The sequence below is a fragment of the Streptomyces sp. NPDC047974 genome, assembly GCF_040653375.1.
In the GTDB taxonomy this organism is placed as follows: domain Bacteria; phylum Actinomycetota; class Actinomycetes; order Streptomycetales; family Streptomycetaceae; genus Streptomyces.
Genome location: NZ_JBEZNU010000001.1, coordinates 1 through 112746 on the forward strand (window position 1 = coordinate 1; position 112746 = coordinate 112746).

General features: G+C 73.4%; 100 protein-coding genes, 2 pseudogenes and 1 riboswitch. Of the genes and pseudogenes, 39 read left to right on the forward strand and 63 right to left on the reverse strand.

Going from position 1 to position 112746, the window contains the following annotated elements:
• Window positions 1-122 precede the first annotated feature (122 nt).
• On the reverse strand, window positions 123-503 hold the full coding sequence (locus tag AB0E19_RS00005; protein ID WP_362170563.1) for an ankyrin repeat domain-containing protein: 381 nt from the start codon (window positions 501-503) through the stop codon (window positions 123-125).
• 80 nt (window positions 504-583) lie between these two features.
• Between AB0E19_RS00005 and AB0E19_RS00010 the strand changes: the two genes are divergently transcribed.
• Both AB0E19_RS00010 and AB0E19_RS00015 read left to right on the forward strand, forming a co-directional pair.
• Window positions 584-703: a helicase gene (locus tag AB0E19_RS00010; RefSeq protein WP_362170566.1), complete on the forward strand. Its 120-nt coding sequence runs from the start codon at window positions 584-586 to the stop codon at window positions 701-703.
• A 165-nt stretch (window positions 704-868) separates the two neighbouring features.
• Window positions 869-1333 (forward strand): cupin domain-containing protein, encoded by a 465-nt coding sequence (locus AB0E19_RS00015; RefSeq protein WP_362170569.1) that lies wholly within the window; start codon window positions 869-871, stop codon window positions 1331-1333.
• A 383-nt stretch (window positions 1334-1716) separates the two neighbouring features.
• Here the strand turns inward: AB0E19_RS00015 and AB0E19_RS00020 are convergent, their stop codons facing one another.
• Window positions 1717-2148, reverse strand: coding sequence for a VOC family protein (locus AB0E19_RS00020; protein WP_362170572.1), 432 nt, complete (start codon window positions 2146-2148; stop codon window positions 1717-1719).
• Between the two features lie 1080 nt (window positions 2149-3228).
• On the reverse strand, window positions 3229-3363 hold the full coding sequence (locus AB0E19_RS00025) for a hypothetical protein (RefSeq protein ID WP_362170575.1): 135 nt from the start codon (window positions 3361-3363) through the stop codon (window positions 3229-3231).
• A gap of 130 nt (window positions 3364-3493) precedes the next feature.
• Between AB0E19_RS00025 and AB0E19_RS00030 the strand changes: the two genes are divergently transcribed.
• The gene (locus AB0E19_RS00030) at window positions 3494-4480 is read left to right on the forward strand and encodes a hypothetical protein (protein ID WP_362170578.1); all 987 of its coding nucleotides are present in this window, start codon (window positions 3494-3496) and stop codon (window positions 4478-4480) included.
• A 205-nt stretch (window positions 4481-4685) separates the two neighbouring features.
• Here AB0E19_RS00030 and AB0E19_RS00035 read toward each other — a convergent pair whose 3' ends face one another.
• The 4 genes from AB0E19_RS00035 to AB0E19_RS00050 all read right to left on the reverse strand — a co-directional run bounded on the left by AB0E19_RS00035 (window position 4686) and on the right by AB0E19_RS00050 (window position 8501).
• Window positions 4686-5951, reverse strand: a complete 1266-nt coding sequence (locus tag AB0E19_RS00035) for an ABC transporter permease (RefSeq protein WP_362170581.1) — start codon at window positions 5949-5951, stop codon at window positions 4686-4688.
• Complete coding sequence (locus AB0E19_RS00040) at window positions 5951-6826, reverse strand: ABC transporter ATP-binding protein (RefSeq protein ID WP_362170584.1); 876 nt, start codon at window positions 6824-6826, stop codon at window positions 5951-5953. The genes AB0E19_RS00035 and AB0E19_RS00040 overlap by 1 nt, the downstream gene beginning before the upstream one ends.
• The gene (locus tag AB0E19_RS00045) at window positions 6826-7890 is read right to left on the reverse strand and encodes a peptidoglycan-binding protein (protein ID WP_362172235.1); all 1065 of its coding nucleotides are present in this window, start codon (window positions 7888-7890) and stop codon (window positions 6826-6828) included. The genes AB0E19_RS00040 and AB0E19_RS00045 overlap by 1 nt, the downstream gene beginning before the upstream one ends.
• A gap of 113 nt (window positions 7891-8003) precedes the next feature.
• Window positions 8004-8501, reverse strand: coding sequence for a hypothetical protein (locus AB0E19_RS00050; RefSeq protein ID WP_362170587.1), 498 nt, complete (start codon window positions 8499-8501; stop codon window positions 8004-8006).
• Between the two features lie 89 nt (window positions 8502-8590).
• Between AB0E19_RS00050 and AB0E19_RS00055 the strand changes: the two genes are divergently transcribed.
• The 5 genes from AB0E19_RS00055 to AB0E19_RS00075 all read left to right on the forward strand — a co-directional run bounded on the left by AB0E19_RS00055 (window position 8591) and on the right by AB0E19_RS00075 (window position 14522).
• Window positions 8591-9250 carry a response regulator transcription factor gene (locus AB0E19_RS00055; protein WP_362170590.1) on the forward strand — a complete coding sequence of 220 codons (660 nt, stop codon included), beginning with the start codon at window positions 8591-8593 and terminating at the stop codon, window positions 9248-9250.
• Window positions 9251-9381: 131 nt separating this feature from the next.
• The gene (locus tag AB0E19_RS00060) at window positions 9382-10572 is read left to right on the forward strand and encodes an ATP-binding protein (protein WP_362172238.1); all 1191 of its coding nucleotides are present in this window, start codon (window positions 9382-9384) and stop codon (window positions 10570-10572) included.
• Between the two features lie 727 nt (window positions 10573-11299).
• Window positions 11300-12598 carry a GDSL-type esterase/lipase family protein gene (locus tag AB0E19_RS00065; protein ID WP_362170592.1) on the forward strand — a complete coding sequence of 433 codons (1299 nt, stop codon included), beginning with the start codon at window positions 11300-11302 and terminating at the stop codon, window positions 12596-12598.
• 137 nt (window positions 12599-12735) lie between these two features.
• Window positions 12736-13302: a Chromate resistance protein ChrB gene (locus AB0E19_RS00070; protein ID WP_362170595.1), complete on the forward strand. Its 567-nt coding sequence runs from the start codon at window positions 12736-12738 to the stop codon at window positions 13300-13302.
• Window positions 13299-14522 (forward strand): MFS transporter, encoded by a 1224-nt coding sequence (locus AB0E19_RS00075; protein ID WP_362170598.1) that lies wholly within the window; start codon window positions 13299-13301, stop codon window positions 14520-14522. The genes AB0E19_RS00070 and AB0E19_RS00075 overlap by 4 nt, the downstream gene beginning before the upstream one ends.
• Before the next feature lie 81 nt (window positions 14523-14603).
• Here the strand turns inward: AB0E19_RS00075 and AB0E19_RS00080 are convergent, their stop codons facing one another.
• Complete coding sequence (locus AB0E19_RS00080) at window positions 14604-14795, reverse strand: hypothetical protein (RefSeq protein WP_362170601.1); 192 nt, start codon at window positions 14793-14795, stop codon at window positions 14604-14606.
• A 239-nt stretch (window positions 14796-15034) separates the two neighbouring features.
• On the opposite strand from AB0E19_RS00080, the gene AB0E19_RS00085 reads away from it, so the two are divergent.
• Both AB0E19_RS00085 and AB0E19_RS00090 read left to right on the forward strand, forming a co-directional pair.
• Window positions 15035-15721: a hypothetical protein gene (locus AB0E19_RS00085; protein WP_362170604.1), complete on the forward strand. Its 687-nt coding sequence runs from the start codon at window positions 15035-15037 to the stop codon at window positions 15719-15721.
• Window positions 15722-15830: 109 nt separating this feature from the next.
• Window positions 15831-16784 carry a nucleoside hydrolase gene (locus tag AB0E19_RS00090; protein ID WP_362170607.1) on the forward strand — a complete coding sequence of 318 codons (954 nt, stop codon included), beginning with the start codon at window positions 15831-15833 and terminating at the stop codon, window positions 16782-16784.
• Window positions 16785-16830: 46 nt separating this feature from the next.
• On the opposite strand, the gene AB0E19_RS00095 is transcribed toward AB0E19_RS00090, so the two are convergent.
• Window positions 16831-18420 (reverse strand): hypothetical protein, encoded by a 1590-nt coding sequence (locus AB0E19_RS00095; protein WP_362170609.1) that lies wholly within the window; start codon window positions 18418-18420, stop codon window positions 16831-16833.
• Window positions 18421-19082: 662 nt separating this feature from the next.
• Here AB0E19_RS00095 and AB0E19_RS00100 point away from each other — a divergent pair.
• Together AB0E19_RS00100 and AB0E19_RS00105 are read left to right on the forward strand one after the other, a co-directional pair.
• On the forward strand, window positions 19083-20147 hold the full coding sequence (locus AB0E19_RS00100) for a helix-turn-helix transcriptional regulator (protein WP_362170612.1): 1065 nt from the start codon (window positions 19083-19085) through the stop codon (window positions 20145-20147).
• A gap of 342 nt (window positions 20148-20489) precedes the next feature.
• The gene (locus AB0E19_RS00105; protein WP_362170615.1) at window positions 20490-20888 is read left to right on the forward strand and encodes a hypothetical protein; all 399 of its coding nucleotides are present in this window, start codon (window positions 20490-20492) and stop codon (window positions 20886-20888) included.
• 71 nt (window positions 20889-20959) lie between these two features.
• Here the strand turns inward: AB0E19_RS00105 and AB0E19_RS00110 are convergent, their stop codons facing one another.
• The 4 genes from AB0E19_RS00110 to AB0E19_RS00125 form a co-directional block, all read right to left on the reverse strand.
• Complete coding sequence (locus AB0E19_RS00110) at window positions 20960-21169, reverse strand: ferredoxin (RefSeq protein WP_362170618.1); 210 nt, start codon at window positions 21167-21169, stop codon at window positions 20960-20962.
• 50 nt (window positions 21170-21219) lie between these two features.
• Window positions 21220-22419 carry a cytochrome P450 gene (locus AB0E19_RS00115; protein WP_362170621.1) on the reverse strand — a complete coding sequence of 400 codons (1200 nt, stop codon included), beginning with the start codon at window positions 22417-22419 and terminating at the stop codon, window positions 21220-21222.
• A gap of 173 nt (window positions 22420-22592) precedes the next feature.
• Window positions 22593-26033 carry a phosphocholine-specific phospholipase C gene (locus tag AB0E19_RS00120; protein WP_362170624.1) on the reverse strand — a complete coding sequence of 1147 codons (3441 nt, stop codon included), beginning with the start codon at window positions 26031-26033 and terminating at the stop codon, window positions 22593-22595.
• Between the two features lie 174 nt (window positions 26034-26207).
• Window positions 26208-27143 (reverse strand): helix-turn-helix domain-containing protein, encoded by a 936-nt coding sequence (locus AB0E19_RS00125; protein WP_362170628.1) that lies wholly within the window; start codon window positions 27141-27143, stop codon window positions 26208-26210.
• Between the two features lie 127 nt (window positions 27144-27270).
• On the opposite strand from AB0E19_RS00125, the gene AB0E19_RS00130 reads away from it, so the two are divergent.
• On the forward strand, window positions 27271-28311 hold the full coding sequence (locus AB0E19_RS00130) for a saccharopine dehydrogenase NADP-binding domain-containing protein (protein WP_362170631.1): 1041 nt from the start codon (window positions 27271-27273) through the stop codon (window positions 28309-28311).
• Window positions 28312-28478: 167 nt separating this feature from the next.
• Here AB0E19_RS00130 and AB0E19_RS00135 read toward each other — a convergent pair whose 3' ends face one another.
• Window positions 28479-28991 (reverse strand): GNAT family protein, encoded by a 513-nt coding sequence (locus AB0E19_RS00135; RefSeq protein ID WP_362170634.1) that lies wholly within the window; start codon window positions 28989-28991, stop codon window positions 28479-28481.
• A gap of 148 nt (window positions 28992-29139) precedes the next feature.
• Here AB0E19_RS00135 and AB0E19_RS00140 point away from each other — a divergent pair, with 148 nt between their 5' ends.
• Window positions 29140-29391, forward strand: coding sequence for a DUF6479 family protein (locus AB0E19_RS00140; RefSeq protein ID WP_362170638.1), 252 nt, complete (start codon window positions 29140-29142; stop codon window positions 29389-29391).
• Between the two features lie 5 nt (window positions 29392-29396).
• On the opposite strand, the gene AB0E19_RS00145 is transcribed toward AB0E19_RS00140, so the two are convergent.
• Window positions 29397-30461 carry a mechanosensitive ion channel domain-containing protein gene (locus AB0E19_RS00145; protein WP_362170641.1) on the reverse strand — a complete coding sequence of 355 codons (1065 nt, stop codon included), beginning with the start codon at window positions 30459-30461 and terminating at the stop codon, window positions 29397-29399.
• 372 nt (window positions 30462-30833) lie between these two features.
• Here AB0E19_RS00145 and AB0E19_RS00150 point away from each other — a divergent pair, with 372 nt between their 5' ends.
• The 4 genes from AB0E19_RS00150 to AB0E19_RS00165 all read left to right on the forward strand — a co-directional run bounded on the left by AB0E19_RS00150 (window position 30834) and on the right by AB0E19_RS00165 (window position 35237).
• Window positions 30834-32495 carry an alpha/beta hydrolase gene (locus AB0E19_RS00150; RefSeq protein ID WP_362170644.1) on the forward strand — a complete coding sequence of 554 codons (1662 nt, stop codon included), beginning with the start codon at window positions 30834-30836 and terminating at the stop codon, window positions 32493-32495.
• A 246-nt stretch (window positions 32496-32741) separates the two neighbouring features.
• The gene (locus tag AB0E19_RS00155; RefSeq protein WP_362170647.1) at window positions 32742-33212 is read left to right on the forward strand and encodes an RICIN domain-containing protein; all 471 of its coding nucleotides are present in this window, start codon (window positions 32742-32744) and stop codon (window positions 33210-33212) included.
• A gap of 196 nt (window positions 33213-33408) precedes the next feature.
• Window positions 33409-33945, forward strand: a complete 537-nt coding sequence (locus tag AB0E19_RS00160; protein ID WP_362170650.1) for a helix-turn-helix domain-containing protein — start codon at window positions 33409-33411, stop codon at window positions 33943-33945.
• Window positions 33942-35237, forward strand: a complete 1296-nt coding sequence (locus AB0E19_RS00165) for an MFS transporter (protein WP_362170653.1) — start codon at window positions 33942-33944, stop codon at window positions 35235-35237. Before AB0E19_RS00160 ends, AB0E19_RS00165 begins: the two co-directional genes overlap by 4 nt.
• Before the next feature lie 119 nt (window positions 35238-35356).
• Here the strand turns inward: AB0E19_RS00165 and AB0E19_RS00170 are convergent.
• Window positions 35357-35607 (reverse strand): annotated as a pseudogene (locus tag AB0E19_RS00170) (thioredoxin-disulfide reductase); the annotation flags it as partial.
• A 5-nt stretch (window positions 35608-35612) separates the two neighbouring features.
• A complete protein-coding gene (locus AB0E19_RS00175) occupies window positions 35613-36032 on the reverse strand; it encodes an arsenate reductase ArsC (RefSeq protein WP_362170657.1) in 420 nt (139 codons plus the stop codon).
• A 214-nt stretch (window positions 36033-36246) separates the two neighbouring features.
• On the opposite strand from AB0E19_RS00175, the gene AB0E19_RS00180 reads away from it, so the two are divergent.
• From AB0E19_RS00180 to AB0E19_RS00190, 3 genes are all read left to right on the forward strand, one after another.
• Window positions 36247-36561, forward strand: coding sequence for a metalloregulator ArsR/SmtB family transcription factor (locus tag AB0E19_RS00180; protein WP_362170660.1), 315 nt, complete (start codon window positions 36247-36249; stop codon window positions 36559-36561).
• A gap of 138 nt (window positions 36562-36699) precedes the next feature.
• Window positions 36700-37476: an MIP/aquaporin family protein gene (locus tag AB0E19_RS00185; protein WP_362172241.1), complete on the forward strand. Its 777-nt coding sequence runs from the start codon at window positions 36700-36702 to the stop codon at window positions 37474-37476.
• Window positions 37473-38525, forward strand: coding sequence for an ArsO family NAD(P)H-dependent flavin-containing monooxygenase (locus AB0E19_RS00190; RefSeq protein ID WP_362170663.1), 1053 nt, complete (start codon window positions 37473-37475; stop codon window positions 38523-38525). Before AB0E19_RS00185 ends, AB0E19_RS00190 begins: the two co-directional genes overlap by 4 nt.
• A 159-nt stretch (window positions 38526-38684) precedes the next feature.
• On the opposite strand, the gene AB0E19_RS00195 is transcribed toward AB0E19_RS00190, so the two are convergent.
• The 3 genes from AB0E19_RS00195 to AB0E19_RS00205 all read right to left on the reverse strand — a co-directional run bounded on the left by AB0E19_RS00195 (window position 38685) and on the right by AB0E19_RS00205 (window position 40672).
• Window positions 38685-39608 (reverse strand): VOC family protein, encoded by a 924-nt coding sequence (locus AB0E19_RS00195; protein WP_362170666.1) that lies wholly within the window; start codon window positions 39606-39608, stop codon window positions 38685-38687.
• Between the two features lie 198 nt (window positions 39609-39806).
• The gene (locus AB0E19_RS00200; protein ID WP_362170669.1) at window positions 39807-40313 is read right to left on the reverse strand and encodes an N-acetyltransferase family protein; all 507 of its coding nucleotides are present in this window, start codon (window positions 40311-40313) and stop codon (window positions 39807-39809) included.
• Window positions 40310-40672 (reverse strand): metalloregulator ArsR/SmtB family transcription factor, encoded by a 363-nt coding sequence (locus AB0E19_RS00205; protein WP_362170672.1) that lies wholly within the window; start codon window positions 40670-40672, stop codon window positions 40310-40312. The genes AB0E19_RS00200 and AB0E19_RS00205 overlap by 4 nt, the downstream gene beginning before the upstream one ends.
• Before the next feature lie 143 nt (window positions 40673-40815).
• Here AB0E19_RS00205 and AB0E19_RS00210 point away from each other — a divergent pair, with 143 nt between their 5' ends.
• Together AB0E19_RS00210 and AB0E19_RS00215 are read left to right on the forward strand one after the other, a co-directional pair.
• Window positions 40816-42207, forward strand: a complete 1392-nt coding sequence (locus tag AB0E19_RS00210; protein WP_362170675.1) for an NAD(P)-binding domain-containing protein — start codon at window positions 40816-40818, stop codon at window positions 42205-42207.
• 270 nt (window positions 42208-42477) lie between these two features.
• Window positions 42478-44298: a serine/threonine-protein kinase gene (locus AB0E19_RS00215; RefSeq protein WP_362170678.1), complete on the forward strand. Its 1821-nt coding sequence runs from the start codon at window positions 42478-42480 to the stop codon at window positions 44296-44298.
• A 241-nt stretch (window positions 44299-44539) separates the two neighbouring features.
• Here the strand turns inward: AB0E19_RS00215 and AB0E19_RS00220 are convergent, their stop codons facing one another.
• Window positions 44540-44869 (reverse strand): DUF6422 family protein, encoded by a 330-nt coding sequence (locus AB0E19_RS00220; protein ID WP_362170681.1) that lies wholly within the window; start codon window positions 44867-44869, stop codon window positions 44540-44542.
• Between the two features lie 302 nt (window positions 44870-45171).
• Between AB0E19_RS00220 and AB0E19_RS00225 the strand changes: the two genes are divergently transcribed.
• From AB0E19_RS00225 to AB0E19_RS00235, 3 genes and pseudogenes are all read left to right on the forward strand, one after another.
• A complete protein-coding gene (locus AB0E19_RS00225) occupies window positions 45172-45675 on the forward strand; it encodes an N-acetyltransferase (RefSeq protein WP_362170684.1) in 504 nt (167 codons plus the stop codon).
• Window positions 45676-46321: 646 nt separating this feature from the next.
• A complete protein-coding gene (locus AB0E19_RS00230; RefSeq protein ID WP_362170687.1) occupies window positions 46322-47335 on the forward strand; it encodes an EcsC family protein in 1014 nt (337 codons plus the stop codon).
• A gap of 276 nt (window positions 47336-47611) precedes the next feature.
• Window positions 47612-47863 (forward strand): annotated as a pseudogene (locus AB0E19_RS00235) (hypothetical protein); the annotation flags it as partial.
• Window positions 47864-47877: 14 nt separating this feature from the next.
• Here the strand turns inward: AB0E19_RS00235 and AB0E19_RS00240 are convergent.
• Window positions 47878-48498, reverse strand: a complete 621-nt coding sequence (locus AB0E19_RS00240) for a DUF4865 family protein (protein ID WP_362170690.1) — start codon at window positions 48496-48498, stop codon at window positions 47878-47880.
• Between the two features lie 69 nt (window positions 48499-48567).
• Window positions 48568-49143: a TetR/AcrR family transcriptional regulator gene (locus tag AB0E19_RS00245; protein ID WP_362170692.1), complete on the reverse strand. Its 576-nt coding sequence runs from the start codon at window positions 49141-49143 to the stop codon at window positions 48568-48570.
• A 142-nt stretch (window positions 49144-49285) separates the two neighbouring features.
• On the opposite strand from AB0E19_RS00245, the gene AB0E19_RS00250 reads away from it, so the two are divergent.
• Together AB0E19_RS00250 and AB0E19_RS00255 are read left to right on the forward strand one after the other, a co-directional pair.
• Window positions 49286-50188: a hyaluronoglucosaminidase gene (locus AB0E19_RS00250; protein WP_362170694.1), complete on the forward strand. Its 903-nt coding sequence runs from the start codon at window positions 49286-49288 to the stop codon at window positions 50186-50188.
• 2 nt (window positions 50189-50190) lie between these two features.
• Window positions 50191-50349, forward strand: a complete 159-nt coding sequence (locus AB0E19_RS00255; RefSeq protein WP_362170696.1) for a hypothetical protein — start codon at window positions 50191-50193, stop codon at window positions 50347-50349.
• Window position 50350: 1 nt separating this feature from the next.
• Here the strand turns inward: AB0E19_RS00255 and AB0E19_RS00260 are convergent, their stop codons facing one another.
• From AB0E19_RS00260 to AB0E19_RS00275, 4 genes are all read right to left on the reverse strand, one after another.
• Complete coding sequence (locus AB0E19_RS00260) at window positions 50351-54160, reverse strand: hypothetical protein (protein ID WP_362170699.1); 3810 nt, start codon at window positions 54158-54160, stop codon at window positions 50351-50353.
• A 92-nt stretch (window positions 54161-54252) separates the two neighbouring features.
• On the reverse strand, window positions 54253-54684 hold the full coding sequence (locus AB0E19_RS00265; RefSeq protein ID WP_362170702.1) for a hypothetical protein: 432 nt from the start codon (window positions 54682-54684) through the stop codon (window positions 54253-54255).
• Between the two features lie 16 nt (window positions 54685-54700).
• Complete coding sequence (locus AB0E19_RS00270; RefSeq protein WP_362170705.1) at window positions 54701-56950, reverse strand: PQQ-binding-like beta-propeller repeat protein; 2250 nt, start codon at window positions 56948-56950, stop codon at window positions 54701-54703.
• An 11-nt stretch (window positions 56951-56961) separates the two neighbouring features.
• Complete coding sequence (locus AB0E19_RS00275) at window positions 56962-57582, reverse strand: toll/interleukin-1 receptor domain-containing protein (RefSeq protein WP_362170708.1); 621 nt, start codon at window positions 57580-57582, stop codon at window positions 56962-56964.
• 124 nt (window positions 57583-57706) lie between these two features.
• On the opposite strand from AB0E19_RS00275, the gene AB0E19_RS00280 reads away from it, so the two are divergent.
• Window positions 57707-59002 carry a helix-turn-helix transcriptional regulator gene (locus tag AB0E19_RS00280; RefSeq protein WP_362170711.1) on the forward strand — a complete coding sequence of 432 codons (1296 nt, stop codon included), beginning with the start codon at window positions 57707-57709 and terminating at the stop codon, window positions 59000-59002.
• A 146-nt stretch (window positions 59003-59148) separates the two neighbouring features.
• Here AB0E19_RS00280 and AB0E19_RS00285 read toward each other — a convergent pair whose 3' ends face one another.
• The gene (locus AB0E19_RS00285; RefSeq protein ID WP_362170714.1) at window positions 59149-59889 is read right to left on the reverse strand and encodes an alpha/beta hydrolase; all 741 of its coding nucleotides are present in this window, start codon (window positions 59887-59889) and stop codon (window positions 59149-59151) included.
• Between the two features lie 398 nt (window positions 59890-60287).
• Between AB0E19_RS00285 and AB0E19_RS00290 the strand changes: the two genes are divergently transcribed.
• Entirely contained in the window at window positions 60288-61034 is a 747-nt protein-coding gene (locus AB0E19_RS00290; RefSeq protein ID WP_362170717.1) for a hypothetical protein, read from the forward strand.
• Between the two features lie 56 nt (window positions 61035-61090).
• On the opposite strand, the gene AB0E19_RS00295 is transcribed toward AB0E19_RS00290, so the two are convergent.
• Window positions 61091-61753, reverse strand: a complete 663-nt coding sequence (locus AB0E19_RS00295) for a hypothetical protein (protein ID WP_362170720.1) — start codon at window positions 61751-61753, stop codon at window positions 61091-61093.
• A 14-nt stretch (window positions 61754-61767) separates the two neighbouring features.
• On the reverse strand, window positions 61768-62991 hold the full coding sequence (locus tag AB0E19_RS00300; RefSeq protein WP_362170723.1) for a 2-isopropylmalate synthase: 1224 nt from the start codon (window positions 62989-62991) through the stop codon (window positions 61768-61770).
• 486 nt (window positions 62992-63477) lie between these two features.
• Between AB0E19_RS00300 and AB0E19_RS00305 the strand changes: the two genes are divergently transcribed.
• The 4 genes from AB0E19_RS00305 (at window position 63478) to AB0E19_RS00320 (ending at window position 67396) form a co-directional block, all read left to right on the forward strand.
• Complete coding sequence (locus AB0E19_RS00305) at window positions 63478-63924, forward strand: TIGR03618 family F420-dependent PPOX class oxidoreductase (protein WP_362170726.1); 447 nt, start codon at window positions 63478-63480, stop codon at window positions 63922-63924.
• Window positions 63925-64223: 299 nt separating this feature from the next.
• Window positions 64224-64405: riboswitch (cobalamin riboswitch) on the forward strand.
• Window positions 64406-64452: 47 nt separating this feature from the next.
• Window positions 64453-65469 carry an ABC transporter substrate-binding protein gene (locus AB0E19_RS00310; RefSeq protein ID WP_362172244.1) on the forward strand — a complete coding sequence of 339 codons (1017 nt, stop codon included), beginning with the start codon at window positions 64453-64455 and terminating at the stop codon, window positions 65467-65469.
• A 35-nt stretch (window positions 65470-65504) separates the two neighbouring features.
• A complete protein-coding gene (locus tag AB0E19_RS00315) occupies window positions 65505-66590 on the forward strand; it encodes an iron ABC transporter permease (RefSeq protein WP_362172247.1) in 1086 nt (361 codons plus the stop codon).
• Window positions 66587-67396 (forward strand): ABC transporter ATP-binding protein, encoded by an 810-nt coding sequence (locus AB0E19_RS00320; RefSeq protein WP_362170729.1) that lies wholly within the window; start codon window positions 66587-66589, stop codon window positions 67394-67396. The genes AB0E19_RS00315 and AB0E19_RS00320 overlap by 4 nt, the downstream gene beginning before the upstream one ends.
• 25 nt (window positions 67397-67421) lie before the next feature.
• Here AB0E19_RS00320 and AB0E19_RS00325 read toward each other — a convergent pair whose 3' ends face one another.
• The 3 genes from AB0E19_RS00325 to AB0E19_RS00335 all read right to left on the reverse strand — a co-directional run bounded on the left by AB0E19_RS00325 (window position 67422) and on the right by AB0E19_RS00335 (window position 71716).
• A complete protein-coding gene (locus AB0E19_RS00325; RefSeq protein ID WP_362170732.1) occupies window positions 67422-68279 on the reverse strand; it encodes a PRD domain-containing protein in 858 nt (285 codons plus the stop codon).
• 133 nt (window positions 68280-68412) lie between these two features.
• On the reverse strand, window positions 68413-70524 hold the full coding sequence (locus AB0E19_RS00330) for a glucose PTS transporter subunit IIA (RefSeq protein ID WP_362170735.1): 2112 nt from the start codon (window positions 70522-70524) through the stop codon (window positions 68413-68415).
• A gap of 304 nt (window positions 70525-70828) precedes the next feature.
• A complete protein-coding gene (locus AB0E19_RS00335) occupies window positions 70829-71716 on the reverse strand; it encodes an NAD(P)H-binding protein (RefSeq protein ID WP_362170737.1) in 888 nt (295 codons plus the stop codon).
• Window positions 71717-71770: 54 nt separating this feature from the next.
• On the opposite strand from AB0E19_RS00335, the gene AB0E19_RS00340 reads away from it, so the two are divergent.
• Window positions 71771-72367 (forward strand): TetR family transcriptional regulator, encoded by a 597-nt coding sequence (locus tag AB0E19_RS00340; RefSeq protein ID WP_362170741.1) that lies wholly within the window; start codon window positions 71771-71773, stop codon window positions 72365-72367.
• 244 nt (window positions 72368-72611) lie between these two features.
• Here the strand turns inward: AB0E19_RS00340 and AB0E19_RS00345 are convergent, their stop codons facing one another.
• The 4 genes from AB0E19_RS00345 to AB0E19_RS00360 form a co-directional block, all read right to left on the reverse strand.
• A complete protein-coding gene (locus tag AB0E19_RS00345) occupies window positions 72612-73676 on the reverse strand; it encodes a PQQ-binding-like beta-propeller repeat protein (RefSeq protein ID WP_362170744.1) in 1065 nt (354 codons plus the stop codon).
• An 80-nt stretch (window positions 73677-73756) separates the two neighbouring features.
• A complete protein-coding gene (locus AB0E19_RS00350; protein WP_362170747.1) occupies window positions 73757-74197 on the reverse strand; it encodes a pyridoxamine 5'-phosphate oxidase family protein in 441 nt (146 codons plus the stop codon).
• 216 nt (window positions 74198-74413) lie between these two features.
• Window positions 74414-75019 (reverse strand): hypothetical protein, encoded by a 606-nt coding sequence (locus AB0E19_RS00355; protein ID WP_362170749.1) that lies wholly within the window; start codon window positions 75017-75019, stop codon window positions 74414-74416.
• A complete protein-coding gene (locus AB0E19_RS00360; RefSeq protein WP_362170752.1) occupies window positions 75016-76725 on the reverse strand; it encodes a helix-turn-helix domain-containing protein in 1710 nt (569 codons plus the stop codon). Before AB0E19_RS00360 ends, AB0E19_RS00355 begins: the two co-directional genes overlap by 4 nt.
• A 146-nt stretch (window positions 76726-76871) precedes the next feature.
• Between AB0E19_RS00360 and AB0E19_RS00365 the strand changes: the two genes are divergently transcribed.
• Window positions 76872-77627, forward strand: coding sequence for a glucose 1-dehydrogenase (locus tag AB0E19_RS00365; RefSeq protein ID WP_362170755.1), 756 nt, complete (start codon window positions 76872-76874; stop codon window positions 77625-77627).
• A 19-nt stretch (window positions 77628-77646) separates the two neighbouring features.
• On the opposite strand, the gene AB0E19_RS00370 is transcribed toward AB0E19_RS00365, so the two are convergent.
• Window positions 77647-78240: a TetR family transcriptional regulator C-terminal domain-containing protein gene (locus tag AB0E19_RS00370; protein ID WP_362170758.1), complete on the reverse strand. Its 594-nt coding sequence runs from the start codon at window positions 78238-78240 to the stop codon at window positions 77647-77649.
• A 149-nt stretch (window positions 78241-78389) separates the two neighbouring features.
• On the opposite strand from AB0E19_RS00370, the gene AB0E19_RS00375 reads away from it, so the two are divergent.
• On the forward strand, window positions 78390-79823 hold the full coding sequence (locus tag AB0E19_RS00375; RefSeq protein ID WP_362170761.1) for an amidase: 1434 nt from the start codon (window positions 78390-78392) through the stop codon (window positions 79821-79823).
• A gap of 27 nt (window positions 79824-79850) precedes the next feature.
• Here AB0E19_RS00375 and AB0E19_RS00380 read toward each other — a convergent pair whose 3' ends face one another.
• Window positions 79851-81032: an RICIN domain-containing protein gene (locus AB0E19_RS00380; protein ID WP_362170764.1), complete on the reverse strand. Its 1182-nt coding sequence runs from the start codon at window positions 81030-81032 to the stop codon at window positions 79851-79853.
• Window positions 81033-81282: 250 nt separating this feature from the next.
• Here AB0E19_RS00380 and AB0E19_RS00385 point away from each other — a divergent pair, with 250 nt between their 5' ends.
• A complete protein-coding gene (locus AB0E19_RS00385) occupies window positions 81283-81732 on the forward strand; it encodes a hypothetical protein (protein WP_362170767.1) in 450 nt (149 codons plus the stop codon).
• Between the two features lie 55 nt (window positions 81733-81787).
• On the forward strand, window positions 81788-82048 hold the full coding sequence (locus AB0E19_RS00390; RefSeq protein ID WP_362170770.1) for a hypothetical protein: 261 nt from the start codon (window positions 81788-81790) through the stop codon (window positions 82046-82048).
• 378 nt (window positions 82049-82426) lie between these two features.
• Here the strand turns inward: AB0E19_RS00390 and AB0E19_RS00395 are convergent, their stop codons facing one another.
• The 24 genes from AB0E19_RS00395 to AB0E19_RS00510 form a co-directional block, all read right to left on the reverse strand.
• The gene (locus AB0E19_RS00395) at window positions 82427-83911 is read right to left on the reverse strand and encodes a long-chain fatty acid--CoA ligase (protein ID WP_362170773.1); all 1485 of its coding nucleotides are present in this window, start codon (window positions 83909-83911) and stop codon (window positions 82427-82429) included.
• Window positions 83912-83983: 72 nt separating this feature from the next.
• Complete coding sequence (locus AB0E19_RS00400; RefSeq protein WP_362170776.1) at window positions 83984-85741, reverse strand: aldehyde dehydrogenase family protein; 1758 nt, start codon at window positions 85739-85741, stop codon at window positions 83984-83986.
• Between the two features lie 77 nt (window positions 85742-85818).
• Window positions 85819-87180 carry an MFS transporter gene (locus AB0E19_RS00405; protein WP_362170779.1) on the reverse strand — a complete coding sequence of 454 codons (1362 nt, stop codon included), beginning with the start codon at window positions 87178-87180 and terminating at the stop codon, window positions 85819-85821.
• 229 nt (window positions 87181-87409) lie between these two features.
• The gene (locus tag AB0E19_RS00410) at window positions 87410-88336 is read right to left on the reverse strand and encodes a TauD/TfdA family dioxygenase (RefSeq protein ID WP_362170783.1); all 927 of its coding nucleotides are present in this window, start codon (window positions 88334-88336) and stop codon (window positions 87410-87412) included.
• 430 nt (window positions 88337-88766) lie between these two features.
• Window positions 88767-89375: a TetR/AcrR family transcriptional regulator gene (locus AB0E19_RS00415; protein WP_362170786.1), complete on the reverse strand. Its 609-nt coding sequence runs from the start codon at window positions 89373-89375 to the stop codon at window positions 88767-88769.
• Between the two features lie 83 nt (window positions 89376-89458).
• Window positions 89459-91375, reverse strand: a complete 1917-nt coding sequence (locus AB0E19_RS00420) for a geranylgeranyl reductase family protein (protein ID WP_362170788.1) — start codon at window positions 91373-91375, stop codon at window positions 89459-89461.
• Entirely contained in the window at window positions 91365-92342 is a 978-nt protein-coding gene (locus tag AB0E19_RS00425) for a polyprenyl synthetase family protein (RefSeq protein WP_362170791.1), read from the reverse strand. The genes AB0E19_RS00420 and AB0E19_RS00425 overlap by 11 nt, the downstream gene beginning before the upstream one ends.
• A complete protein-coding gene (locus AB0E19_RS00430) occupies window positions 92339-93484 on the reverse strand; it encodes a hypothetical protein (protein ID WP_362170794.1) in 1146 nt (381 codons plus the stop codon). The genes AB0E19_RS00425 and AB0E19_RS00430 overlap by 4 nt, the downstream gene beginning before the upstream one ends.
• 23 nt (window positions 93485-93507) lie before the next feature.
• Window positions 93508-95478 carry a hypothetical protein gene (locus tag AB0E19_RS00435; protein WP_362170798.1) on the reverse strand — a complete coding sequence of 657 codons (1971 nt, stop codon included), beginning with the start codon at window positions 95476-95478 and terminating at the stop codon, window positions 93508-93510.
• Window positions 95479-95493: 15 nt separating this feature from the next.
• Window positions 95494-97842, reverse strand: a complete 2349-nt coding sequence (locus AB0E19_RS00440; protein WP_362170801.1) for a lanthionine synthetase LanC family protein — start codon at window positions 97840-97842, stop codon at window positions 95494-95496.
• Window positions 97839-98984 (reverse strand): phosphotransferase, encoded by a 1146-nt coding sequence (locus AB0E19_RS00445; RefSeq protein ID WP_362170804.1) that lies wholly within the window; start codon window positions 98982-98984, stop codon window positions 97839-97841. The genes AB0E19_RS00440 and AB0E19_RS00445 overlap by 4 nt, the downstream gene beginning before the upstream one ends.
• 1 nt (window position 98985) lies before the next feature.
• The gene (locus AB0E19_RS00450; protein ID WP_362170807.1) at window positions 98986-99438 is read right to left on the reverse strand and encodes a hypothetical protein; all 453 of its coding nucleotides are present in this window, start codon (window positions 99436-99438) and stop codon (window positions 98986-98988) included.
• 24 nt (window positions 99439-99462) lie between these two features.
• Entirely contained in the window at window positions 99463-99846 is a 384-nt protein-coding gene (gene yidD, locus AB0E19_RS00455) for a membrane protein insertion efficiency factor YidD (protein ID WP_362172251.1), read from the reverse strand.
• 11 nt (window positions 99847-99857) lie between these two features.
• Window positions 99858-101687 (reverse strand): ABC transporter ATP-binding protein, encoded by a 1830-nt coding sequence (locus AB0E19_RS00460; protein ID WP_362170810.1) that lies wholly within the window; start codon window positions 101685-101687, stop codon window positions 99858-99860.
• Window positions 101684-103423 (reverse strand): ABC transporter ATP-binding protein, encoded by a 1740-nt coding sequence (locus AB0E19_RS00465; RefSeq protein ID WP_362170813.1) that lies wholly within the window; start codon window positions 103421-103423, stop codon window positions 101684-101686. The genes AB0E19_RS00460 and AB0E19_RS00465 overlap by 4 nt, the downstream gene beginning before the upstream one ends.
• Window positions 103420-104520 carry a SagB/ThcOx family dehydrogenase gene (locus tag AB0E19_RS00470; protein ID WP_362170816.1) on the reverse strand — a complete coding sequence of 367 codons (1101 nt, stop codon included), beginning with the start codon at window positions 104518-104520 and terminating at the stop codon, window positions 103420-103422. The genes AB0E19_RS00465 and AB0E19_RS00470 overlap by 4 nt, the downstream gene beginning before the upstream one ends.
• A 6-nt stretch (window positions 104521-104526) precedes the next feature.
• Complete coding sequence (locus AB0E19_RS00475) at window positions 104527-105906, reverse strand: YcaO-like family protein (RefSeq protein WP_362170819.1); 1380 nt, start codon at window positions 105904-105906, stop codon at window positions 104527-104529.
• The gene (locus AB0E19_RS00480; protein ID WP_362170822.1) at window positions 105903-107420 is read right to left on the reverse strand and encodes a CocE/NonD family hydrolase; all 1518 of its coding nucleotides are present in this window, start codon (window positions 107418-107420) and stop codon (window positions 105903-105905) included. Before AB0E19_RS00480 ends, AB0E19_RS00475 begins: the two co-directional genes overlap by 4 nt.
• A complete protein-coding gene (locus tag AB0E19_RS00485) occupies window positions 107417-108370 on the reverse strand; it encodes a hypothetical protein (protein ID WP_362170825.1) in 954 nt (317 codons plus the stop codon). The genes AB0E19_RS00480 and AB0E19_RS00485 overlap by 4 nt, the downstream gene beginning before the upstream one ends.
• A gap of 81 nt (window positions 108371-108451) precedes the next feature.
• Entirely contained in the window at window positions 108452-108565 is a 114-nt protein-coding gene (gene amiA, locus AB0E19_RS00490) for a streptamidine family RiPP (protein WP_360605209.1), read from the reverse strand.
• A gap of 82 nt (window positions 108566-108647) precedes the next feature.
• Window positions 108648-109445 carry an ABC transporter ATP-binding protein gene (locus tag AB0E19_RS00495; protein WP_362170829.1) on the reverse strand — a complete coding sequence of 266 codons (798 nt, stop codon included), beginning with the start codon at window positions 109443-109445 and terminating at the stop codon, window positions 108648-108650.
• 71 nt (window positions 109446-109516) lie between these two features.
• On the reverse strand, window positions 109517-110488 hold the full coding sequence (locus AB0E19_RS00500; RefSeq protein ID WP_362172254.1) for an iron ABC transporter permease: 972 nt from the start codon (window positions 110486-110488) through the stop codon (window positions 109517-109519).
• A 236-nt stretch (window positions 110489-110724) separates the two neighbouring features.
• Window positions 110725-111648, reverse strand: coding sequence for an iron ABC transporter permease (locus AB0E19_RS00505; RefSeq protein ID WP_362172257.1), 924 nt, complete (start codon window positions 111646-111648; stop codon window positions 110725-110727).
• Between the two features lie 107 nt (window positions 111649-111755).
• Entirely contained in the window at window positions 111756-112742 is a 987-nt protein-coding gene (locus AB0E19_RS00510) for an ABC transporter substrate-binding protein (protein WP_362170832.1), read from the reverse strand.
• Window positions 112743-112746 lie beyond the last annotated feature (4 nt).

Here is a 112746-nt window from a genome sequence, read left to right on the forward strand (position 1 = left end):
CTTGCGACTGAAGCTACGTCGATGATCACCATGGCCCGCATCCTAGGCACCATTCGCAACCTCACGGACAGCAGACCTAACGAAGCACTACTAGGACCTGTCCGGCCGATCATCGGCAGAAGCTACTGTCGGCGGACCCTTCTGAATCGGGCTGCCAGCTTGGTGGTGCGGGTGCTGAACCGATCCATCAGCCTGATCGCCATGTCGTGGCGGAGCTTGCGGGCCCAGTCGTAGGCGGCTTCGCCGTTCACCGCGAGATGTGGATCAGCACCGTATGCCAGGAGGATCGCGGTCAGTGCGCTGTCGATCGGCTCCCCCGACTGGTTCGCGACATCGACCTCTGTGTCGATGGCGTGCATCAGCAGAGTCATCTGGCAGCAGACCTCGTCAGCGTCGGCTCCCTCGTCGAGGATGCGCGTGAGCGTGGCGTGCTCGCTCAGCTCCACCGCTTGGTGAGCGGGCGTCCAAGGGTTCTTGTGATTCAGGGCATCCGCGATGGTCATTGAGGCATCCACCCAGGGCATTCTGCCCGATGGAACGCGACCTTGATCGGCCGGACAGGTCCTAGACGGAGCCGGTGGCGATGGCAGTGGCGGTGGCAGTGAAGCTCAGCGCGTCGGTGTCCAACGCCAAGACCTGGCGGGACAAGCTCGACCAGGAGCGGCTGGACGCCCTGCGGAAGCTCGGCTTGGCGTGGGCGTGACGGGTGTCGTAGGGCCTCCGTCAGAGGAGGAAGAGCAGGGCCCTTCCGAACGCAGCTACGCCGCATGGTTGCTTCGATGACGCTGTCGCAGTGAAAGCTCTCCACCTGCCGTGGGGCCGAAGCAGGCGGGGGAACGCACTTCTTCGACCGAACTCAGGATGGCCCGTGGCCATCGCACAGGAGGAGAAGCCCGTGGCGAAGCAGACTTTCGATCCCAACAGGCTCACGTTCGAGCAGGGCGTGGAGCGCATCAAGAACGCGGTCCGCGACAGCGGACTCGACGTCGAGGGCAGCATCATCACCTCAAGGGACCCAGGAGTCGAGAAGGCGCTCAAGGTGCTCGAGGTCGACAATGTCCCACCGGGGTTCCGCAAGTGGCAGCTTCCTGTGTACATGGCCTGCGAGTCCCAGCTGTACATCACGGTGGCCGAGCCGGGTGCGCAGGCGTCCCCACACGCGCACAACGGCGGCGCCGGCATCCGGTTCATCGCGAGCGGGTCGATCATCTACGACGGCCATGAGCTCACGGCCGGGGACTGGATGTACATCCCGGCGGGGATGGAGTACTCCTTCGAGGTCGGCCGCTACGGCGCGCTGATGTGTTACTGCTACTGCTGCTCCTGCGCCTGAGAAGAGCCGAACCTCGCCGGGCGGACGCAGCCGGCCGCCCGGCCGGGTCGAGGCCGCCGTAGTCGGTGCCATGCACGGGGCCGCGCGTGCCCGCCGCTCCGGTGTGCTGCCGGCCGCCCTCGCCCCCGTCCTGCCCGCCCAGGCCGCCGAGCCGTACGTCATCCAGGTGTCCGGCGCCCTGACCCGCCGGCCATTCGGCACCGAGATCACCGTCGCTCCGACAAGACCGTCATCGGACTCGGGGACACCGCCGTGCTGGTCCACGACAGGCTGCACCCGGACCCCGGCACCCCCAACGTCATCATCCGCAACCCGACGATCCGGAGCACCGCCGTCGAGGGCCACGGGGACTGCGACGGGGCCTCCAGGAACTCGGCGGAGACTCAGGAGAGGCAGAACTCGTTGCCCTCGATGTCCTGCATCGTGATGCACGACTCGTTGACGCCATCGGCGCGCTGCGTCAGCACGTGCTTCGCGCCGAGCGCCGTCAGCCGTGCACATTCGGCCTCGAGAGTGGCCAGGCGCTCGTCGCCCACGAGCCCCGTACCGACCCGCACGTCGAGGTGCACCCGGTTCTTGACGACCTTGCCTTCGGGAACTCGCTGGAAGAGCACGCGCGGACCCGCACCCGAGGGATCGGTACACGCGAAGTAGACCTCGTCCTCAGGCGGCAGCGAGTGGTGGTACTCCTCCCACGTGGAGAAGCCCTCCGGGACCGTCGGTACGACGTACCCCAGCACCTCGCACCAGAAGGCGGCGAGCCGCGCAGGTTCGGCACAGTCGAAGGTCACTTGGAACTGCTTGATCGTTGACATCGGCGCACGATAACAGGGGTGCTCCCCATCTCCCCAGGCGGGTGGATCCACACGTTGCCAGGAAGACGTCCCCTGCCATCCGCCGTTGCGTCGCGCGATCCCGGACGGGGTGCGCGCGCCTGCTCGGCGTTCCCGCCCCCCTCGTAGGGACGGCCCTCCTGGACTCGTTCCAGCCGGCGCCGGACGACAAGTCTGCGCTGCTCGCCGACGCCGATTCCGACTCCGAGGTGCGGTGGGCCGCTGCGCTGGACGCGTGCGACGCGACGCCCACGACCCGGTGGCGTCCGGGGCCAGGAGAGGCGTGCAACGGGGCCCCGAGGTGGAGGACCGGCCGGCCGTGCACCATCCGGATACCCCGGAGGAGTTCCTGCTCCGGGGTGTACGCACGGCTCGGCGGCACCTTCTCCGCCTGGATGGCGGAGACGCGCTCCCGCCTCCCCCGCGAGGACGTCGCCACGCGCTCCGCGGACCACCCCTGCGGCGCCCCTTGCCGACTGCCCCTGCCGGACCGACGCCACTCCCCCGCTGGTCGAACGGCTCACCCACGAACCGGAGTTCAGTACCCGCCAGGCGGCGGTGGGCAACCCCCGCCGGCCGCCGCACCAGCTCCGCGCAGGCCGAGACGGTGGCCGTCCCGCACCGGGCGGGCGTTGCATGAGCGGAAGAAGACACCCTGTCCGCAGGAGGAACGTGACCCGGGGCTGGGCCTCACCCATCCCACTCGTCTCATCTGTCTCACCTGTCTCACCTGTCTCACCTGTCTCACCTGTCTCACCTGTCTCACCTGTCCTGCCCGTCTCATCGGACTTCTCACCGGAGCGGAACGGAAGGCGCGCGTAGGCCGCTTGAAGGAGCGCTCGACCGCCAGGCAGCCGTGGCGAGGGCAGCCCTGAGGGCGAGGCGGGCGGCCGGAGGGGTACGCGCCCGGTGGAGGCGGAAGCCCCTGACGCCGGGGATCCCGGGGCGCCTGACCCCAGGATCGTGGGGCGCGTGACGCCCCCGGGATCCGCGCCACCGGACCCGCGCCCGCCACAGCGCCTCCCCTCGGCCTGAACGCGTCGGGAAGTGGCGCGGGGCCGATCAGAAGGGGTGGGAGATGCCGTGCGCTTCGAGGGCGTCCGTGCAGCGCTGGAGACGGGCTCCGAGGTCGGCGTGGAGGAGTCCCGCCACAAACCGGGCCTCCTCCAGGTCGCCCGTCCGGGAACAGCTCGGCATCCACCCGTTCCCTCGGCCCTCCGTCCGGTGTCCCTCGCGCGCGCCCGTCGTCCGCGCACGACCGGCAGCCTCGTCCACCTTCCGCGACGCGGAAGATCAACAGGCGCCCGGCACGGGATAGGCTCGGCTGATGGTTCCCGTGCAGCCCCCAGTGGTCATCACCCGTCACCACGACGACGGGATCCATGCCTATACGGTCGAACCGGACGCCATCGGGACGCTGGAGCCCGCCGCGGTGTTCCGGCCGCTGGACGGCGACGAGGTGACGGGGTCGGCGGTCCGGCCGGACCTTGCGCGGGTCGTGTACACCACTCTGCACCGGGTCGTCTGCCTCGACCGCTCAGGCGACCTGCTGTGGGAGTCCGAGTTCGCCCCCCGTTCCGACGTCCGCCACGGCCACCGGCCCGGCTGCGCGCTCTCCCTCGACGGCCGCACCGTCTGGGTCTACCGGCCGGACGCGATGGCGGGCCGCGCCGATGCGGACCAGTGGGTCCTGCACGACGCCGAGAGCGGGGCGGTCCTCGCCCGCCGGGAAGTCCGGACGGCCGGGCACGGCGGCTTCCACCACGTGCACCCCGTGGACGGCAGCGTCTATCTCGACATCGGTGAGGGGCAGGACGGCACGGTCGTCCTGCGCGGCGTGCCCGGTGGCGACGGGGACGTGGACGTGGACGTGGAGTTCACCGAGTACCCCTGGCCCGACCGCTGTCTGATCGCCCTTTCCCCCGGCGGCGAGCAGTTCATGACCGTCGACCACGCGCAGGCGGACGTCGCCTTCCACCGCCACCCCGGCGGCGAGGTGCTCCTCGCCCTCCCGGTCGAGGCCTTCGGGTACGACCCGGACGAGACCGTCGTGGAGTGGAGCGGCGGTTATCTGACGCCGGACACGGCCGTGGTCACCCTCGCCGGCGAGACCGAGGACGGGGAGGACTGGTACCGGTTCCACCTCGTCGACGTGTCCACCGGCACCGTCGACAGCGAGCCGCTGGCCGTCGAGGCCGCCCATTCCTACGACATCCACCCCCTCGGCGACGGATCCTGGCTCACCGAGGGTCCCATCCGCTGGTTCCGGGAGGAGCCGTCGGCGGCCGTACCCCCGTCCCGACCGGCAGACTGACGGATCCGGCGGGCGGGAAGGTCCGGAGGGCGGGAAGGTCCGGAGGACCGGGGAAGTCGGTCGGATCAGCGAAGCCCGCCCTCCCCCGGCCCCGGAACGATGCGACCCACGTCGGCCCACCGCCCTCCCGGCCCCGGAACGGTACGCGCCCCGCCGACGGCCCGGCGTTCGCGCGCCGAGCCGTGGCGGGCCACCGGTCGTCCCCCTACGCCGCCGCCAGGGCCAGCGTCGGTGACTGACGGGCGGCGCGCACCGCCGGGTACAGGCCGGCCACCGTGCCGATCAGGAGCGTCGCGGCGAAGCCGGCTCCGGCCGCCCAGGGCGGGACGACCCAGGGAAGTCCCCCGGCGGAGGCGTACACGGCCGTCGCCGCCGCGCCCAGGCCCACGCCGGCGATGCCGCCGAGGCCCGAGAGCATCAGGGACTCCGTGACGAACTGGATGCGGATCTGACCCCGCGTCGCACCGAGCGAACGGCGCAGTCCGATCTCGTGCCGCCGCTCCAGGACCGAGATGATCATGGTGTTGGCAACCCCGACGCCTCCCACCAGCAGGGCGATCCCGCCCAGGCCCAGGAGCAGGGTGGAGAACGCCCCCTCCGTCGCCGCCTTCGCCTTGAGCGCCTCGGACGGGTCGCTCACGGCGACGTTCTGCGGGTTCCGCGGGTCGATCGTCGGCGCGAGCAGCCGCTGGACCTGCCGGACGGAGGCGTCCGTGGACCGCTCGTACACCGAGGTGGGATGTCCGTCGAAGCCCAGCAGCCGCTGCGCCGCGTCCCAGCCGACGAGCGCGGAGCGCTCGATCTCGGGGGCGAGCGGCAGCGGGTCGAGGATGCCGACGACGGTGAAGTAGCGGTCGTCGACCCAGACCTGGCGCCCCGGCCGGTCGATGCCGAGCCGTTCCGCGGCGACGTGCCCGAGGACGACGGAGGGGTAGCGGCCGGTGGCGGCGTTCAGCCGGCTGCCGGAGGCCAGGGTGCCGCGCAGCACGTCGAGCAGCCCTTCCGTCGCCGCCTTCACCGCGATGCCGCCCGTCTCCTCCTCCGGGATCAGCCGTGAGCGGCGCACCGAGTGCCTGAGGTCTCCGGTCGCGCCGGCCTCCTCCACGCCCTCGATCCGGCCGACCATTCCGACGGCGTCCTTGGGCAGTCTCACCTCCTGACCGCTGAACATCCCCTCGCCGGGCTTGGCGACCAGCATGTTCGTGCCGAGCGCGTCGAGCCGCTGGAGCAACTGCGCCTGGCTGGAGGCCGAGATGCCGACGACCGCGATCATGGTCGCGATGCCGATGGCGATCCCGAGCGCCGACAGCACCACCCGTACGGGCCGGCTGCGCAGCCCCGCCGAGCCGACGTGCAGCACGTCGCGGGGGCCGAGGCGGCGGGCCCTGAGCACGGCGGTCCGCCGGTCACCCGTCTGCCGCGCGGCCGCCGGGGGCGCCGGGGGCGCCGTGCGTGTGCGTCTGCCGGGCATCAGAGCACGACCTTTCCTCGGGTCGAGTCCGCGACGACCCGGCCGTCGCGGATCCGGACCTGTCTCGGCAGCCGTTGCGCGATCTCGGTGTCGTGGGTGATGACCGCGATCGTGGCGCCCTCGTCGTTCAGGGCGTGCAGCAGCTCCATGACGGCCTGGCCCGACGCCGTGTCCAGCGCGCCGGTGGGTTCGTCGGCGAGGAGCAGGTCGGGCTGCCCGACGAGGGCGCGGGCGATGGCGACGCGCTGCTTCTGACCGCCCGACAGCTCGTGCGGCCGGTGCCGCATGCGGTCGGCGAGGCCGACCCGGGCCAGCGCCCCGGCGGCCAGCGCCCGGCGCCGGGCCCGGGGCAGCCCGGAGTAGAGCAGCCCCTCGGCGACGTTCTCGACGGCGCTGAGGCCCGGGGCCAGGTGGAAGGCCTGGAAGACGAAGCCGATGTGGCGGGCGCGCAGGGCCGAGAGGCGGCGGTCGGTGAGCCTCGCGACGTCGTGGCCGGCGATCGCGACCGTTCCCGAGGTGGGGCGGTCGAGGGTGCCGACGATGTGGAGCAGGGTCGACTTGCCGGAGCCCGAGGGGCCGACGATGCCGACGAGTTCGCCCGCTCCGATAATGAGGTCGACGCCGTCGAGCGCGCGGACGCCGCCCGCGTACTCCTTCACGACGCCGGTGAGCTCGACGACCGGCGGCCGGTCGGGGGCGCGGACCGGGCCGTCGACCGGGACGGCGACCTGGCCGGAGACCTGGCCTGAGACCGGTTCGAGCTCCGGGCCGGGGGTGTGGCCGGCGCTGGGGCCCGCGGTGAGGTGCGGGGCGAACTCCCGGCCGGGGGTGTCACCGGGGCCGGGGCCCGCGGTGGAGTGCGGCATGAAGGTCATCAGGACGGCACCCCGACCTTCATGCCCGCGCGCAGGCCCGGGCCGCTGATCTCGACCCGGCCCTGCGCGAACATGCCGAGCTCGACCCGGACGTCCCGCGAGGCACCGTTCTCGACCACCTCGACGCCGAACCCGCCGTCAGGCAGGGCGAGCAGGGCGTTGACCGGGACGGAGAGGACGTCCCTGCGGGTCTCGCCGACGAGCTCGACGGTGACCGGGGACTGGTCGACACCCTTGACCGCGGCCGGGTCGTCGAAGGAGACCGTGATGTCGATCTTGGGGGTGCGATCCTGGGGGTCGTCACCGGCCGTCGCCGTCCTGCCGACCGCCGTCACCTTCCCCGGCAGCCGCGTCCCGTCGGGAAGCGTGACGCCGACGCGCGTCCCCGTCTTCGCGGAACCGGCCTCGGAGGCGGCGACCCGGAAGGAGACGACCCGCTCGGAGCCCGTCACGGTGAGGACCGGGGAGCCCGCCGTGACCCGGTCGCCGGGGGCGATCCGACCCCCGCCGCCGGAGTCGCCACCGGATCCGGAGCCGGCTTCCTTGACCCGTACCGCGCTGCCCGCGAAGGCGATCAGGTCCGGTCCGACGGTGCCGGTCTGCTTCACGCCGTGGGACTTCTGCCAGCGCTTGACGGCCGCGGCCGTCTTCGCCGTGTACTCCTCGTCGACGTCGAAGCCGGTGTACCCGAGGGCGGCGAGGTTCTCCTCCAGCTGCCGTACGTCCCTGCCCTCGTCGCCCGCCTTCAGGGTCCGGTACATGGGCTCGTCGCCGTACATCAGCCGCACGGCCGCGCCGTCGACCTCGTAGAGCCGCTCGTCCCGGGACACGACCGAGCCGGCGGGGGCCAGCCAGGTGAGGGTGCCGCCGGTGCCGCCCGCGTTGATCTTGCGTTCCCCGAGGTGACCGAGGGTTCCGTCCTGCTGTGAGCTGTCCGCCAGGTCGCCCCTGGTGATCGGAGCCGTCGCGGACGGCAGTCCCTCGGAGTCCGCGGGCCCGGACGACGCCTCCGGTGGGACGGTCAGCGCGGTGACGGCGACCCCGCCGCCCGCGAGGGCGACGATGGCGAGGAGCGCGAACCCGAGGCGCCGCCGCCCGAGCGGCCGCCGCTCGCCGGTCCGCGCGTCGTCCGCCGGACCTGTCAGCGGGCCACTCGTCGGGCCACTCGTCGGGCCGTTCAACGGGCCACGCCTTCGCAGGCCTTCATCGCCTTCTCGAACTTCTGCTTCTCCGCGCCCTGCGGTATCGGCAGGGCCTTCTGCGCGCTCCCGTCGAACTTCGGGTCGGGCATGTCGAAGCCGTTCTCCCGCATGCACTTCGCGTACGCGAGCGCCCTGTCCTTGTCGGCCTGTGTCGGCTCCTTGCCGAATCCGCTGCCTCCGGCCTTGTCCGCGCAGGCCTTGAACGCCTTCTCCATCTTCTCTTTCGACATTCCGTCGCCGCCGATGGTGAGCCCGACGCCCTCCTCGCCCGGCTTGGGCTCGGGAACGTCGAGGCCTTGTTCGCGCAGGCACTTGCGGTGCTCGAAGGCCTGGTCGGCCTTCTTCCCCTCCTCGCTCGCGCTCCCGGAGTCCTTCCCGCCGGTGTCGGAACCGGTGCACGCGGTGGCGAGGAGGGCGAGGGCCGCGGCCAGACAGGGGGCGGCTGCCGTGCGGATGATCCGTCGAATCGTCATGCCGCAGAGGCTGCCGCGAAGGGATGTTTCGCTTCTCTCAACGGTTTCGTTTACACCGCCGAAAGGTCCCCTTCGGATACACAGGGGCCATGCGCGTACTGGTGGTGGAGGACGAGGCGTTCCTCGCGGAGATGATCGCGGAGGGGCTGCGCCGCGACGCGATCGCCGTGGACATCGCGGCCGACGGCCTGGAAGCCCTGCGGAAGCTGCGGCTGGGAGAGTACGACGTCCTCGTCCTGGACCGGGACCTTCCCGGGATGCACGGCGACGACGTGTGCCGCCGCGTGGTCGAGCAGCGGCTGATGACCCGGGTCCTGATGCTGACGGCGGCGGGCACGGTACGGGACCGGGTCGAGGGCCTCGGCATGGGCGCCGACGACTACCTGACCAAGCCCTTCGCCTACGACGAGCTCCTCGCGCGCGTCCTGGCCCTGGGCCGGCGCGCGAGGCCCGCGCTCCCGCCCGTCCTCGCACGGCGTGGGATCGTCCTGGACACCGCCCGCCGCCAGGCCGACCGGGACGGACGGCACCTGCACCTGTCGCCCAAGGAGTTCGGCGTCCTGGAGGCGCTGCTGCGCGCCGAAGGCGCCGTGGTCAGCGGCGAGGACCTGATCGAGCAGGTCTGGGAGGAGCACACCAGCTACCGCACCAACGCGGTACGGGTCACCCTCAGCAAGCTGCGGGCCAAACTCGGCGATCCGCCGGTGGTGGAGACCGTCCCCGGCGCCGGCTACCGGATCGCGTCGTGAGGGGCCTGCGCCGCGGGGCCTCGCCGCGCCCCACCGCACCGCGCCCCACCGCACCGCGCCCCTCCGCACGGCGCTCCTCCGCACCGCACCGGACGGCGGACGCCGGCGCGCGGGGCGGCCGCGAGCCGGCTCTGAGCGGCGAACGGGTCCGGCTGACGGCCCTGTACACCGTGCTGCTCGTGGTCGCCGGAGCCCTGCTCTCGGGGGTCGTGTACCTGCTCGTCCAGCAGGGCCTGTACTCGTCGATCAGCGTGGCGGTCACCACCGCGGTCCCGGCCCAGCGGCTGGAGGACCTGCCGTCGCCGTGGGCGACCGCCGGCCCCACCCGGGCCCTGCCGGCGAGCCCCGCGCCGAGCGCCACCGGCGTCCTGCCGGGTGAGGCGATGGCGCTCACGCGCACGGTCAGCGACGCGGCCGGATCCGCCGCCCTGGACCGGCTCCTGACCGTCTCCGTCCTCGTCCTCGTCTGCTACGCGGTCGCGTCGGTCGCGGTCGCGTGGTGGACGGCGGGCCGGGTCCTGCGACCGATCGCCGTGATCACCGACACCGCCCGGCGGCTCTCCGGCGAGAACCTGCACGAGCGGATCGCGCTGGACGGGCCGCCCGGCGAGCTGAAGCGGCTCGCCGACACGTTCGACGGCATGCTCGGCCGGATGGAGCGGCTGGTCTCCGCCCAGCAGCGGTTCGCGGCGAACGCGGCGCACGAACTCCGCACCCCGCTCGCCGTCCAGCGCGCGGCGGCCGAGATCGGACTCGCCGGGGATCCGTCCCCCGAGCAGGTGGCCCGCATCAGGGCGAAGCTCATCGAGGTCGCCGACGACAGCGAGCGGATCATCGAGGGGCTGCTCCTCCTCGCCACCTCCGAACAGGGACTGAAGGAACGCCGCCCGGTCGCGGTGGACGAACTCGCCCGGCAGGCGGCGGCCGCGCTCGCCGACGAGGCGGCCGACCGCGACGTCCGCGTCGCGGTGCGGGCCCTGCCGCTGACCGTCGAGGGCGACCCGGTCCTCCTGGAGCGGCTGCTGCACAACCTGATCGCAAACGCGGTACGGCACAACGTCCCCGGCGGACGCGTCGACGTCCGTACCGGACCGGGCACCGGCATCGAAGTGACCAACACCGGTCCGGTCGTGCCCGCCGAGACGGTCCCGCTGCTCTTCGAGCCCTTCCGCCGCCTGAACGCACGCACGCACGCCCCCGGGGAGGGCGCCGGGCTGGGCCTGCCGATCGTCGACGCCATCGCCCGCGCCCACGGCGCCGAGGCGACGCCGACGCCCAACGCGGGTGAGACGGGCGGTCTGACGGTCCGGGTGACGTTCTAGGCCGGTGGGACCTGGTGGCGGGCGGTGTGGGCACCCCCTCGCAGGAGGGAAGCGCAGAGCGGACTTCCTGACCCGCAGTTCCATCCGATGTCCTCTCCCCCACCCCCCACCCCGCTGGGTTCCCCGCAGTCCCACGCCGGTCGTCCCACACGGTGGAGTCCCACGCCGTACAGCCCTCGCCTCCTCCAGCCCCTCCGCGTGGTGTTGAGGCTCCGGTCAGCGGAGGGACAGATCAGGTCCATCTGCGCGATCGCGAAGAGCGAGACGGTATCGGCGCGGCCATCGAGGTGGCCGGCGGTGAAGTACGGCACAGTGATGAAGGCCTGATCGACGCGGTCGCGGTGGAGGGATGGATGCTCGGCGATCTGGGCGCAGGAGGCTCGGGGGCGATCTCGGTGCCTCGGTGGACACGGCAGAGGAAAGGCACGCCAGGCCCGGCACCGGCGAGGCCGGAAGCGAGGCAGGTGACGGTGGGGGAAGGCTCCGGTCGGGCCCCGGGAATCAGGAGCACGCGAGGCGGCCCCCACGTCGTCGGCGACGGCGACGGCGGCGGTGGCCCCCGAGGGGCGCGTCGCCCGCCGCAGCGGACGGGACACGCTCCACCGGCCGGCTGATCAGGACTTCGCGGCACGGCCTGGCCCCACCCGCCGACGGGAGGCCGCCGGCGTCAGCCCGTACAGGGGCGTCCCGCATGGCACGGGCGCCCTCCACCCCGAAGGGGAACACCTTGCGCAGACGATCCGTCCTGCAGGCCGCCGGCACCCTGGCGGCGGCCCTGACCACCCCGTTCACCTGGGCCTTCGCGGCCACGGCCACCCCGGCCGTGTTGGACCGGCGACTCGACCGAAGTTACGACGGCCGGAGGTACACCGATCTCTCCGCCACGATCGGCACCGTCCGCGGACTCACCGCGGGCACGGTCCTGGCCACCTTCGCCACCACGAGCCGCAACCTCTCGATGACCCTGATCAGCGCCTCGGACCCGACGAAGCCGTCGACGGGACTCACGGTCGGCGTCAGTGGCGGCCGCCTGCAGTTCTCCGTCCGCCAGGGCGGGGTCGTGAAACAGAACCACCTCACCCGCACCATGTACGACGACGGTGCGCTCCACACCGTCGCGATCACCGTCTCCCCGGCCGGTTGTACGTTCCACGCCGACGGACGCCCCGTCCTCACCGTCCCCCAGGCGTCCTTCTTCGGTTCGGTGCCCGGCCTCACCGCGCTCAACGTCGCCCGCACGCTCGACAGCGAGCAGCCCGGTGGCAGGTGGTTCTACACCGGCAGGATCCAGCGGGTCGCCGTCTGGGACCGCGTCCTGACCCAGTCGGAGATCGCCGCCGAGAGCGTCCGTGTGGACCTCGCCGACGCCGGCCGGCTCTCGATGATCCTCAACTCCGACAAGCCTGCCGTCTGGTTGACCACCGGGGACAGCATCACCCACGGCGCCCTGTGGACCAACGGCTGGCGCAGCTACCCCGAGCACTTCCAGGAGCGGGTGCGCTGGGAACTCGGCAGGCCGAAGAACAGCGATTTCGTCATCGACACCGGCGTCAGCGGCAGCACCACGAACGACCTCGTGGCGAAGTTCGCCGATCGGGTCGCCGCGTTCCGCCCCCGCGTCGTATCGATCATGCTCGGAACGAACGACGCCGCCACCGCGGCCACCGGGCCCTCTGTCTTCCGGTCCAACCTGCGCAAGCTGGTGACGGCTGTCCGCGCTGTGCCCGACGGGGCGATCCCCCTGCTCCAGACACCCAACCCGGTCGACGTCGACCGCTGGACCGATCGGGCTTCCCTCGGCGACTACGCCCGGATCACCCGGGAGGTCGCGGCCGAACTGAACGTCGTCCTCGTCGACCATCACGCGCACTGGCTGAAGTCCAACGGAGGGGCGGTGCCCCTCTCCCTCCTCGGTGACGGACTCCATCCCAACCAGCGCGGCCACCTCGTGATGGCCAAGAAGATGATCAGGGATCTGCGGCTCCACGACCCCGCCAGCCGTGTCTGCGGGCTGACGATCCCCTGACGCCCGCCGGCGGGCGCGGTCGGACCGGGCCGGCACCGCGATGCCGGCCCGGTCCGACAGGCAGCACACCGCGGCGGTGCACGGATTCCCGAGTTCCGAACACGATGATCGATGTAACGCCTGCTACATTCTGCGCCGTGACGGAACCCGATGACTCCGTGCGGTGGCTGATCCTGGTGATCAAGCTGCCCGCCGAACCCTCCCGGCACCGCGTGGCGGTGTGGCGGGAGCTGCGCAGGATCGGCGCCCTCTCCCTGGGCCAGGGGATCTGGGCCGTACCGGAGGTCCCGGTCTTCGCCGACGGGGTCCGGCGCGCCCTCGAACTCACCGACGGTGCGGGCGGTCAGGGCATCACGCTCCAGGCCGCGGGCCGCTCCGCCGATGACGCCGCCCGCTTCCGTGAGCTGTTCACGGCCGCCCGCTCGGCGGACTGGGCGGAGTTTCTCTCCGACTGCGCGAAGTTCGGGGCGGAGATCGCCAAGGAGATCCGGATCGGCAAGTTCACCCTCGCCGAACTGGAGGAGGAGGAACAGAGCCTGGAGCGCCTGCGCCGCTGGCACCGCGACCTCACCGCCCGGGACGTGTTCGGAGCTCCCGAGGCCGCCGAGGCCGCAGCGCGGCTGAGGCAGTGCACCGCCGAGTGCGAGGACTACGCCGAGCGCGTCTTCGCCGCCCTCCACACCGGCAGCGAGGAACCCTCATGACCAGCGCCTCCCCCCGGCCCATACCCCAGGCCGCCCCGAGACGGGCGATGTGGCCCCTGTACGCGGCCGGGTTCACCACCGCGTTCGGCGCCCACGGCATCGCCGCCAACCTCGGCGGGTTCACCGAGGACGCCGTCACCTCCCTGCTCGTCCTGGGTGGACTGCTCGCCCTCTACGACGGCGCCGAGGTCCTCCTCAAGCCCGTCTTCGGCTCGCTCGCCGACCGGATCGGCGGCAAGCCCGTCCTCCTCGGCGGCCTCGTCGCCTTCGCCGCCGCCTCGGCGCTGTACGCCCTCGCCGACAGCCCCGGCTGGCTGTGGGCCGCCCGCCTCGGCCAGGGCGCCGCCGCCTCCGCCTTCTCCCCCGCGGCCTCCGCGATGGTCGCCCGCCTCAACCCGTCGGCCAAGCGCGGGCGCGCGTTCGGCAGCTACGGCTTCTACAAGTCCATCGGCTACACCCTCGGCCCCCTGCTCGGCGGCCTGCTGGTCTGGGCCGGCGGTCTGCGTCTGCTGTTCACCGTCATGGCCCTGTGCGCCGCCGCGGTCTCCCTGTGGGCCGCCCTCGCCGTGCCCGCCGTACCCCCACTGCCCCGCAAGCGGCAGACGGTCGCCGACCTCGCCCGCCGCCTGGCCGACCGCTCCTTCCTCGCCCCCACCGCGGCCCTCGCCGCCGCCACCGCCGCCCTCTCCGTCGGCGTCGGCTTCCTGCCCGTCACCGGCGCCGCCGCCGGACTCGGCCCACTCGCCACCGGTGCCGCCGTCTCCGTCCTCGCCGCCACCGCCGCCCTCGTGCAGCCCAAGGCCGGCCGCGCCCTCGACGCCGGGCGCCTCACCACCCGCGCCGGCCTGCTCACCGGACTCCTCGTCACCGCCGCCGGTCTCGCCGCCGCGATGCTGCCGGGGCTCGCCGGAATCCTCCTCGCCGCCGCGCTCATCGGGACCGGCACCGGCCTGATCACCCCGCTCGGCTTCGCCGCCCTGGCCGCGGCCACCCCCGAGGAACGCATGGGCCAGACCATGGGCTCAGCGGAACTCGGCCGCGAACTCGGCGACGCCGGAGGCCCCCTCCTCGTCGCCGGCGTCGCCACCGTCACCACCCTCACCACCGGCTACGGCGCCCTCGCCCTCCTCCTCGCCGCAGCCCCCCTGATCGCCCTGGCCCGCCGCCCCCGGACAACCCCCGCACCGAAGGAAGCCCACAGCTCCACCGAGAACCACTGAACCCACGAGAGCCCCGGCCCCTCCTCGTCCCGGGCGTCCGGTTCACGGCTGTACGCACCATGGCCCAGGCGCTCGTACAGGTCACGAGCCGGTGCTGCCGGGCGCGCGGGTTCTCGGGGTCTCGCCGTCGAGGATGCCGGTGGCGAAGAGCCGGCCGGCACGGGCGAGCGCGTCGAGCCGCTGGGGAAGGTCGCCCTTCGGTCGTGCGCGGTGGAGTTCGGCGAGGATGCGCCGGACGAGGAGCGGCGGCAGCGCCAGGCCGAGGTCGGCCACGGGGCGGCCCGTGACGTCGTGGACCCGATGATGCCCCGCCGGTCCGGGCGAGCCTCGGGCGGCATCGTACGCAAGGGGCGCGAGGCATCGGGAGTACGCCCCAGGCTCGCCCGGACCGGCGGGACGGTCTGCCGTGCCGCGGCTGCGGTGTTCGGCCGTTCGGCTCCCTGGGGGCGTGCGAGGAGTCGGAAGCGGGGAGGCAGACGGGAACATGTCGCCGCCCGCCCCGGAGTCCTACCGTGTCCCCGTTCCTCGACGCCGACGTCCTCACGCGCCTCGGGCCCGGCCATGCCGGCCGGTTCGCGCGGGACGGCTACCTCGCCCTGCCCGGGCTGCTGACCGGCGACGGGCTCGCCGCACTGGGACGGGAGGCCACCGGCCTGGAGGCCAGGGCACGGCGCCGCGACTTCGCGATGGAGTGCATGGACGACTCGCCCCGCCACATGACGACCCTCGGCGGCCACGTCATCAGCGAGACGTCCGGGCTGATCCCCGCGCTGTACCGGGACCGGAACCTCATCGGCCTGGTGGGACAGGTGGCCGGCGAGCCCGTCGTCCAGGTCGAGGACCCCGTCGAGCGGCACGTGCTGAACATCCTGCACCGCGCCGGCGACACCCACGGCGCCCACACGGACGACCACCCGTTCGCCCTCGTCCTCTTCCTCGAAGCGCCGGACGACCCCGCGGACGGCGGACTGGTCCACTTCCTGCCCCGGGCCGCGTCCCTGCGGAACCTGGACGACAGCCACGCCCGCACCGCCCACCACCACGCCGGGGACGCCTACCTGCTCCGCAGCGACACCACCGCGCACCGCGTCACGCCCCTGACACGCCCGGGCCTGCGTCGTACCGTGCTGAACTTCGCCTACACGACCCCGACCGCTCACCCCCGGCGGACGTCTTCGGCCACCGAACTCTACGGGTGACGCGAGGCGTTCACCCCACGACGTGCGTCTCCCCTCCCTCTCCCGAGCCGGCGACTGCCACCGCGCCGTGGACGGGGCCGGGCGAGGCCGGATGTGGGACGGTGGGGGCATGCCGGTTCCCGTGATTCTCGACTGCGACCCCGGTCACGACGACGCGTTCAACATCCTCCTCGCCGCCGCCCATCCGGCGGTCGAACTGCTCGCCATCACCACCGTCGCGGGCAACCAGACGGTGGAGAAGACCACGCTCAACGCCCGGCGGGTGTGCGCGGCGGCCGGGATCCGGGGCGTGCCGATCGCCGCGGGCCGCGCCCGGCCGCTGCGCGGACCGGGCCGGGTCGCCGAGGACATCCACGGCGCCTCGGGGCTCGACGGCCCCGGTTTCGGCACGGCCGAGCCGGACGTGCCGCAGGACCCGCGCGACGCGCTCGCCCTGCTGCGGGACACCCTTCTGGCGCACCCGGAGCCGGTGACGCTCGTGCCGACCGGGCCGCTCACCAACATCGCGGTGCTGCTGCTCGCGCATCCCGAACTCGCCGCCCGCATCGGGCGGATCGTGCTCATGGGCGGTTCGACGGAACGGGGGAACACCACGCCCGCCGCCGAGTTCAACATCCTGTGCGACCCGGAGGCGGCCGACATCGTCTTCCGCAGCGGGCTGCCGGTGACGATGTTCGGCCTCAACGCGACCCACCAGGTGCGGGCCACCCCCGAGGTGGTCGCCCGGATCGCCGCCCTCGGCACCCCGCTGAGCCGGCTCTGTGTCGAGCTGCTCACCTACTTCGCGTCCACCTACCGCGAGGTGTTCGGCTTCGACGCGCCCCCGCTGCACGATCCGCTCACGGTCGCCCACCTGATCGATCCGGCGCTGGCCCGTGTCGTCCGGGCGGCGGTGACGGTGGAGCTGGACGGGACGCACACCCGGGGCGCGACGGTGGTCGACCTGCACGGGGTGACGGGCCGGCCGGCCGGCGTCGACGTCGCCACCGACGTCGACGCGGACCGGTTCTGGGACCTGATCGTGGAGGCCGTACGCACGCTCGGCGGGCCCGCCGGGACCTGAACCCGGGATCCCGGGAACCCGGCTCCCGGGCACCCGGGCTCCCGGACTACGGCTGGGCGTCGAGCCAGCTCAGCTTGTGCCCGTAGAGCACCCGCTGGCAGTAGTCGGTGCCCACCGGATCGGCGGCGTCCCGATTCGCGGTGCAGTCGGACGCCGACCCGGGCCGGTGTTCGGAGAGGGACCACAGGCGGCCGGTGCCGCGCTCCAGGTAGAGGTCCTCGGCGCCTCGGGCGGTCCTGACGGCCTGGCCGTCCTGGACCAGCTGACCGTTGCTCCACTGGTACCGCCAGAGGTTGCCGGGTTCGTCCGTGCCCTTGGACTCGTTGACGTACAGCGTGCCGCCGTTCGCCGCCGCTCCCTGCGCGCCGCCGCCTGTCAGGGGCAGGTAGTTGGCCCAGCCCTCCGCGGGCACGTCGGCGGAGCGTCCCTCCAGGGCCGCGACGGGGTACGAGGCGATGCGCCCGGTGGACGGGTAGCCGGACTGCGGACGGCAGTACTCGCCCATCAGCAGCCGGTCCGGGGTGGTGCTGCGGTCGAGCGAGATGTACGAGGCCTTCGGGGCGCCGGTCGAGACGCAGGCGTAGGAGCCCTTGGGGTTGCTCTGGGTCGCCTTGAACTTCCAGGCGGCGACCTGCGGCATCACATAGCGGTAGCCGAAGCTGTACCAGACGTTGTTGTGCCGGCCGACCTTCGTCTTGTCCTGGACGTTCGCGGTCGTCTGCACGCCGTCGGTGTCGGTGCCCATCGCGTCGTGCGTGGCGGGGTCGCCGTCCGGGTCCAGGTCCATGATGGTGCGCATGTCGAAGACGCGCAGGCCGTTGCGGGTGTCGGCGACGTAGAGGTAGTTGCCGTACCAGACGATCCCGCCGGCGTGGACGCCCTTCTGGATGGGGTACTCCGCGGCGTGCAGCCCGTCGAAGGAGACGTGGTCGGCGGAGTTCACGTAGGTCCAGCCCAGCAGGACGTGCCGGTACTTGGTCTCGGGGCTGCCGGTGGCCGGGTTGGTCCGGCTCTGGACGAAGGTGATCCGGACGCCCTTCTGGCTGCAGGCGTCGTCGGCGGCCAGTTCGGCGGCGGTGCAGTCGCCGGTCGCCGGGTCCGGGTCGGTCTCGCGGCCCGGGTCCCAGCCGTCGTACGAGGCGAAGAGCTGGATGTTCCCGGCCTCTCCCCACAGTTCGTTGTCCTTGGCGTCGGAGACGCCGGTGATGCCCTGGGGCACCCACTCGCGCGAGACGGAGTCGTCGCTCTGGAGGCAGTACTTGACGTCGGGGTCGGACGCGGTGCCGAACGGGTCACGGGAGCACCACGGTTCGGCCGTGCGGTTCGCTCCGGCGAGGAGGTTCTGCACGCCCGACTTGGGCAGGACGGCGTCCAGCCGGGCGACCCGGGTCGTGGTCTCGGCGTTCAGCGCGCCGGGCGACAGGGTGAAGTCGCCCGGCGAGGCCGCGCCGCCGGGCGAGGTCCAGGCGGTGGCCGCGAACGGCGCGGGCGCGGCCTCGGCCGTGAGGGGCTCCTGGATCGTGGGGTCCGTGACGGGCGCGTCCTCGGCCTGAGCCGGGGCCACCAGGCCGGTGAACGCGAGCGAGGCCGCGACGGCGGCGGTGAACCAGGCGCGGCGTATTCGCCTTGAGGGCATGTGAGCGTGCCTCCGTGCTCATGTGCGGGACAAGTGACACGGAGGCTTCCAGAACGCCGGAGCAACGCGCAAACCTGATCGACAGAACGTCAGGGAGTCGCCGGGGAGGTGGACTTGGCGACGGTTTGGGAGGCTATACGCCCCTGCGGCCGAGGGCGCGGTTGTCCCCGGGAGGTCCGAACCCCCGCGGACCGGTGCAGGACCTTCCCCCGATCCGCACATGATCCCCACAGCGGAGGGACGCCGCCGGCCACGACGGCATCGCCGGAGAACTCGCGTCGGTCGGCCGCGACCCGGCCGGCGACCGCGCCCTGGGTCGGACGCGCTCCAGGCCCTCGGACGTGTCGCTGCCGGACCTGAGGTAGCGAGTGGATCCGGACGGTCGGGCCGAGGCGGCGCCGTGACGCCCAGGGCCCTCGGTGGGCTCCCCCGTCGTCCTGGCGGGCAGGCCCGGACCGCTCGCCGGTGACCCGGTGACCGGTGACCAGCGGCCGGGCGACGAACTCCCCGCCCCCGCACGGCGTGATCGGTCATCTGTGGGGCGAGGCCTGTCCGGGTCCTTGGCTGCCCAGGTTCCCGGTCCCTGTCCGGATTCCTGCTCCCTGCCCGGATTCCCGGGCAGGCCGGGCCACACTCCATACATACGGGGATAATGGTGCGATATGGGCCTCACGTTCTTCGACGACAGGCGTCTGGCAGGTGACCTCTACGCGGCGGCGAGCCAGAGCACCGGCCCCGAGCAGGTAGGAGCGGGGATCTCGCGGGTGCTCGCCCCCATCGTCGCCCACGACGGCCTGAGTCTGGTGGGGACCGACCCCGCGACGGGTCCCGGGCTCGGCAGTTTCAGCTTCTGGCACGAGTACGACCCCGCGCTGGTCCGGGCGCTCGTCATGCACCGGCACCTGGGAGGCGGCCCGCAGCGGCCGGCGATCCCGACGCTCCTGCGGACCCCGGCCGTCGTCGTGGGGGCCGCCACGGACGGCTCGCCCGTGACGGACCCGCGCATGCGGGAGATCCTCACCGCCCACGGGGCGAGTTCCGAGCTGCGTCTGCTGCTGCGGGACCGGCGGGGCGTGTGGGGAGCGCTCGGGCTGCTCCGCTGCGCGGGTACGGCGCCGTTCGGCCAGGACGATGCCGAGCGGGCGGCTCGGCTCGTACCCGCGCTGCTGACCGCCCTGCGCCGGTACGCGACCGCCGGCCCGCTCTGCCCCGAGGTTCCGCCCCTGTCGCCGGGCGTGATCACCGTCGGCCCCGACCACCGGATCAAGGCGGTCAGCCCGCAGGCGCAGCTCTGGCTGGACCAGTGGGCGGCGCGCGCCATCCCCTCGTGGGTACCGGAAGCCTTCCTCCTGTCGCTCTCCCTCGTCACCCGGGCGGAGGCCCGCCGCCGGGGCGGTTCGCTCCCTCTGGTGTGCGCGCCCCCGGCGGTCTGCGGCCGCTGGACCACCTGCCAGGGCCAGGTGCTCGACGGGGGCGCCACCGGCGATGTCGCCCTCGTCGTCCAGGGGGCCACCTGGGACCTCGTCCTGCCGTCCCTGTGCGCGTGGTACTCCCTCACCCCCCGGGAACGCGACGTCGTCACGCAGCTCCGCACGAAGGCGTCCGTCAAGCAGATCGCCCGCCGCCTCGACCTGTCCGCGTACACGGTCAACGACCACCTCAAGTCGGTCTTCCGCAAGACCGGAGCGGACGGGCGGGACGAACTCGGCGCGGCGCTCACCCGCTGACCCTGTCGGCGCCGGGGCCGTCCCTGATCCGTTCGGCGAGGCGGTGTCCCGGAAGCGTTCCGTACGGGGCCGCTCCGGCCGATCCGGCGCCTCCTGTTCCGCCGTCCGTCCATCCCTGACATCAGGGGGTCGCGGCGCCGCGGATCCGGCCCACCATGAAAGGGAAGACCGGTACCCAGCCGGCCGGCTCGCACAACGAGGACGGGGCGAACACCCTCGTCGAGCCGCCGGCGCGAACGGTCCGGTCCGCCGGAGACCCCCGTACCGGCCTGACGCACACGACAGGAGGGCACCGGCCTGGCGCCGCCCCGTCGGGATCCTCCTCACCGAAAGGACGAGGACATGACGCACAACACTCTTCGAGAAGCCGCCACCAGCGACACGGCACGCGACAACAGCGGCGTGGTGCAGGCCCGGGCCGAGGAAGTCATCCCGTCTGCGGGCGGGATCGAGGGCAAGGCCCTGCTGAATCCGGAGATGGCCTCCCAACCCTTCGAGATGAGGGGCCACGGCGTCTTCGAGCGGATCCTGGACGTCCCCGGTTTCAAGGGAGCCCACGCCATGGTGCTCGGCTCCGTCACCGAGTACAACAGGGCCAGCGACAAGCCCGTCATGGGAGCCGCGGCCGTCACCCTCCACCAACTGGTGGCCATGGACCAGGGCAAGGTGGGGGTCCGCGTCGGAGTGAACTGGCCCGAGGACCTCGACATCCGGGTCACGCTGCTGTGGTTCCTCACCTGACGGCACGGCACACCAAGGGGGCGCGGGTGACCGCGCCCCCGACACCCGTGCACGCGCGCCCGCCCTTCTCCTTACCGGTCCGGGGCCCGTGCCTCCTCCAGGCTGATCGCCTGGACGGGACAGGCGCGGGCCGCCTCGCGGACCAGGGTCCCGCCCGCTCCGTCCTCGCGGCCGGGCAGGACGGTGCCGAAGCCGTCGTCGTCCTGGGTGAAGACATCGGGAGAGACCAGGGCGCACTGGCCCGCCCCCATGCAGATGTCCGGGTCGATGGAGATGCGCACCCGTGGGCCTTCCCTTCTCGTGGGGCCGGATTCTCGCCTGGCGGGGGCGCTCACCAGGCGACGGGGAGTTCCAGCATCCCCTGGATCGTGTCGCCGGGCTTGAAGGGGATCTCCTCGGCGGGTGCCGCGAGTCGCAGGCCGGGCAGGCGCCGCAGCAGCGTGCCGAGGGCGATCTCCAGTTCCGCGCGCGCCAGGTTCTGGCCCAGGCACTGGTGGATGCCGAAGCCGAAGGCGACGTGGTGCCGGGCCGTGCGCTCCCAGTCGAGTGCGTCCGGGTCGGCGTAGACCGCGCCGTCGCGGTTGATGAGGGAGGTGGAGAAGACCACCCCCTCGCCGGCGCGGATGACCGTCCCCTCGATCTCCAGGTCCTCACGGGCCACGCGCAGCATGCCGTCCGCGATCGACAGGAACCGCAGGAGCTCCTCCACGGCCGTCGGCAGCAGGCTCGGATCCGCGCGGAGCTGCGCCATCCTCTCGGGGTGACGCAGCAGCGTGTACGTACCCAGAGAGATCATGTTGGCGGTGGTCTCGTGCCCCGCGACGAGCAGGATGGTCGCCAGCTGCACCAGCTCCTCGCGGTCGGGACCGCCCTCGCGCGCCTGCCGTGCGACCAGGTCGTCCAGGACGCCGTCGCCGGGCTTGGCGCGCTTGCCGTCGATGAGCTCGCCGAGGTAGCCCTCCAGCCGGGCCAGCGCGTCCTCGATGTCCTCCCCCGTGGGGCCGCGGAGCAGCCGTCGGGACTGTTCCTCGAAGAAGTCGTGGTCCTCGTACGGCACACCCAGCAGGTCGCAGATGACGATCGAGGGCACCGGCAGCGCGAACGCGCTCACCAGCTCGGCCGGCGGACCGGCCGCCTCCATGGCGTCGAGCAGCCTGTCCACGGTCGCCTGGATCCGGGGACGCATGGCGTCCGTGCGCTTGAGCGAGAAGCTCGGGATCAGCATCCTGCGCTGGACGTTGTGCTCGGGGTCGTCCCACCCGAGGAGCGCGGCGCGCCGGCGGCTGCGGAGGGCCTGGGCACGTTCGGTGGGGATCGGGAAGTCCGGGTGGGTGGAATCGGTGGACAGGCGCTGATCGGCCAACAGGGCCCGCGCGGTCCGGTGTCCGGTCACGAACCAGACTTCCCGGCCGTCCCACAGGGTGACCCGGGACAGGGGACGGTCCTTGCGAAGGGGGTCGTACGCGGCCGGGGGGTGGTAGGGGCAGGATCGGCTCTGGGGAAAGGCGACGGCGTCTTCCGTTGTCGTCATCAGGGACCTCGCAGACGGCGGATCGTTGGCTCCGGCGTTGGCGCCACACCCACTACATGCCTCAGGCATCTATCCGGTCTACGCGGAGTTCGGCCAATCCCGGCCTGGCCCCCACCCCCGGCCGACTCCGGCGGGCGGGGGTGGGGGGGGCTGGGGACTGGGGGCGCGGTCGGTCAGGCGTCGGCGAGCGGGGTGGCTCCCAGCCTGATGTTGTCCACGGCCCAGAACCAGTTGTTGCCCGCGTGGTGGACCCGGAAGCCCACCTTCACGGAGCGCGCGTCGGCCGGCACCGGGAAGGAACAGGTCACGAGACGGTTCTGCTGGTCGCGGCCGTTGTTGGTGTTCCCGGACGGGGCGCTGGAGTAGTGCAGGACCCGAGAGGTGGCGCCGGTGTCGAAGGCCACGGTCACCTCCGCCTCCTGCGGGCTCTCCTGGCGGTAGTGGGAGTCGAAGCCCAGGTACAGCGTCGGGGTCCCCGCCGGGATCGCGACCGCGGGCGTCGTCAGCGTCGAGTCGAAGGTGCCGCGGCTGGACGGGCTGCCCGTGTCGTCCCAGTCGTCCGGGTCGGCGACGGCGACGATGCCCAGGGACCGGCCGAACGCGCCGCGTTCCTGGCCGGCCGGGAACCAGAACTGCCGGGACAGGAACGACCAGCCGTCGAGTTCCTCCGTCCCCTGGGGCATCCCGGCCGCGTTGGTGACCGTCCACCCCTCGGGCGGGGTCCGCGTCCAGCCCCGCAGCCCCGGACGGCTCAGGTCGGTGGCCGGGGCCAGCCGGTCGGCGAGGGACTCGAAGTCCTCGGCGAGCAGGTAGCCGGTCATCACCGGCCCCACCCGGGTGGCCAGGGTCCCCGTCTGCTCCACCGCCGAACCGCCCGCGGTGCGTGCGCCGACGGTCGCCTTCAGCGTCGCCGAGGTGCGGGCCGCCGCGGCCGGCGCCGTGACCTCCCAGACCACCTTCACCGACGTACGGGCCGGAACCGAGGCCGGGGTGCCGGCGGCCGCCTCGGCACGCCACCCGTCCGGTGCCGCCAGCGCCGCCGACAGGTCGGTGAGCGGGGCGTTGCCCGCGTTGGTGACGGTGGCGGTCACGGCCAGCGGCCGCTCGGGGTAGAGCGCGCAGCCGTCGGTGCCGGGGGAGCTCGCCGGCGCGGTCAGGGTCAGGGTCACCGCGCGGGCGACCTCGGCCCGGACCCGGGCGTCCGCGACGCGCAGCAGGCCGTCGCCTTCGGCGCGGGCCACGACCGTGAGGGTGGCGCCGGTGGCGTCCGCCGCGGGGGTGACCGTGAAGCGCAGGTCCGCCGATCCGCCGCCGGGCAGGCTCCGCGGGACCGGCCCGGCGGACTCGACCGTCCAGCCGGCCGGTGCCGACAGCGACACGGCGAGGTCCCGCAGCCGGTCCGTCTCCTCGTTGCGTATGCGCACCGTCACCTCGGCGGGGCTGCCCTGCACGAACGGGGCGGTCAACGGCGGCAGCGGCTCCGGCAGGGTGAGGGCCGCGCTCAGTGCCGGACCGGTCCCGATCGCCGGGTCGGTGGCGCCCGGTCCGCTGTCCGCGGGCCGGCCGGACATCCGCCGCAGGAAGCGGGGGTCGTCCTCGTCGAGCACCACGATGTCGTACCAGCCGTGGCGGGCGAGCGGTACGGACACGGTCCGCGTGCGGCCGGGTGCCAGCCGGACCCTCTGCACACGGCCCTCGCCGCGCCGCGGATGGGTGGACTCCCCCACCAGGAGCGTGCGGGTCCGCTCCGACGGGTTGCCGCACTCCACGTCGACGCTGCGGGCGTGGGCGCGCTCCACGACATGCGCCTCGGCGCCGGTGCCCGCGCCCCGCAGTTCCCACCGTGCCCAGCCGGGGCCGTGCACCTGGAGGTCGTAGCCCTCGGGGCCGTACGGCAGGCTGCCGGTGGTGCTGTCCCGGCCGGCGACGGTCCACGTGCGCGGAGCGGTCCCGTCCCCCGGGTACGCGGTGATCGCGGCGGCCCGCCGCCCCTCGTTGCCGAGTCCCAGCCGCACCTCGGTGGCGGTGACGGCGGCGTGCAGCGAGAGCCGGTACGGGGACGGCCGGGTGGGGCGGACGCCGGGCTCCTGGACGGGCCGCTCCTGCGTCGCCGGCGGCACCGGGTTCCAGCGGCCGATCGGTACCGGGACGGCGCCGGGCTGCTCCACCTCGGGCTGCCGGTAGGCGCGGTCGAAGTCGAACACGGAGGTCAGGTCGCCGAAGACGCTGCGCCGCCAGGCGCTGATGTTGGGTTCCTGGACGCCGGTCCACTTCTCCAGGAACCGGATCACCGAGGTGTGGTCGAAGAGCTCGGAGTTCACGAACCCGCCGACCGTCCAGGGGGACACGACGGTCATCGGGACGCGTGGTCCGGGGCCGACGGGGCGGCCGCCCACCCAGTCGTCGCCGTCGCCGGTGTCCGGCCTGGGCGCGGTGGGAGCGGGGACGTGGTCGAAGTAGCCGTCGTTCTCGTCGAAGTTGATGAACAGCGCGGTCTTCGACCAGGTCCCGGGGTCCGAGGCGATGGCGTCCAGGAGGTCGTAGACGAGGCCGGCGCTGCCGACGGGCGTGGAGGAGCCGGGGTGTTCGGACAGTGCGGCCGTGGGCACCACCCAGCTGACCTCGGGGAGGGTCCCGGCCTTGATGTCGGCCTTGATCCGGGTGAGCAGGGTGCCCGGTTCGGAGCGGTAGGCGCCGCGGAGGAAGAGCCGGCGCTCGTCCTCGGGGAGGGCGTCGACCGCGGTGCGGAACCGGGCCAGATCGGCCTGTCGCGCACTGTCGTTCTTCGCCCACAGCTTGTCGTAGAACTCCTCGGTGGTGGCGTGGGCGAACCCGGCGGCGGTGAGGATCTTCCGGCCGATCCGCTTCCAGGGCTTGAAGTACTCCACCGCGTTGTCGGTGAAGTTGTCCCATTCCTGGTAGATCTGCCAGGAGACCCCGGCGGCCTCCAGACGCTCCGGGTAGGTGGTCCAGTCGTAGCCGGCGTGGCCGTAGGAGTACGCGGCGTTGGTGACGGCCCGGCCCCCGCCGTTGGGCTCGAACCCGGTGGTGCCGGTCCACAGGTAGTTGCGGTTGGGGTTCGTGGAGCCGAAGACGGAGCAGTGGTAGGCGTCGCAGAGGGTGAAGCGGTCGGCGAGTTCGTACTGGAGGGGGATGTCGCGCCGGTCGTAGTGGGCCATGGTGCTCTGGCCCTTGGCCGCGATCCAGTCGTTCCACCATCCGTTCGCGCGGGCCTGCACCCCGTCGGGGAAGCCGTGCGGCAGCGAGCCGAGGTACTGGATGTCGCTCTCGGGCCGTCCGGCGTCGACGGCCGCCCGCCGCGCGGAGAACGGCAGGACGGCGGGCCCGCCGGCGCGGGGCTGCTCGAACACGCTCGTACCGTCGGGCAGTCGCAGCGCCCCGCTGTCGCCGAAGCCGCGGACGCCCCTGAGGGTGCCGAAGTAGTTGTCGAAGGAGCGGTTCTCCTGCATCAGCACGATGACGTGCTCGACGGCCCGGAGGCCACCGCGCGGCAAGGGGGCGGCCATGGCCGTGAGGAGGGAGGGCGGCAGGACGGAGAGCGCGGAGCCCGCGGCGAGAGTGCCGAGGACCTTACGGCGTGAGAAGTCGGACATGGCGGGGAGGCTAGGACGTGGGACGGCGCCTCGAACACCCGTCACGCCAGGGATTCGCCGACTGTTCACACCAGGGACTCGTACGAAATCCGCAGGTCAAAGCTTTGATCACGATGCGGCGGGCGGTGACGGATGGACTGCCGGCGCCGGGGGTCGGCCGGGTTCGGCCCTCTTTCAGGGGCGGAAGGTGCGGCGGTAGGTGTCGGGCGGGACGCCGACGCTGCGGTGGAAGTGGCGGCGCAGGGTGGCGGCGGTGCCCATGCCGGTGGCCGCGGCGACGGTGTCCACGGTGGCGTCGGTGGTCTCCAGCAGTTCCTGCGCGTGGCGAATGCGCTGGGTGTGGAGCCATTGCAGCGGCGTGGTGCCGGTGAGGCGCTTGAAGTGGCGGCCGAGGTGACGTGAGCTCATGCCGGCCTGGCGGGCCAGGCCCTCCACGGTCAGCGGCTGGTCGAGCCGCTGCAGCACCCAGGGGAAGAGCTCGCCCAGAGGGTGGTTCCCCTGCGCGGGGAGAGGGGATTCGATGTACTGCGCCTGGCCGCCGTCGCGGTGCGGCGGGATGACCAGGCGTCGGGCGATCTTGTTGGCGTTGGCCGAACCGTGGTCCAGGCGGACCAGGTGCAGGCACAGGTCCATGGCGGCGGCCTTGCCCGCGGAGGTGAGGACGTCGCCGTTGTCGACGAAGAGGACGTCCGGATCGACGGTGGCCGCCGGGTGACGCCGGGCCAGTTCCCGCGTGTGGGCCCAGTGTGTGGTGGCACGCCTGCCGTCGAGCAGTCCTGCCGCGCCCAGGATGAAGGCGCCCGTGCACAGCGAGGCCACGCGGGCACCGGCCGTGTGGGCCGCACGCACCGCCTCGACCAGCTCGACGGGTGGGTCACGGTCGGTGTCGGCCCAGCCGGGCACGATCACGGTGTCCGCGTGCGCGAGCTGGTCGAGTCCTCTGTCGGGTTCCAGGCGGAAGCGGCCGACGCGCACCGGCGCGCTCCCGCACAGGGAGAAGTCGTACCAGGGATCCACGAGGTGGGTCAGGTCGGATCCGAAGACCTCGACAGCCACGGACAGTTCGTAGTGGAGCATGCCGTCGGTGACGGCCAGTGCGACAGCGGGCATGTCCGGAACTGTACGGGGCATGTCGTTTCCGACACTCGTGCGGGGTGCTGCCGGAGGGCCAGGCTGTGTGTGTCGGGCCGCGGCGGATCGAGCTCGCGGCGGGCGTTCGAGTGCACGGGAGATTCTCATGGGGTCAGGCAAGCCGGTGACGGTGTTCGGCGCCTACGGTCACACCGGTCGGTTCGTGGTCGCGGAGCTGTCGGCGCGGGGGTTCACCCCGGTGCTGTCCGGGCGCAACGCACCGGCCTTGGAGGAGATGGCCCGCGAACACGGGCTGGAGGCCCGGGTGGCGTCGGTCGAGGACCCGGCTTCGCTGGACCGGGCCCTGGCGGGCACCGCGGCGGTGATCAACTGTGCCGGCCCCTTCGCTTCGACCACCGGCCCCGTCATCGAGGCCGCGCTCCGCGCGCGGATCCCCTACCTCGACGTGGCCGCCGAACTCGAGGCCAACCTCGACACCTTCGCCCACTACCGCGAGCGGGCCCGGGACGCGGGCGCGGTGATCGTCCCGGCCATGGCCTTCTTCGGCGGGCTCGGTGACCTGCTGACCACCGCGGCGATGGGCGACTGGGCCGAGGCCGACGAGGCGCACATCGCCTACGCGCTCAGCAACTGGCACCCCACCACGGGTACCCGGCTCTCGGGGGCGGTCTCCCGCGCGCGCCGCGGCGACCACCGCCTGCGCTACAGCGGCGGGCAGTGGGAGCGCCGCACCGACGCCGCGCCCACCCTGGAGTGGGCCTTTCCGGAACCGATGGGACCGCGGCAGGTGATCGGGGAGTTCACCATGGCCGACGTCGTCACCGTCCCCCAGCACCTCTCCATCCCCGACGTGACCACCTACATGAGCGCCGAGGCGGCCCGGGACGTCGCCGCCCCTCACACGCCCGCCCCGACCGCCGCCGACGAGCGCGGGCGCTCGGATCAGACCTTCCTCGTCGACGTCGTCGTCCGCTCCGGAGGAGCCGAACGCCGGGCCACGGCCGGCGGCCAGGACATCTACGCCGTCACCGCGCCCCTCGTCGCCGAGGCCCTCGATCGCGTCCTGACCGGCCGCACCAGGACCGTCGGGGTCGCTTCCGCCGGCGAGATCTTCGACGCCTTCGACTTCCTGCACGCGCTCGGCCCGCACGTCACCTTCGACCTGCACCCGCAGCAGCACGCCTGACCCGATCAGCACGCCTGACCCGATGCGATTCCCTCACGGTCCCGCTCCTGGGAGCGAGGGTGCGGGTGCGGGTGCGGGTGCGGGTGCGGTCTGGGTCTGGGTCTGGGTCCGGGTCCGGGTCCGGGTCCGGGTCCGGGTGAAGCCTCGGGGCGTCCGCCCCGACCGGCTCAGCGCACCAGCTCCGCCGCCAGCAGGTCCATCAGCAGGCCGTCGTGCCAGGTGCCGTCCGCGCCCCGTTCGTACTGGCGCATCACCCCGACGGGGCGGAACCCGGCCTTCTCATAGCAGCGGATCGCCGCCGCGTTGTCGGCGGCGGGATCGATGACCAGCCGGTGGAAGCCGTGGTCGTCGACGAGGTGGCGGGCGAGGGCGCGGACGGCGTCCGTGCCCAGACCCCGGCCGTGCACCGACGGGTCGAGGAACAGGTCGATCCCGGCGTGCCGGTAGTCCGGCTCGTCCTCGGCGTACCACTGGATCATGCCCACGATCCGGTCGGAGAACCGGATGGTCAGACAGCGCGTGTCGGGGTCCTCCAGGTCGGAGGCGACCTCCCCGGCCAGGTCGTCCTCCCCCCGCCAACGGGCCCGCACCTCGGGCGTGGCCCGGATGGCGGCCAGGGCGGGGACGTCCTCAGGGGCCGAGGGGCGCAGGACGACGGCGGCACCGTACAAGTCGCTCATGCCCTCAGCTTGCCCGACGCCTCACCGGTGCGTGGGGCCGTCGGTACGTTTGCGGCCACCGGTACGGGAGAGACGCGCCCTGTGTCCCGTCGCACGGGCCCGCCCGAAGGGCCCGTCGCGTGCGCCCGCCTCCGACCGGAAGGCACCCATGAACAGCGTCATTGCGTACACGGCCGCCCCCTCGCTCGCCTCGGCGGGCTCCAACGCCCTGGGCTTCGCCCTCGTCGTCGGCCTGATCGTCGTCGCCCTCCTGCTCGGCGCCTTCTGGTGGGGCTCCCGCCGCGTGGCGCGCCGGCGACGTCCCGTCGGCGACGTCACGGCTCCGCGTCCGGGAGCGCCCCGCGACGATTCCTGGTCGACGCCCGACGAGCCGCGGGAGGACGGCGGCCGGCGCGGCTGAGCACCTCAGTCCGGCGACGGAGCTCCGTCCTCGCCGTGCGGGGGCGGACCCGTGACGATCCTCGGCAGCCCGGCCGGGTGCTCCCTGGCGAGCCAGCGGACCAGCTCCTCGCGGACCCCGCAACGCAGCGTCCACAGCTCGTCCGGGTCCTTCGCCGTGACCAGCGCCCGGACGGTGATGCCGGTGGGCGAGGTGTCCGTCACCGCGAGGTCCCAGCCTCGCCCGTCCCAGCCGGGGCACTCGTCGAGAAAGCCGCGCAGATGCGCCCGGAGCGCCGGGACCGGGGTGGCGTGGTCGCAGTGGAGGAAGACCGTGCCGGTCATCTCGGCGCCGCCGCGGGACCAGTTCTCGAAGGGGCGCGAGGTGAAGTACGAGACCGGCAGCGTCACCCGCCGCTCGTCCCACGTGCGGACGGTGAGGAAGGTCAGGGTGATCTCCTCGACCAGGCCCCACTCCCCGTCGACGACGACCGTGTCGCCGATCCGGACCATGTCGCCGAAGGCTATCTGGAAGCCGGCGAAGAGGTTGCCGAGAGTCGACTGCGCGGCCACGCCGGCCACGATGCCGATGATCCCGGCCGAGGCCAGCAGCGACGTGCCCAGCGCCCGGAAGGAGGGGAAGGTCACGAGCGCCACCGCGCAGGCGATCACCCCGACGGCCACCGACACCACGCGGGTGATCAGCGTGACCTGGGTCCGCACCCGCCGCACCCGCGCCGGGTCCCGGGTGCGCCCGGCGTAACGCGCGTACGAGGACTCCACCAGGGCGGTGGCGACGCGGACCGTCAGCCAGGCACCGCTCCCGATCAGACAGAGCGTCCGGAGCCGATCGACGAGCCCGGCGTGCTCCTGCGCGGGCGTCCAGCCGGTGACGCGCATCGCCCAGCCGAGCAGGGCGGTGAACAGGACGACGAACAGGGGTGTACGGCAGCGGCGCAGCAACCCCCACAGAGGCGTGCCGGGACGCCGGGTGTCCGCGCGGCGGGCGGCGAGGTCGGCCGCGCGCACGGCGCCGTACGCGACCAGCGCGGAGCCGCACAGGGCGATCAACAACCGCAGTGAGTTCTCCATACTCTCCCGCCTGACCACCGACGTGCCGGCCAAACAATCCGGTGCGTCCCAGGCCCGGTTGGCCCGCCGGTACGCACCGCCGGCCGCGCCCGTGACGAGGCGGCGACCGGGCCGGTGACGGATGCGGCCGCCTCCCGTGACGAACCGGCGACCGGGCCCGGGACGGAGACGCCGGGCCCGGGGCGGAGACGCCGCCGGGCCCTGGACGGAAAAGCTGCCCCGCGCGTTCGCCTCCCCAAGGACCATTTCGCCGGGCCCGTCTCCTCCCGGAGGCGTAGCCGATCCGCTCCTCGCGCGGGATTCCGTACCGCCACGATCCGCGAAAGGGTGCTGCGGACCGATCCCTCCGCACCCACGAGGAACTGACACCCTGTGCGCACCCGGATAGCCTCCGTCGTGGCGGTCGCCGCCGCCGCGGCGCTCCTGCCCGCCCTGACCCCCGCCGTCGCCGCCGCGCCGCCGCGCACCGCGGTCACGGCCGCCACCCCAGCGACCACCATCACCGACGCCGACGCGTCGGCGTCGTACACACGACAGAAGCCGCGCTGGACGCCCTGCGACCCGCAGGCGCCCGCCGACCTCGAATGCGCGACCATCAAGGTTCCCCTCGACTACGGCGCCCCGGCCGGCCGGAAGCTCGACCTCGCGATCTCCCGGGCGAAGGCCACCAGCCCCCGGGACCGGCGCGGGGTCCTCCTCCTCAACCCCGGCGGCCCCGGCGGGCCGGGCCTCGACATGCCGCTGTGGATGGCGCCCCAACTGCCCGACGCCGTGAAGAAGCGGTACGACCTCATCGGCTTCGACCCGCGCGGCGTCGGCCGCAGCTCGCCGGTGAGCTGCGGCCTCACCGGCGACGAGCTGTCCTGGCAACGCCCGTACAGGGCGGGGTCGTTCGACCGGGACGTGCGCTGGGCGCGGACCGTGGCCGAGAAGTGCCGCGCGCGGAACGGCGCCGTCCTGCCCCACCTCACCACCCGCAACACCGCCCGCGACATGGACGTCGTCCGTGCCGTGCTCGGCGAGAGGAAGATCTCGTACCTGGGCTACTCCTACGGCACCTATCTCGGGGCCGTCTACACCCAGATGTTCCCGCACCGTGCCGACCGGTTCGTGCTGGACAGCGCCGTCGACCCGGCACGGGTCTGGCGCGGCATGATCCAGGTGTGGGCGGAGGGCGCCGAACCGGCGTTCACCCGCTGGGCCGCGTGGACCGCGCGGCGGGACGCCACGTACCGGCTCGGTGACACCCCCGGCGAGGTCCGCGCGGCCTTCTGGAAGATGGTCGCGGACGCCGACCGCACCCCGGTCGAACTCGACGGCATGCGGCTGACCGGCGACGACATCAGGATCGGCGCCCGCGCCTCCTTCTTCGACCCGCAGGCCGCCGCCGAACTCGTGGTCCGGCTGAGGACCGCCGCCGAGGGCGGCACCCCGCCGCCGGCGCCGTCCCGGGGGACCGTGCCGGAACGGCCCGCCCCGCCGTCGTTCGCCGGCCGAGCCGCGACGCGAGCCGGTGCCGACATCTCGGATATCCCCGGCGTCCCCGACGTCCCCGACGTCCCCGACGACAACATGGACGCGAGCTTCTGGTCCGTCGTCTGCGCCGACACCCGCGCCTGGCCCCGGGATCCGGAGCAGTACCGCCGCGACGCGATCCGCGACAAGGCGGCGTACCCGCTCTACGGCGACATCGCCTCGCACATCAAGCCGTGCGCGTTCTGGCCCGCCGGCTCCGAGCCCGCGACCCGGGTGAACAACTCCTCAAGGGCGCTGATCCTGCAGAACGAGTGGGACTCCCAGACGCCGCTGGTCAGCGGCCAGGGCCTGCGCCGGGTCCTGAAGGGCGCCCGCCTGGCCACCGTCCTCGGCGGCCAGGGCCACGGCGTGTACGGCTCCGGCTCCTGCGCCGACGCGACGGCCACCGCCTACCTGACGACGGGCCGGCTGCCCGCCGCCGACGTGACCTGCCGTGCGGCACCGCAGCAGGTCCGCCAGGACCTGCGGCTCCCGCTGCCGTCCCCGCAGGTCTTCTGAGCGACCGGGGCTTCCCGCGCGGGAGGCCCCGGACCAGCGGCACGAAGGGTTTCCGGGCGTGTGCCCCACGCCCGGAAACCCTGTTCCGCAGACGTCGATGATCGTGGGGCACGCGGGCGCGGCCCTGCTCACGACACTGCGCGGGCTCGTTGTCACTCCGGACGATTCCGGGTGCTCTGCCCCGTCCCTGGACTCCTAGTTTGTGTCCCGGCCAGTCCCACGGACACGAAGGAGACGACGGATCTCATGCGCGTCACGACCACGTTTCTGCTCGGCGGGGCCCTTTCCCTCGCCTCCCTCACCCCGGCGACCGGCGCCGTGGCCGCCTCGTCCGGCCCTGCCGGCCAGGCGAGGACGTACGACGCCGTCCAGTCCTTCCAGAACCAGGCCACGGGCCGGTGCATGGACGACACCGACAACGGCTTCCGCACCTGGAGCTGCAACGGCTCCAGTCCGCAGCGGTGGAACGTGCGCGTCTGGGGCGACGGAACACGTGAGTTGAAGAACATCAACACCGGCCGCTGCATCGAGGACACCGACAGCGGCTTCCGCACCGCCGTCTGCAACTCCAGCCGGGAGCAGAGCTGGTGGGTCCAGGTCTGGAACGACGGCACCGTCCGCTTCCAGAACCAGCACACCTCACGCTGCATCGACGACAGCTCCCTGGGCTTCCGCACCTGGGCGTGCAACAGCCTTCCGTACCAGAGCTGGTCCTGAGCCCGAGGGAGACACACGCCCCGGCGCACCTCACGTGGCACGCCGTCCCGCGGTGACCACCGAGCAGCTGATGAGGGCGGCGGGGGCGAAGCGTTCGCTCTCGTCGCCGCCGCGGTCCCGCGCGTCGGACAGCGGAGCGGAAAGTCCGGGCGCAACCCCCTTGCCTAATGGTCAAGAATCGTTGACCATTACTCGCATGCCTACCGATGATCTTCCCGAGACGTTCCACGTCACCACGGACGAGCAGCTGCGCGCCGTCTCCAATCTCACGCGCCACCGGATCATGGCCGTGCTCCGCTTCGAGCCGGCGACGATCACTCAGATCGCCGAGCGGGTGGGCCTCGCGAAGGGGAGTTCCAGCTATCACGTGCGGCTGCTGGAGCGGGCCGGCCTGGTGAAGGTGGTACGGACGCGGAAGGTGCGGGGTGTCACCGAGCGGTACTACGCGATGGCCGCACGGTCGATCGCCCTGCCCGATCCGGGCGAGGGAGGGCCGGATCTGCTGATGCGGCACGCGGTGGCGGACCTCGAGGCGTCGCCGGCGGACGAGCGGCACGTGGGGATGGCGCATCTGCGGCTCACCGACGAGCAGTTCGCGCAGCTGGGGGCTCGGCTGCAGGCTCTGGCGGAGGAGTACCGGGAGCTGTCCGACCCGTCGCTGCCGGACGTGTCCCTCGTCTTCGCGCTGTTCCACCCGGCCTCGCGCGAGCAGGCCGAGGGGAGCGCCAAGTGACCTCAGCCATCAGGAAGTTGCCGTCGGGGTTCGGACGGCTGTGGACGGCACAGACGGTCTCCTCGCTCGGTGACGGGGTGTCACATGCCGCGCTGCCGCTGCTCGCGTTGACGCTGACGCGGGATCCGATGGCACTCGCCGTCGTCACGGCCGCCGGGACGCTGCCGTGGCTGCTCTTCGGGGTGCTCGGCGGTGCCCTGGTCGACCGCTGGGACCGTCGGCGCACGATGTGGGTCACGGACGCGGCGCGTGCGGTGCTGCTCGCGATACCGGCGGCCGCGGCCGCGCTCGACGCCCTGAGCATTCCGCTGCTCGCGGCCGTCGCCTTCCTGCTCGGCCTCGGCGGACTGCTCTTCGACACGGCCGCCACGGCCTATCTGCCGGATCTGCTCGGCCGCGACCCCGCGCTCCTGGAGCGCGCCAACTCTCGCCTGCGCGGCGCCCAGACCGCCATGTCCGGCTTCGCCGGGCCGCCCGCGGGCAGTGCGCTGCTCGCGCTCGGGCGAGCGGTGCCGCTGCTCGCCGACGCGGTGTCGTTCCTGCTCTCGGCGCTGCTCGTACGGTCGCTTCCCGCCGTGCCCCGACCCGTGCCGGAGGCCCGCGAGTCACTGCTCCGGCAGGCGCGGGAAGGCGCCTCGTACGTCTTCCGGAACCGGCTGCTGCTCGGGCTCGCGCTCCGTCCGGCGGTCGGGAACATCGCCTTCCTCGCCGTGGAGACCGTCCTCGCCCTCTTCGCGCACGAGCGCCTCGGCATCGACACCTACGGCTTCGGCCTGCTCCTCACGGCAGAGGCCACCGGCGGACTGGTCGGCGCGGGCATCGCCTCGTTCCTCGGCCGACGCCTCGGCACCGGCACCGCACTGACCTGCACGGCCGCCGTCGAAGGGCTCGCCATCCTGGGCCTTGCCGTCGCCCCCGACCCGTACGTCGCCGGCCTCGCGCTCGCCGTCTGCGGAGCCGGCATGGGGGCCACGATGGTGCTCGCGCCCTCCCTGAGGCAGGCGATCGTCCCGGCCCACCTCATGGGCCGGGTCGCCTCCACCTCCCGCATGCTCGCCATGTGCGCGGCCCCCGTCGGGGCGTTCCTCGGCGGCTGGCTGGCCACCACGTACGACATCCGCACTCCGCTCTACGCCGCCGCGATCCTCCTCCTGGCGATGACGGCCGTCACGGCGTCCATGACCAACAACCGCCGGATCGAAGCGGCACTGCGCGCCGCCGACCCGGCCGGCGGTCCGGATCAGCCGACGTCCAAGGAGCCCGCCCAGGCGAGTGCGCCGAACCCGTCGTGACGCCTGCCGCAGCTCGGCACGGGCCCCGACAGGCGTCCGGCCCGGGGTGCGTGGGTCCGCGGAGCGTTGCGTACGTCGGCGGCTTCGCCGGTGCCGTTCAGGCGGTGGCCGCCGGTCGTCTCGGCGCCGAAGCGTTCCGCCTGGGCCCGCAGGCCGTCCCTGAGGTCGGGTCCGTCGATGCCGATGGGGAAGCCGGGGACGTTCTCGACCTCGGTCGTGGTGGTGGTCGGCGAGCCGCCCACGAACATCGAGCTGCCGAAGAGAAGCGGCTTGAGCCAGGCGCGCACGGCGTGGAGGGCCGCGGTGTACCGGCGGGGCCGGAGCCGCCGACGAAGACCTCCCGATCGTCGGCGGTGGGCGGCGCGGTCACATGGGTCACGCCTTCTGCGGCTTCGCGTCGATCTCGGCGACGAGGCCCTCGATGAGGGTCTTGATCGCGTCCCGGATGGGGCGTACGGCCTCGACGCCCTGGCCGGCCGGGTCCTCCAGGACCCAGTCGAGGTAGGTCTTGCCGGGGAAGTAGGGGCAGGCGTCGCCGCAGCCCATGGTGATGATGTAGTCCGACGCCTGCGCGGCCTCCACGGTGAGGACCTTCGGCGTCCGGTCGGCGATGTCGATGCCGAGTTCGGCCATGGCCTCGACCGCGGCGGGGTTGACCCGGTCGCCCGGGAGCGAGCCGGCGGAGCGCACCTCGACGCGGTCGCCGGCGAGGTGGCGCAGGAAGCCGGCGGCCATCTGGGAGCGGCCCGCGTTGTGGACGCAGACGAAGAGCACGGAGGCGAGCGGAGCGGTCATCGGTTCTTCCTCGGGTCAGGGACGAGCGTGTGGCGGGGGCGGGACGGGACGGGAGCGCGGTCTCCCTGTGCGCGAGCGCGCCCGGTCGCTCGGCGGCGGACCGCTCCTCCAGCACCGCGTGGCAGGTACGGACGTGGGCGTGCGCGGCGCGCCGCTCGCGGGAGTCGACAGCCCAGGCTGGTATCAGCTCCAGGTGATATGAGAATATCAGTCCATGATGACGTCAGTCGATGCTGATCTGATTCGGGTGCTCGGTGATCCCCTGCGCCTCCGGATCGTGACCCTGCTCGCCCGCGAGACGCTCTGCACCACCCACCTCGTGGAGGAGACCGGTGCCAAGCAGACCAACCTCTCGAACCACCTGAGAGTGCTGCGCGAGGCCGGGGTCGTGGAGACGGAGCCGTGCGGCCGGTTCACCTACTACCGGCTCAAGCCCGATGTCATCGAGCAGCTCGCCGACGGGTTCGCGGCCCTCGCGCAGACCGCGCGGCTGACCGCCGAGGCGAACTTCAAGCGCTCCTGCCCCTGAGCCTGTCCGACCATGCGCGTCGGATCAGGCCGGGCGGGCCGGACCCGACGCGCATCGTCGAACGGTCCTGCCCACCCACCTTCCCCTGCGTCTCACCAGTCCGAGGAGACCTCGCCCGTGACCGCCACCGAGCCCGCCGTGACCGCTACCGAGCCCGCCGCGAGCGAGGCCGTAGCCACCGCCCCGCTGCCGCGGCCCGCCCCCGGCGCCACCCCGCCCCGTACCCCCCTGGTCGCCCGAGCCGCCGCGGAGTTCGTCGGGACCGCCGCTCTGGTGGCGATCGTGGTCGGCTCCGGCATCCAGGCGACGGACCTGACCGACGACGTCGCGCTGCAGCTGCTCGCCAACTCCACCGCCACCGTCTTCGGCCTCGGCGTCCTGATCGCCCTCCTCGGGCCGGTCTCCGGCGCGCACTTCAACCCCGTCGTCACGCTCGCCGAGTGGTGGACCGCACGCCGCGGCGGCCCGGGCGCCGGCGTCGGCGCCCGCGAGCTCACCGTCTACGTGCCCGCCCAGATCGTGGGCGCGATCGCGGGTGCCGTGCTCGCGGACGCGATGTTCGGCGAGCCGCTGGTGACGTGGTCCACGCACGACCGCTCGGCAGGGAACCTGCTGCTCGGCGAGGTCGTGGCCACCGCCGGCCTGATCCTGCTGATCTTCGGCCTGGCCCGCACCGACCGGCTCCGCTTCGCGCCCGCCGCGGTCGCCTCGTACATCGGCGCCGCCTACTGGTTCACCTCGTCGACGTCCTTCGCCAACCCGGCCGTGACGATCGGGCGCGCCTTCACCGACACCTTCGCGGGCATCGCCCCCGCCTCCGTCCCCGCTTTCATCGGCATGCAGCTGATCGGCGCGGCCGTGGGCCTGGCCCTGGTCGCCGTGATCTTCATGCGCGGGAAGACCGACGCCGCGTGAAGCCCGTGGACGTGGTGGTGATCGGCGGCGGCCAGGCCGGACTCGCCGCCGGCTACCACCTGCGCCGCCTCGGCCTCGACTTCGTCGTCCTCGACGCCGACGCGGCGCCCGGCGGGGCCTGGCAGCACACCTGGGACTCCCTCCGCCTCTTCTCCCCGGCCGCGTACTCCTCCCTCCCCGGCAGGCTCATGCCGCCCCAGCCCGGCGAGACGTATCCGGACGCCGCCCACGTCGTCACGTACCTCAGCGACTACGAGCAGCGGTACGAACTCCCCGTGCACCGCCCCGTACACGTCACCGGCGTCCACCGCGACGGCGGGCTCCTGCGCGTGGAGAGCGGCTCCGGTACGTGGCGGGCGCGCGCTGTCGTCAGTGCGACCGGCACCTGGTCGCGCCCCTTCGTCCCCGCACTCCCGGGCCGTACGGACTTCCAGGGAACCCAGCTCCACACCGTGGGGTACACCGGTCCGAAGGCGTTCGCCGGACAGAAGGTCCTCGTCGTCGGCGGCGGCAACTCCGGCGCCCAGATCGCCGCCGACCTCGCGTACGCCTCCGATCCGGCCTGGGTCACCCTCCGCGAACCCCGCTACCTCGCCGACGACATCGACGGCCGCGCCCTCTTCGACCACGCCACCGCCCGCCGCCGCGCCCTCGACGAAGGCCGCACCGACACGGGCGGCGTCACCTCCCTCGGCGACATCGTCGCCGTCCCCCCGGTCCGCGCCGCCCGCGACGCCGGACTCCTGAAGGCGCAACCGATGTTCGACCGGATCACGCCGAGCGGCGTCGTCCGGGGCGACGGCACCACGACGGACGCCGACGCGATCATCTGGTGCACCGGCTTCCGCCCCGCCCTCGCCCATCTCGCCCCGCTCGGGCTCCGCGGCCCCCGGGGCCACATCCCCACCGCCGGCACCCAGGCCATCGGCGAACCCCGCCTCCACCTCCTGGGCTACGGGGACTGGACCGGCCCTGCCTCGGCCACCCTCATCGGAGTCGGCCGCCCGGCGCGCGAGGCAGCACGGCAGATCGCAGGGCTCGTGCGCTGAGGACGGCGTCGCCACGGCGCAGACCCGCAGACCCGCAGACCCGCAGCATGCTGCGTCGGTGTCCTCTCAAGGGACGGTGGAGAACACGGACGCGTCACCGGCAGAGGCACCTGACCCACTCCTCGGGCCGGCGTCCGCACGGTCGCGGACGCAGCCCTCTCAGCTCTCCCGGAAGATCAGAGCAGCGCCGAGCGACGCCTCCGCCGGCACGAAGAGCTCCCCTCGGGCTGTTTCTCGTACGGGCAGGCCGTTCTCCGCCAGGAGCGTACGTACCCGGGCGACGTCGGGGACGGCTACGGTGCAGGCGACGAGCGCCGGGAGCGCCGGCGGCTCCTCCCCCGGAAGCAGATCCGAGAGCTCTGCCCTGGTCAGGAGGGTGACCGGCCCCTCTGGGGAGATCGGCCGCCCCAGATACCGCGCGTACCGCTCGCTCACCAGGGGGAGTTGTCCGTCCGGCACGCACAGCACCGCCTCGACGAGGTCCTGGGCGCCGTTGGGGTGGTCGAGTTGGCGGGTGTGCTGGAACTCCGGGTCCACGTCGGCAACGACGCCGACCCGGCCTTCCGGCGCGCCGTCGATCTCCAGATAGCGGACGAGTTCCGTGCGCACGCCGTCAGGGGTCTCGACCGGTCGGCCGACGGTGTTCACCCCGCCGTGCACGACCCCGGCGGCGGCGAGCCGCTGCCCCGCGGCGTCGACATCCGGCGAGGAGAACATCAGGATGTGGAGCCCTTCGAAGCGATCGCGCCATCCGACAAGCCGGGAGCTGGTCTCCTCGATCCGCGACATGACCAGGGGAAGCTTCTCCGCGGGCGCCTGGAGCGGAACGATCCGCGTGCCAGGCGGCAGGCCCGCCGTGCTCCCAGGCTTGACCGGGGTCACCAACTCCACGAAGCTCCGGGACAAGTCGGCGTGGGTATTCGCTGCCCCGAACGGCTCCGGCTCGGCGCCCTCACGGGGTGCCGGCGCCGGAACGCTGGGCGGTGGAACGTGGAATCCGAGCCGCCGGTAGAGCGCTATGGCCTGTGCCATGTCGCTGACGACGTGCCCGACGTGGTGTAAGCGTGTGAGGTCGTGAGACATGCCCTCACCGTAGGCCCCGGCTCAAAGAGCTCCTGGACCGGACCAGATCAGACCGACCGACCGACCGACCGAGCCGTACATCCCTGGCCCTGTCCGACCAGTAGGCCAGGATGCTGTCGGCGTTGCGGATGCCCGAGTGAGAGCCATCGGCGTGGGCCACGGCACCGCGGCGGAAGCTGTCGCCGCCGTCGCAGGGGGTCAGTCGATGCGAGAGCTGCGACGTTCGACAAGTGCGACGTCCCGCCACACTCCGTGGTGGATGCCGATCCGCTCGCGGGTGCCGATGACCCGGAAACCAGCCCTCGCGTGCACGGCGAGGCTGGCGGCGTTCTCGGGGAAGATGCCGGACTGGATCGTCCAGATCCCGGCGGCTTCGGTGGAGTCGACCAGCGCCGCCAGCAGCGCGGAGGCGACGCCCCGGCCGCGTGCGTCGGGGTGCACGTAGACGGAGTGCTCGACCACTCCCGCGTACGCGCACCGGTCGGAGACCTTCGTCGCGGCGACCCAGCCCAGGACCCGGCCCGCGCGGTCGAGGGCGGCGAAACGGTGCCCGGGCAGCTTGGCCGCGTCGAACTCCTCCCACGTGGGCGCGGTGGTCTCGAAGGTGGCGTTGCCCTCGTCGATGCCGGCCTGGTAGATCGCGACGACCTCGGCGGCGTGGCCTACCGTCAGCGGCACGACACGCGACGGCGCGGGCGCGCTCACGCGACGGCGGTACGGGTCAGCAGCGCGCCCATCGCGGCGAGGACAGCCGGTTCGACCCGGTAGTACACCCAGGTGCCGCGCCGCTCGGAGGACAGCAGCCCGGCCTCCTTCAGCTTCTTCAGGTGGTGGGACACCGTGGGCTGCGAGACGCCGACGTCGGAGATGTCGCACACGCACGCCTCCCCGCCCTCGTGAGACGCCACCGCCGAGAAAAGCCTCAGCCGAACGGGATCCCCGAGCGCCTTGAACATGATCGCGGTCCGCTCGGCCTCGTCGGCCGTCAGCGGCCTCTCGGTCAGCGGCGGGCAGCACGGCTCGGCGACGGGCTGGAGCAGCGGCAGCACCTTCACATTCGACATACGTCTATGTTGACACATGTCGAAGCAGTGCCCCAGGGGCACCTTCATATCGATGAACGTCTATGTTGACGTTCATCGATATCCAGTGCCATGCTGGCACCACGGGAGATCGACAGACGTCGAAACAAGCAAGGGGACTCGCCATGACCGCCGCCGTCACCACCACCGCCACCACCGCCGACCAACTGCCCGTCGTGGTCATCGGCGCGGGTCCGGTCGGTCTGGCCGCCGCCGCCCACCTGACCGGTCGCGGTCTCGAGCCGCTGGTCCTGGAGGCCGGCGCCGAGGCGGGCGCGGCCGTGCGCGAGTGGGCGCACGTCCGACTGTTCTCCACCTGGGGCGAGGTCACCGACCCGGCCGCCGAGAAGCTCCTCGCCCCCACCGGTTGGGTGAAGCCCGACGCGACGACCTACCCGACCGGCGGCGACTGGGCGGCGCTCTACCTCCAGCCGCTCGCGGACGTCCTCGGCCGCAAGGTCCGTCTCGGCGCTCGGGTCACCGGCGTCTCGCGGGCCGGCCGCGACCGGATCGTCGACGCCGACCGTGAGTCGCAGCCGTTCGTCGTCCACGTCGCGCACGCCGACGGGCGGGAGGAGCGGATCCTCGCCCGCGCCGTCATCGACGCCTCCGGCACCTGGTCGAACCCGAGCCCGGCCGGGGCCTCCGGTCTCCCGGCCCTCGGCGAGAAGGCCGCGGCCGACCGCGTCTCGTACCGCGTCCCCGACCTGAACGACCCCTCCTCCCGCGCCCGCTACGCGGGCAAGCGGATCGCCGTGATCGGCTCCGGCGCCTCCGCGTTCACCGCCCTCGCCGCGCTGGCCGACCTCGCGCAGTCCGACGACGGCACGGACACGCACGCCACCTGGATCCTGCGCCGGGGCCTTTCCGGCTCCACCTTCGGCGGCGGCACCGCCGACCAGCTCCCCGCCCGCGGCGCCCTCGGCCTCGCCGCCAAGGCCGCCGTCGACGAAGGACACGCCGACGCCGTCACCGGCTTCCGCACCGACGCGATCGAGCGCGACACCGACGGCCGCCTGGTCCTGGTCGCCGAGGACGGCCGTCGCCTCGACCCGGTCGACGAGGTCATCGTCCTCACCGGCTTCCGCCCCGACCTCACGTTCCTCGACGAACTCCGCCTCGGCCTCGACGAGCGCCTCCAGGCTCCGGTCGAGCTCGCGCCGCTGATCGACCCCAACCAGCACTCCTGCGGCACCGTCTACCCGCACGGCGTCAAGGAGCTCTCCCACCCCGAACAGGACGTCTACCTCGTCGGCATGAAGTCCTACGGCCGCGCCCCGACCTTCCTCGCCCTCACCGGCTACGAGCAGGTCCGCTCGATCGTCGCCGCCATCGCCGGCGACCAGGAGGCAGCCGGACGCGTCGAACTCGTCCTCCCGGAAACCGGAGTCTGCGGCGGCGCCGGCCTCTTCGACCAGCCGGCCGCCGACACCCCGTCCGACGGCGGCGGCTGCTGCGCCCCCGCCCCGGCCCTGATCCAGCTCGGCACGCCGGCCCAGGCGCCCTCCTGCGGCTGACGACCACCGTCGGCACCCCACCGCAGCCGGCGGAACGGACCAGCGACGACCGACGACCGACGCCCGACCGTCCAGCGGTTCGGCTGCGGCCGCGCCTCCGATGCGCCCGAGTGCTCCGCGCGAGCCACGCACACGCACACCGGGGCCCGGCCGCATGGGAACCCGACTCGGCGGGAAACGCGTTTCTGGAAACAGAACCGGTGGGGCCGGCGAGGTCTCCATCCGATGCGTGTTCGAGGTTCGGGGGGAGCCGTGCAGGCTGCGGAACGGTTGGCAGGCAGGTACGAGCTGGTCGAGTTGATCGGCCGGGGCGGGATGGGCGAGGTCTGGAAGGGCCTCGACCTGGACACGCGTCGACTCGTCGCCGTGAAGCTGATGATGTCCGAGGGAGGAGGCGACGAGGCCGTGGCCCGGTTCCGTCGCGAGGCCGTCATCGGCGGCCGGGTACGCCATCCGGGCGTCGTCCCCGTCTACGACGCGGGGCAGGACGCCGGACGGCTGTACATCATCATGGAACTGCTGGAGGGTTCGGATCTGAGCGCCGCCCTGGCCGGGAACCCCTCGGGACTCCCCCTGGGCGAGGCCGTGAACCTGGCCCTGCAGAGCGCCGAGGTTCTCGCCGCCGCGCACGAGCACGGCATCGTCCACCGGGACCTCAAGCCGGCGAACCTCTTCCGCCAGCACGACGGCCGTGTGAGGATCTGCGACTTCGGGATCGCCCGCACCGCCGATTCGACCAGCGGCCTGACCGTGACCGGACGTCCGTTCGGCACTCCGGCGTACATGGCCCCCGAGCAGTGGCGCGGCGATCGCGTCGACTTCCGGTGCGACCTGTACGCGCTCGGCTGTGTGTTGTACGCGCTGCTCGTCGGCACCCCGCCCTTCAGCGGGGACTACTACGTCCTGATGCGCCGGCACTCCGAGGAGACCCCTCCCCCACTGCACAGCCTGCGGCCCGACCTGCCGTTCGAACTGGTCCGGCTCGTGGCCGCGCTGCTGGAGAAGGATCCCGCGCGCCGGCCGCGATCGGCGCGCCACGTGGCCGCCGTTCTCGCCCGGGTACGGGACTTGCCCGGTGGGGTGCTGCCCGTGGCTCGTGGGGGTGACGGCCGTACCGTCGAGGGGCCGGTGGTGGCCTGGCTCCTGGCCCGGCTCAGAACCTCGACCGACTGCTTCAGACTCGCGCAGGCGGCCGAGCTCGCGGCACGGGTGAGCCCCGCGCTCGCACTGGAACTGGTCGAGACGGCCGAGGCCCGCCTGTGGGACGACCTCCCGCGGCCGGGCTGGTTCATGATGAGCCTCGGCCAACTCGTGGCGTGCTGGCAGCACATGATGCCGAGACGCGTCGCCGGCCTCCTCGCGGCGGCCGAGCACCACCTCGGTCACGACGACGACTCCATGTCGCAGCTGGTGGGCCACCTGGCCCGTACGGACGAACCGGCGCGTGCCGTCACCCTCGCCCGGCGCCTGCCTCCCGGCAAGCACGCGGACAGCGCTTGGTTCTCCTTGACCATGTCCGCCCCGGAACCCGCTCTCGCCCTCTCCTACCTCGATCACATCGCCGACCCGCGCAAGCGCGCCCAGGCGCTCGGCCATGCCGCGCGGACCGTGTCGGACACGGACATGGACGAGGCCATGCGGATGCTCTCGCAGATCACGATGCGCGCGGTCCGCGTCGAATCGCTCGCGGGTCTGGCCGAGCGACGGGCCACCCGGTACCGCGATTTCATCGGCGCACGGAACCTCATGCGTCAAGCCCACGAGGAACTCGCCGCCTACCTTGGCGCCCACGAGCCCTCGAACGACTTCGACGCCTTCACCCTGCCCTCCATCCTCAGATCGGCCGAGGTCCGCATCGAGGTCGCCGAAAGCCGGCCCCGCCGCCCGCACCGACCACCCATCGACGGCGCGACGGCACGCCGACGCGGGTCGGCGATCCCCGACGGCCCCGACGGCCACCACCAACTCCTCGAACTGGCACGTGAGTACATCGGATCCTTCTCACCTCCCCCTCTCGGCGTAGAACTGCTCGACCTCGTGAGCCCACGCACACCCGTGCCGCCCGAGCCCGAGGGTGCCCTCGGTCCCTGAGCGACGTCCGCACTCCGACACCCACGCCGAGGCGGAGCACTGACCGCCTCAAGGCAGCCCTGGTCCCGCACTGCCGGTGGAGACGTCCCTCGACGGTGACCGTCACGGTGACGTTGACCGCGGTCCCGATCGCCAGGGCGTCCTCGGTGACGCCAAGCCCGTCGGAAACCGTCTGTTCGGCCCCTACCTCGCCGAGGTCGCCCTCGGACTCGTCGTCCAGGACATGGATCTGGGCAATCGGTCAGATCTGGGCGTGCTCGGATTCCGTGTGCTCGCAGGTCCTGGTGGGCGATCCCGTGCCGAAGTCCGGGCCGGTGAAGTCGGTCCAGGTGTTGAGGCAGGGTTCTTCTCCTCCCGGGCCGCCGTAGTCCTCGCAGCCGCAGGAGTGCGGGCTCGGCGGTGGATCCAGTTCGGCCATACAGGGACGGCCGACCCAGTCGCGTTCCTCTGGGGACAGGTACGCGCCCGAGGCGCGCACGAGGTCCGCGGCCTTACGACGGGCTTCGATGAGCAGAGCGCCCACCTCGGCCAGGGTCCGGCTCTGGGATTCCGTTCTGTCATTCCAGTTCACGGCTGTCGTCCTACCAGGTACCACGAGCCGATCCCCCACGGCGCGCCCGCACGGCTCCTCCGGCCCATCCGTCAGGGGCAACAAGCCGACGAACGGCAAACGCGGGTTTCCCGAGCGGAGCGGCGGGTCAGCGCGACAACACGGCAGAGGTGAGGACGGGCGAGGTCGGGACGGGCGAGGTGAGGGCGGGCGACCAGGGCCCGGGCAGCGGGCGGGCCTCGCCCGGCACGAGTGCAGAGCCCTGGTGGTGTGCGGGAAAATGCAGGGGAGCGGACGGCCCCGCCCTGTTACGGTCGGGCGCCATGAGCTGGCTTCCCGATGACTTCGTCCACCCCGTCCTGGTACCGCTGCCGGGCGGTGACCATCACCTGCGGCCGATCCGGGAGGCGGACACCCCTCTCGACTATCCGGCCGTCATGGGTTCGCGCGAACGGCTGTGGACCATCTTCGGTCCGGCCTGGGGCTGGCCGGCGGAGACCATGACCTACGAGGCCGACCAGGCCGACCTCTTGCGGCACGAGAAGGAGATCGCCGCGCACCAGTCCTTCAATTACGCGCTGTTCGACGCGGCGGAGACGGTTCTGCTCGGTTGTGTCTACATCGACCCGCCGGAGCGGGCCGGCGCGGACGGCGAGATCTCCTGGTGGGTGGTGGACGAGCTGGTGGGCAGCGAGGTCGAGCAGGCCTTCGACGCGTTGGTGCCGCAGTGGATCGCCGCCGACTGGCCGTTCGAGCAGCCGCGCTTCCTCGGCCGCGAGATCTCCTGGTCGGACTGGCTCGCCCTGCCGCAGCATCCCGACGCGTAGGCGGGTTCGACTCGACCGCCCTGTCGTGCGATTGACTCGTGTGTACGCACGACAGCGCGGCCGGCCATCCGAGCCCGGTGAGCCGGGAACCGTCGGACATGACGGACGCGACCCGCGGCCTGGTCGCAGGGGGATCTCGTGGCGGGCCTGTTGATGCGGCTGCGCCGTAGGCACCGCGACATCGCCTTCGTGTGGACCACCGGAGGCTACGCCGACGGCGGTTCGTGGTGCTGCCGGGGCGCTGGGGGGCGGCGCGGACATCCGCGCCGCCGATGCACTCACGCCGCCGGGCCGGGCTCGCGAAGGCGTACGCACTCGGACCCGTGTACGACCAGGTGAGGGCCTGGCCGATGGACTGCGGCGGTGCTCGTCCAGGAGCTCGCCCACCGATCCGTTGATTGACTGTCCGTCACCAAGGTGTTTCTGGTAGTTGTTGCCGTGGGGTACGGGCGCACGCCCGGGGCGGTGTCTCTTCCGGCACCGCGGGGAGGGCGAGTTCGAGGGGCGCCACGCGGGATGGGCTCCTCACGCCGGTCGGCGAGGAGAGACCCATGGCGGACATCGCTCCGCCTGCTGCGACTTCACCCGCGGATCGGTCCATGGGACACCGCTCCCCCAGCGATCACAGTCGAGACGGAGAACCTCAATGACCACCTACGCCGCCCCCGTGGTCGACGCCACGACCCGGATGAACGCGTACGAGGAGCAGGTCTGGCGAGCGCTCAACGACCACTGGGAGCGCCGCATGAACCGCCGGGTCCTGCCGAGTTGGGCGAGCAGCGCGCTCGGTCGCACCGGCGAGGCCGCGGCCAACGCCATGGGCCGCGTGAGGGGCGCCGTGCCGGAATCGGTCAAGGATCCGATGCGGCGCGTGGGCGACGCGATCGCCGACACGGCCATGCGACCGGCGGTCGGAGCCGCGACAGCACTGCTCGAACTGGTCAACGACCTGGCGCTGGAGCTCAACGATCCGAAGAGCGTCGAGAAGCTCGCCCGCAAGCGTGGCATCGAACTGGACGATTTCACGGACCTGCGACAGCAGGACCTCAAGGTCTGCGACCGGCTGCTGACCGCCAACACCCTGAAGTGGCGCACCGCCGGCGCCCTCGAAGGGGGCGCCATGGGGCTGCTGGCCATGGTCCCCGTCGCCGGAATCCCCGCCGCGATGACGGCGGACATCCTCGTGATCCAGGTCCTGAGCGCTTCGATGGCCTCGCGCATCGCGTACTCCTACGGCTACGACGCGAAGGACCCCGACGAGCAGCTCTTCATCCAGCGTCTGGTGCGCCGGTCCTTCATGACGCAGGCGGCCAAGGCCGAGCCCCTGCACAGGACCGCGCAGGCGGCGCAGGCGGTCAAGGGCCGCGTGAGGTGGTCGAGCAAGCTCCGCAACGACCACCAGCTCCTCGCCGCACTCGAGAAGTTGATGCAGCAGCTGGGTCCGGCCGGCTCCAAGGTGTCGGTCCAGAGCGTCGCCAAGGTCGTACCGTTCGTGGGCGTCCTCATCAGCGCGGGCATGAACTCCGCGGTCCTCGGCAGAGTGGCCGCCGACGCCCAGCGGTACTGCCAGACCCGATTCCTGTGCGACAAGTACGGGCTGCCCCTGCCCGCGGCGCTGGCGGCCGATCAGGGTGACGCTCCCCGGGCCACCGCCATGTGAGTGACGGTCGCCGTCGCATGCCCCCGGCGGGACGGGACATCTCCCGTTCGGCCGGTTCGCCCGTTCGCCGGACGGCCGGTTCGCCGGGGGCAAGGCGCGGCCCGTCCCCGGTCGATCCGTGGACCGGCGAACAGGGGGCGGTGGGATCATACGTACGAGTGCTACGCGGCGTCGCCCTCACCCGCAGCACCAGAGCCTGACCGTGCTGGACCGGCCACTCGTCCTCACCCTCCGCCGCGGCCCGGTTCCGCCGAAGCGGGGTGAGAGGCCGGCGCGCTGGGCGCGGGCCGCTCCGCCTACGCGGACCTCCGGTCGGGCGCGACCCGGCTGCTCGAGATCGACCACACGCTGCCCGACTCTGCCGACGGCCTCTACCTCGTCCTGTCCGAACCGCCCTCCGAGGACTGGTCGGTGGACACGATTCGCGACGTCTTCCACGTCCATGTCATCTGGCGCAGCCCCACCGGCTGGGGCGGCGAGAGCGCCGACACCGCGTTCGGCAACGGCGCCGTGGGCGATCACGCATAGCCGAGTCGGTCCGCTCAGGCCTGCCAGGCCTGCCCCTCCGGCAGCTCTCCGAGGCCGGGGGCGGAGAGGTGGAGCACCTCGTAGCGCTCGGTGTCCTCCTCTTCCGGTGCGGAGGTGTCCGCCCACACCACGAAGCGCATCAGTTGCCAATGGTGGGGATCGACGGCGAGCGCGGCGGTGTGGACGCCCTCATGGTCGCGGAGCTGTCGCAGTTGCTCGACCTCGCGCTCGACGCATGCCGACAGGCCGAGTCCAGTGCCGTCCGGGTCCATGTCGGAGGGGATCGCGGTGAGACGGCGCGAGGCCGACACGGGAGGTGCGGTGCGGGCGGGTCCGGCATGGCAGGCGATGCCGGACCAGTGCCGGACGGCAGGGCGGCCGAAGTCCCGGACGATGTTCTGGAATCCGCCGCCGCCGGCGAGGAAGTGGGCCATCGCGCCGGTGTCGTTCCACAGGTAGAAGGGCGCGTACTGGTTGACGGGCGAGCCGTGGGCGCCGCGTTCGCGGATGACGTACGCCTTCAGGCCCAGGCCGGCGCGGTCGTCGAGGGCGTGGCCGCCGGCTGTGACCCGCTTGCGGATGATCTGCATGTCGTAGTCGGCGGGCAGGGTGATCTCGTACTGCATGGCGTGCATCGGCGAAGCATCCTTTCATCGCGGGGTGGAGAGTCGAAGGATCCGGCCCGTGGGGTGGGCGGGGCGCTTCTACTCGTGCGCGGTGGAATGGAACGCGGCCAGGAGGCCGAGTACCCCCGCGATCGCCTGGTCGAACGGCTGTACCGAGCCGGCGGCGCGGGCCAGGACGTAGCCGCCCTGCAGGGTCGCGACGACCGCGGCGGCGGTCGTCTGCGGGTCGAGCGCGGCGGCCAGTTCACCGCTCGCGCGCCCCTCGGACATCAGCTCGGCGAGACGTGTCCGCAGCCAGGCGAGGGTCTCGTCGACGGGGGCCCGCAGCGCGGGGTCGGCCATGACGTCCGGGTCCTGGGTCAGGCGCCCTATCGGGCAGCCCTTGAGGACGTCCCGCTCCCGGTGCAGGTAGCCGGTGATGCGGTCCACCACGGTGCCCGGGCCGGAGAGTTGTGCCTCGGCCTTGGCCCGCATCTCCTCGGCGGTGCGCTCGATCGCGGCGAGCGCCAGATCCGGCTTCCCGGTGAAGTGGTGGTACATGCTGCCTTGCCCGGCGCCGGCCCTCTGCTGGATCGCCTTGGGACTGGTCCCTGTGTAACCGCGTTCCCACAGCAGTTCGCGCGTGCTCTCGATGAGACGTTCCGCAGCATCCATGCGCTCAGTGTACATACCAGTAGGTACAGCGTTGGCGAGGACCGGTCGGCGGTGCGCCCGCACCCGCTTGGAGACTCTGGTGCGGGCCGTCGCCTCGGCGTAGCCTGCCGGACTGTCGATCAGGTCGTGACGAGGAGTGAGAGTGACCAGTACGCGCAGACTTTTCCTGGGGGCGTTCACCGCGGGGGCCGTGACGGTGGCCGCCGGTGCGGGAACCGCGTCCGCCGCCGAGCAGGCCGAGGGTGACGTGACGTACCCGGGCGAGGTGCTGGCCCGCAACTTCCGCACCGAGGGCGGTACGACGTCGACGTTCAGGACCGTGTCCACGACCGCGACGTCGAAGCTCCACGCCCTGACCGTCCACCAGGCGGGTGTGGCCGGCAACGGCGTCGCCCTGAACGTCGTCTCCGACAACCCGAACGACTCGGCGATGTACCTGTCCGGGACGGAGAAGAGCCGGGGCACGCTGAAGATCCTGCACCGGGGCCACGCGGACGCCTCCGACGCGGGTGCCGCGGCGATCTCCGTCTACCTGGACACCGACGGCGTCACCGACGAGTCGGGCGGCACCGCCGCCCAGGGCATCTTCGTCACCCACTCCACGGGCCCCACCAAGGGCAACCTCCTCACGCTGCGGAACAACGCCGTGGACGACTTCGTGGTCAAGGGCTCCGGGGCCGTCGGCATCGGCGTGGCGATCGGCGCCACGCCGCGCGGCCGGGTGGAGATCGCCCAGCGCACCTCCCCCATCGGGCTCCTGATGCAGGCCAACGAGGACACCGGCAGCCGCCTGATCGAGATACGTGACCGGACGGGCACCGCGAGACTGCGGGTCCTGAACAGCGGCGCGCTGGCCGTCCACAACGCCATGTTCGGCGTCACGAGCGGCGAATCGTACGGTGGCGGCGACGGCGTGATCGGCATCCGCAACGCCACGACCGTCCCGGCCTCCGACCCGACGAACGGCGGTGTCCTCTACGCCGAGGGCGGCGCGCTCAAGTGGCGCGGCCCCTCCGGTGCCGTCACCGAGATCGGATCGGCCTGACCATGGAACTGACCCCCCAACAGCTCGTGGCCGAGTTCCAGGACGCCGTCATGGAACTGTACTTCGCCCGCAAGCGCATCGCGCTCCTGGAGGCCGAGAACTCCGCCCTGCGAGAACACCTGGCCGCCACCGGGCCGGCCCCCGAACCGGACGGCTCCTGAATCACTTGGCGGTCGTGCAGGGCGGGTCGTACGGCAGTTGGGGGACGTACCGCCTCCACTGCTGCGGGCTCAGGGCCCCGGAACTCGCGGCGCAGACGCGGCTGATGGCGGAGTCGACGTTCAGGTCCCAGAGCGTGGCCACGCCGTCGTCGGTGGTGGCGGCCAGGGTGTGCCCGTCGGGGCTGAACGCGAGGACGGCGACGAAGCCGGTCTCCACGGTCAGTGGCAGGCCGATGTCGGTGGGGCGGTCGGGATCGGTGACGTTCCACAGGTTGATCGTGCCCTTGTCGGTGTGGCCGGACGCGGCGAGGGTGCGCCCGTCGGGGCTGAAGGCCACCGACCACACGCTGCCGCCGGGCACGGTCAGGGGCGTACCCCTGCGCGTCAGGTGGTGGGGGTCGGTGGCGTCCCACAGGGTGACGGTGCCGCGGCTGTTCCCGGTGGCGAGGGTGCGGCCGTCCGGGCTGAACGCCACCCAGGTGGCGGTGGCGTTCGGCTGGGCGATCGGCTGCCCGATGCGTTCCCCGGGGTCCGTCGTACTCCACAGGCCGACCTCGCCGTTGCTGCCGTCGCCCCCGGCCGCCAGCATCGTGCCGTCGCGGCTGAACGCCAGGGAGTAGACGGACCTCGTGCGGTCGTTGGAGATGCCGGACCGTTCGACGGGGTGCGCGGGGTCGCCGACGTCCCACAGGGCGATGCCGCCGTCCTCGTCGTCGCCGGCCACTGCCAGGGTGTCGCCGTCGGGGCTGAACGCCAGGGAGAAGATGAGCCCGTCCGCCCCGGTGAGGGTCTCCCGGAAGCGGACGGGCCGGGTGGGGTCGGCGGTGTTCCACAGCGTGACGGTGCCGCCGCCGTCGCCGGCCGCCAGGGTGCGCCCGTCCGGACTGAACGCCACGGCGGTGACCAGGTCGCCGGGGCCGGTGAGCGGATCGCCGAGTGGGGCGGGATGGTGGGGGTCGGCGGTGTTCCAGAGCGAGACGGTCTTGTTCTGGTTTCCGGCGGCCAGCGTCCGCCCGTCGGGGCTGAACGCCACGGAGGCCACGTTGCCTCCGGCGCCGATGATCCGGGTCGGCGGCAGATGCCACAGATCGACGTTGCCGTCGGCGTTCCCGGCGGCGAGGGTGCGGCTGTCCGGGCTGAACACCACCTCGGTCACCGTGTCGCCGGGGCCGGTCAGCGGCCGGCCCAGCGGGCCGATGGCCCCGGGGTGGCTGACGTTCCACAGATAGATGGCGCCATCGGCGTCGCCGGCTGCCAGGGTGTGGCCGTCCGGGCTGAACGCCACCGACATGGCGGGCCGACCGGAACCCGTCAGCTGTTTCTTCAAGGGGGTGGGGTGACCCGGGTCCGCGACCTTCCACAGGTCGACCTCGCCGCCTTTGGATCCGGCGGCCAGGGTGCGGCTGTCGGGGCTGAACGCCACGGAGAGGACGGGATGTCCGGCCTTCAGGGAGCGGCCGGGGCGGGCCGGGTCGGTGGTGTTCCACAGGCGGATGGGGCCGGATGCGTCGTGGCAGGAGGTGGCCAGGGTACGGCCGTCGGGGCTGAACGCGATGCTGTAGGAGGCGAGTTCGGCGCAGTCGAGGTCCAGGGGCGCCGGCGCAGGGGCGACGTCGTGGGGGCGGGTGACGTTCCACAGGCTGACGAGTCCGACTCTCCGTCCGGCGGCGAGGGTACGGCCGTCGGGGCTGAACGCCAGCGATTCGACGGAGGACAGGGCGTCCCAGTCACTGACGGCGGGACTCCTCAGTCGGCCGAGCAGGACCGGGTGGCTGGGGCTGGTCAGGCTCCACAGCTCGACGAATCCGCCGGAACCGCCGTCGCCCGTGTCGCTCGTGTGGCCTCCTACGGCCAGCACCCGGCCGTCCGGGCTGAACGCGAGCGTCTCGATCGCGTCGACGGCGCGGTCCACGGGGACGGGTCTGCCCAGCGCCGCCGGACGGTCGGGATCGGAGACGTCCCAGAGCCGGAGGAGGTTCCCGTCGAGGTTCCCCGCGGCCAGCATGTGCCCGTCGGGGCTGTACGCCACGCTGCTCACCGTGCCGGTCGGGCCGGGCAGCCGGGTGGCCAGCGGCGTGTTGGCGGTCGTGATGAGCCGGGACTCCGCCTCCAGGGTCGGATCCATGCGGTAGGCCGTCAGCGCGAGCTGAGCGGACAACGAGGGATCGGTCGGTGCCAGTTGCACGGACGCCGAGGTGACGGCGGCGGTGACGGCCCGGTCACGGTCCTTCAACGCCTGGTCGGCGGACTTCCGGGCGTCGCCCTCCCGCTGGAAGGCGAACACCGCGGCCAGCGAGGCGACCACGGCCAGGGCCGTGATGGTGGCGACCGCGGCGCGCCGGAGCCGTTTCCCGCGCTGCTCGTGGCGGCGGGCGGCCGTCAGGAAGGCCCGGGCGGCGCCGCTGAGTTCCGGCCCGTGTGTCGCGGCCCACTCCAGTGCGGCCTCCAGGCGGTTGCCGCGGTACAGCGCGGCCGCCTCCCGGTCGGCCCGCTCCCAGAGCGCGGCCGCTTCTTCCAGCTCCTGCCGTACGAGGTTGCCGTTGCGGTCGTGCTCGATCCAGTCCCGCAGCCGGGGCCAGGCACGGATGAGCACCTCGTGTGTCATCACCACGGCGTCCTGGTCCCGGGTCAGCAGCCGGCCGCGGGTGAAGTCGTCCAGGACTCTGCCGGCCGCTTCCGGGTCCGGCGCGTGGCGCAGCAGTTCTTCGTACCGGACGCGCCGTCGGGTGTCGTCGGCGTCGCGTCCCACGATGACGAGCCGCAGGAACACCCACCGTACGGCCTCCCGGCCGGGCGGCGGCAGGATCTCGTACAGCCTGTCGGCCGTGGTGGCGATGGCGCCCTGGATGCCGCCGGTGACGCGGTATCCGTCCACGGTGAGGGTGTGGCCGTGGCGCTGCTGCCAGGTGGCCCGCAGCGCGTGGGCGAGCAGCGGCAGCCGGCCGGTGGTACTGGTCCCGACCGGTCCCCCGGCAGCGCCCAGGTCCGCGAGCAGCACCTCCACCAGGCCGTCCTCGACGTCGAGTCCCACGTCTGCGGCCGGGCGGCGGATCGCGTCCTTGAGTTCCTCCTCCGTCATCGGCTCCAGCAGGACCGCTCCGGCCTGGAGGGCCTCTCTGAGCTGCGGATGGGCCGTGCAGGCGGCGTAGAAGTCCGCGCGCACCCCCAGCACCACGACCGCGCCTCCCGTGGGCCGGGCCAGCCGGTCGAGCACATCGATGAACCACTGCCGTTCGGTCTCGTCGCCGCAGGCCGTGAAGAGCTCCTCGAACTGGTCGACCACGACGACCAGGCCCCCGGGGGCGGACTCCCCGATGGACGTCGCGTCGGCGGCTCCGGTGATCGCGTCGGAGGCTCTCGCGATCCCGCGCAGCTCGTCGAGGCACTGCGCGGGATCGGCCCGCCACCGCGGTGCCGTCTGCCGGGCGGTCTCGGCGTCCAGCCCGGCGGCGGCCGCCAGTGCCAGGGCCGGGGCGGCCGTCGGGGTCAGCAGCAGCCGCGGCCAGGTGCTCGAACCCTCCACCGGGAGCCGGCCCTCGTCCAGGGCGGGGAGCATCCCGGCCGCGATCAGGGACGACTTCCCGGCCCCCGAGGGGCCGATCAGCACCAGCGGGCCGCCCTCGCGCATCCGGGCGTCCAGCCGCTCGCACACGAGGTGCACCATGTGCTCACGGCCGTGGAACCACTGCTTGCGCCCGGCGTCGAACGGAGCCAGGCCCGGGTACGGGCACGGCACTTGGTCGGCGCCGGGCCCGGGCACCGTGCTGCGCCCTTCGTGTCCGTAGCGGACGTGGAGGTCACGTCCGGCCATGAAGGAGCTGCCCCCTCCCGTGACGTGCGAACTCTGGTGCCTCGGCTGCCAGGGAGGCGGCCCGTCGGGGGGTGCGCCGGTGTCACGGTCCGTCACGCCTGGCCGCCTCTGGTGACGTTCATGTCGCGGCCGGCCTGGAACGCGTCCCCGCCGGACACGTGTGCCTCCTGCGTCAGCGAGCCGGTGATCTGCCGGTCCTGGGTTCCGGTCACGTGCGGTTCCCCGCCGAACAGGGCGCGCAGCTCGTCGACGGCTTCCGGCCGCGTGGCCATCAGCCGGGTGATGCGGGCCTGCCACTCGGCGACCAGCAGTGCCTGGAGTTCCCGGCCTTCGCCCTCCCGCCGTGCCTGAACCAGCTCGTCGCGCGCGTCGTCGAGTTCCTCCTCGACCCGCTCCGGGTGCGCGGACCGCCACAGCGACAGGACCGAGGACCTGACCGCGGCCCAGCCGTCCGTCGCGAGCAGGTCGATCAGGCGCGCCGCGGCCACCGATGCCAGACCGGCGAGTTCCACACTCGTCTCCATGTCTCCTCCTTGTCACTCACCGTGTGTGGGCCGCGAGGGCGGTCATGGTCAGATGGGAGGCGACGAACACCCGGTCGCCGCCCACGGTCCACAGGAATCCCACGTCCGGCTGCCCGGGGTCGCGGTATCTCCACCGGGCCCGTCCGGTGGCCGCGTCGATGGCCCACAGCGTCTTGGCGCTGTCCGTGGCGAAGACGGTGTCGGACGAGCACTGCGCGCTCCTGCCGGAGACCCTCAGGGAGGCGTTGAACAGGTTGGAACCGCCCGAGTCGCTTGCCCCCTCCAGCCGCGCGACCCACCTGGGCGTGCCGTCCGACGTGGCCAGGGCGACCAAGTCGGCACCTACCGGCACGTACACGGTCGTGCCGTCCAGGCTGGAGAACGGGGCGCCGATCCGGACCAGGTCCCCGCTCCTCGCCTCGAAGCGCTGCTTCCACTTCTCACGGCCCGTGGCGGCGTCGACGGCGAACAGGGTGTCGCCCTTGCCGCCGGCGAACAGGAACATCCCGGCGGCGTAGCACGTCAGCGGCCAGCCGGTGCTGAAGTAGAACGCGTCGTCCGCAACGGACGCCTTCCAGCCACGGGCGCCCTTCCTGCCGGCGTCGATCATCTGGACGCGGGCGGACTGCTGGCCCGGAACGGCCGAGGTGGCCAGGAGGCGAGTACCGGAGGGCGGTACGAGCACGTTGTTGATGTCCGTGCCCTTGACCGTCCAGAGTCCCTTGCCGGTGGCGGCGTCGAAGGCACGGATGTAGCCGGGCGTCGCGGACCTGGCCGAGAACTCCCCGTCCAGCACGAGCAGAGTCCCGCACACGTAGACCGTGTTCCCTGCGACCGCCACGTAGTTGCCCACGTACATCGTCGTTTGGTCACGGCTCCTGCTCTCGATGGCGGCCATCTCGGTCGCCCATTTCGCCTTGCCGCTGGCGGCGTCGAACGCCGCCAGCAGACCTGACGCGTCCGGAGTGTCACAGAGCAGGTAGAACACTCCGTCCGCGTACGCCGTCGGGTGCGTGAGGCTGGTCGCGGCGGAGTCGCGGGTCGTGTTCAGCGCGGGGAACACGGACTTTCCGGTCGCGGCGTCCAAGAAGGACGTGGCGGTGTCCGTGACCAGCATGACCACCTTGTCGGAGGCCTCCAGGCAGGTGGGGGCGTGCTTCCCGGCACGCGACCACGCCTTGGCGGCGTCAGGTGCGGACAGCACGATCGGTTCCGGTCCGTCCGTCGCGGACGGCGACGCGGAAGGGGCCGGCGTCGAGCGCCCGGCGGACGGGGAGGCCGGGCGCGTCGTGGCCCCGGGACCGCCCGCCCCGCCGGCGGCCGGGCCGCCGGTCGCCGGTGACGAGTCGCCGGAGAGGGCCAGTGCCACCGCTCCGCCGCCCAGTACGGCCGCGCCCCCCGCCAGACCGATGAGCAGCTTCCGACGGCTGACCCCCGTACCGACGGCGACCATCGGCGGCGGTGGAACCAGGCCCTGGCCACTGCCGTGGGCGGCCGTCGAACCCACCGCCGAACCCGCCGCCGCGGCCGCGGCGGCCAAGTCGCCCGTCACCGCCTGCGGCAGCCAACTGCCCTGCGGCGTCGGCAGATCCTGACGCCTCAAGTAGTCGACGAGCTGCTCCGCGGTGGGACGGTCCGGCGGTTCCGGGTACAGGCAGCCGCCGATCACCTCGCGCAGCGACTCGGGGACGGCTCCCGCGTCCGGCTCGCCTCCGGTGGCCGCGAACACCACGGTCGCCCCGAGGTCGAGGATGTCGTCCGTCGGCGCGGATGCCGGACCGCCGGCGGCGCCCCCGATGCCCAGGGCGGTGATGCGCGGCCCGCCCATGGTGAGCAGCACCGAGTCCGGGCTCACCTCGCCGTGGACCGTTCCGGCGGCGTGGAGCACGGCGAGCGCCCGGGCGAGGCCGTCGGTGAGGAATCGCAGCGCCGGTTCGGGCAGCGGGCCGTGTCGGTCCACCACCTGCCGGAGCGGCAGCCCGGCGGAGAACTCGGTCGCCAGCCACGGAACGGGCGCGTCCGTACCGGCGTCGACCACCGGTGCGAGGAAGGCACCGGACAGCGGTCGTGCCGCCTCCAGGGCGGCCCGGAACCGGTCCCGGAAGGCCGGGTCCGCGGCGAGTTCGGGCCGCACGACCGTGACCGTGACGAGTCTTCCGTCGGCCGTGCGCGCCGTGAAGACGTCGTTCCCTCCGACCGTGTTCTGCCATGCGAGCAGCGTGTACGGCCCGATCCGGCGAGCGCCGTCCGCTCCGGGGTGATCCATCGTCCGCCCCCTCACGCCAGCCTGATCGTCTGGTCACGGGCCGCCTGGTAGGCGCTGCCGCCCCCGGACACATGAGCCGTCATGGTCACCGACGGCTCCGGATCGGCGGTCGGCTCCGGATCGGCGGTCGGCGCCGTACCGTGCCCGGCTTGGACAGCGGAGTCGGCATCGGACAGAAGGTCCGCCACCGCGTCGCCCAAGTGCGCAAGCCCGTCGGGCAGATGGGTCTCCGGAACACGAAGGAACTGCAGCCGCCCCAGCTCCGCGATCTCGGCCGGCAGCGCCGAGGCGTCGGGCAGCATCGTCGCGTCACCGAGAAGGACCGGGACGACTCGGTTTCCGGCCCGCAGAGCGGTCGCGATCTCCAGCCGGACCCAGTCGTGCGCCCGGTCCAGAAGCCGCACACCGTCCTCGCCGCGCATGTCGAGCCATCCCGGCCCGATCAGTACGCACATGAGCTCGCATTCGGCGGCCTGTCGCCGCAGGATCTCGGCGAAATCGGCGCCGGGCGGGATCGACCGGCCCGACTTGAAGACCTCGTTGGCCCCTAAGCGGTCGGACAGCGCGCGGTGGACGCGGTCTCGCATCCACCGGGAGTCCGGTTTGCGAAAGCTGAGGAAGACGCGCGGCACAAGTGCCCCCTGTCTGGCGGGTCTTGACGTCAGGGATCGTGCTCACCCTAGGGGCGGCGCAGGCGCTCGGCGCCTTTTCAGCAAGGATTGAATAGCATCCGCAAGGCTCCGTACGCTGGACGGCATGGACTCGGCGGACAGCACGGCAGGGGCGGCCTCGGACGGGGCGGTCCCGCAAGGGGTGGTCCCGACAGGCGCGGTCCTGGCGGACGCGGTCCTGGCCGGGAGATCGACCGACGCCCGTCTCCCGCCGGGCGACTTCGGCGTCGTCCTGGCCACACTGCGGGCCCGTCGGGGGTGGAGCGTGCGCCAGCTCGCCCGGCGTGCGAACGTGTCCGAAGGGCAGATCTGCAATCTGGAGAGCGGGGTGCGCAACCCGACGCCCGCTGTGGCGGCGGCATGCGACGCGGCCTTCGGCACCGGCGGGAGGCTCGCCGAGCTGGCGGGGCCCGGACGCCGCGGCGCCCGCGTCGAGGAGGTCGTCGAGACCGGCCCGATGGTCGCCGGATACGAGCGGGTCCTGCGCGAGCTGAGGGACATCGGCAGATCCACCGGTCCGAGGTTCGTCACCGCGTCGCTGAAGTCGATCACGCGGATCCTGACGGACGCGGCTCCGCACTCCGTGGGCGATCAGCGGGCCGGCACATGGCTGCTGGCCTCACGGTTCGCCGAGTACACGGGGTGGATGGCCCAGGAGGCGGGGAATCCCGCGGAGGCGTTGCGCTGGACGAGCCTCGCGGTCCGCTGGGGCACCGAGGGCGGGGACGAATCGGTGGCCGCGTACGCCCTGGTCCGCAAGGCGTTCATCGCCCAGCACCGTGGTGACGGCGCCGCCGCGATCAGGTACGCCGACCAGGCCGCCGGGCACCCGGCGGCCGACCCGGTGATCCGCGCGCACGCCGCGCGGCGGGCGGCCCAGGGACATGCGCGCCGCGGCGACGCGAGGGCCTGCGGGGAGGCGCTGGAGCGGTTCATGGGTCACACGGCCGAAGCCGTCGGCGGCCGGGCCTCTTCCTCGGGTCCTTCCTGGGGTCCTTCCTGGGGTCCTTCCTGGGGTCCGCGCGTCGAGAACGGCAACCCTCGGCTCCTGGAGGCGTCCTGCCTGCTCGCCCTCTCCCGCTTCGAGCCGGCCGCCGACCTCTTCGCCGCCGAACTCCGACGCCGGCCGGCCGTCCCGGCGGACAGCAACTCCCAGGCCCGCTTCGCGGTCCGGCACGCGACAGCCCTCGTCGGTGTCGGGCGCCTCGACGAGGCCTGTCACCTCGTCGAGGCCACACTGCCCGTGATCAAGCGCATCGACTCGGCCACCGTCCGCACGGAGCTGGGCGGTTTCGCCGACCTGGCCCGGACCCGAAGAGCCGGCCCGGGCCAGCTCGCCCTCATCGACGCGTCGGCCGCCCTCGCGCTGGGCCTGTCGTAGTACGGGCGGAGGCGGATCGGGCCCAACCGCCCGTGGCGGTCACGCGGAGTCCTGACGGCGGGCCACCGTGGGAGACAGGGGGTGGGCCGCAGGCCCCTGCCCGGATGGCAGGGGCCTGCGGCGCGATCAGCCGAGGAGGGACGGCCTCACCTCAGGTGCCGGACGAAGAACCGGCCCGCGGCGTCCCCCGCGTACCGCGGGACACCGGTGTGACCGCCCATGTTGGCGTGCAGCGCCTTCTCCTTCGAGCCGAAGGCGTCGAACAGGTCCAGGGCCGCCTGCCGGTCGTTCCCTTCGTCGTCCCACTGCAACAGGACGTGCAGGGGAATGGTGACCTGGCGGGCCTCCTCGAACATGGCGCGGGGGACGAAACTCCCGGCGAACAGGACGGCGGCCGAGATGCGGGGCTCGACCACCGCCAGGCGGACGCCGATGGAGATCACGCCGCCCGAGTACCCGACCGGGCCGCCGATCTCGGGCAGCGCGAGCAGGGCGTCCAGGGCTCCCTGCCATTCCGGGACCGACTGGTCGACCAGGGGGAGGACAAGGGCGTCGATGATCTCGTCGCCGACCGGCTCGCCGGCCCCCATCGCCCGGCGCAGGTCGGCGACGGCACGCTCGGCCCCGGGCAGGCGGGGCCGGTCGCCGCTCCCGGGGAGCTCGATGGTGGCCGCGGCGAAGCCGTCCGCCACGGCGGAACGGGCCCGGTCCAGCAGTCGCGGGTACGTCGTGCGCAGCCCGAGGGGCGGGGGGCTGATCAGGATCAGCGGCACGGGGGCGGACGCGGATGCCGATGCGGGCGTCCACAGGATGCCGGGAATCTCACCGAGGGTGAACTCGCGCTCGAGGACGCCGTCATCGAGGAGCTGTCGGGAAGTGATGCGCATGGTCGTTTCCTTCAGGAGTGCCATGGAACGGCGCTCCCGGACGACCTATCGCCCGACCGTGACCCCGGAGGAGAGCACCCACGTCGATACGTTCACGGGTACCACCTCCTCGTTCTCTCGCACGGCCTCCGAAAAGGTAGCAGCGGCCGTCGTGGTCCGCCAACGGGTTTTCTCGACACCGGATCACCGGCTCCTGCCGCTGCGTGGTGAAGTGGAGGAGGCCGATACCTCGACAGCAGGGAGCGATCCTTCTGATGACCGCACAGCCCGCACACCCTGAGCACGGCAGTCCCGAGCACGGCAGTCCCGAGCGCCGCAGTCCCGGGCACGCGTCGCACACGGACGTCCCGCCGTTCAGGCCTTCTCTCGTCAAAGCGGTGTTCAGGGACGTGACCCCGATGCACGTCTCACGGTCGGCCGCGTGGGCCGCCGCGTCGGTGACCGGGACGGTGCTGGCGGAGATCATCGACGGCGCGAGGAAAGCGGCGGCGGAAGAGGCCAGGAGAAAGCTGACACCCGCGGACCTCGTCTCGGCGATCGACCGGAACGTCGAGGTGGAGGTGGGAACGGCGTGGTACGAGCACAGCCCGACGTTCAAGGGCCTGACCGGAGACGTACACGACGCCGAGGGCGCCGTCGTGGTTCCTCCCCGACGCCGCAGGTCGCGCAGACCGAGTGCCGTGGTCGGCGCCCACAGGTTCGAGACCGGGATCAAGAGGCTGCTGTCGAGCCGGGGGGTGACGGCCGTCCCCGCGATGGTCCGCGACCTGGACGGAATCGCCAGCGTGTTCCTGACGGACCTCGCCCGCGACGCGGCCATGGTCGTCCGCGAGGGCGGGGTGAAGCGCTTCGGTTCGGTCACCCTGGTGACGCCGGGCGAACCGGTCGGGCCCCTTCCCCTCGACCGTTCTCTCCAGGCCCTGACCGTCCGCGCGGGGGCCCGTCGGACCATCGACAAGAACGACGTCCTGGCCGCCACCACGATGCAGTTGTTCGGAGACCTCCGACACCACGCCCTCGCCCGCGCATCCGAGGCCCCCCGGAACACTGCGGCCGGCCACCCGGGTACGTCTCCGGCCGCCTCCCCCTCGTCCGCTCCCCCGGACCTGCCGAAGGAGCCGGCCGCCACGCACTCCGACGTCTGAACGCGCTGAAACCGGGGATGCGGCCGGTCCGCGAGGTGCTCGCGGGCCCCGGGTTCTCAGTGGGCTGTCGCCTCGCGGAGGTGTTCCAGGTAGCGGCTCGGGTCGCTGCCGTGGGCCTGGTCCTGCGCTCCGTGGCGGATGTGGGCCAGGTCTCCGTCGCGGGTGATGCGCAGCATGGTGGTGGCGGCCTGGGGGGTGTCGGTGTTGCGCAGGGTGTCGGCGTCGGTGACGGGGATGTCGGGTCCGAACATGGCCGTTGCCTCGGGGGCGGTGGCGGCCGGGGCGTGTCCGGTGCGGTTGGCGCTGCTGACGTACAGGTGCGGGAAGCGGTCGAGCAGCGGGGTGAGAGGTTGCCACCGGGCACCGAAGAGGAGGAGGTGTCCGTCGCGTAGGGCGGGGGTGGTCCAGGCCGGTGGCGGTGTGTCGTTGCGCGTGGGCACGAGGAGGGTGACCAGGTGGTCGCGCAGCAGGGTGGTCGCGGCGCGCCGGGCGGTCGGTGTCAGGTCCAGGTGGGTGGCGAGGTCGGTCCAGGTGGTGTCGTCGTGGACCCACAGGGCGACTTCCTGGCCGGTGGGGCGGCCTTTGGCATCGTTGACGGCCTGGGGGGTGGTGGCGGTGACGACGTAGGTGAGGGGACTGGGGTTGGGCAGGACGGCGGCTCGTCCGGTGGCAAGGGCGTGTGCGGCGGCGCTGGTGTCGAGCGGGGCGGTGGCCGGCATGGGGGCGGGTCCGTTCAGGGTCGGGGCGTGGTGGCGGTCAGGCCGTCGAGGTAGGCGGCGAAGTCGGCATCGGGGATGACGGCTTGGTTCAGGCGGTAGGCGCGGTCCTTGACCCAGGTCAGGGCGATGCCGGTCTGGACCGGGTCGAGTCGGTGGCCCAGTCGCTCGGCGACAGCGCTCAGCACGCGCCGGCTGGCGAGGTGGGTGAGGACCACGGTCGGTGACAGCCCGAGATGCTGCTGGGGGTCGTAGGGCTGGAAGGTCCCGGGGTGGGTGAAGGGGGTGCCGGTGGAGATGGTGGCGACGCCGGTGCCCACGATGGGAGTGGTGACGGTGAGCGGGACTCCGGTCTCGTCGGACACCATCTGCGCGATCGCCGGCAGCCGGGTCAGGTCCGGCTGGGTCCACCACGGTTCGCAGTCGGCGCCGAGGACTTGCTCGGCCTTGGCCCGGTCGTGGGCGAGCAGGAAGAGCAGCTGCTCGGTGGCGGTCATGCCGCTGCGTTCGGCCATGCCCAGCCACGAGCACGCCGCCACCCGTACTCCGCTCTCCAGGGCGGCCAGGGTGTTGGCCAGGCCCAGGCCGAGGTCGTTGTGCAGGTGCGAGACCAGGACCGCCTCGGGCCCCGCGTCGGCCGCGACCCGCTGGAACAGGGTCCGGGTCTGGCCGGGCAGCAGGTCGCCGACCGTGTCGGCCAGCACGATCGTGGCCGCCCCCTGGGCCGTCATCGCCCCGGCGTACTCGGCGACCAGGCCGTGGTCCGCGCGGGGCGCGTCGACCAGGCACACGTCCACCGCGATCCCGTCCGCCAGGTCCACCGCTTCCTTGACCACGTCCAGACCCTGGCGCAGGGCATCTCGGGCGCCGCTGTGCACCAGGGCGCGGGCGGTCGCCTCGGAGGCGGCCACGATCACCATGACCCGCGCGTGCGCCGCGCCCCGCACCGCACCCAGGGCCAGCCGCACGTCCGCCACCGTGCCCCGGCAGATCGCGGACGGGCTCACCGAGCCCTGCGCCTCCCACGCGACCTGCCGCGTCGCCTCGAACTCCTGCCCGCACACGGAGGGGAAGCCGGCCGCGAACACCACGTGCCGGGGCCCGTCCGCCCCGAACACCGCGCCTTGCTCGCGGGCCAGCCGGACCCGGAAACCGGCACTCATCAAGGTCTTGGCCTGCGCACCGTCCCGCGCGGACTCCTCGAACAGCACGACCCGGCCGGCCCTGGCCGACTCCCTCACCACATCCACCGACGACAACGCCCCAACCCCCGCCTGGCACTCACGTATTGCGCTCCGTCACGATCTGCTCACGCGGATCCTAGGACACACACGGGTGGACGAGGTCGGTGTTCGACGCACGACGCCGATGTCAGCCCCTCCGTGCCGATTCGCCGAGTGGGTGGCTCCGTTCGTGCACTCATCGGAGGCGGTGCGGGTGGCCAGCTCGCCGCATCGGCCTCGACGACGCCGCGACCCATGAGGAGGGCTCGATCATCCTGACCTCGAAGGAAGAGCCGCTTGGCCGCGCCAGAGATCCGCGTCGCGAGGGTCGGTGAGCCGTCCGATCGGACGCTGAGCACCTGCCTGGAAGGCGCGAGGCAGTGGGGTCTCCTCACGCCTGATCGCCGCCCTCGGGGGATCGAGGGACGTGTCGGCCGTGACCACGAGTGCCGCAATCCGCGATTCCCCAGGTGGTCTTCCCGAGCCAGGTTGTACTCTCCCCGGATGACCGCGACCTTCGACGAGACCGTCCGCGCCCGTCTGCAGGCCCCCAACATCTGGTACGTCGGCACGGTGTTCGCCGACGGGGCTCCGCAGGTCAGCCCGATGTGGGTGGATCTGGAGGGGGAGGGCGAGCTGATGTTCAACACGTCGGTGGGCCGGGTGAAGGAGGAGAACCTGCGCCGCGACCCCCGCGTCTACCTCTCGCACGCGGACGCCACCGATCCCTTCGACCGGGTGCAGATCAACGGCGTGGTGTCCCGCTTCATCGAGGGCGAGGAAGCGCGCGAGCGGATGGACCGGCTGGCCCGCAAGTACCTCGGCGGCGAGCGCTACGAGTGGCTCATGCCGGGGGAACGGCGAGTCGCGGTCATCGTCCGCCCGGTCAAGGTGCGGCACGTCGTCGGGGTGGAGCGCTTCCGGCCCGGCGGCCCGGTCCCCGCTCCCTGACCGACACGCTCACCGCACACCGGTAGCCACCGCAGCGGGCGGGAGGACGCAGCCCTGTCGGCGGTGACCGGAGCGGCGGGCCGTTCCCGCGGGCGCGGCGAACAGAAGCCGATCCAGAGGACCTTGCCCAAGGGGGACGCGTCCACCCCCACCACGTCGGGGGGCGCCGCCTGACCTGGCCGCCGCATCAGCAGGGGTGTTCCGGAGCGGGGCGGCAGAGGGCGGAGCACCGGGGCGGTCGGCGTTCGCTCACGAGGGGCGTGCGGCCGAGTTCGCACGCCCTTTTGACGCGGGCGCGGTGGATCGTAGGATCAACAGGTCATCACCGCGACGGGAGACAGGAAGCCGGTGCGATTCCGGCACGGTCCCGCCACTGTGACCGGGGAGTGCACCCTTCGGCATGCCACTGCGCCGTGCGTGGGAAGGCAAGGGGAGCGTCGATCCGGGAGTCAGGACACTGGCCTGTCGCGGGCCCGATCCGAGGAGCGCGGACTCCCCAGGAGGCTTCACTTGTACGACCGTTCTCTGCTGTTCACCCCTGCCCGCCGACGCCGTGCCCTGCGCGCCGCGGCCACGGCCGTCGCCCTGTCGGCGGCTCTGCTGACCGCCGGCTGCGGCGCGTCGCAGGACGCGGCCCAGGACACGAAGGCCACGTCCCCGTCGGGCGGAGGCTTTCCCGTCACCATCGACAACTGCGGTGTGAAGACCACGTACGACAAGGCGCCCGCCCGCGTCGTCACCATCCACCAGCATCCGGCGGAGCTCATGCTCGCCCTGGGGCTGAAGGACCGCATGGTCGGCACCGCCTTCCCCGACTCCGCCGTCCTGCCCGAACTACGGAAGGACTACGAGTCGATCCCCGAACTGGCGGAGAGGGAGCCGTCCTTCGAGACCGTCCTGGACGCCGAACCGGACCTCGTGTACGGCGGCTACGGCAGCGCCTTCGACGAGAAGGCGGGCCGCTCCCGCAAGGCGTTCCGGGACGCGGGCGTCGACACCCACCTGAACCGCGAGTACTGCGGGAAGAAGCGGGTGACGATGGAGGACACGTACGAGGAGATCCGTACCGTCGGCGCGATCTTCGGCGTGTCCGACCGCGCGGACAAGCTGGTCTCCGACCTCCGGGCGCGGGTCGCGAAGGCCTCCACCGCCGTCGAGGGCGAGCCCCCGGTGCCCGTCTTCGTGTACGACAGCGGTGACAAGGCCGCCTTCACCGCGGGCGGCAAGAGCCTCGGCACCGAACTGATCCGGCTGGCCGGTGGCACGAACGTCTTCGCCGACCTCGACGACGTCTTCGGCGACGTCTCCTGGGAGCAGGTCGTCGAACGCCGGCCGGAGGTCGTCGCGATCTACGACTACGCGGGCGCCGGAAGCGTCGAGCAGAAGAAGGAGTTCCTGCTCGCCCAGCCCGCTCTGAAGGACGTGCCCGCCATCAGGAACAAGCGGTTCGTCGTCCTGCCGTTGACCGCCACCCTCGTCGGCGTGCGGTCCGCGTACGCGGTGGACGATCTGGCCCGTGGCATCCGGCCCGAGAGCTTCCGGTGACGGCCCCGGTCACCGACGCCGCCCCCGGGCGGGCCGTGCGACCGGGGAAACGGGACGACGGGCGGGCCGGGCCCGCCCGGTCGGCCCGTCTCTCCGTCGTCCTCGTGGTCCTGGCCGTCCTGCTGGTGGCCTCCGCCATGGCGGGCCTGGCGATCGGCTCGGTCCACGTGCCGCCCGGCCAGGTGTGGGGCATCGTGACGCACGCGCTGGGCGCCGACTGGGTGGAACAGGACTGGTCGCGGGCGCGCGAGACCATCGTGCTGGACGTCCGCGCGCCCCGCGTCCTGCTCGGCGCCGTGGCCGGCGCCGGACTCGCGGTCGTGGGCACGGCCCTGCAGGCCCTGATCCGCAACCCGCTCGCCGAGCCCTACCTGCTCGGGGTCTCCTCCGGGGCGTCCCTGGGCGCCGTGGTGGTGATCGTGTTCGGGGTCACCCTGTTCGGGCCGGTGTCGCTGTCGGTCGCCGCGTTCGCGGGCGCGCTCGGCGCGCTGCTGCTCGTCTACGCCACGGCCCGCACCGGCGGCAGGATCACCTCGGCACGGCTGGTCCTGTCCGGCGTGGCCATCGCCGCGGTGCTCACCGCCGTACTGGACCTGCTGCTGCTCACCACCGACCGGGGCAACGAGGCCCGCGCGGTCCTCGCCTGGACCCTCGGCGGCCTCGGCGGCGTCGGCTGGGGGACGTTGTGGCTGCCCGGCGCCGCCCTGCTGCTGGGGATCTCCGTCCTCCTCGTGCAGGCGCGCCATCTGAACCTGCTGCTCGCCGGCGAGGAGGCGGCGACCACGATGGGCCTGGACGTGGCCCGCTTCCGCGCCCGCATGTTCGTCCTGCTGTCCCTCGTCACCGGCGTCCTCGTCGCGGCGTGCGGACCGATCGGCTTCGTCGGCCTGATGCTGCCGCACATCGTCCGCCTCGCCGTAGGCGGCGACCACCGCCGCGTCCTGCCGACCGCGGCGCTCGGCGGAGCGGTCTTCCTCGTCTGGGCCGACATCGCCGCGCGCGTCGTCGCCGCGCCGGCGGAGATCCCCGTCGGTGTGCTCACGGCCTTGTGCGGCGGACCGTTCTTCCTGTGGCTGATGCGCCGCGACGCCCGCGGGACCACCGAACGGGGAAGGGCATGACCGCCACCGAACTCGTCGTCGACGGCGTCACCCTGACCGCCGGTGCCCGCCGCCTCGTCGAGGACGTCTCGCTGACCGCACGACCCGGCGAGGTCGTCGGCCTCGTCGGCCCCAACGGCAGCGGCAAGTCCAGCCTGCTGCGCGCCGTCTACCGCGTCCTGCGACCCGCCGCGGGCCGGATCGGTGTCGACGGCGCCGACGCCTGGTCGCTGCCCGTGCGGCGACTGGCCCGCACCGTGGCGGCCGTGGTGCAGGAGTCGGGCGCCGACTTCGACCTCTCCGTCCGTGAGGTGGTCGCCATGGGCCGTACCCCGCACAAACGACTCCTCGACGGGGACACCCCCGAGGACGCCGAACTGATCGGTGCGGCCCTGGACGCGGTGGACGCCTCCGGGCTCGCCCACCGCCCCTTCGACCGGCTCTCCGGCGGCGAACGCCAACGCGTCCTCATCGCCCGCGCCCTCGCCCAGCAACCGTCCCTGCTCGTCCTGGACGAGCCGACGAACCACCTGGACATCCGCCACCAGCTGGACGTCCTCGGCACCCTGCGGAAGCTGCCGGCCACGGTCCTGGTCGCCCTGCACGACCTCAACCTCGCCGCGTACTACTGCGACCGCCTCTACGTGCTGCGGGACGGCAGGGTCACCGCGGCGGGCCCACCGGCGGAGGTCCTCACGCCCGGTCTGCTGGCCGAGGTGTACGGCGTGGCGAGCGAGATCACCGTCCATCCGCGCACCGGCGCCCCCCAGGTGACCTTCCTCCCCGACGGGCCTCGTCCGGCCGCGGTGGGCGACCGGGTCCCCTGACCGAGGCGGGACGGCCCGGGGGGTCTCACACCTCGGGGCCGTCCGGCTCCGTCTCCGTGGTCATGCGGGCGACGTGCAGCGCCAGGTAGGAGACCTCGTCCTCGCTCAGGTGCGTGCCCAGGCGCAGCTCGACGATCGTCGCCAGCTGCTGCGCGGTGCGCGTCGCCTCCGGGTAGTGGCGGCGGATGCCCTGGCCGATCGTGGACTCGTGTCCCTTCAGCTGCCGGTGCTGCTGGATCCGTACGAAGAGGTAGCGCACGTGAGTGATGAACCGCGCCGCGCTCATCGACTCCTGGGAGACGGACAGCCCGTGCCGTTCCCTGACGACGGCGAGCATCTGGTGGATGACGCCGGTCATCGTGTACGTGAAGGACAGGTCGCCCGTGGCGAAGCCCGCGTTCACCAGGTGCAGCGCGAGCGCGATCGCCTCGGGGGGCTCCAGTCGCGGGTCCACGCGTTCGTTGATGGCCGCGAGGAGGCGCTGGGCCTGGGCGTACTCGGTGGCGTACAGGGCCTGGACCTCGGCGCGCAGCGGGTACTCGACGGCGATGCCCCGCGCGGCCCGGTCCAGCGCGCCGGCGACGTGGTCGGCGACGGCGATGGCGAGGGTCGGCCGGGTGGACTCGCGCCCCTCGATGCCGGACTCGTCGAGGGCGATCACGACGGCCCGCAGGACTTCCTCGTCGATGAGGGAGAGGACCTCGCTCAGGTGATCGGGGTCACGGCCGTCCGCCGGGACGAAGACGCGGACGATCAGCGCCGGGTCGACCGGCTTGCCCTGGCGGGAGCCGAAACCGATGCCGCGCCCGGTGAGGATGACCTCCTGGCCCTTGTCGTCGCGCGCGAGGACCACGTTGTTGTTGAGGACACGCAGCGCCTTCACAGCCTGCTCTCCTTCTCGTCCGCGGTCCGTTTCTCCCCCAATGATCCCGCATGCTCCGCGGGAGCCGCGCCGGGGCCGTGCGGGTACGCGCTCCGCGGGGTGCGCGTACCCGTGTCGGGCCGGTGGCCGCTCGTCACCGCCGTACGGTCACCACGGGCGCGCCGACGGCGACGTCCTGCCCGGTGTGCGGCTCGACCGAGGCGAGCTCCGCGGTGTTGGTGACGGTCATGAGCGTGACGGTCGGGTGGTCCGCCGCGCGCACGGCGTCGAGGTCGACCTCGACGAGGAGGTCGCCGGCCCGGACCTGGCGGCCTGCCTCGGCCCGGACGTCGAAGCCCTCTCCCTGCATCTGCACCGTGTCGATGCCGACGTGGATGAGGACCTCGACGCCGTCGGGGGTGCGGATGCCGAAGGCGTGGCCGGTGTCGGCGACGACCATCAGCTCTCCGTCGACCGGGGCGACGACGCGGCCGTCGGCCGGTTCGATGCCCACGCCCTCGCCGAGCGCGCGGGAGGCGAAGACCGGGTCCCCGACCTCGTCGAGGTCGACCACACGGCCCGCGACCGGCGCGACGAGCTCGATGCCCTTGCCGGTGGTGGCCTCCTCGGCGGGGCCCGGAACGGGGCCGGGGGCGGGCGCGGAGGCGGCGGGCGCGGCGGGCGAGTCCGCCGTGGCGCTCGCGGGAGCCCCGACGGTGACGAGCTCGCGGTCGTCGGCCTTCGCGCTCTCCTGGGAGACCGCCTCGGCGGCGTCGCGCTCGGCGTTGGCCCGGGCGCGGTCCTGCGGGGTGCGGAAGTCGGAGAAGTACACGAGTGCCATGGCGGTGAAGAAGGACGCCGTGATCGCGATGACGTAGACCGCCATCGGGTCGAAGACCGGGATGGTCAACAGCGAGGTGAAGGCGAAGGCGTTGGTGTCGACGCCGCCCAGGACGCCCACGATGACGCCGCCGACGAGGCAGCCGACCAGCATGCGCGGGTAGATCCGCTTGAAGCGCAGGTGGATGCCGTACAGCGAGGGTTCGGAGATGCCGCCGAAGAGGCCGGCGGCGAGGGCGCCGGTCGCGGTCTGGCGCATCTCCTTCTCACGGTGGCGCACCGAGAGGAGCAGCACACCGGCGGTGGCGCCGAAGCAGGCGAAGTTCCACGCGCCCATGGGGCCCTGGATGAAGTCGTAGCCGAGGGTGTTGATGTTCTGCAGCATGAGCGCGTTCAGCGGCCAGTGCAGGCCCAGCGGCACCAGGAAGGGGTACAGCAGCGGGATCATGATCGCGAAGACGAGCGGCGCGTTGTTGTTCAGCCAGGACAGCCCCTCGCCGAGGCCGTTGCCGGCCCAGATGCCCAGCGGGCCGATGAGGAAGGCGGTCACCGGGATCATGATCAGCATGCTGAAGAACGGCACGAAGACCATGTGGACGCTCTCGGGGAAGACGCGCTGGAGGCCCTTGTAGACGAGGGCGAGCAGGGCGACCATCAGCAGCGGTACGAAGACCTGGCCGCCGTAGTCGTTGAGCTGCATCGGCAGGCCGAAGACGTGCGCCACGGACTCCGTGGTGCCGAGCGTCTCGTTGGTGGTGGTGGTGACGCCGGGGATCTTGGAGTTGATCAGGCCCGTGAAGTTCGGGGTCATCACCGCGGCCATCACGGTGGCGCCCACCCACGGGTCGATCTTCAGCTTCTTCGCCGCGTTGTAGGCGACGAAGATCGGCAGGAAGTAGAGCACCGAGCGCCACATGGCGTCGACGAACACCCAGGTCGCGGACTTGTCCGCGGCGCGGAAGTCCACCACGCCGAGGGCGTCGAGGACGGAGGCGATCGCGATGATCAGCGAGGAGCCGAGCAGCACGCCCATGAGCGGGCGGAAGGAGTCCGAGAGGTACTCGAAGAAGTTGTCGAGCCAGAGGTAGCGGCCGCGGCTCTTGGCCCGCGCCTCGGCCTTGACGTCGGCGTCCGACTTCGGCGGGGCCGTGCCGCCGTTCGTCATCGACGGCAGGTTCATGATCTCGGAGTAGACCCGTGCGACGGCTCCGCCGATCACGATCTGGAGGCGGTCGCCGGACTGCGGCACCGTGGCCATGACGCCGTCGAGGGCGTCGAGGGCGGCCGTGTCGGCCTTCGCCCCGTCGTGGAGCTGGAAGCGGAGCCTCGTGGCGCAGTGCGTGAGGCTCTCGACGTTCTCGGCTCCGCCGACACCGCGGAGGATGCGCTCCGCCGGCGTGCCGTGACCGGTTGCGGGTGTGTTCATGATGCGTCCTTGCATCCTCGGGCTGTCGCCGTCTGGTTCTGTCCGCGATCTCTCACGCCCGGATCCGGGCAACAAAAAAGGCCCGGGTCGCGCACACGGCGCCACCCAGGCCTTGCCTTCCCTCGGGCGGCACACCGCCTTGGCGTCGCGTGGGCGACGAAGGCGGATGCCTCGGGAAGTAACAATCCTGCGATCGAGATCGATCGGACGTCACTTTAACACCGGGTCACGCCGGTGGGACAAGGGCGTCCGATGTGGACGGCGTCACAGTTCCGGTGCACGGGCCGGGTCGCGGGCGACGGGGTCACGCCCACCGCGTGAAGGCGGAGGCGTGGTCGACGGCCCATTGGCGGAGGCTTCGCGGCGGCGTCCCGAGGAGGTCGGCCACCGTGGTGGTGAGGTACGCGGGCTGTCCCACCGCCGCTTGCCACGCGGCGAGCAGCATGTCGACGGCCGAGCCCGGTGCGACGCCCTCCCACAGTGCCCGGAACTCGTCCGGCGTCAGCTCCTCGTAGGCGATCCGGCGTCCCAGCGCGTCCCCGATGACGTCGAGCTGCGCGGCTTGGGTCAGGGATGCGGGGCCCGTGAGGACGTAGTCGCCTCCGACGTGTCCGTCTTCGCTGAGCGTGCGTGCCGCTACGGCCGCGATGTCGCGCTCGTCGACCGGTGCCGACTCGGCGGCACCGTAGGGCCACCGGACGACGTCACCGTTCCGGATGGCGGGCGCCCACCAGGCCAGCGCGTTCGACGCGAACATCCCCGGCCGGATGATCGTCGTCTCCAGCGAGGTGGCCGCGAGGAGCCGCTCGATGTCGGCGTGCAGGGCGCGCGTGGGATTGGGCTGCTGGAAGAAGGGGTGCGGCGTCCGATGGGGGGACGAGAGGAAGACGGCCCGCCGCACGTGGACCGCCAGCCGCTCGACGACCGCCTCGGCGGTCGCGGGCGGCGCGGTCCAGACGAGGAAGACCGCGCCGGCTCCCTTCAGTGCCGGGTCGAGCGTCCCGGGAACGGTGAGGTCGCCGGTGAAGACCTCGACCGCCGGCGGCAGGGTCGCCGCCGCCGCGGGGCGGCGGACGAGGGCGCGAACGGGCACGCCCGCGTCGAGGAGGCGGTCGACGACGACACGGCCCACCCGGCCGGTCGCCCCGGTGACGAGTACGGGAGAACTGTTTGTCTGATGCACGCCACCCATCGAAACGTCACCGAGTTAAAAATGCAACCCGGTAATAAATGTTACGGTGGCCATATGAGCGAGTCGACGGGGCTGCGGACCCGCAAGAAGCAGCGGACGCGCGACGCGATCGGCGACGCGGCCGTCTCGCTGTTCCTGGAGCGCGGCTTCGACCGCGTCTCGGTCAACGAGATCGCGGCGGCGGCCGAAGTCTCCAAGCCGACGCTCTTCCGGTACTTCCCCACCAAGGAGGACCTGGTGCTGCACCGGTTCGCGGACCACCAGGGCGAGGCGGCGCGCGTCGTCCGCGACCGCACGTCCGGCACCGGGCCGATGACGGCGCTGCACCGGCACTTCCGGGCCCGCCTCGATCGCTTCGATCCCGTCACCGGCCTCGACGATCATCCCGAGGTGGTGGCGTTCCACCGACTGGTGTTCACCACACCGAGCCTTGCGGCACGGCTCACGCAGTACCAGGCGGAGGACGAGGAGGCACTGGCGGAGGCCCTCGGCGAGGGCATCCGGGGACGACTGCGAGCCGCGCAGGCACTCGCGGTCCAACGCGTGCTCGCACGGACCAACTGGCAGAAGATCGCCGACGGCCGTACCGCCCGCGACGTCCACCCCGAGGCCGTCGCCGACGCCGACCTGGCGTTCGACCTGCTGCGGTGACCGGGCCGGCTCCCGGGCACCCGCCCCTCGCACGTCAGGCGCAGCTCCCCGTCCCCGGCCCCGCGGTGAGTCTCCAGCGGACCGGGGCGAAGGGGCGGTCGGGGAAGGGCAGGTGGGGCAGCGCGCCGCCACAGGGGCACCTTCGCCCCGTCGCCGACGGGCACCTTCTCGTACGGGGGCGGGCCGGTGCCGAGCGGGGCCGTGCGTACCCGCTCGGCCGCGAGCGGGTCCTCGGGGCCGGGGGCTAGGCCAGGCCGTTCTCCGGATCCTGCCGAGCGGACGCGCGGACGGAGAGGGCCCCGGTACCGGCTCCGGACATGGCCGACCGTCGGGCTTCGGAGGCGAGGGCGAAGGAGCCGAAGGTGCCCCTCGCCGCGAAGAACAGCCCGCCGTCGCCGTCGCCGGCCAGCGCGTCCAGACGCCGACCGGGCAGGGAACACCCCTCCACGGTCCGGCCGTCGGGCCCCAAGCGCCGCATACCTCCGTTGACGTCCCCCACCAGGAGACCGCCGGCGTACGGCAGCAGGTCGGCCACCATCCGCCGATCCCCCTCCACCGACCACGTCGACGTACCGTCACCTGGGTTCACCGCGAGGACCCCCCGGCCTGGCCGCAGCATCCAGACCGACCCGTGGACGTATCCGACCGCCCCGAACGGATCGTAGGATCCGAGCCGGGTGGGCTCGTCCCCGCCGATCCCGAAGGTCACCAGTGAACCGCCCTCGCAGACCGCCACCACCCGCCCCGCACCCACCGGGACGAACGCCTTCGCGTCGGGGCCCGCAAGCGGGGCCGGCAGCCGCCACCGCGCAAGGTCGCTCCCGTCGACCGGGTCGAGGAGCACCGCCTCGTCCCCACTGCCCGTCAGTACCCCGCCGGCCCACGCGAGGGTCCTTACGGACGTCACCCGCGACGGTGTCGTCCACCGGACGCCGCCGTCGGCGAGATCCAGGCCGCTCATCGGGGTGTAGCCGCGCCAACCTCCTGTCACCACGGTGCCCGACTGGACCACGAGGTTCCCCGTCCACCTCGGTGTCGGAGCGCTCCACAGCAACGCACCCGTCTGCAGATCGACGCAGGACAGCAGGTCCGGTGCCTGCGGCAACACCAGCACGCGGTCCCCCGCAAGGACGATCCCGCGCGGCCAGGAACCGAGCGGCACGTCCCAGCGCACCGCCCCGTCGGCGCGCTCCAGACAGACCAGCCGGGTGTGCCGTTCGTGCAGGACGACACAGTCCGGCCCCACGGCGAAAGCGGAGGCGCCGCCCCGCTGGTGCAGGTCGCGTTCCCAGAGCACTGTGGCGATCATCGGGCCATCCCACCACAAGCGGCCGCCCCGCCGGGATGCCCGATCCGGCAGCGAGGGGCCCCCGGCCCGGCGCGGGATTCTCAGTCCTGTGCGGGGATGTCCAGGGCGGTCCCGTACAGGCGCGAGACGCGGAGCACGATGGTCACGCGCCGGTCGGGCAGCGGCTTCTCGCCGGGGGCCGCGTCGTCGGCCGGGTCCACTATCTCCGCCTCTCCCTCCGCCACGGCGAACGACCAGACGTCCGGGCCGCTGACGTGCAGCGAAGCGTGCGGGTCGCGGCGCAGCTGGCGGACCTTGAGGCGGTCGGCGGTGGAGGAGACCCGCAGCACGCGTTCCTCGGCGTTCCAGTCGTAGAGGACGGTCGACAGGTGCGGGTGGCCGGTGCTCCTGACGCTCGCGAGGACGCCGAACTGCTGCCGGTCCAGCAGCCGGGAGAGCTCCTGGTCGGTGAGCACCCGGGGGGCCGGGCCGTCGTTCCGGGTGGTGCCGGCGGTGGTCTGCGGGGCGGTCTGCTGGCTCATGAGGATCGGCCTTTCGGTGGTCCGGGTGGGGCGGGCGGGACGGGAAGGCGGGGCCGACGACTGCCGGCCCCGTGCCCTTCACGGCGACAATGAAGACCGTAGCAGATAGTTTCGTTGCAGACTATTAGTCTGACCTCTTCTCGGATCCGTCGGCAGATCCGTCGGCAGATCCGCGGATCGGCGCCCTCGGCGTGCGGCACACGGCGCGCGCGGCGGTCAGGCGCTGATGCCGACGGAGGAGACGTAGGCGTACGCGTGGTAGTCGGAGTCGAGGTCGGTGATGACGTCGTCCCAGATCTCGTCCACGGTGCCGCCGTCCTTGCGTGCCCAGGCGTCGACCAGGTCTCCCCAGATGTAGCGGACGGTGATGGTGCGTTGGGAGATGTTCGGGCGGGCGTGCTCGGGCGCGACCCGGCTCTGGTCGACGGGGTAGATCTCCATCCGGCTGCCCCGGCCGTCGTTGTCGAGATGGCGGGTGAGCCACCCGGAGCGGATCAGGTTGTCGCGCCGGCGGTGCCAGTAGGCGGCGTCGATCCTCTCCCGGCTCGCCGGGGTCGGGGCGATGCCGCCCTTGTCGCGCATCCACGACCGGATGGTCCGGGGCGAGACGCCCTGCTCCTTCAGGGCCTCACGGCCGGCCCTGCTGTCGAGGTACCGCAGCCGGGCGGCCAGCCCGCGCCTGGAGGTGATGGGCGAGGCGATGCCGGAGGCGTAGACGATGCGGTTGAGTTCGAGGACGAGCGCCTCGCCGCCTTTCATGCCCCGGGCGTCGTAGCCGCCGAATCGGCCCCATCGGGCCCACAGGTCCGGCGAGCCGGTCATCCCTTGCCTCCGAGGATGTAGGTGGTCTTCTCCTTGACCTCGTTGAGGTCCCGGCCTTCCTTGAAGACGGAGCGCCAGTCACCGATGACGTGGAGTTCGTCGGTGCCCGAGATCTCCACGACCTGGAGACCGGCCTTGTGCGCCTTGTGGGCCTTCATCCAGAGATTCGCGAACGCCTTCGAGCGGATGATGTGCATCCAGTCCGGCCGGCGGATCTCCCGGTTGGCGCTGGATTCTCCGATGGTGGAGACGAATTTGGAGTACATGGCCTTGACGTAGGCGACGGTGAGTTCGTCGCCCTCGGCCAGGGCGGTCTTCCGGGTCTCGGCGAGCGCGCGGCGCATCTTCTCCAGCAGGGCCTCGGTGGCGCCGGAGACGAGGGACCGGTGGATGACCGGGGGGTCCGCGAGGCCTTGGCGGGCCACGTCGAGGAGCTGACGGAGCGTGGACTCGGTCACCCACAGCTCCCCGGGCTCCATGCGGTTGCCCAGGGGGTTGGGCAGGTCGGCGTGATCCCAGCCGGCCGGCGTGATCAGGTGGACACCGGCCTTCTTCGCGTCGTGGACACCGCTGGTGTCCTCACGGAGCTGGCCGATCGGCAGCCAGCATTTGAGCGCGGACAAGTAGGCGGCGTTCATGTCGAGCGCCGTCACCTCGAACCGCGCACCCTGCCTCACCGCCTGGGCGACTGCGGCATTGCGCCACTTCGGGCGCCCTTCCCAGATCTCGTCCGCACCCTTCTGGGACTTCTTCCGAAGGATCTCCGCGGTCGGAGGGAACTCGGAATGCTCGTACCGGCCACTGGCCCGGGAAACCTTGAACAAGGCCATCACGTCCGGGATCGCCGCCTTGATCAATGCGGCCTGCGCGGCGTCCGTGTCTCCCGCGTGCTCGGCAACGACATCACGGACACGGTCGGCGATCTGCTCGACCAGGGTCTCCGAGGCATACGCGGGGGCGGAGCGCCGGGGCGCCGCCGGGGCGGCAGGGGCGGCAGGGGCCGCAGGCTCGTCCGGGCGGGCCGGGGCCGGGGCCGCCTCCGGCACCGGGGCGTGACCGGCAGCGGCCTCGTCCGGGAGGGCGACGGTCGGCGGAGGAGTGACCACGTCCGCTACGGCCTCAAGGGCCTCGGCTGCCGCGACGCACTCCTCGGCGCTCAAGTGCTGCCGGAACCCGTCGACCTCGTCGGTGGCCGGACGACCGCACAGCACGCACGGCCCGGCCGGCACCCGCGGTGGCGCCTCGGCCGAGGCGGAGGCCCGGTCGGACACCACCGGTTCGGCACCGGACACGGGAAGGAGCCCGTCCGGCCGGACGACGGCGGCCGGGCCGCCGGACGAGGACGCCGCGCGTACGGGCGGAGCGACGGTGAGCGTTCCGGGCGCGAGGCTGGGCACGGCACCGTGCAGGACGCCGACCGCGTGCGTCGGCCCGGACAGCAGATCGACCACGGTCAGGTGGTAGTGCGCGGCCAGCAGGTCGACGTCCTCCAGCGACCAGTGCGCGCTGCCGGACTGCTTACGCGACACCTGCGCCTGAGACAGCCCGAGCCCGGCGGCCAGATCGCCCTGCCTCTCGCCCGATCGCGACATGAGCGCCGCCACCGTGAGCCTGAGGACCTCTTCCGTGCTCAACATGCATACGAATCTAGCATTCACCATACGTAATCCACATGCCGGATGCGGGGATCGGCGCGTCTGCTCCACTCCTCTGGACCCAAAGGTCACGGCAGCGCCGAGAACCCCAACGCCGGACGCCACGAGAAGACACCGGGCCGGTCCAAGGTGGTGGTGGCAGACCCAGGATCGTCCCGCACTGCCGATCCTCCGCCCGGCGGCGGAGGATCGGCCGCATGAAGCGATTCACCGACCACACGGTCCTGATCACCGGCGGCACCTCGGGCATGGGCCTCGCCACCGCCCGCCGTCTCCTCGACGAGGGCGCCCACGTCGTCGTCACCGGACGCGACGAGGCCCGACTCGCCCAGGCCGCCGTCGAACTCGACGCAGGAGAACGCCTGCTGACCGTCCGGGCCGATGTCGCGGACCTGGACGGTCTGAACGCCCTGATGCGTCGCGTCGAGACCTGGCGGGGCGACCTGGACGTCGTGTTCGCCAACGCCGGCACCGGCGTCTTCAAGCCCGGCGCCGACATCACCGAAGCCGACTTCGACCACTCCGTCGACGTCAATTTCAAGGGCGTCTTCTTCACCGTCCAGAAGGCGCTCCCCCTGCTGAAGGACGGCGGCGCGATCATCCTCAACGCCTCCTGGACCCTCCACCGCGGCCTGCCCGTCGCCTCCGTCTACTCGGCGACCAAGGCCGCCGTGCACAACCTGGCCCGTACCCTCGGCTCCGACCTGGCCCCGCGCGCCATCCGCGTCAACTCCGTCAGCCCCGGCTACATCGACACCGAGATGTACCGCGGCGCCGTTCCCGACCCCGAGGCCGATGCCCGCAACGCGGCCCAGGTCCCGCTCGGCACCATCGGGCACGCCGACCAGGTCGCCGCCGCCGTGGCCTTCCTCGCCTCCGACGACGCCTCCTACATCACCGGCCAGGACCTGGTGATCGACGGCGGCCTCGTCGGGTCCGTGCCCAACCGCTGACGCCGAGGCCGCCGGGTCGCTACTCCCAGAGGTGCGCGAGGTGCGCGTGCAGGATGCCCTGCGCGTCCTGGGGGGCGAGATGGCCGATGAGGACGTGGGTGGTGAGGCCGTCCGCCAGGGCCAGGAGGGTGCGGGCCTCACGCCTGGGGTCGAGGGGGGCGGTGCGGCCCCCGCCTTCGGCGGCTTCCCCGATGAGCCGGGTGAAGGCTTCTTCCAGGGGGGCGTAGTTCGCCCGCAGCGCGCCGGCGAGTGTCTCGCTGACGGCCGCCTGCGCGACGAAGGCGAGCCAGACCCTCGCCTCGGCGCGGTGTTCCGCCTGGAGCAGGGAGAGTTCGTCGGCGGCGTGGCCCAGGGCCGTGCCGGCCGACTGGGCCGGGCTCCTGACGAGGCGGGCCTGTACGCGCTCGCCGATCCGTTCGCCGATGTGCGCGAGCGCGAAGACGAGCATCTCGTCCTTGGTGCGGAAGCACCGCTGCACCGCACCCATCGACACCCGCGCCTGTGCCGCGACGTCGCGCAGGGTCACGCCCTCCAGGCCCCGCTCGTCCGCCAGGTGGCAGACGGCCTCGGCGATGAGACGGCGTCGGCCGGCGTGATCCACCTGCTTGGGCATGCCCGGTGGCCTTCCTCTTCGTTCACAGCGGTTCGCCCGCTTCGTGGAACGACTTTATCCGATGCACCCGTATCGGTTGCGGGGTAGGGTTCCGTCACGGTTCCGATGCGATCGCATCGGTACGGCGGAGAGGACGGTGGGAGTCAGTCATGCGGGATGCCCTGTGGAGGATGTCGGCCGCCGCGCAGGCGGAGGCCGTGCGCGGCGGTGAGGTCTCGGCCGTCGAACTGGTCGACAGCCACCTGGAGCGCATCGCCGAGGTCAACCCTCGGGTGAACGCGGTCACGCAGCTCCTCGCCGAGCGCGCACGCGACGACGCGGCGCGCACGGACCGCCGACGGGCCGCCGGTGAGACGCTGGGGCCGCTCGCGGGCGTGCCCTTCACGGTGAAGGAGTCCACGGCCATCGAAGGCGTGCCGACCACGTTCGGCGCGGAGCGCTTCCGCGACCTCGTGGCGGCGGCCGACGCGCCGCCGGTGGCACGGCTGCGCGCGGCGGGGGCCATCCCCATCGGTCACGGCAACATCCCCACCCTGATCCTGGCGGGGATGCACACGCGCAGCGAGCTGTTCGGCGACACGGTCAATCCGTGGGACGGCGGGCGGACCCCGGGAGGCTCCAGCGGCGGCGACGCGGTGGCCGTCGCCACGGGCATGGCGGCGATCGGGCTCGGCAACGACTCCGGCGGCTCGGTGCGCGTCCCGGCCCAGTTCTGCGGCGTGGCCGGGCTGAAGCCGTCCACGGGGCGGTTCCCCGCGGACCACCGCTTCCTCGGCCCGGACGATCCGGGCCCGGCATCCCAGATGCTGGTCACGGACGGCCCGCTGGCCCGCAGCGTGGGCGATCTCCGGCTGGCGTACGAGGTACTCGCCGGGACCGATCCGCGCGACCCGCGTGCCGTGCCGGTGCCCCTGTACGGCGAACCCCTTCCCGGACGGGTGAAGGTGGCGGTCGTCGCGGACCCGGGCGGGCACGGTGTCCATCCCACGGTCCGCGCGGCCGTCGCCGCCGCGGCCGACGCGCTCCGCGAGGCCGGGTACGACGTACGCGAGGAACGGGACGTGCCGCGCCTCGACGAGGCCCTCGACGCGTACGGCCGGATCACGGCGACCGAGTTCGCGCCGACGTGGCCGGCCGTGCGCGCACTGCTCGGCAAGGGCGGGGACCGCTACATCGCGATGGCGATGGAGCAGGCCCCGGCCGCCGACGCGGCCGAGTTCATGAAGCTGATGGGCATCTGGATGAACATCCGCCGCTCCTGGGCCGAATTCCTCGACGCGTACCCGCTGGTGCTGGGGCCGGTCTTCACCGAGCCGCCGGTCGAGCCGGGGCTGGAGTCCCGGGACAGGGCCGGGCGGAACCGCGTCGCCTCCGCCATGCGCCTGTGCACCGTGACCAGCTTCGTCGGCGTACCGGGGGTCGCCGTCCCCACCGGGACGGCCGACGGGCTCCCCACCGGAGTACAGGTCGTCGGGCGCGCGTTCCGGGAGGACCTGTGCCTCGACGCGGCCCAGGCGATCGAGGACCGGCTCGGCGTCCTCGCGCCGATCGACCCACGCGACGGCGTCGACCCGACCCGTTGAACCTCCGACGCCCTTCCCTCGCCGGTGTCAGTTGGATCTGATGTCCGGGATGGCGGTGGGGGCCGGAACCGGGTCGAAGGCGAAGAGCTGGCCCGACTGTCTCTGTGTGCACGGGAGTTGGATGACCGCTGCGCCCGGGGTGCGGTTGCCGCCGGGTACCGTGACGCAGGCTCCGGTGTGCACCGGCAGGATCCGGTACGTGCCGGCGGCCGCCCCCGCCGCCGCCCGGATGCGGAACCGTTCGGCGGTGCCCCGGCGGCCGCAGTAGTCGTTCATCAGCCGGGCGCCTTCGGTTCTCAGACCGGCGTCGACGCCGAGGCAACCGTGTCCCAGGACGGGGTGCAGGGAGCGGATCGTGTACTGGTCGCCGCCCGCCGGCTCCAGGAGGTAGACGGGGATCGTCGTCGGGCAGGCGTACTGCTCCACCGCGCCCCCGCCGTCCCGGGAGGTCGACTCCCCCAGGCACAGCCCGGATCCGACCGCCCGGATCCGGTAGGTGCCGGCCTCGACCGGCCCGGGACGCGGGCCCGTGCCCGGTCCCGCGACGACGGGGTCGGCCGGAGCACTCACCGGGAAGCCCGCCCGCACGAAGTGGCCACCGCCCAGGGCCACGACGGCGAGCCCCAGTAGTCCGACGGCGAGCGGCACGAGGCGCCGCGCGGGCCGGGCCCGAGGAGCGGAGGACGTACCTCTGCGGGAGGTTCGCGGGGAGCGGACGGCGGCGGGGCGGGGGCCGGGGTCCGGGACCAGGACCGGGGCCGGGGCCGGGGCTATGTTCAGGTCCGCGTTCGGATCCATTATCCGGTCTTCCGCGTTCGGATCCGATATCCGGTCCACGCTCGGATCCGATATCCGGTCCGCGTTCGGATCCAACATCCGGTCCGCGATCGGATTCCCGGTTGCCGGCGTGTGCGTGCGGGCGCCGCCTTCCGCCGCGATGCGGTCGCGGGCGGCCGTCCACGCCTCGACGCGGTCCCGGTGCCCGCACGCGATCAGGAAGGCGCGCAGCAGTTCCGGCCGGGGTAGCGCGTCCCGGCTCAGGGCGGTCGCCAGGGTGCTGCGCGGAAGGACCTCGCCGGCCTGCTCCGCACGCTGTTCCAGATCCCGATAGGTCAGCCCGGACGCCTCTCTCAACTCCCGCATGTACAGGGCGAGTTCGGCGGGAGATCGGGCGTCTGCCGGATCCGGGAGAGCGGGTGTCGGAGGCATGCCCCCGAGCATCTCCGGTGCGGCTGGGCCCGAGCCAGCCCGAATCAGGTCGTCGCCGGACGGGCGATGGCTCACGGGCGCGCGTCCGGGACACGGCGGGGCAGGCGCCTCCGGCCTGCGAGGACGGCGGGCGCGCTGTCCGGGACAGGTCGAACCCCTGGAACGGCCGTCCGGAGGGCTGACACCTTCTGGTGCCGAACGGGGGAACCGACCCATCCGACCCACCCGACCACCGAAGGAGACGCACTCCATGCACAAGGTTCGTTCGGCGCTCGCCGCCGTTTCGCTCGCCGCCGCCGTCCTGGCGACCGGTGTGCCCGCGGCGTCCGCCTCCCTCGCGACCCAGAGCCACGACCGCGGGAGCGCGGCCTCCACGGGGAACGAGGCTCCGGACTGGATCCCGTCGGACGCGCCCCGCGCGACCGCCGCGGCCTGCGACTGGGAGCCCGGCTCGAACGGGCCCGGCGGCGCCGGCGTCACGAACGCCATCTGGCTGAGGACCGGCCCCGGCGCGGGCTGCGACAACGCCAGCGGCTACACGCTGCGGGTGGGCACGCGGCTCGGCGGCTGGTGCTACACGTACAACGAGTCCGGGAACAAGTGGTACTTCGTCAGCGTCGGGGGCGCCGCCCCGTACGGGTGGATCTACTCCGGCAACGTCTCCGCCGACGCGAACACCATCACCACGCCCTGCTCCTGACGGAGCGCGCGCGTCGACAGCACGTCCACCGCATCACCTACCTCAGGGAGAAGTCATGCGCACGACCGCACAGCGCGCCCTCGCCGCCTGCGCCGCCGCGGCCGCCTTGGTCATGACGGCGACGACGGCGGCCTCCGCCGCCGCCCCGGCCGCCGCCCGGACCTCGGTGTCGGCACCCACCCTGGCCGCGGGCTGGGAGTGGATCGGCGAGTTCCCGTACCGCGACTGCGTCGAACTCCGCGACTCGTACGCCGGATCCGCGAAGTGCGTCCGCAACGCGGGGGGCCTGTACGACCTCTACGTCCTGGTCGCCTGACCCCGCCCGCGCACCACGTGCCCCGTCACCGCGAAACCGTCACGGTGACGGGGCACGGCGCTTCCCGTACGAGTCCGGCGGCGCGGTCCGTCGCGGTCCGGGTCAGGTTCGCGTGGACGCCGCTGCGCCGGCTGCCGCACGTGCGTAGTCGCGGACCAGGGGGCGACCGTCGTCGGCGCGCCAGGCAAGGGCGAACCGGGACTCCGACCACTCCATCGACACGATCCACGCCCACCTGGACCAGGTGCGCGGCGACCTCGCCGCCGGGAGGAGGTCGGCCGCGACACCAGGCTGGAGCAGTAGGGCACAGCGGGGGCACGCTGTGTCCGTGCCCTTCCCCGTAACCCTTCCCTCGCCCTCCCCCGCGCCTGTGCCGGGTCAGGCGGTCGGGTGCGGCGGGGCGATCTCCCGCTTGAGGATCTTGCCGGTGGCTCCCTTGGGGAGTTCGTCGAGGAGCCAGACCACGCGGGGGTACTTGTACGCGGCGACCTGGGCGCGCACGAACTCGCGGAGGTCGTCGGGGGTGGCGGTGGCGCCTTCGTGGAGGGTGACGGCCGCGCCGACCTCTTCGCCGAGTTCGTCGTGGGGCAGGCCGATGACGGCCGCCTCGGCGACGGCGGGGTGCTCGTAGAGGACCTCTTCGATCTCGCGCGGGTAGACGTTGTAGCCGCCGCGGATGATCATGTCCTTCTTCCGGTCGACGATGGAGAGGTAGCCGTCCTCGTCGACGCGGCCGAGGTCGCCGGTGTGCAGCCAGCCGTCCACGAGCGTCTCGGCGGTGGCGTCCGGGCGGTTCCAGTAGCCCTTCATGACGTTGTGCCCGCGTACGCAGATCTCGCCGATGCCGTCCTTCACGGCGTCCAGGCGGACCTCGACGCCCTGGAGCGGGGTGCCGACGGTGCCGGCCTTGCGGGGGCGGTCGGGGTGGTTGAAGGTGGCGACCGGCGAGGTCTCCGACATTCCGTACCCTTCGAGGACGGGGCTGCCGAAGGCCTTCTCGAAGCCGTGGAGGACCTCCACCGGCAGGGACGCGCCACCGGAGGCGCACAGCCGCAGGGCCGAGACGTCGTGGGTGCCGGCGGAGCGGTGGCGGGCGGCGAGGAGCGCGGAGAACATGGTCGGCACCCCGAGGAACACGGTGACCCCGCCGGCGGCGAGGGTGTCGAGGGCGGCCTGGGGTTCGAAGCGGGGCAGCAGGGTGAGGCGTGCGCCGACGGACACGGCCGTGTTCATCCCGCAGGTCTGCCCGAAGGTGTGGAAGAGCGGCAGACAGCCGAGGACGACGTCCTCCGGTCGGAGGTCGAAGAGGTCGCGGGCGCACAGTTCGGTGTTGCGGGCGATGTTGTCGTGGGAGAGTTCCGCGCCCTTGGGCTTGCCGGTGGTGCCGGAGGTGTAGAGGATCACGGCGGTGTCCTCGCCGCCGCCCACCGAGGTGGTCACCGGGTCGGGGTGGTCGGCGAGGAGGCCGGCGAGGGCGCCGGGCGCCACGGGGACGAGTTCGGTGACGCCGCCCTCGGCGCCCTTGGCGGCCTCGGCGGCGACCGCGTCGAAGACGAAGAGCAGCCGGGCGCCGGAGTCCTGGAGGTAGTGGGCGATCTCGCGGGCCTTCAGGAGCGGGTTCATCGGAACCACGACGGCTCCGGCCCGCAGCGCGCCGTAGTACAGGGCGGGAAACTCCGTCAGGTTGGGGAGCATCACACCGACCCGGTCGCCGGGGCGCACGCCGCGGGCGCCGAGCATGGCGGCGACGCGGCCGACGGTCGCGTCGAGCTCGGCGTAGGAGATCCGGGTGGTGCCCAGTTCGACGGCGGTGCGGTCGCCGTGCGCGGCCGCGCTGCGGGTGACGAGGTCGGCGAGGTTCATCGGTGGTCCTCTCGGGAGTGGTGCGGGGTGGTGAGGGGTGGGCGGGGAGGGTCGTGGGCGGCGTGGTTGCCGTCAGCCGCGCAGCGCGGACGTGAAGATACCCGGGAGTTGGGCGAGGGAGGGCGCCGCCGTGAAGGCGGTGACGCGGCGGATCGTGGTGAGGGCCGTCCTGTTGGTGACGTAGAACGGGGGGCGCGGGGAGATCGAGGGCGATCCGGTGAACAGGCCGCGCGGCGCGGGCGCGAACGGGGCCCGCAGCACGGTCTTCTCCACGTCCTCCAGCATGAAGGCGTTGTGGACGAAACCGATGCCGGAGCCGATGGCGCGGCGGGTGTGGCCGGGGTGGGCGCCCCAGGGGGTGTAGCCGAGCAGGAAGCCGATCGCGGACCAGCAGTTGACGCCGAGGGTTCCGTAGCGGAGGGAGTCGATGGCCTCGATGACCTGCCGGGGGTGGCTCTTCTCCGTCCGGGGATGGACGAGGAGCGTGGCGCCGAGGGTGCCGGGGAGCACGTCGTTGGCGAAGGCGACGGCTTCCTTGAGGAAGGCGCCCGGATCGGTGGCCGGATCGCCGGCCGGGACGCCGGCCGGGGCGGTGCCCGGAGCGGTGGACGGCAGCCGGACGACCGCCAGCGCGCTGGCGAAGACCTCGCCGGTCAGCAGCGGATCGTCGCGGTCGGTGACGTCGGGGACCAGCAGGCGGCAGCCGTCGGCGCCGAGCACTTCGGTCTCCGGGTGGGCGGCGCGCACGGCGGCGAGGCGGTCCTGGGCGCCGGGGTAGTAGTCGGTGCGGGGCGGGAGGGCGCGCAGGACGCGGCGTATCTCGGTGAGGAGCTTCTCCGTGCCGTCCCAGTCCGCCGGCACGATGAGCACCTGGCTGGCGATGCAGTTGTGGCCGGAGTTGTTCATCTTGCTGGTGACGATGTGCTCGGCCTGGTGGCGGAAGTCGGCCCGGGTCCAGGGGCCTGGGGTGACGATGCAGGGGCTGACGCCGCCGAGTTCGCTGGTGAACTCCTTGTCGAGGAGGGGGGTGTCGTCGCGGCGGCGTTCCCCGGCCCGGTCGTCGGTGCCCCACACGAGCGCGTCGTGGGTGCGTTCGCTGCCGGTGACGTGCAGGGTGTCGATGCCGTCGTGGGCGGCGAGGTAGGCGCCTTCGGCCGCGCCGCCGGCGACGAAGCGGACCCAGCCGCGGGCGGTGAACTCGGCGAAGATCTCGGCGAAGTGGGGGCGCAGGTAGTCGTTGACCGGGTTCGTCTTGGCGACGACGACCTGGTTCTCCGCGTACAGCTTGTGCAGGATGTCCAGGGCGGTGATCGCGGCGACGTTGCCCGCGCCGAGGACGAGGGAGACCCGCGGCCGGGGCGCCCGGCCGCGGTAGGCGCGGGCCGCGCGGTCGCGTACCTGGCTCGGGGTGGTGCCCGGCCGGGTGTGCACCTCGGCGGTGAAGCCGTTGAGCAGGAGCCGGTCCCAGCCGGTGACGGGGAAGACGTCGACGACCGTACGACCGCGGTGTTCGCGGACGGCGTGGGCGGGCAGGGGTTCCCGCCCGGCGGCGATCCGGCGCAGCACGTGCAGCAGCGCGGTCACGTTCTGGGCCATGGCCCAGGGGGCGCCGATCCAGTCTTCGGCCGCGACGGGGGAATCGGGGGCGTACCCCTTGGCGCGGGCGCCCGCCGCGGCCATCTCGGCGGCCCGGGCGGCGATGCGCGGCAGCATCCGCTCCAGCAGGGCGATGCGTTCGGCGAGCGGGGTGGCGGCCCAGCCGTCCTGGCCGGTACGCAGGTCGGCGACGGCGCGGTCGAGGGCGCCGGTGTCGACGAGGGAGGTGGTCACGGGGGTGGCTCCAGGGGGAGGGGGCGGGGCGGGGCACGTGCGGGGGGAGTCGGATCGCGTACGGAGACCGGGGCAGGTCACGTGCGGAGGCGGGCGGCGTCGCGGGCCGGGTCGACGAGGGTGAACGACGCGAGGGCACCGAGGGAGAGCAGGGCACCGGAGAGGAGGACGGCGGTTTCGTAGCCGGCGTTGCCCTGGGTGTCGATGAGCCTGCCGACGACGACCGGTGCGATGAGGCCGGCGGTGGTGACCAGTGCGTTCATCGTGCCGAGGGCGCCGCCGCGGCGGCGCGGCGGGGCGAGTTCGGCGATGGTGGTCGCGGCGATGGTGGCGTAGGAGCCGCCGGTGCCGAGGCCGACGGCGAGCAGCACCGTCTTGGCAAGGGTGCCGTCGGCGAGCGGTACGCAGAACAGGCTCACGGCGCCGATCAGGAGCATCGCGCCGCCGATCCGGCCGCGGGCCGTGCGGCTGCCGACACCGCGGCGCATCAGCCGGCCGGTGAGCACGGCCTGGCCGAGCAGGACCACCGCGCCGACGGCCCAGGGGGTGACCACGAGGGTGCCGGCGGTGTCGGCCGCGTAGCCGAGGCCGTTGCGCAGGTACGACGGGAGCCAGGCCACCATCAGGCCGACGATCCAGTAGCTGGTGAAGTAGGCGAGGGTGATGCCGATCCAGGTCCGGGTGGCGAGGACGCGCCGGTAGCCGGGGAGCGCGGTTGCGGGGCCGGCGGCGTCGTCCGGCACGGTGGGCGCGCCCCGGTCGGGGGTGTCGTCCCGGTCGGGGGTGTCGTCGGTCCGGAAGGCGCCGTCGCCGCCCAACACCGACCACGCGAGGGCCCACAGCGCGCCGACCGCGGCGACGACCCACAGGGCGGCGCGCCAGCCGTGTTCCTGGATGACCCAGGTCAGGCCCGGTGCGGCGGTGATGACACCGAGGGTGACGCCGAGGGTGACCAGGGCGCCGGGGAGGTTGCGGCGGTGGTCGGGGAACCAGGACAGCGCGGTCTGCTGGGCGACGGGGAAGGCGGGGCCCTCGGCCGCGCCGAGGACGAGGCGGGAGCCGATCAGGGCGGCGAGGCCGCCGCCGATCGCGGGCGGGATCTGTGCCAGCGACCACAGCACGGCCATGGTGAGCAGGAGCCACTTGGCCTTCACGCGGTCGGCGAGCAGCAGGCCGACGAGGGCGCCGGAGAGGGAGAAGAGCAGGAAGAAGGCGCTGTTGGCCAACCCGAACCGGGTCGCGGTCAGGCCGAGATCGGCGCGGATCTCGTCGGCGGCGAGGCCCAGTACGGACTTGTCCGCGAAGTTCACCATCATGAAGACGACGAGGAGGCCCGTGACGGTCCAGGCGCGGCGGCCGGTGCGCTTCGAGGTCGTGGTGCCGTCGTTCAGCGGGCGGGGCCGGGGGGCGGGGCGGGGTCGGGTCGGGGCGGCGGTCACGGGGTCCTCCGGGGGGTGCGGGGCTGCGGGGGTGCGGAGGTGCGGGGGCGCTCTCGGCGGGGGCTCTCGGCGGGGGCTCTCGGCGGGGGCTTCCGGTCGTCGCACTTCCGGAAGTGGGACTTCCTCCGGTGGCGGGGCTTCCGGCGGCGGGCTGCCGGAAGCCCCGTGGGAGGGCTCGACGCGACACCGTCGGAAGCCCAGGGGGCCGGGCGGGGGCGGGCGGGTCTGGTCAGGCCAGGGGGACGCCGGCGATGGCGATGCGCTCCATGACGCGGCGCCGGGGGAAGTAGTCGTTGACCGCGTAGTGCTGGGTGGCGATGTTGTCCCAGATGGCGAGGGAGCCGGGCTCCCAGTGGAAGCGGATCTGGAACTCGGGGATGCGCGCCTGCAGGACGAGCATGTCGAGGAGGTCGCGGTTCTCGGCCTCGGACAGGCCCTTGATGAAGCGGGTGAAGGGCTCGTTGACGTACAGGGTCCTGCGTCCGCTGCGGGGGTGGCGGACGACGACGGGGTGCTCGACCCGCGGCCAGTCGGCGCGGAAGGCGGCCTTCTGCCCCTCGTCCATCAGCGCGCCCCAGCTGGCCTCCCAGTCGTGGACGGCCGTGAGGTTCTCGATGCGTGCCTTGAGGTCGTCGGGCAGGTTGTCGTACGCGGCGGCCATGTCGGCCCACATGGTGTCGCCGCCGGCCTCGGGCACCTCGACGGCGCGCAGCACCGCGCCGAGGGACGGGTTGGCCATGAAGGAGTGGTCGCTGTGCCAGATGTTCTTGTTGCCGGCGGCCTTGGCGTCCTTGGCCAGGCGGGAGACGCCGGCGGTGCCGGTCTTCGGGAAGAAGGGGTTGGGCTCGGTGGGGCCCCAGACGGCGGCGAGCGCCTGGTGGTGGTCGGTGGTGAAGCCGTGCTGCTCCCGGAAGAAGATGACCTTCCATTCGAGGAGGGCCTGGCGCAGCTCCTCGGCGAGCGTGTCGGTGATCGGGCGGGTCAGGTCGATGTCGGTCAGGACGGCGCCGAAGTGCGGGGTCAGCGGCTTGACGCCGAAGAGGGTGTAGGCGGTGGGGGCGGTCCCGGGCGCGGTGCGGTTCAGCTCGCGCCGCCCGTAGTGCATCAGCGGCTTGTCGAGAACGGGCTTGGGGTCGACGACGGCGTCGGTGATCATGCGGCTGCTCCTCTTCGGGGAGGCGGGGTGGTGGACCGGCGCGGCGCACGGCGGGAGTCGGCCGGGACGTCCGGGATGCCGGGGATTCCGGGGGATGTCCGGGGCATCCGGGGCGTCCGGGGCGTCCGGGGCGTCCGTGTGCCGATCGCGCGAACGGGGGTTCACCAAATTCGTTACCGGGAGTATCGATATTCGACCGCGGCTCGGCAAGGGGGTGTGGCCGAAAATTTGCGGCACTGGCGCGATGAGCCCTCCGGGCGAGGACTACCGGGGCGGATTGACGGCACGCAGTGCCAGACCACGGCACGTAGTGCCATACGGGGGAAAACGGGCTACTCCCCCGGAAACGCGCCCCGCAACCGGCATTCGGGTCCCACGGTGCCGGTGAGCCTCGTCGGCACCCAGGGGCCCCGCTCCCCTGCCGCCGTCCTCAGCCCTCCGTGCCGACGGCGCGGGCGACCATGTCGACCACCGCGTCCACCAGCCCCTGGTCCGGGACGCCCTGCTCGGCCAGCATGCGGAACAGCAGCGAGCCGGCGACGAGCGTCGAGGCCGCCGCCACGTCCGTGTCGGGCCGTACCTCGCCGCGGACGACGCCGCGCTCCAGGATGCGCCGGGTCTCGCCGGTGACCCGGCCGGTGTAGGCGCCGTACACGCTCCGCTCCGCGTCCGCCTCGGCCGCGGCCCCGATCACGCCCGCCAGGAGCCGGTCGACGCCGGGCACGCGGTACTGCCGCATGCGCGCGGTGAGCAGCTCGCGGAGCTCCTCGCGGAAGCTGCCCAGGTCCGGCACGGTCAGGGAGCCGACCCGGGACTCGGCCGCCGCGATCACCAGGTCCTGTTTGGTGGGCCACCGCCGGTAGATGGCCGGCTTGCTGACCCGCGCCCGGGCGGCGACGGCCGCCATGGTGAGTTCCGCCAGCCCCTGCTCCGCCACCAGCTCGACGACCGCGTCGAGGACGGCGCCGGTCATCCGCTCGTCCCGCGGCCGCCCCGGCCCCTTGCCCTCGACGTCCGCGCCGGACTGCCTGTTGGTCATGGACCGACCCTACGAGGCGGGCGGCCGAGGCCCGCACCCGACGTCGACATCCGGAACGACGAGGTCGCCGTCCGCCGTCGCGCTCAGGCCGCGAGCCGTCCGGCGGGGGCCGGTCCGGTCCGGGGCAGGGCCATCCGGGCGAGGCGGTCGAGCGTGCGCACGGCGCACGTAGCGCGCCGGTCGTCGACCTCGATCCGCGCCTCCTCGGGCGCCTCCGACCGGCGCGCCCCCTCCCAGGACGCCCACGTGTTGCCGAGCCGGCGGCCCTCGGCGCTCAGCCGGGTCACGGTCGCGGGGTCGGCATGGGCGAGGCGGGCGCCGAGGCGTACGGGCAGGGCGAACACCGTCCCCGTGGTCAGGGACACGGCGCCGGGCCCTCCGAGCAGGGTGCCCGCGCACACGTCCGCGCTCGCCCGGCTCATCAGGCGTACGGCCCACGCGCCGACGTCGGCGGCGAGTTCCAGGGACCGGCACAGCAGCGCGTCGCCCGCGGAGACGGCGAAGAGGTTCGCGGCGCGGGGACCGCCGTCCGGGAGCGCGTCCAGGACGTCCTCGTGCGCGGCGAGCGCGAGGCAGGCGAGTTCGGAGGCGACGGCCAGACGGCGCGCGTCCCGTCGCCGGGAAGGCTCCGCGAGGGCCCCGGCGCACACGAGGAGCGACGCGATCCGGGTCTGCTCCGCCACGGCGTCGCGCAGTTCCGTCACCGCGCCGGCCAGCAGGGGCAGTTCGTCCCCCGCCTCCTCGCGCACCGCCCGGCGGGCCGCCCGCACCTCTTCGAGCAGCCCGTGCCGCTCCAGCCAGCGGCGCAGCGCGGCCGGTCCTTCCGCCTCCGCGGGTCCTTCCGCCTCCGCCGGTTCGGGCGCGCCGTTGTCGTAGGCGCTGACGGCTCGCCGGGCTCCGCGGTGGAGCGGTCGTTCGACGGTCGCCGCTCCGCTGACGACGTTCCACACGAACTCGTGGTGCTCCACGAGGGACCACGCGGCGTCGATCCGGCGGCCGAAGCGCCGCCGCAGCTCCGCGCCGTAGCCGGGTATCTCGTACGTCCCGGCGGCGAGCGCGCGCTCGATCATGCCGGCGGCGAGCACGCCGGACTCCAGGGCCGTGTCGATGCCCTCGCCCGACAGCGGGTCCACGAGCCGGGCCGCGTCGCCGACCAGGACCAGGGCACCGTCGCTGCAGCGGTCGGGGTCGAAGTCGCAGGGCAGCGGCGCGCCCCGCAGCGGTCCCGGCCGAGGGGCCCCGTCGGACTCCAGGGTTCCGAGGAAGTCCCGGAACACCGTGCGGAGGTTGACCCCGGCGTCCTGCGGTCGGATCCGCAGGCAGCCCACGCCCACGTTGGCGACGTCGGCCGAGACGGGGAACACCCAGCCGTATCCCGGCAGGGTCCGCCCGGTGGCCGGGTCGACGAGCGGCACCAGGACGCGGAACTCGTCGGTGAGGCCGCGCAGTCCGGTGACGTACGCCCGTACGGCGAAGCCGGTGCGGTCGGTGGGCCGTGCCAGGCCGCCGGCCCGCGCCAGCGCCGACGTCGCTCCGTCGGCCGCGACGACGAAGCGGCTGGTCACCCGGCGGTCCGCGGCGCCGTCGGCGTACCGGACGCCGACGGTGCGGCCGGCCGCGCGGAGGAGGCCCGTGGCCCGGCAGGAGGGGGCCACGGTGACGCCCGCCGACCGGGCGTGGTCGGCGAGCAGTGCGTCGAGGACCGCGCGGGGCACCACGCGGCCCCGTACACCCGGGGCCGCCCGGGTGAACTCCGCCCCGGAGGCGAAGGACAGCCGTGTCCCCCGCACCGACTGGTACGGGGCGAGTTCGGGCCGGCAGCCGAGGAGGTCGAGCTGGGCGAGCGACGCGCGGGTCAGGCCGTCACCGCACGCCTTCTCCCGGGGGATCGGGGACCGGTCGAGGAGCAGGACGGTCCGGCCGCGCCGGGCCAGGGACGTGGCCGCGGCGCAGCCGGCGGGCCCGGCACCCACGACGACGACATCGACGTCAGACGCCATCACCCACCTCCTCGACCAGCTCGTGCAGCCGTGCCCTCGCCCATGTGGCGGGGACGGGGCCGAGTTCGGCGTGCGCGCGGCCGAGCAGACCGCGCAGGACGGTCAGCGAGCGGTCGACTCCCCCGGCGTCGGTCACCAGCGCGCGGACCTCCTCGGCGCCCGGCCCGTCGAGGCCCGGCACGCCGAGCAGGGCGCGCAGGCGGGCCGCGGTCGCGCCGCCCCTGCCGAGGGCGGCGATGACCGGCAGGGTGTAGATCCCGGCGCGGACGTCGGCGGTAACGGGCTTGCCGAGCCGGAGCTCCGTGCTCGTGAGGTCCGCGAGGTCGTCGGCGAGCTGGAAGGCCGTGCCCCAGGTCCGGCCGAACCGCTCCAGCGCGTGCGCGGTCCCGGCGGGGGCGTGCGAGGCGAGGGCACCGGCCAGGCCCGCGAGTCCGAACAGCGCGCCGGTCTTGAGGGCGATCACGTCCAGGTAGTCGCGTTCCGTGCGGTCGACTCGGAACGCGGAGACGAGTTCGCGGGTCTGCCCGCGCCACAGGTCGGCCGTGCACCGGGCGGCGGCGCGCGCCGCCTGCTCTCCCGCTCCCGCGACCAGCTCCGTGCCCCTCGACAGGAGGAAGGTGCCCGCGAAGACGGCCGCGCGGTTGCCCCACAGGGCCGCGACCGTGGGCTGTCCCCGGCGTACGGGTGCCTCGTCGACGACGTCGTCGTGGTGGAGGGTGCCGAGGTGCATGAGCTCGACGCCCGCGGCGACCTCGACCGGCGGGGGCGCGCCGGGGGCCGCGGCGGCCGAGGCCAGCAGGGCCAGGCGGGGCCGGACGCCCTTGCCGGCGTGGGACGGCAGGTGCCGCAGGACGGCGTCCACGCCGGGCAGGGCGGTGTCCGCGGCGGCGAGGACGGCTCGGTTGGCCGCGTCGAGCGCGCGGGCCGGGTCGTCGCCCGTGGTGGCGGGCCGTGCGGTGGTGGTCATGCGACGACCCCGACGAGGGTGTAGCCGCCGAGCGGCAGGTCCTCCCACGTCTGCCCGAGCGTGACGACGGTGAACCAGCCGGCCTTCGGTTCCACGGCGTGGGCGACGACCTCGACGCCGCGCTGCTCCCCGGCCCGCATCCGGGCGGTCGCGACGATCTCTCCGGCCTCCGGGTCCGGTCCCTTGCCGACGTGCTCGACGAGTGCGGCGGCGTAGCCGCGGGTCGCGTCGGTGGGGACCGTACCGACGACCTCGCCGACGGCGACCTTGACGGCGGGCGGCCGGCCGACGCGGCGGACGGGCCCTTCCTTCGGGGCGTCCGGGTCGCCTGCGAGCGCGGCGAGCCCGGTCAGCACCTCGGTCTCGCCGGTCTTCGCGAGGTGTTCGGCGTCGATCTCGAACATGCCGGCCCTGAGCGTGACGAGCATGCGCGCCGAGAAGGGCAGCGGGTTGGTGAGGGTCAGCGTCATGGCCGTGGAGCCGCCCTGGGCCGGTTCGACGGTCAGGTTCCGCTGGCCGACGTGCCGGTCCAGCCGGGGTCCGAAGGGGACCTGGATCGGGTCGAAGGGGCCGAAGACCGAGCCGGGGGACGCCGTCGCCGTGGGGTTGGAGGTGTTGACCACGAGGCACTCGTGACCGTTGTTGAGGAACTCCGGTACCCAGGGGGTGCGGCAGCGTACGTCGAGCGAGGCGCCGTGGCGGATCTCGGCCCACTCGGTGCCGATGTGTCGGCACGTGCCCGCGCTCACCCCGAGCGAGGGGTCGGCCCAGTAGAAGTCGACCTGGGTGGGGACGGAGGTGGCCCGGCCGAAGTTGAACACCCGTGCGTGCACGAAGTTGTCCTCGCCGGCGCGCGCGGTCAGGCCGATGCCGCCGCTGTTCTCGACGACGATGTACGGCGAGGCCCAGAACGCCTCCCCGGCCGGGACGGGACGGATCCGGCCGAGGTCCGGGGTCTGTCCGGGCAGCACCGGCACGACCGGCTTGTAGGGCACGACCAGGAACGGCGTCCAGGTCCGGCCCTCCTTCGCCAGCCGGGCCCATGCCCGGTGCAGCTTCTCGTGGTGCCCGGTCCCGGCCTCCTGTACGCCTTCCAGGCCGATGCCGGGATCGAGCGGGGGACGCCGACGGTGGGTGCTCATGGTTGCCTCCTGGCGCGCCGTGCTCACGGGGCCGGCCGGATCGTGACCGCGTCGGGGTCGTAGCCGCCGTCGAACTCCCATGTCAGGTGGGCGAGTCCGCGGTCGCCGTCGAGGTTCCAGCCGGGTCGCGGTGCGGCGAGTCGGGAGAGCAGGTCGACGGCGTTGGCGACGGCGTTGCCGAACGGCAGGGGCTGCCCGTCGGGGCCGAGGCGTACGGGGAAGGCGCCGGCGGTTCCGATGTCGCCGTTGGACAGCGGGTTGTTGACGTCGTCGTCGATGAAGTGGGACGGGTAGACGGCGGCCCGGTAGGCGGTGGTCCTCGGCTTCTCGAAGCCGGGGTTGGCCGCCGTCGGACGCTGGTTGAAGGTCAGGATGCTGCCGTCCCACGGCTTGGAGGGGAACTCCCGGTCGTCGACGCGGGACTTGACCAGGTTGCGTCCGGACTCGAAGGGCAGCCCGGAGAGGGTCGCGGAGACGATCTCGTCCTCGGCCAGCATCTCGGCGTAGGGGTAGGCGAAGCCCGCGAGCGCGAGGAGTTCGTTCATGCCCTTGAGCCCGTTGTAGAGGTACATCCGGTACCAGAACAACTGGCAGCGCAGCTTCTGCCACTCGACGACGTTGGAGCAGTCGAGGAGCGCGACGGCCGCGACGATGACCACGGCGCCGGCCGCGAGGGCGCCGCCGAGGAGCAGCAGTCCGCCGAGGATGGCGAGGAGGATGCCGCAGACCACCGCCGTCGTGTCCTCCAGGTCGGTGTCGAAGGCGGGCGGCAGGCTCGGGCCGCCGCCGGGGGCCGGCACGAAGGGGTCGAGCTCGCCGGGGGCCGTGCCGCAGCCGCCGGGGGGTTCGACGGGGGCGCCGAAGTTGCAGCCGACGATCTCGCCGCTGGTCTGGACCCAGAGCATCAGCCAGGTCATCTGGTAGGCGCCGTTGAGTTCCTCGGCGGCGAGTCCTGCGGGCAGCGGCCCCGGATGGGCGGTGGTCAGGGCCTTGAACCACGACTGGGCGAAGTCGTCGGGTATCACCCCGGCGGGCAGGTCGCGGTTCTGCTTGATGTCGACGAGGAGGGCGGCCGGGTCCATCGGCTGGATTTCGATGAGCTTCTGGAGGTTCGCCGAGCACAGCGAGGGCCACTGCGGGTACGGCGGTGCCGGGGCGTCCACCGGGGCCGGACGCGGGTCCTGCGCGTAGTGGCCGTGCACCCAGGCGTCGATGAAGTTGTTGGTGAACCTGCGCCGCCACCACTGGGTGCGGTGCGGGCCGCCGACGCAGGAGTTGACGAACGGGCTGCCGCAGACGTTCGCCGCGTAGCCGATCAGATAGCCGTAGGCGTAGGCCCGCAGCCGGTCGTCGCCGGTGGCGGCGGCCTCGGCCAGGAGCGCGTCGACGAACGCGCCGGTGCGTCGCCAGTGCAGGAAGTCGCGCGCGTGCCAGTCCTCGGGTGGTGGCACGGGATCGGTCGGCGCGGCCGTGTCGACGACCGGCTTCAGCCGGTCGGTGATGGTGGAGGCGATCTCCCCGATGATGGGGCGCGTGGTCGGGTCGAGGGCGCCGATGATCTTCGCGAAGTCGTTGGCGGTCGTCTCGATGTCGCCGAGGCCGACGCCCGGCACGTTGCCGTCCCTGATGTCCTCCAGCCGGTCGCAGTCCTCCGCGTCGGCGACCGTGGTGAGTTCGTCGAGGATGCGTCGCATGCGGACGAGGACGGCGTGCAGCCCCACGCCGCTGCCCGGGAAGCGGGACTCGTCGCCGCCGAGCAGGGCGAAGATCTGCTTCCAGACGTAGGCGTACGGGTTCGGGTCGGCGGTGACGTCGCCCTCGACGCGCCCGTTGGGCATGAAGTCCGCCAGCGCCGGTCCGATCGCGCCGAGGTGCGCGTACGCCGGCTGGGCGCGGAGCGCGTCCGCGACCGCCGTCAGCTCCGCGTCGCCCGACGCCGCGAGCCGGGCGACCGTCTGGTTCAGCACGGTGAGGTGGGTGGCGATTCCGGGCATGGTCCCTCCGGTGTCTCAGATGAGCCCAGGCAGCAGGACCATGGGCTCGGCGGGGTCGCGCAGCCACAGCAGCGCGTGAGCGATTCCGGAGCTCCCGAGCATCAGTCCCGGGCTCTCGGCGGGGGTGCCGAGCGGCCAGGAGCCGCCGGCGTGGGCGGCCAGGGCCCGTGCCACCGCGTCCCGCGCCGCCCCCGGGCTCTCCCGGTCGCCGACGGCCCGGCCGGCGAAGGTCAGCACGATCGCGTTGCCGAGCAGGCCGTGGCAGAGCGACTGGTCCCCCGCGGGGTGCGTGTCCCGCACGAACGATCGGGTCGTCGCGAGGGCCTTGAGCGCCTCGTCGCGGTAGACCGGGTCACCGGTCAGCTGCCAGGCCCGCGCCCGGGACACCGCGATGCCGGGCGCTCCGTGGCACCAGTACGTGGAGTAGGCCAGCGCGCCGCGGGCCACGCCCCGGGTGGCCCGGGTCTCGCGGAGGTCCGGCCAGTTGCCCGCGCCGGGGTCGAACCACGCCCGCTCGTGGCCGAAGCCGGCCTCGGCCGTGGCGAGGAAGCGGGACTCGCCCGTCGCGGCGGCGAGTTCGGCCAGCGCGAGCGCGATGCCCGCGGTGCCGTGGGAGAGTCCGGTGAGGTGGTACTCGCCCTTGCGGTTGATGGTGCTCCAGGCCAGTCCGCCGCCGGCCGGCGTGGCGTGCTCGACGAGCAGGTCCCCGAGCCTCACCGCCTCGTCGAGCAGGGTGCGGTCGCCGGTGAGGTCCACGAGCGCCAGCGCGCCGAGGACGGTCCCGGCGGCGCCGCTGATCAGGTCGTGCTCGGTGCACGGCCGGGTCAGGGCCTCGTGCGCGGTGGCCCGGGCCGCGGCGCGCAGGGCCGGGTCGTCGAGGCGGCGGGCGACGTACGCCTGGGCGAGGGCCAGTCCCGTCCAGCCGTCGAAGAGTCCGGGGCGGCGGTCCGGGGCGAGGTCGCCGCGACGGCGCTCCGCCTGCCGCAGTGCGGCACGCGCGGTGTCGGCGAAGCCGGGGCCGTCGAGCTGGGCGAGGACGAGCGCGACGCCCGCGAGGCCGTCGTACAGGGTGGGTCCGAGGGAGGCGAGCACGCGGTCGGTGCCGTCCGGTACGAGCGAGCCGAGCCAGGTGCAGGCGTCGCCGTCGTGGAAGGCGTCGGCGACGAGCCGCTCGCACAGCCGCCGCGCCTCGTCGCACAGCTCGCTCCCGGTCGGTTCCCCGACCGGCGCGGGCCGTGCGGAGGGCGCGCCGGGGGTGCGGCCGAACGCCGGGTATCCGTCGGCCGAACCCGGCCGGAGGTACGGAGTGTCGAGCGAGACCCCGTGCTCCGTGAGGTAGTCGCCGACGAGCTCCGGGCGGCGTGAGCGGCGTGCCGGCGCCGAGGCTTCGACGAGCCCCTCGGCGAGGAGGCGGCAGCGGTGCATGCCGAACGAGCGCCCGTGGTCGGTGTCCTCGGCGAGGCCCACGCCGGGGCCGAGTTCCTTGGTGAACACGGGGATCCTGGCGCTCCGGATCCGCCGGGCGCCGGTGAGCTGCCGGTGGGTCCGCTCCAGGTGGGGGCGGGCGGCGTCGACGGTGTCGGCGGTGAGGTAGAGGACCGCGGCGTCGCAGCGCTCGTAGGCGGCGGGGTCGTCCAGGACCTTGAGCTGGAAGGGGATGCCGTCGCCGTTGAGGCCGCGGGTCAGCTCGCCCATGAGGTCGAGGGCGCCGCGCGCCGTGCAGTTCCAGTAGACGCGGACGACGGCCGCCCCGGCGGGAACGGGCGCGTCGGACAGGGCGAGGTAGTGGCCGGGGGAACGGTGGAGCAGTTCGGCGGGCATGCGCAGCTCCGCCGAGCCCGGCCCGCGCGGCCGCAGGAGCCGCTCGTCCAGGACGCTGATCCGCACGCCCTCCCGTTCCAGCCGCGTCTCGGGCCGGGGATCCGCCGGCCCCGGACCGGTCGACCGCCGGTCGGGCGGCTGCGGATCGGCCGGCTGAGGAGCGGGCGGCCACTGACCGGAAGGCCACGGATCGGCCGGCTGGGGATCGGCCGGCTGCGGCCCGGGGGTGATCCGCCATCCGTTCTCCCAGCCGCCGGCGCCCGCGTTGCGGGAGCGCAGCGCCGCGACGAAGGGTCCGGTTCCCCCGGCGGCCGCGGTGGGGGCCTCCCAGTGCATCGGTGCGGCGTGGCCCTTGACGTAGAAGTAGCCGTAGAGGTGCTCGGCGAGCGCCTGGGCGAGGTAGTCGCGGCGCACCTGGGCGTCGAGCGAGCGGGTGAGCGGCGCGGGCAGCCGGGGCGGCCGCTTCCCGAACCAGGCGAAGCCGTGGTCGCCCACGAACGTGGTCGCGGCGACGGCCGAGGCGATGTGCTCCCGCGCGGTCACGGCGCGATCCCGAGCAGCGCACGCCCGCCGCCGGCCGGGTCCCTGAGGAGGTTGTGGGCGAGCTGCAGCTTGAGCACCACCTGCCCGGGCAGTTCCGCGAGGAACTGGGTGCTCTCGTACGCCGTCTGGACGAGCCGTGCGGCCGCGAACGGCACCGCACGTGCCCACACGGCGCGTGCCCCGGCCGGATCGCCGGCGGCGGTGGCGTAGGCCGTCCAGAACCGCTGGACGGCCGGCTGCCAGCGCGAGAGGGGGAACGGGCCGTGGTCGAGGAAGCGTTCGGGAGGCGTCGCCTCGCTCACCGGCGCGTGGTCGAGCCACAGGGACAGGTACTCGGACAGCACGGTGGCGACGTCCCAGGCGGGGTCGCCCCACATCGCCATCTCCCAGTCGGCCAGGCGCAGGCCCTTCCCGGCGCGGGCCGGCACCGACGGGCGCACGATGACGTTGTCGAGGCGCAGGTCTCCGTGGACGACGCAGCCCGGCCGCCACTCCGGGCGCAGCCGGCCGAGGAGGTCGGCGAAGTCGCCCGTGCCGTGGACCGCGGTGAGCAGCCGCAGCGTGGCGGAGCTCGCTCCGTAGTAGACGGTGACGTCGGGGCGGTCGAAGGAGAAGACCAGCGGCAGTCCGGTGGTCACCGGGAGCAGTTCCCGCGCCTGGTCGTCGCGCAGCGCGTGCAGCGCCGCGAGCCGGCGGCCGAGCGCCTCCGCCACGCCCGGCGGGAACCGGCGCGTGCGGCGGTGGTACGCCGCGAGGGTGATCGCCTCGGAGTCGATGCCCAGCACGAGGACGGCCCGCTCCGGCAGGTGGCGCGTGGTGGGCGGGAGCGCGGCCCGCAGCTCGGCGGATCCGCGCAGTGCGAGGGCGTCGTAGGTGCGGGCCTCGTTGCCGAGGGTCCGTGCGGTGTCCGGGTCGCCCGCCTGTTTGACGAGGAACGCGGGGCCGTCGGTGGTGGTCACGCGGTGGTTGCGGTTGCGGCGCGACACGTCGGTGACGACGAGGCCGCCGACGAGGTGGGCGGCTGTCAGCAGACCGAGTTCACACAGCAGACCGACGGCCCCTCGCGCGTCCAGCGGGTCCCCTCCGCCGGTGGGAGCGCGGCTCGGCCGGGCGGCCGCCGGCGGCGTGGCGACGAGGGCCATGTCAGCACCCGCAGGACAGTCCCACGGAATCGCCGCCCGGCAGCGACGAGCACGACTGGGTGCAGTGCGCGCAGCCGGAGCAGGGGCAGCCCTCCGCGGCGAGGGCCCTGACTCCGGTCAGACCCGACAGTCCGCGCAGGAAGCCGGTGCGGACCTCGCCCTGCAGGAACTCCACGGGGAGGGTGCGCGAGGTGGACTCGGTGATCCGGGCGTCGCGCCGCACCCAGACGATGGTGTGACCGGGCCGCGTCTCCTCGGCGTGCACGACGTCCGCCCTGTCGCACTCCACGAAGTGGGTGAGCTCGGCGTTGAGGTAGAGCCGCCAGCGGCCCTCGCCCGTGCTGCGCCCGAGCGCGAAGCCCGTGAGTGTCCTCACGTCCGCGTCCGCCGCGGCGCGCTCCACGCGCTCGCCGAACTCTCGGGGACCGAAGCCGTTCTCGGATGTGCTGGCCACGATCGTCTCCTCGGGGTAGCCCCCCTAGGGGAAATCGACGTAACTGCCCCCGCCTCCTTCGGAGCAGCGCCGGAAGCGGTCGCCCGTGATCAGCAGACCACGGAGGAGACCGTATTTGCGGACCGCCCGCTGTGCGTAGTCCGTACAGGTGGGGAGATAGACACAGGTTCTTCCGTCCTGCTTCAGACGGTCGCGGAGGAAGGAATCCTGGTACACCTTGACAAACCAGACGATCACAACTGTACCGAGTCGGTGGGGGCGCGCAACCGCTCGCCCGTGCACCGGAATCCGGCGGACCGGCGGGAGCGCGGCGGCCCGGATGAGCACGCGGATCGCGGCGTACGCGACGACGCTCGCCGCCGCGCCGACCCCCTGGCGCACCGGCCTCAGGCCCCGCGCCGCCCCCATCTGTTTCCCGCTCAACTTTCCACTCCAGCCGCCTCGTCGTCCCCACGGAACCGGGCGAGCCCCTCCAGTATCCCGCGCGTCTGCGTCTCGCGCCCCCGTGTCGTGCCGGAGCCCAGGAGGCGGGCGAAGGCGCTTCCCGGGCGGGTGGTGAGTTCCTCCCAGGTGCCTTCCTCGGCGACGCGGCCCGCTTCCAGGACCGCTATCCGGTCCGCGCGGCGGATGGTGACGGGGCGGTGGGCGATCAGGAGGGTGGTGCGCCGCTCGCGGGTCCTCGCCAGGACGGTGGCGAGTTCGGCGTCGCCGGTGTTGTCCAGGTGGGCGGTGGTCTCGTCGAGGACCAGGATCCGGGGCTCGGCGAGCAGGGCGCGCGCCAGGGCGATGCGGGCGCGCTGGCCGCCGGAGAGGGTGGCGCCGCGTTCGCCGATCACGGTGTCGAGCGAGGCGAAGCGGTCGAGACCGCACAGCTCGGCCGCTTCCGCCAGTCGGCCGTCGTCGGCGTCGGGGGCGGCCAGGCGGAGGTTCTCCGCGAGGGTGCCGTGGAAGAGCGGGGTGTCCTGGCCGACGACGGCGACGGCACGGCGCAGGTCGGCGTCGGTGAGCTCGCGCAGGTCCACGGGGTCGCCCGATGCGGGCACGAGCTCGATCGCGCCCTCCTGGGGGTCCCAGAACCGGGCCAGCAGATGGGCACAGGTGGACTTGCCTGCGCCCGAGGCGCCGACCAGGGCGAGGGTGCGGCCCGCCGGGACGTCGAGGGCGACGTTCCGGAGGATCGGCCGCTCGTCGTAGCCGAAGCTCAGGTCGCGCAGCCGCACACCGAGCGGGCCCGCGGGCAGCGGGCGGGCCGTGGCGGGCTCCGGGGCGAGGGCGGGAGCCTTGATCCCGGCGTCGACCCTGGCCGCGGCGGCGCGCAGGCCCATCGCCTGGCTCAGCGCCCTGGCCGATTCGGCGACCGGGCCGAGTACGGACAGGGCGAGGGTCATCGCGGCCGCGGCCCAGACGGCGTCGAGGCGCCCCGTGTGCACGGCCCGGGCGGTGGTGGCCACCACGGCGAGGACGGCGAGGACGATGAGCAGTTCGCGCAGCGAGGCGGCGAGGGACTCCCGGGTGACTTCCGCCCGCTGGGCCTCCCCCAGCCTTCGTCCCTTCGCGCCGAGCCTGCTCCGGCGCTCGGACAGGGCGCCGAACGCCAGCAGTTCCCGCAGTCCGTCGACCGTCTCGACCGTGTCGGCGGACAGGTCGGCCGCGGCGCGCCGGGTGCGCGCGCCCCGGGTCGTGCGCCCGGCCGCCTCGGCGAAGGGGGCGACGACCAGCAGCAGGGCGACGGGCAGGAGGGCGGCGAGGAGCCAGGGTTCGAGTCCGGCCAGGACGGCCGCGCCGCCGGTGAGGACGGTCGCCGACGCGAGGAGTTGGGCCGTGGTGTGCGCGTAGAAGAACTCCAGCGCTTCGACGTCGGCCATCGCGGTCGCGGCCAGGTCTCCGCTGCGCCGGCCGGCCACCCGGGCGGGGGCGCTGCGCGCGAGCCCGTCGAAGACGCGGACCCGCAGTTCGGCGAGGACCCGGTAGGCCAGGTCGTGCGACAGGTCCATCTCCCGCCACGTCATGAGGGCACGCAGGAGGACGAGGAGGGAGAGGGCGACGACGGTCGTGGCGGAGGGGGCGCGTCCGGTGGTGATCGCGGTGCCGACCGCGTGTGCGGCCAGGGTGACGAGGGCGACCAGGGAGCCCTGTTCGGCGAGGGCGGCGGCGCAGGTCCGCACGATCATCGCGCGGTGTCCGGCGAGCGCGGGCAGCAGGGCACGCAGGGTGCCCTTGCCCGGGAGGGCGGGGTCGGCGGGGCTCACGCGGCGAGTCCTTCCCGGTCGGTCCGGCCCGCCTCGGCGAGCTCGGCGTAGAGTCCGCCGGCGGCGACGAGGCCGTGGTGGTCGCCGACGGCGTCGACGCGTCCCCGGTCGAGGACGACGATCCGGTCGGCGTGCCGGACGGCCGCCAGCCGGTGGGCGACGACGAGGACGGTCCGGCCGCGTGCCGCCGTCGTCAGGTCGCGGACGATGTCCGCCTCCCTGCGTTCGTCGACGGCGCTGGTGGCCTCGTCCAGGACGAGGACGGGGGCGTCCGCGAGGAGGGCGCGGGCCAGGGCGAGGCGCTGGCGCTGGCCGCCGGAGAGGGTGGCGCCGCGTTCGCCGAGGACCGTGGCGTAGCCGTCCGGGAGGGCGGTGATCTCGTCGTGGATCCCGGCCGCGCGGGCTGCGCGCTCCAGTTCCCCGTCGGTGGCGCCGGGGCGCGCCAGGCGGAGGTTCTCCGCTATGGGGGCGTGGAAGAGGTACGTCTCCTGGGAGACGACGGCGATGCCGCGCCGCAGGGAGTCGAGGGTGTACGCGGCGGTTCCGCGGCCGTCGACGGTGACCTGGCCGTGCCCGGGGTCGTGGTGGCGCAGCAGCAGGCCGAGCAGGGTGGACTTCCCGGCGCCGGAGGGTCCGACGATCGCGGTGGTCCGGTCGGCGTCGGCGGTGAAGGTGATGCCTCGGAGGGTGGGCTCCGAGGCGCCGGGGTGGGTGAACTCGACGTCCTGGAAGCGGATTTCGGGGGCCTGGGCCCAGTCGGCCGGTGCCGTCCCGTCGTCGGCGACGGTGGGGGCGGCGGTGCGCAGGGCGGCGATGCCGTCGGCGGCGGAGACGCCGAGGTAGCCGGCGTGCCATTCGCGGGCCAGGTCGCGGACGGGCCGGAAGCACTCGCCGGCGAGGAGGAGGGTCAGGTAGGCGGCGGTCGGGGTGGTGGATCCGGTCGCGGCGGCCCAGCAGGCGAGCAGCGCCGCGGCGGCGGTGCCGCCTTGGATGGCGAGGTCGGTGATGCCGGTGTCGACCAGGGAGACGCGGAGTTTGGCGACGGTCGCGCGGTGCAGGTGCGCGGAGCGTTCTTCGAGGCGGCGCCGGGTGCGGCCGACGGCTCCGGCCGCGCGCAGCGCGGGCATGCCCTGGAGCGCTTCGAGGTAGTCGGCGCCGAGGCCCTCGTACGTGTCCCAGTGCTCCTTGCCGCGCTGGGCGAGCAGTCGGTCCCAGGCGCGGGGGCCGGCGAGGGCCAGCAGGAGGGCGGGGACGAGCCCGAGCAGGGCGGTGGGTTCGACGACGGCCACCGCGGCGATGAGGAGGGGTGGCGCGGTGAGGGTGACGATCAGTTGGGGGAGGTAGCGGGAGATGTACGCGTCGACGCCCTCCACGCCGTCGACCAGGGTGGTGCGGACGGCTCCGGTGCGGGCGGTGGTCAGGTGCGCGGGGCCGAGCCGGCCGAGGTGGGCGAGGAGTTCGTCGCGCAGGCGGACCCTGACGCGTGCACCGGCGCGGGCGGCGGTACGGCGCTGGGCGAGGCCGAGCGCGGCGCGGACGACCACGACGGCGGCCGCCGCGGCCAGGAGTGCGGGGAGGGGGCGGGTGTCGCCGCGCGCGATGGCGGCGAGGGCGAGGGCGAGCAGCACGGCCTGGGCGAGCCAGCCGAGCGTGACGGCTGCCTGGAGGCAGGTGGCCGCGAGGAGTGTGCGGCGTGCGTGGCCGGCGGCACGGCGCAACTCCGGGTGGATGATCACGAGTTTCCCTTCTCGGGTCGGTCCGCGGACCCGGTGCCGAGTGCCAGGGCGTGGACGATCCAGTTCCGTTCGGGTGCGCCGCCCAGGGCCGCGCCCAGGTCGGCCCGCTGCCACGAGCCGACGGCCCGGGCGGCGAGGCCCCGCCGGACGGCCGCCGTCTGGGCGCGTCCGACGGCGTATCCGGCGTGCAGGTGGTCGCGGCGGATGCGGCGGGCGTCGGCGTCGGACGGGCATCCGTACGTGAGGAGCACGGCGCCCGCGCGGGCGATCCAGGCCTGTCCGGCCGCCCAGGCGGCGAGCGCGGGCCGGGCGTCTCCGGTGGCGAGCCGCCGGAGGCCGCCGTCGGGCCCGGCTTCGAGGAGCGCCGGTGCGGGACCGCCGACGGCGGCACACCAGTTCAGGTGCCCGTTCCCCGCCGTGCGGCCGAGGGCCAGGAGGTCGTACAGGTCGTCGGGGTCCGGTGTTCCGGTGAGCGGCGGTACGGCGCTGCGGCGGGACAGGAGGTCGGACGCGGTGGCCGTCCCCGGGTCGGGCGGGGCGGCGCCGGTGGCGGGCGGCGGGATGTGCAGCGAGGCCTGCGGCCGGTCGGTGGCGCCGTCGAGGCGGAGGGCGGCCGGGTGGGAGGCCAGGGCGAGGGCGGCCAGATGCAGGGCGGCGACGGCGTGCCCGGTGTCGAGGAGCAGCAGGGGCCAGGCGCGGTGGCCGTAGTGGCTCGTGGTGCGTCGCGGGGTGACGGTGAGTTCGACGGTCGCTCCGGGGGCGGTGCCGGGGGGTGCGGGTGAGAGGTGGTGGACGCGGTGGCGCAGGGGGTCGTAGCCGTACCGCCCCGGTGGCAGGGAGCAGCCGTCGCCGACGAGGAGGGTGGCGTCGACCGGGTGCAGCGCGCCCGCGGACGGGGTCGGGCGGAGGCGCCCGGTGGGGTCGGCGGCGGCCAGGGACAGACGCAGCAGGCCGTCCAGGTCGAGCGGTCCGGGGCCGGGCGGGGGCAGGAGTGCGCGTCCGGGGCCGGGCCAGTCGGGGACCCGGGGGCCGGCGGGGGTGTCGGGGCCCGGCGGTTCGGTCCCGCGGGCGCGGGTGAGGGCGGTGACGAGGTCCATGGGGGCTCACATGTGGGGCGGCGGGGCGAGCGTGAAGTCCTCGGGGGCGTGCGGTGCCGAGGTGCGCCAGCCGCGGGCCACGGCGGCGTCGGCGAGGCGGGGGCAGCCGAAGTACCCGAAGGCGGCCGGGGCGTTGGGGATCAGCCCGGAGACGAGGACGCGGGCGACGCGGAGCGCGGTCTCGGCGACGTCCTCCGTGGTGAGGTCGAAGGTCATGACCCGGTGGCCGCCCTGTTCCAGGGCGTGTTCCATCCGCTCCCGGCTGCCGGGCGCGACGGCGTCGAGCGGTACGGTGCCGAGCGCGGGCTCGGTGAACCGCCGCGCCTCGGCGGCCATCCGGGGGTCGAGCCACACCTGGACGTGGGCGCCCAGGTCCCTGACGCGCTCGAAGCGGTCCCCGCACGCGTCGAGGTAGCGGCGGTCCTCGCGGTGGTCGAGGTAGAGCCCCTTGGCGAGGAGTCCGGCGTCTACGGCCTGGAAGACCCAGCCGTCCGGGTCGGTGAGGCCCTGGGTGAAGACCCAGGTGTGCACGGCTTCGAGGACGGCCTTGCGGGCGGCTTCGGCCGGGTCGTACTTGCAGGCGAAGCCGGCCGCGTACAGGTCGAGGCGCGGGTCGTGGACGAGGGCGGCCACGCAGGGGGCGAACTCGGAGGGCATCTCGACGAGCCACACCCGGAGTCCGGATCCGGCGAGGTCGTCGGCGAGCCCCGGCACGGTCTGCGGGTCGATGCCGCGCGCGGGGCCGTCGAGGTGCCACCACAGCTCCAGGGCGTCGCGTTCGGCGATCTCCAGCAGGCCCCGTTCGACGGCGTCGTCGAGGCCCTGGCCGGTGGCGATGCCCGCGTAGTTGAGGTGGTGGGTGCGGGGCAGGGAGCGGAGTTCGCCCTGGCGCCAGTTGAGGTGGGTGAGCGCGACCGGGGCCCACACCTCGTCGGTCGCCCCGCCGGGGAGCCGCTCGGTGCCCCGGGTCCACAGGGCGGGGGTGTCCTCGGTGAGGGGGCGGTAGGGGAACCCCGGCCGCGTGTACTGCCAGTCGGCGTACGCGGGGAGCCGGTCGGGCCCGTAGATCCGCAGGCCCCGGCCGGTGAGTGCGGCGGCGGTGGCGCGCAGGGGCGCGTCGGGGTGTCCGGGCGGCGGGACGCGGTTGCCGCAGTAGCGTTCGACCCCCTCGGCGATGGCCGCGACGCGGGCGGTCGCGGGGTCGCCGAAGGAGGTGCCGAGGGAGACGCGGTCGGCGGGCCAGAGGCCGAGGCGGCGGGCGTCGGCGACCTCGGCCGTCATCGCCGTGTAGCGGGGAGGGGCGCCTTCGGGGTGTTCGACGGGCTTCACCTTGCGGACGATCCCGCAGACGGGATCCACCAGGGTTTCCATGGGCAGCGGTGTCATCGCAGGATCTCCTCCGCGGGATCGGTGGGGACGGGTCGGGTGCGGAGCGCGCTCAGCACGAGTTCGGTGGATGCCGGGTCGACGTCGCGCCGGGAGGCGAGGAGCCGGGTCGCGGTGACGGGGTCCTCGCCGGTGTGCGGGTTGCGGGCGTGCGCCGGGAAGTGGTGGCCGGTGATCTCAAGCCGGAGCCGGGTGCCCGCGGTCAGGCGTCGCGCGAGGCGGCCGAGGGGGACGGCGAACTCCGTGGTGTGCCCGGGCGGTCCGCCGCGGCGGACCGCTCCGACGGCGAGCCGCTCGGCCCGTCCGTCGGGTCCGAGGGCGACCAGGCGCGCGAACCAGTCGGCGGCCGGGGTGTCGGCGCGGGCGCGCAGCCGTAGCCGCGCGGGGCCGAGGAGGTCGAGCGGCCGGGGCAGGGGCGGGGAGACCAGGACGCAGCGGTCGCGCGGCCCGTCGGCCGGAAGGGTGAGGTCGGCCGAGGAGGCGGGGTGTTCGGGGTCCGAGAGGAAGCGGAAGTCGCTCGATGGGCGCAGGCGTGGTGTGTGGGGGTCGCCCTCGGCGTCCGCCGCCGTCCACAGCGGACTGCCGCCGAGGGCCACGGCTCCGGCCCGGCCCGGCCGGAGGGTTCCGGCGAGCGCGGCGGACGCCCAGCGGGCGTACAGGTCACCGAGGTGGACGCGGTGGGCGGGGGCGGCGTCCGGGCCGGGGGCCGCGACGAGGCCGTGCCCCCAGGGTCCCCTCAGCAGGCGTGCCGAGGGGCCGCCCCAGCGGTGCCACAGGTCGAACGTCTCGTCGGCGAAGTGGTCGTGGTGGCCGCCGACGGCGAGCAGCGGCACCGCGGCCTCCGGGGCGCGGGCGAGGAGGCGTCCCCGGTCGTGGGAGCGCCACACCTGCGGCCAGGAGGGCAGGACGCGGCCGAGCCGCCGCGGCAGGTCGAGCAGCGGGAGGTGGGCCAGTGCACCCGGGTCCGCGGCGAGGGCCTTCGCCAGCGCCGTGTCGTCGGAGTCGGCGCGGTCTCCGTGCGCCGCCCACCAGCCGGCCCGGGTCAGCAGCCGTTCGACTCCGGTGGGTTCGCGGGCGGTGTCGGCGATGCCGAGGGCGGGCACGGCGGCGATGACGGCGTCGGGGCGCGCGTCCTCGGGTGCCTCCAGGGCGAGGGCGAGGGCGCAGTGGGCGGCGTAGGAGGAGCCGGCGGCGACCAGGCGGCCGTCGCTCCACGGCCGGTCCCGGATCCAGCGGGCGGTGTCGGCGCCGTCGGCGGTCTCGTGCGTGTAGGGCCGCCACTCCCCCGGCGAGCCGTGGCGGCCGCGTACGTCCTGTGCCACGGCGGCGAACCCTCTGCGGGCCCAGCCCCGCAGTTCGGCGCCGTGTGCCCGGCGGTCGTAGGGGGTGCGGATGAGGACGGCCGGGAAGGGTCCGGGGCCGTCGGGCAGCCGGACGTCGGTGGCCAGGCCGTTCACGCTGAGGGAGGTGGTGGTGGGAGTGGAGGGGGTGGAGGGCGTGGTGGGCGGGGTCATGAGGTGGCTGTCGGTGCCGGCGTGCGCGCGACGTCGGGGACGGGCAGGACGGGGTGTTCGGTGACGGTCAGGGTGCGCAGGTCGACGCGGCGCAGCCGGCGGCGGGCGGGGAGCGCCCCGGTGTCGGGTGAGTCGGCGGCCCACCGGGCGAGGTCGTCGGCGAGGAGCGCGGCGAGCAGTCCGGCCGCGGCCGCGGTGAGGGGTACGGGGGCGCCGCTGGTGCGCGGTCCGCTCCAGTAGGCGGCGAGCTCGCGGTGGGCGGGGGTGACGGCGAGGCGGCGGGCCCGGACGTGGGCGGAGGTGACGTCCCCGGGCGCGGCCGCGACGGGTTCCAGGTACGCCTGCCAGCCCTCGCGGTGGCACCGGAGCCAGGCGGTTCCCCGTTCGGGCAGCCGGTCCGCCTCGTCCCACAGGCCGTCGGGTACGGGTCCGTCGAGGCACCAGACGACGGCGGCGGCGTCCGGCCGCGTCATCGCGTCCTCGGGCGTGCCGGACCGCGGGGACGCCCCCGCCGCCCGCAACTGCCGGGCGAGCGGCTCGGTGAGGGCCGGGTCGCCGAGGAGGAGGACGTCGCGGCGCGCGGCGGGCCACGCCGGGGCGGCGTCGGTGACCTCGGTGGCCTCGGTGGCCTCGTCGGTCGTGGACGGCGGGACGCTCCCCGTACGGGCACTTCCGGTTCGGGCACTTCCGGTTCGGGCACTTCCGGTTCGGCCGCTGTCGGTTCGGCCGCTGTCGGTGAGGTAGCTGGCCGCGTCGAAGGCCGAGACGAGTCGGTCCAGTCCGGTGTCCGGGCGGGTCGGGGGGGTCCCGGCCAGCCGGTGGCGGAGGTCGTCGCCGTTCACGTCGCCCGTGTGGACCCGGAGGAACTCGCCGTCCGCCGTGCGGACGGCGAGCCCGTCGCCGTCGACGGCGACGATCTCGACGCCGGGTGCGAGCTGTCTGTGGGGCACGGGTTCTCCTACGGATCGGGGCGGAACGGGCGCGGGCCCGCCCGGGAGGGCGGGCCCGCGGGAGTGAGGGAGAACCCTCGACTACTCCTCGGTGTCGTCGAACGGGTTCTCGACGAGGGCGTTGGAGTGGGACGCCGAGTCGTGGGCCAGCTGGCCCGGGTCGACGATCGGAGAGAAGACCTGCTCGTTCTCCATGAACGTTCCTCCTTCACAGGGGAGTTGTGGCGTTCGGTCGAGCGCCATGACCAGAACACTAATGAATATGATTATCGTTTTCCTAGTGGGGCAGAGGGTGATCTGGGTAACACACGGGCCAGCCGCCCTCGGGATCACGGCCGACCCGGCCGGACACCTTCAGGACGTCGGCCAGGAACGCCGGCGTGACCACGTCCTTCGGCGTCCCGTCGGCCACCACCCGGCCGTCCCGCAGCGCCACGATCCGCTCGGCGAACCGAGCCGCGTGGGCGAGGTCGTGCAGCACCATCACGACGGTCAGCCCCCGCTCCTCGCGCAGGCGCACCACCGTCCGCAGCACGTCGAGCTGGTGGTGCAGGTCCAGGTAGGTGGTCGGCTCGTCGAGCAGCAGGACGCGGGTGTCCTGCGCCAGCGCCATGGCCAGCCGTACGCGCTGCCGCTCGCCTCCGGAGAGCGCCTCCACGGGCCGCTCCGCCCAGTCCCCCACCCCGACGTCCTCCAGCGCCCGGCGCGCCACGGCGTCGTCGCCCTCGCGCAGCATGCCGAGCGGTCCGCGCGCCGCGTACCGCCCCTGCCGCACCAGTTGGCGCACCGTCATGCCGGGTACCGAGGGCGCGGATTGGTGGAGCAGCGCCACATGCCGGGCGGCGGCCCGCCGGGAAAGCCCGGCCAGGTCGTACGGGCCCAGCAGCACCCGCCCCTCCCCGGGCCGCAGCAGCCCGGCCGCGAGCCGCAGCAGGGTCGACTTGCCGCAGCCGTTCAGGCCCACCAGCGCGGTGAGTTCGCCCGGCTCGACGGTCAGGTCGACGCCGCGCAGCACCGGCCGTCCGGCGTATCCGAAGTGGACTCCCTCGACATGGATGCCGACGGGTTCGCTCATCATCTTTCCTTCACATCCGAGTGCGGGAAGCGCCGACCGGGCCGCGGGCCCGCGGCCCGGTCGGCGAGCCCCTAGAGACTCCGGCTCGCGGTACGGCGCACCACGACCAGCAGGAGGACGGCGCCGGCGCACGTGGTCAGCGCACCGACGGGCAGCGTGATCCGGTCCGCCTCCCCTCCGGCCAGCGCCAGCAGCCGCGACGCCCCCTGGGCGGCCGCGTCCGCTCCGCACACCACGACCGCGCCCAGCAGCGCGGCGCCCGGCAGCGCGAGCCGCAGGTCGGCGCCGAACAACGCCACCGCCAGGTGCGGGACGAGCAGCCCCACGAACCCCAGCGCGCCCACCGAGGCGACGGCGCCCGCCGTCAGCGCCACCGCGCACAGCAGGGCGAGCGTCCGCGCCCGCGCGACCGACAGGCCCGCCGCGGAGGCGAGTTCGTCGCCGCAGCGCAGCAGGGTCAGCGGCCCCGTCATCAGCCAGGCACCGAGGAACCAGGGCAGCGCCCAGGGCCAGAGCAGGTGCCAGTGCTCCCAGACCCGGCCCTCCGTGCTGCCGACGAGCCACTGCACGACGCTGCCGAGCTCGCCCGGTGCGACCAGGAGCACCATGGCGGTGAGCCCGCCGAGCACCGCCGAGACGAGCACGCCGTGCACCACGGTCTGCGCGGGGTCGCCCCCGCCCCGTCCGCTGAGCAGCCACAGCAGCCCCGCCCCCGCGCAGCCGCCCGCGTACGCCGCGACGACCACGGCGAACGGCGACTGCCAGCCCGCGAGTCCGAGCCCGGTGGCGGCGACGGCGCCGAGCACCGCGCCCGGGGTCACGCCGGTGACCTCGGGGCCGGCCAGCGGATTGCGCAGGGCCGACTGGAGGACCAGTCCTGCCGCCCCGAGACAGGCCCCCGCGCCGAGGGCCACCAGCATGCGCGGCAACCGGAGCCGGAAGAACACATGGCGGGCCAGTGCGTCTCCCCCGCCCGTCAGCACGTCCACGACCGCGCCCAGGGAAAGGGCCCGGCCGGCGAGCAGCGAGGCACCCGCGGCCAGGAGGAGGAGCACGCCGAGGAGGGCGTACCGCCGTCCGGCCTTCGCCGAACGCCGTACCGCCGGACGGGTCGGGGCCGGCGCGGGCGACACGGGCGGTGCCGTCGGCACGGTGGGAGCAGGCGTCTCGGTCGGAGCGGCTGCCTCTGTCGTCACAGCCGTCTCCGTCGGTGCGGTCGTCGGACTCTCCGCCGCCCCCGTACCCGAACCCTCCGTCTTCGCGAACTTCGCGCTCTCCGTCATCGTCGCCTCCGCAGGAGCGCCACCCCGGCCGGGACACCGAGCAGCGCCGTCCAGGCGCCGGCCGGTGTCTCCACCGGCGCCAGGGCGAGCCGGGCCGGCACGTCGGCGACGGCCACCGCGGCGGCGCCCCAGGCAGCCGACCAGGGAAGCCAACCCACCGCGTCGGTACGCGGGTTGAGGCGGCGGGCCAGGTGCGGGGCGAGGAATCCGACCCAGGCCACGGGGCCGCACACGGCGGTCACCGGGGCGATGAGGACGACGGCGACGGCGAGGGCCGTGAACCGCGCGCGCCGCACGCGCACGCCGAGCGCCTCCGCGTCGTCGTCGCCGAGCCGCAGCACCGCCAGCACCGGTGCGCACAGGACGAGGGCGGGGACCGCGACGATCAGCCACGGCCACAGGCCCGTCACGTCCTCCCACGTCCGTGCGGAGAGCGAGCCGAGGAGGTACCGGTAGATCAGCTGGAGGTCGAGCTGGTCCGCCATCACCATGAGGACGAGCAGGGCGGCCTGCAGGGCGGCGGCGACCGCCGCCCCGGTGAGCAGGACGGCGGACGGGCTGCGGCCGAGTCCCGCGGCGAGCAGGGTCAGCCCGCCGCCGAGGGCCGCCCCGCCGAGGGCCAGCAGCGGCTCGACGGCGGCGGGCACCGACACGGCGAGGACCAGGGGGGCCGCCACTCCGAGGGCGGCGCCCGAGGACACGCCCAGCATCTCGGGGACGGCGAGGGGATTGCGCAGGGCCTCCTGCAGCACGAGCCCGGCGGCCCCGAGGCAGGCGCCCGCGACGAGCGCGAGGACCAGCCGCGGGACCCGGAGTTCGGTGACGACGACCCGGGCGATCTCGTCCCCGCCGCCGAAGAGCCGGTGCGGCGGTACGTACGGCGTGCCGAGGCACAGGGCGCACCACGCGGCCCCCGCCAGGAGGGCGACGAGCACGGCCGGCTGCGCCCAGGCCCGTACCGCCACCGGCCCTTCCCGGGGTCCGGCGGCGGGCCGGGCCGGCGGCGCCGTGGTCTCGACGGGCCCGCTCACCTCAGCGCGGCCGTGGCCTCGTCGAGGACGAGGCCCATGGAGCGCGTGCCGCGCCCCTTGGCCCACACCTCGGAGTCGACCTCGTGGACGTCTCCGTTCCGGACGGCCGGGATCTTGCCCCAGAGCGGGTTCTTCGCCAGCTTCTCCGACAGCTGCCCGTCCGGCGGGCCGAAGCTCATGGTCTCGACGAAGAGCACGTCCACGCCCTGCGCCAGGATCTCCTCGAGGCTGTAACTGCCCTCTACACCACGGGACTTCCAGGGGTAGTCGGCGAGCTTGGGGAACAGGCCCGCGACCACGTCGGTGCCGGGGGTGGCGACTCCGAAGTTCTCGTCGCTGCCGTAGATGATCAGCGCCGTCCTGTCGCTCCTGGTCCGCTCGGCCGCGGCGAGCTTGGTGCGGAAGGCCCGCTCCGCCTTCTCGCCCTGGGCCGTACGGCCGGTGAGGGCGGCGACGTCCCGCAGGTAGCCGACGCTCTCCTCCCAGGTGGTGGGCTGCACGGGCCAGAAGGTGGTCGCGCCCTGGAGGGCGGGGGCGAGCTTGCCGTGGGTGTCCTGGAGTCCGATGACGAGGTCGGGCTCGTGGGAGAGGACGGCCTCGACCTCGGGGGCTATGAATCCGCCGGGGACGACCGCCACCTTCTTCGCCTTCTCCTCCCCCAGGAAGCCCGGGTGGGCGAGGAGTTTGCTGTTGGTGGCCACGGGCACGATGCCCAGCTCGGTCAGGATGTCGTCGCAGATGGCCACGAGGCAGACGATGCGCTCGGGCTTCCGCTTCGGCGCGACCTCGACGCCCCGGGCGTCCGTCAGCCGGCGGGTCTCCTCGATGGGCTTCACCGTGACCTCGGTGACGGCGCCACCCGCCCCTCCGGCCCCGGCCTTGCCCGCCGGGGACTCCTCGGTCGTGCCGCAGCCCAGCAGGACGGATCCCATGATCAGTGCGGCAAGTCCGCTTCGTGTGCGTCTGAGGAGTGAACGCGGCATCGGT

What these genes read in the sequence shown, in the direction of transcription:
- AB0E19_RS00005 (WP_362170563.1), bottom strand. Translation starts at nt 503, where the DNA reads ATGACCATCGCGGATGCCCTGAATCACAAGAACCCTTGGACGCCCGCT.
- AB0E19_RS00010 (WP_362170566.1), top strand. Translation starts at nt 584, where the DNA reads ATGGCAGTGGCGGTGGCAGTGAAGCTCAGCGCGTCGGTGTCCAACGCC.
- AB0E19_RS00020 (WP_362170572.1), bottom strand. Translation starts at nt 2,148, where the DNA reads ATGTCAACGATCAAGCAGTTCCAAGTGACCTTCGACTGTGCCGAACCT.
- AB0E19_RS00025 (WP_362170575.1), bottom strand. Translation starts at nt 3,363, where the DNA reads ATGCCGAGCTGTTCCCGGACGGGCGACCTGGAGGAGGCCCGGTTTGTG.
- AB0E19_RS00030 (WP_362170578.1), top strand. Translation starts at nt 3,494, where the DNA reads ATGGTTCCCGTGCAGCCCCCAGTGGTCATCACCCGTCACCACGACGAC.
- AB0E19_RS00035 (WP_362170581.1), bottom strand. Translation starts at nt 5,951, where the DNA reads ATGCCCGGCAGACGCACACGCACGGCGCCCCCGGCGCCCCCGGCGGCC.
- AB0E19_RS00040 (WP_362170584.1), bottom strand. Translation starts at nt 6,826, where the DNA reads ATGACCTTCATGCCGCACTCCACCGCGGGCCCCGGCCCCGGTGACACC.
- AB0E19_RS00050 (WP_362170587.1), bottom strand. Translation starts at nt 8,501, where the DNA reads ATGACGATTCGACGGATCATCCGCACGGCAGCCGCCCCCTGTCTGGCC.
- AB0E19_RS00055 (WP_362170590.1), top strand. Translation starts at nt 8,591, where the DNA reads ATGCGCGTACTGGTGGTGGAGGACGAGGCGTTCCTCGCGGAGATGATC.
- AB0E19_RS00075 (WP_362170598.1), top strand. Translation starts at nt 13,299, where the DNA reads ATGACCAGCGCCTCCCCCCGGCCCATACCCCAGGCCGCCCCGAGACGG.
- AB0E19_RS00090 (WP_362170607.1), top strand. Translation starts at nt 15,831, where the DNA reads ATGCCGGTTCCCGTGATTCTCGACTGCGACCCCGGTCACGACGACGCG.
- AB0E19_RS00095 (WP_362170609.1), bottom strand. Translation starts at nt 18,420, where the DNA reads ATGCCCTCAAGGCGAATACGCCGCGCCTGGTTCACCGCCGCCGTCGCG.
- AB0E19_RS00100 (WP_362170612.1), top strand. Translation starts at nt 19,083, where the DNA reads ATGGGCCTCACGTTCTTCGACGACAGGCGTCTGGCAGGTGACCTCTAC.
- AB0E19_RS00105 (WP_362170615.1), top strand. Translation starts at nt 20,490, where the DNA reads ATGACGCACAACACTCTTCGAGAAGCCGCCACCAGCGACACGGCACGC.
- AB0E19_RS00115 (WP_362170621.1), bottom strand. Translation starts at nt 22,419, where the DNA reads ATGACGACAACGGAAGACGCCGTCGCCTTTCCCCAGAGCCGATCCTGC.
- AB0E19_RS00120 (WP_362170624.1), bottom strand. Translation starts at nt 26,033, where the DNA reads ATGTCCGACTTCTCACGCCGTAAGGTCCTCGGCACTCTCGCCGCGGGC.
- AB0E19_RS00125 (WP_362170628.1), bottom strand. Translation starts at nt 27,143, where the DNA reads ATGCCCGCTGTCGCACTGGCCGTCACCGACGGCATGCTCCACTACGAA.
- AB0E19_RS00130 (WP_362170631.1), top strand. Translation starts at nt 27,271, where the DNA reads ATGGGGTCAGGCAAGCCGGTGACGGTGTTCGGCGCCTACGGTCACACC.
- AB0E19_RS00135 (WP_362170634.1), bottom strand. Translation starts at nt 28,991, where the DNA reads ATGAGCGACTTGTACGGTGCCGCCGTCGTCCTGCGCCCCTCGGCCCCT.
- AB0E19_RS00140 (WP_362170638.1), top strand. Translation starts at nt 29,140, where the DNA reads ATGAACAGCGTCATTGCGTACACGGCCGCCCCCTCGCTCGCCTCGGCG.
- AB0E19_RS00145 (WP_362170641.1), bottom strand. Translation starts at nt 30,461, where the DNA reads ATGGAGAACTCACTGCGGTTGTTGATCGCCCTGTGCGGCTCCGCGCTG.
- AB0E19_RS00155 (WP_362170647.1), top strand. Translation starts at nt 32,742, where the DNA reads ATGCGCGTCACGACCACGTTTCTGCTCGGCGGGGCCCTTTCCCTCGCC.
- AB0E19_RS00160 (WP_362170650.1), top strand. Translation starts at nt 33,409, where the DNA reads ATGCCTACCGATGATCTTCCCGAGACGTTCCACGTCACCACGGACGAG.
- AB0E19_RS00175 (WP_362170657.1), bottom strand. Translation starts at nt 36,032, where the DNA reads ATGACCGCTCCGCTCGCCTCCGTGCTCTTCGTCTGCGTCCACAACGCG.
- AB0E19_RS00180 (WP_362170660.1), top strand. Translation starts at nt 36,247, where the DNA reads ATGATGACGTCAGTCGATGCTGATCTGATTCGGGTGCTCGGTGATCCC.
- AB0E19_RS00195 (WP_362170666.1), bottom strand. Translation starts at nt 39,608, where the DNA reads ATGTCTCACGACCTCACACGCTTACACCACGTCGGGCACGTCGTCAGC.
- AB0E19_RS00205 (WP_362170672.1), bottom strand. Translation starts at nt 40,672, where the DNA reads ATGTCGAATGTGAAGGTGCTGCCGCTGCTCCAGCCCGTCGCCGAGCCG.
- AB0E19_RS00210 (WP_362170675.1), top strand. Translation starts at nt 40,816, where the DNA reads ATGACCGCCGCCGTCACCACCACCGCCACCACCGCCGACCAACTGCCC.
- AB0E19_RS00225 (WP_362170684.1), top strand. Translation starts at nt 45,172, where the DNA reads ATGAGCTGGCTTCCCGATGACTTCGTCCACCCCGTCCTGGTACCGCTG.
- AB0E19_RS00230 (WP_362170687.1), top strand. Translation starts at nt 46,322, where the DNA reads ATGACCACCTACGCCGCCCCCGTGGTCGACGCCACGACCCGGATGAAC.
- AB0E19_RS00240 (WP_362170690.1), bottom strand. Translation starts at nt 48,498, where the DNA reads ATGCACGCCATGCAGTACGAGATCACCCTGCCCGCCGACTACGACATG.
- AB0E19_RS00245 (WP_362170692.1), bottom strand. Translation starts at nt 49,143, where the DNA reads ATGGATGCTGCGGAACGTCTCATCGAGAGCACGCGCGAACTGCTGTGG.
- AB0E19_RS00255 (WP_362170696.1), top strand. Translation starts at nt 50,191, where the DNA reads ATGGAACTGACCCCCCAACAGCTCGTGGCCGAGTTCCAGGACGCCGTC.
- AB0E19_RS00260 (WP_362170699.1), bottom strand. Translation starts at nt 54,160, where the DNA reads ATGGCCGGACGTGACCTCCACGTCCGCTACGGACACGAAGGGCGCAGC.
- AB0E19_RS00265 (WP_362170702.1), bottom strand. Translation starts at nt 54,684, where the DNA reads ATGGAGACGAGTGTGGAACTCGCCGGTCTGGCATCGGTGGCCGCGGCG.
- AB0E19_RS00270 (WP_362170705.1), bottom strand. Translation starts at nt 56,950, where the DNA reads ATGGATCACCCCGGAGCGGACGGCGCTCGCCGGATCGGGCCGTACACG.
- AB0E19_RS00280 (WP_362170711.1), top strand. Translation starts at nt 57,707, where the DNA reads ATGGACTCGGCGGACAGCACGGCAGGGGCGGCCTCGGACGGGGCGGTC.
- AB0E19_RS00285 (WP_362170714.1), bottom strand. Translation starts at nt 59,889, where the DNA reads ATGCGCATCACTTCCCGACAGCTCCTCGATGACGGCGTCCTCGAGCGC.
- AB0E19_RS00290 (WP_362170717.1), top strand. Translation starts at nt 60,288, where the DNA reads ATGCACGTCTCACGGTCGGCCGCGTGGGCCGCCGCGTCGGTGACCGGG.
- AB0E19_RS00295 (WP_362170720.1), bottom strand. Translation starts at nt 61,753, where the DNA reads ATGCCGGCCACCGCCCCGCTCGACACCAGCGCCGCCGCACACGCCCTT.
- AB0E19_RS00305 (WP_362170726.1), top strand. Translation starts at nt 63,478, where the DNA reads ATGACCGCGACCTTCGACGAGACCGTCCGCGCCCGTCTGCAGGCCCCC.
- AB0E19_RS00320 (WP_362170729.1), top strand. Translation starts at nt 66,587, where the DNA reads ATGACCGCCACCGAACTCGTCGTCGACGGCGTCACCCTGACCGCCGGT.
- AB0E19_RS00330 (WP_362170735.1), bottom strand. Translation starts at nt 70,524, where the DNA reads ATGAACACACCCGCAACCGGTCACGGCACGCCGGCGGAGCGCATCCTC.
- AB0E19_RS00335 (WP_362170737.1), bottom strand. Translation starts at nt 71,716, where the DNA reads ATGGGTGGCGTGCATCAGACAAACAGTTCTCCCGTACTCGTCACCGGG.
- AB0E19_RS00340 (WP_362170741.1), top strand. Translation starts at nt 71,771, where the DNA reads ATGAGCGAGTCGACGGGGCTGCGGACCCGCAAGAAGCAGCGGACGCGC.
- AB0E19_RS00345 (WP_362170744.1), bottom strand. Translation starts at nt 73,676, where the DNA reads ATGATCGCCACAGTGCTCTGGGAACGCGACCTGCACCAGCGGGGCGGC.
- AB0E19_RS00350 (WP_362170747.1), bottom strand. Translation starts at nt 74,197, where the DNA reads ATGAGCCAGCAGACCGCCCCGCAGACCACCGCCGGCACCACCCGGAAC.
- AB0E19_RS00355 (WP_362170749.1), bottom strand. Translation starts at nt 75,019, where the DNA reads ATGACCGGCTCGCCGGACCTGTGGGCCCGATGGGGCCGATTCGGCGGC.
- AB0E19_RS00365 (WP_362170755.1), top strand. Translation starts at nt 76,872, where the DNA reads ATGAAGCGATTCACCGACCACACGGTCCTGATCACCGGCGGCACCTCG.
- AB0E19_RS00370 (WP_362170758.1), bottom strand. Translation starts at nt 78,240, where the DNA reads ATGCCCAAGCAGGTGGATCACGCCGGCCGACGCCGTCTCATCGCCGAG.
- AB0E19_RS00375 (WP_362170761.1), top strand. Translation starts at nt 78,390, where the DNA reads ATGCGGGATGCCCTGTGGAGGATGTCGGCCGCCGCGCAGGCGGAGGCC.
- AB0E19_RS00380 (WP_362170764.1), bottom strand. Translation starts at nt 81,032, where the DNA reads ATGCCTCCGACACCCGCTCTCCCGGATCCGGCAGACGCCCGATCTCCC.
- AB0E19_RS00385 (WP_362170767.1), top strand. Translation starts at nt 81,283, where the DNA reads ATGCACAAGGTTCGTTCGGCGCTCGCCGCCGTTTCGCTCGCCGCCGCC.
- AB0E19_RS00390 (WP_362170770.1), top strand. Translation starts at nt 81,788, where the DNA reads ATGCGCACGACCGCACAGCGCGCCCTCGCCGCCTGCGCCGCCGCGGCC.
- AB0E19_RS00395 (WP_362170773.1), bottom strand. Translation starts at nt 83,911, where the DNA reads ATGAACCTCGCCGACCTCGTCACCCGCAGCGCGGCCGCGCACGGCGAC.
- AB0E19_RS00410 (WP_362170783.1), bottom strand. Translation starts at nt 88,336, where the DNA reads ATGATCACCGACGCCGTCGTCGACCCCAAGCCCGTTCTCGACAAGCCG.
- AB0E19_RS00415 (WP_362170786.1), bottom strand. Translation starts at nt 89,375, where the DNA reads ATGACCAACAGGCAGTCCGGCGCGGACGTCGAGGGCAAGGGGCCGGGG.
- AB0E19_RS00420 (WP_362170788.1), bottom strand. Translation starts at nt 91,375, where the DNA reads ATGGCGTCTGACGTCGATGTCGTCGTCGTGGGTGCCGGGCCCGCCGGC.
- AB0E19_RS00425 (WP_362170791.1), bottom strand. Translation starts at nt 92,342, where the DNA reads ATGACCACCACCGCACGGCCCGCCACCACGGGCGACGACCCGGCCCGC.
- AB0E19_RS00430 (WP_362170794.1), bottom strand. Translation starts at nt 93,484, where the DNA reads ATGAGCACCCACCGTCGGCGTCCCCCGCTCGATCCCGGCATCGGCCTG.
- AB0E19_RS00435 (WP_362170798.1), bottom strand. Translation starts at nt 95,478, where the DNA reads ATGCCCGGAATCGCCACCCACCTCACCGTGCTGAACCAGACGGTCGCC.
- AB0E19_RS00445 (WP_362170804.1), bottom strand. Translation starts at nt 98,984, where the DNA reads ATGGCCCTCGTCGCCACGCCGCCGGCGGCCGCCCGGCCGAGCCGCGCT.
- yidD (WP_362172251.1), bottom strand. Translation starts at nt 99,846, where the DNA reads ATGGGGGCGGCGCGGGGCCTGAGGCCGGTGCGCCAGGGGGTCGGCGCG.
- AB0E19_RS00470 (WP_362170816.1), bottom strand. Translation starts at nt 104,520, where the DNA reads ATGGACCTCGTCACCGCCCTCACCCGCGCCCGCGGGACCGAACCGCCG.
- AB0E19_RS00475 (WP_362170819.1), bottom strand. Translation starts at nt 105,906, where the DNA reads ATGACACCGCTGCCCATGGAAACCCTGGTGGATCCCGTCTGCGGGATC.
- AB0E19_RS00480 (WP_362170822.1), bottom strand. Translation starts at nt 107,420, where the DNA reads ATGACCCCGCCCACCACGCCCTCCACCCCCTCCACTCCCACCACCACC.
- amiA (WP_360605209.1), bottom strand. Translation starts at nt 108,565, where the DNA reads ATGGAGAACGAGCAGGTCTTCTCTCCGATCGTCGACCCGGGCCAGCTG.
- AB0E19_RS00495 (WP_362170829.1), bottom strand. Translation starts at nt 109,445, where the DNA reads ATGAGCGAACCCGTCGGCATCCATGTCGAGGGAGTCCACTTCGGATAC.
- AB0E19_RS00510 (WP_362170832.1), bottom strand. Translation starts at nt 112,742, where the DNA reads ATGCCGCGTTCACTCCTCAGACGCACACGAAGCGGACTTGCCGCACTG.